The 115343-nt window shown below is 34.2% G+C and carries 79 protein-coding genes and 3 tRNA genes (2 of these 82 running past the window's edge); 33 read left to right on the top strand and 49 right to left on the bottom strand.

The window, feature by feature from the left end:
* The 11 genes from CLU83_RS07945 to CLU83_RS07995 form a co-directional block, all read right to left on the bottom strand.
* Positions 1–208, bottom strand: partial view of a DUF4861 family protein gene (locus CLU83_RS07945; protein ID WP_100431105.1) — the 5' end (the start) only. The gene continues 983 nt to the left of window position 1, outside the view; 208 of the gene's 1191 nt are visible here — the first part of the coding sequence; it begins with the start codon at positions 206–208; its stop codon lies beyond the left edge, outside the window.
* Positions 209–239: 31 nt separating this feature from the next.
* Positions 240–2198 (bottom strand): glycoside hydrolase family 97 protein, encoded by a 1959-nt coding sequence (locus tag CLU83_RS07950; protein WP_100431106.1) that lies wholly within the window; start codon positions 2196–2198, stop codon positions 240–242.
* A 164-nt stretch (positions 2199–2362) separates the two neighbouring features.
* On the bottom strand, positions 2363–3550 hold the full coding sequence (locus CLU83_RS07955) for a DUF5013 domain-containing protein (RefSeq protein ID WP_100431107.1): 1188 nt from the start codon (positions 3548–3550) through the stop codon (positions 2363–2365).
* 53 nt (positions 3551–3603) lie between these two features.
* Positions 3604–4926, bottom strand: a complete 1323-nt coding sequence (locus CLU83_RS07960; protein WP_100433672.1) for an alginate lyase family protein — start codon at positions 4924–4926, stop codon at positions 3604–3606.
* A gap of 68 nt (positions 4927–4994) precedes the next feature.
* Positions 4995–6767 (bottom strand): RagB/SusD family nutrient uptake outer membrane protein, encoded by a 1773-nt coding sequence (locus CLU83_RS07965; protein ID WP_100433673.1) that lies wholly within the window; start codon positions 6765–6767, stop codon positions 4995–4997.
* 20 nt (positions 6768–6787) lie between these two features.
* On the bottom strand, positions 6788–10048 hold the full coding sequence (locus tag CLU83_RS07970) for a SusC/RagA family TonB-linked outer membrane protein (protein ID WP_100431108.1): 3261 nt from the start codon (positions 10046–10048) through the stop codon (positions 6788–6790).
* A gap of 229 nt (positions 10049–10277) precedes the next feature.
* Complete coding sequence (locus CLU83_RS07975; RefSeq protein WP_232727016.1) at positions 10278–11315, bottom strand: winged helix-turn-helix domain-containing protein; 1038 nt, start codon at positions 11313–11315, stop codon at positions 10278–10280.
* Positions 11316–12907: 1592 nt separating this feature from the next.
* Positions 12908–14395, bottom strand: a complete 1488-nt coding sequence (locus CLU83_RS07980) for a RagB/SusD family nutrient uptake outer membrane protein (RefSeq protein ID WP_100431109.1) — start codon at positions 14393–14395, stop codon at positions 12908–12910.
* 22 nt (positions 14396–14417) lie between these two features.
* Positions 14418–17495 (bottom strand): TonB-dependent receptor, encoded by a 3078-nt coding sequence (locus tag CLU83_RS07985; protein ID WP_157802039.1) that lies wholly within the window; start codon positions 17493–17495, stop codon positions 14418–14420.
* A 731-nt stretch (positions 17496–18226) separates the two neighbouring features.
* Positions 18227–22399 (bottom strand): hybrid sensor histidine kinase/response regulator transcription factor, encoded by a 4173-nt coding sequence (locus CLU83_RS07990; RefSeq protein WP_100431111.1) that lies wholly within the window; start codon positions 22397–22399, stop codon positions 18227–18229.
* 545 nt (positions 22400–22944) lie between these two features.
* Positions 22945–23295 (bottom strand): helix-turn-helix domain-containing protein, encoded by a 351-nt coding sequence (locus tag CLU83_RS07995; RefSeq protein ID WP_100431112.1) that lies wholly within the window; start codon positions 23293–23295, stop codon positions 22945–22947.
* Between the two features lie 117 nt (positions 23296–23412).
* Between CLU83_RS07995 and CLU83_RS08000 the strand changes: the two genes are divergently transcribed.
* The 3 genes from CLU83_RS08000 to CLU83_RS08010 all read left to right on the top strand — a co-directional run bounded on the left by CLU83_RS08000 (position 23413) and on the right by CLU83_RS08010 (position 26196).
* Complete coding sequence (locus CLU83_RS08000) at positions 23413–24168, top strand: NADPH-dependent F420 reductase (protein WP_100431113.1); 756 nt, start codon at positions 23413–23415, stop codon at positions 24166–24168.
* Between the two features lie 254 nt (positions 24169–24422).
* Positions 24423–25241, top strand: a complete 819-nt coding sequence (locus CLU83_RS08005; RefSeq protein ID WP_100431114.1) for an SDR family NAD(P)-dependent oxidoreductase — start codon at positions 24423–24425, stop codon at positions 25239–25241.
* Positions 25242–25299: 58 nt separating this feature from the next.
* A complete protein-coding gene (locus CLU83_RS08010) occupies positions 25300–26196 on the top strand; it encodes an AraC family transcriptional regulator (protein WP_100431115.1) in 897 nt (298 codons plus the stop codon).
* A gap of 241 nt (positions 26197–26437) precedes the next feature.
* On the opposite strand, the gene CLU83_RS08015 is transcribed toward CLU83_RS08010, so the two are convergent.
* From CLU83_RS08015 to CLU83_RS08110, 21 genes are all read right to left on the bottom strand, one after another.
* A complete protein-coding gene (locus CLU83_RS08015) occupies positions 26438–27025 on the bottom strand; it encodes an IS982 family transposase (protein WP_232727017.1) in 588 nt (195 codons plus the stop codon).
* 136 nt (positions 27026–27161) lie between these two features.
* Entirely contained in the window at positions 27162–27713 is a 552-nt protein-coding gene (locus CLU83_RS22430) for a M28 family metallopeptidase (RefSeq protein ID WP_232727018.1), read from the bottom strand.
* Positions 27713–28144, bottom strand: a complete 432-nt coding sequence (locus tag CLU83_RS22435; RefSeq protein WP_232727019.1) for a hypothetical protein — start codon at positions 28142–28144, stop codon at positions 27713–27715. The genes CLU83_RS22430 and CLU83_RS22435 overlap by 1 nt, the downstream gene beginning before the upstream one ends.
* A gap of 24 nt (positions 28145–28168) precedes the next feature.
* Complete coding sequence (locus CLU83_RS08025; protein ID WP_100431116.1) at positions 28169–28501, bottom strand: L-rhamnose mutarotase; 333 nt, start codon at positions 28499–28501, stop codon at positions 28169–28171.
* Positions 28502–28575: 74 nt separating this feature from the next.
* On the bottom strand, positions 28576–29601 hold the full coding sequence (locus CLU83_RS08030; RefSeq protein ID WP_232727021.1) for an exo-alpha-sialidase: 1026 nt from the start codon (positions 29599–29601) through the stop codon (positions 28576–28578).
* Positions 29602–29769: 168 nt separating this feature from the next.
* A complete protein-coding gene (locus CLU83_RS08035; protein WP_100431118.1) occupies positions 29770–31461 on the bottom strand; it encodes a PNGase F N-terminal domain-containing protein in 1692 nt (563 codons plus the stop codon).
* 124 nt (positions 31462–31585) lie between these two features.
* On the bottom strand, positions 31586–33175 hold the full coding sequence (locus CLU83_RS08040; protein ID WP_100431119.1) for a SusD/RagB family nutrient-binding outer membrane lipoprotein: 1590 nt from the start codon (positions 33173–33175) through the stop codon (positions 31586–31588).
* A 32-nt stretch (positions 33176–33207) separates the two neighbouring features.
* Complete coding sequence (locus CLU83_RS08045) at positions 33208–36534, bottom strand: SusC/RagA family TonB-linked outer membrane protein (RefSeq protein WP_100431120.1); 3327 nt, start codon at positions 36532–36534, stop codon at positions 33208–33210.
* Positions 36535–37082: 548 nt separating this feature from the next.
* A complete protein-coding gene (locus CLU83_RS08050; protein WP_100431121.1) occupies positions 37083–39746 on the bottom strand; it encodes a glycoside hydrolase family 3 N-terminal domain-containing protein in 2664 nt (887 codons plus the stop codon).
* An 11-nt stretch (positions 39747–39757) separates the two neighbouring features.
* Positions 39758–42001 (bottom strand): GH92 family glycosyl hydrolase, encoded by a 2244-nt coding sequence (locus CLU83_RS08055; RefSeq protein WP_100431122.1) that lies wholly within the window; start codon positions 41999–42001, stop codon positions 39758–39760.
* A gap of 10 nt (positions 42002–42011) precedes the next feature.
* The gene (locus CLU83_RS08060) at positions 42012–43496 is read right to left on the bottom strand and encodes an alpha-L-fucosidase (protein ID WP_100431123.1); all 1485 of its coding nucleotides are present in this window, start codon (positions 43494–43496) and stop codon (positions 42012–42014) included.
* 31 nt (positions 43497–43527) lie between these two features.
* On the bottom strand, positions 43528–45846 hold the full coding sequence (locus tag CLU83_RS08065) for a family 20 glycosylhydrolase (RefSeq protein WP_100431124.1): 2319 nt from the start codon (positions 45844–45846) through the stop codon (positions 43528–43530).
* A 5-nt stretch (positions 45847–45851) separates the two neighbouring features.
* Positions 45852–48992 carry a glycoside hydrolase family 2 TIM barrel-domain containing protein gene (locus tag CLU83_RS08070; protein ID WP_100431125.1) on the bottom strand — a complete coding sequence of 1047 codons (3141 nt, stop codon included), beginning with the start codon at positions 48990–48992 and terminating at the stop codon, positions 45852–45854.
* Positions 48993–49181: 189 nt separating this feature from the next.
* Entirely contained in the window at positions 49182–50210 is a 1029-nt protein-coding gene (locus CLU83_RS08075) for an isoaspartyl peptidase/L-asparaginase family protein (RefSeq protein ID WP_100431126.1), read from the bottom strand.
* 12 nt (positions 50211–50222) lie between these two features.
* Positions 50223–52457 carry a GH92 family glycosyl hydrolase gene (locus CLU83_RS08080; RefSeq protein WP_100431127.1) on the bottom strand — a complete coding sequence of 745 codons (2235 nt, stop codon included), beginning with the start codon at positions 52455–52457 and terminating at the stop codon, positions 50223–50225.
* On the bottom strand, positions 52457–53572 hold the full coding sequence (locus CLU83_RS08085) for a putative glycoside hydrolase (RefSeq protein WP_100431128.1): 1116 nt from the start codon (positions 53570–53572) through the stop codon (positions 52457–52459). The genes CLU83_RS08080 and CLU83_RS08085 overlap by 1 nt, the downstream gene beginning before the upstream one ends.
* A 2-nt stretch (positions 53573–53574) precedes the next feature.
* A complete protein-coding gene (locus tag CLU83_RS08090; protein ID WP_232727024.1) occupies positions 53575–54720 on the bottom strand; it encodes a glycoside hydrolase family 18 protein in 1146 nt (381 codons plus the stop codon).
* A 47-nt stretch (positions 54721–54767) separates the two neighbouring features.
* Positions 54768–55832 (bottom strand): carbohydrate-binding family 9-like protein, encoded by a 1065-nt coding sequence (locus CLU83_RS08095; protein WP_100431130.1) that lies wholly within the window; start codon positions 55830–55832, stop codon positions 54768–54770.
* Between the two features lie 7 nt (positions 55833–55839).
* Positions 55840–56805, bottom strand: coding sequence for a glycoside hydrolase family 130 protein (locus CLU83_RS08100; RefSeq protein WP_100431131.1), 966 nt, complete (start codon positions 56803–56805; stop codon positions 55840–55842).
* A 191-nt stretch (positions 56806–56996) separates the two neighbouring features.
* Positions 56997–58874, bottom strand: a complete 1878-nt coding sequence (locus CLU83_RS08105) for a sodium:solute symporter family protein (protein ID WP_100431132.1) — start codon at positions 58872–58874, stop codon at positions 56997–56999.
* 33 nt (positions 58875–58907) lie between these two features.
* The gene (locus tag CLU83_RS08110; RefSeq protein WP_100431133.1) at positions 58908–61151 is read right to left on the bottom strand and encodes a GH92 family glycosyl hydrolase; all 2244 of its coding nucleotides are present in this window, start codon (positions 61149–61151) and stop codon (positions 58908–58910) included.
* A gap of 122 nt (positions 61152–61273) precedes the next feature.
* Here CLU83_RS08110 and CLU83_RS08115 point away from each other — a divergent pair, with 122 nt between their 5' ends.
* Both CLU83_RS08115 and CLU83_RS08120 read left to right on the top strand, forming a co-directional pair.
* On the top strand, positions 61274–62332 hold the full coding sequence (locus CLU83_RS08115) for a sensor histidine kinase (RefSeq protein ID WP_100431134.1): 1059 nt from the start codon (positions 61274–61276) through the stop codon (positions 62330–62332).
* 63 nt (positions 62333–62395) lie between these two features.
* Positions 62396–63109: a LytTR family DNA-binding domain-containing protein gene (locus CLU83_RS08120; protein WP_100431135.1), complete on the top strand. Its 714-nt coding sequence runs from the start codon at positions 62396–62398 to the stop codon at positions 63107–63109.
* Between the two features lie 404 nt (positions 63110–63513).
* Here the strand turns inward: CLU83_RS08120 and nagB are convergent, their stop codons facing one another.
* The 5 genes from nagB to CLU83_RS08145 all read right to left on the bottom strand — a co-directional run bounded on the left by nagB (position 63514) and on the right by CLU83_RS08145 (position 68494).
* Positions 63514–65427: a glucosamine-6-phosphate deaminase gene (gene nagB / locus CLU83_RS08125; RefSeq protein ID WP_100431136.1), complete on the bottom strand. Its 1914-nt coding sequence runs from the start codon at positions 65425–65427 to the stop codon at positions 63514–63516.
* Between the two features lie 150 nt (positions 65428–65577).
* Positions 65578–67674 carry an alpha-L-fucosidase gene (locus CLU83_RS08130; protein ID WP_100431137.1) on the bottom strand — a complete coding sequence of 699 codons (2097 nt, stop codon included), beginning with the start codon at positions 67672–67674 and terminating at the stop codon, positions 65578–65580.
* A 537-nt stretch (positions 67675–68211) separates the two neighbouring features.
* Positions 68212–68285, bottom strand: a tRNA-Arg gene (locus tag CLU83_RS08135).
* Positions 68286–68317: 32 nt separating this feature from the next.
* Positions 68318–68392: transfer RNA gene (locus CLU83_RS08140), tRNA-Pro, on the bottom strand.
* Between the two features lie 15 nt (positions 68393–68407).
* Positions 68408–68494, bottom strand: a tRNA-Ser gene (locus CLU83_RS08145).
* A gap of 521 nt (positions 68495–69015) precedes the next feature.
* Here CLU83_RS08145 and CLU83_RS08150 point away from each other — a divergent pair.
* Entirely contained in the window at positions 69016–70200 is a 1185-nt protein-coding gene (locus CLU83_RS08150; RefSeq protein WP_100431138.1) for an acetyl-CoA C-acyltransferase, read from the top strand.
* A gap of 103 nt (positions 70201–70303) precedes the next feature.
* Positions 70304–71065 (top strand): C40 family peptidase, encoded by a 762-nt coding sequence (locus CLU83_RS08155; protein WP_100431139.1) that lies wholly within the window; start codon positions 70304–70306, stop codon positions 71063–71065.
* Between the two features lie 115 nt (positions 71066–71180).
* Here the strand turns inward: CLU83_RS08155 and CLU83_RS08160 are convergent, their stop codons facing one another.
* From CLU83_RS08160 to gyrA, 3 genes are all read right to left on the bottom strand, one after another.
* Complete coding sequence (locus tag CLU83_RS08160; protein ID WP_100431140.1) at positions 71181–72245, bottom strand: hypothetical protein; 1065 nt, start codon at positions 72243–72245, stop codon at positions 71181–71183.
* Between the two features lie 544 nt (positions 72246–72789).
* On the bottom strand, positions 72790–74058 hold the full coding sequence (locus tag CLU83_RS08165; protein WP_100431141.1) for a tetratricopeptide repeat protein: 1269 nt from the start codon (positions 74056–74058) through the stop codon (positions 72790–72792).
* Between the two features lie 40 nt (positions 74059–74098).
* The gene (gene gyrA, locus CLU83_RS08170) at positions 74099–76744 is read right to left on the bottom strand and encodes a DNA gyrase subunit A (RefSeq protein WP_100431142.1); all 2646 of its coding nucleotides are present in this window, start codon (positions 76742–76744) and stop codon (positions 74099–74101) included.
* Between the two features lie 262 nt (positions 76745–77006).
* Here gyrA and CLU83_RS08175 point away from each other — a divergent pair, with 262 nt between their 5' ends.
* The 3 genes from CLU83_RS08175 to CLU83_RS08185 all read left to right on the top strand — a co-directional run bounded on the left by CLU83_RS08175 (position 77007) and on the right by CLU83_RS08185 (position 81649).
* Positions 77007–79553 carry an ATP-dependent Clp protease ATP-binding subunit gene (locus CLU83_RS08175; protein ID WP_100431143.1) on the top strand — a complete coding sequence of 849 codons (2547 nt, stop codon included), beginning with the start codon at positions 77007–77009 and terminating at the stop codon, positions 79551–79553.
* Positions 79554–79693: 140 nt separating this feature from the next.
* Entirely contained in the window at positions 79694–81064 is a 1371-nt protein-coding gene (rimK, locus tag CLU83_RS08180) for a 30S ribosomal protein S6--L-glutamate ligase (protein ID WP_100431144.1), read from the top strand.
* Positions 81065–81133: 69 nt separating this feature from the next.
* Positions 81134–81649, top strand: coding sequence for a DUF421 domain-containing protein (locus tag CLU83_RS08185; protein ID WP_100431145.1), 516 nt, complete (start codon positions 81134–81136; stop codon positions 81647–81649).
* 96 nt (positions 81650–81745) lie between these two features.
* Here the strand turns inward: CLU83_RS08185 and CLU83_RS08190 are convergent, their stop codons facing one another.
* The 4 genes from CLU83_RS08190 to hutH all read right to left on the bottom strand — a co-directional run bounded on the left by CLU83_RS08190 (position 81746) and on the right by hutH (position 85933).
* Positions 81746–82267, bottom strand: coding sequence for a GNAT family N-acetyltransferase (locus tag CLU83_RS08190; protein WP_100431146.1), 522 nt, complete (start codon positions 82265–82267; stop codon positions 81746–81748).
* Positions 82268–82343: 76 nt separating this feature from the next.
* Positions 82344–83693 carry an inorganic phosphate transporter gene (locus CLU83_RS08195; RefSeq protein ID WP_100431147.1) on the bottom strand — a complete coding sequence of 450 codons (1350 nt, stop codon included), beginning with the start codon at positions 83691–83693 and terminating at the stop codon, positions 82344–82346.
* 30 nt (positions 83694–83723) lie between these two features.
* Positions 83724–84368, bottom strand: coding sequence for a DUF47 domain-containing protein (locus tag CLU83_RS08200; RefSeq protein ID WP_100433675.1), 645 nt, complete (start codon positions 84366–84368; stop codon positions 83724–83726).
* 50 nt (positions 84369–84418) lie between these two features.
* Positions 84419–85933: a histidine ammonia-lyase gene (hutH, locus tag CLU83_RS08205; RefSeq protein ID WP_100431148.1), complete on the bottom strand. Its 1515-nt coding sequence runs from the start codon at positions 85931–85933 to the stop codon at positions 84419–84421.
* Positions 85934–86756: 823 nt separating this feature from the next.
* Between hutH and thrA the strand changes: the two genes are divergently transcribed.
* The 11 genes from thrA (at position 86757) to CLU83_RS08265 (ending at position 97756) form a co-directional block, all read left to right on the top strand.
* The gene (thrA, locus tag CLU83_RS08210) at positions 86757–89204 is read left to right on the top strand and encodes a bifunctional aspartate kinase/homoserine dehydrogenase I (protein ID WP_100431149.1); all 2448 of its coding nucleotides are present in this window, start codon (positions 86757–86759) and stop codon (positions 89202–89204) included.
* 66 nt (positions 89205–89270) lie between these two features.
* Positions 89271–90191, top strand: coding sequence for a homoserine kinase (locus CLU83_RS08215; RefSeq protein ID WP_100431150.1), 921 nt, complete (start codon positions 89271–89273; stop codon positions 90189–90191).
* Between the two features lie 81 nt (positions 90192–90272).
* Positions 90273–91562, top strand: coding sequence for a threonine synthase (gene thrC, locus CLU83_RS08220; RefSeq protein WP_100431151.1), 1290 nt, complete (start codon positions 90273–90275; stop codon positions 91560–91562).
* 389 nt (positions 91563–91951) lie between these two features.
* A complete protein-coding gene (locus CLU83_RS08225) occupies positions 91952–92761 on the top strand; it encodes a Dam family site-specific DNA-(adenine-N6)-methyltransferase (RefSeq protein ID WP_100431152.1) in 810 nt (269 codons plus the stop codon).
* 3 nt (positions 92762–92764) lie between these two features.
* Complete coding sequence (locus CLU83_RS08230) at positions 92765–93220, top strand: hypothetical protein (RefSeq protein ID WP_100431153.1); 456 nt, start codon at positions 92765–92767, stop codon at positions 93218–93220.
* 4 nt (positions 93221–93224) lie between these two features.
* Positions 93225–94358: a DGQHR domain-containing protein gene (locus tag CLU83_RS08235; protein WP_100431154.1), complete on the top strand. Its 1134-nt coding sequence runs from the start codon at positions 93225–93227 to the stop codon at positions 94356–94358.
* A 227-nt stretch (positions 94359–94585) separates the two neighbouring features.
* A complete protein-coding gene (locus tag CLU83_RS08240) occupies positions 94586–95035 on the top strand; it encodes an SRPBCC family protein (protein ID WP_100431155.1) in 450 nt (149 codons plus the stop codon).
* 233 nt (positions 95036–95268) lie between these two features.
* Positions 95269–95676, top strand: coding sequence for a VOC family protein (locus tag CLU83_RS08245; protein WP_100431156.1), 408 nt, complete (start codon positions 95269–95271; stop codon positions 95674–95676).
* Between the two features lie 51 nt (positions 95677–95727).
* Positions 95728–95925: a YqaE/Pmp3 family membrane protein gene (locus CLU83_RS08250; protein ID WP_100431157.1), complete on the top strand. Its 198-nt coding sequence runs from the start codon at positions 95728–95730 to the stop codon at positions 95923–95925.
* Positions 95926–95952: 27 nt separating this feature from the next.
* Positions 95953–96243, top strand: coding sequence for a YciI family protein (locus CLU83_RS08255; protein WP_100431158.1), 291 nt, complete (start codon positions 95953–95955; stop codon positions 96241–96243).
* A gap of 712 nt (positions 96244–96955) precedes the next feature.
* Positions 96956–97756 carry a DUF1961 family protein gene (locus CLU83_RS08265; protein WP_157802040.1) on the top strand — a complete coding sequence of 267 codons (801 nt, stop codon included), beginning with the start codon at positions 96956–96958 and terminating at the stop codon, positions 97754–97756.
* 228 nt (positions 97757–97984) lie between these two features.
* Here the strand turns inward: CLU83_RS08265 and CLU83_RS08270 are convergent, their stop codons facing one another.
* Positions 97985–98368 (bottom strand): DUF3037 domain-containing protein, encoded by a 384-nt coding sequence (locus CLU83_RS08270; protein WP_100431160.1) that lies wholly within the window; start codon positions 98366–98368, stop codon positions 97985–97987.
* A complete protein-coding gene (locus CLU83_RS08275; RefSeq protein ID WP_100431161.1) occupies positions 98346–99140 on the bottom strand; it encodes a HipA family kinase in 795 nt (264 codons plus the stop codon). Before CLU83_RS08275 ends, CLU83_RS08270 begins: the two co-directional genes overlap by 23 nt.
* Positions 99141–99312: 172 nt before the next feature.
* On the opposite strand from CLU83_RS08275, the gene CLU83_RS08280 reads away from it, so the two are divergent.
* On the top strand, positions 99313–101415 hold the full coding sequence (locus CLU83_RS08280; RefSeq protein ID WP_100431162.1) for a beta-galactosidase: 2103 nt from the start codon (positions 99313–99315) through the stop codon (positions 101413–101415).
* Between the two features lie 293 nt (positions 101416–101708).
* Here the strand turns inward: CLU83_RS08280 and CLU83_RS08285 are convergent, their stop codons facing one another.
* Together CLU83_RS08285 and CLU83_RS08290 are read right to left on the bottom strand one after the other, a co-directional pair.
* Complete coding sequence (locus tag CLU83_RS08285; RefSeq protein WP_100431163.1) at positions 101709–102161, bottom strand: hypothetical protein; 453 nt, start codon at positions 102159–102161, stop codon at positions 101709–101711.
* A 77-nt stretch (positions 102162–102238) separates the two neighbouring features.
* Positions 102239–103087, bottom strand: coding sequence for an NAD(P)H-hydrate dehydratase (locus tag CLU83_RS08290; protein ID WP_100431164.1), 849 nt, complete (start codon positions 103085–103087; stop codon positions 102239–102241).
* 400 nt (positions 103088–103487) lie between these two features.
* Between CLU83_RS08290 and CLU83_RS08295 the strand changes: the two genes are divergently transcribed.
* From CLU83_RS08295 to CLU83_RS08345, 11 genes are all read left to right on the top strand, one after another.
* The gene (locus CLU83_RS08295) at positions 103488–104435 is read left to right on the top strand and encodes a hypothetical protein (protein ID WP_100431165.1); all 948 of its coding nucleotides are present in this window, start codon (positions 103488–103490) and stop codon (positions 104433–104435) included.
* A 116-nt stretch (positions 104436–104551) separates the two neighbouring features.
* Positions 104552–105103, top strand: coding sequence for a dihydrofolate reductase family protein (locus tag CLU83_RS08300; RefSeq protein WP_100431166.1), 552 nt, complete (start codon positions 104552–104554; stop codon positions 105101–105103).
* Positions 105104–105266: 163 nt separating this feature from the next.
* Positions 105267–105848 carry a Crp/Fnr family transcriptional regulator gene (locus CLU83_RS08305; RefSeq protein WP_100431167.1) on the top strand — a complete coding sequence of 194 codons (582 nt, stop codon included), beginning with the start codon at positions 105267–105269 and terminating at the stop codon, positions 105846–105848.
* 99 nt (positions 105849–105947) lie between these two features.
* Positions 105948–106349, top strand: a complete 402-nt coding sequence (locus tag CLU83_RS08310; RefSeq protein ID WP_100431168.1) for an ester cyclase — start codon at positions 105948–105950, stop codon at positions 106347–106349.
* Between the two features lie 186 nt (positions 106350–106535).
* Positions 106536–108395: a U32 family peptidase gene (locus CLU83_RS08315; RefSeq protein WP_100431169.1), complete on the top strand. Its 1860-nt coding sequence runs from the start codon at positions 106536–106538 to the stop codon at positions 108393–108395.
* Between the two features lie 349 nt (positions 108396–108744).
* Entirely contained in the window at positions 108745–109320 is a 576-nt protein-coding gene (locus tag CLU83_RS08320; protein WP_100431170.1) for a DJ-1/PfpI family protein, read from the top strand.
* Between the two features lie 151 nt (positions 109321–109471).
* Entirely contained in the window at positions 109472–109978 is a 507-nt protein-coding gene (locus CLU83_RS08325; protein WP_100433677.1) for a GNAT family N-acetyltransferase, read from the top strand.
* Positions 109979–110032: 54 nt separating this feature from the next.
* A complete protein-coding gene (locus CLU83_RS08330) occupies positions 110033–110497 on the top strand; it encodes a DUF962 domain-containing protein (protein WP_100431171.1) in 465 nt (154 codons plus the stop codon).
* A 633-nt stretch (positions 110498–111130) separates the two neighbouring features.
* Complete coding sequence (gcvT, locus tag CLU83_RS08335; RefSeq protein ID WP_100431172.1) at positions 111131–112213, top strand: glycine cleavage system aminomethyltransferase GcvT; 1083 nt, start codon at positions 111131–111133, stop codon at positions 112211–112213.
* A gap of 10 nt (positions 112214–112223) precedes the next feature.
* The gene (locus tag CLU83_RS08340; protein ID WP_100431173.1) at positions 112224–114260 is read left to right on the top strand and encodes a S41 family peptidase; all 2037 of its coding nucleotides are present in this window, start codon (positions 112224–112226) and stop codon (positions 114258–114260) included.
* A gap of 87 nt (positions 114261–114347) precedes the next feature.
* Positions 114348–115061: a YebC/PmpR family DNA-binding transcriptional regulator gene (locus tag CLU83_RS08345; protein WP_100431174.1), complete on the top strand. Its 714-nt coding sequence runs from the start codon at positions 114348–114350 to the stop codon at positions 115059–115061.
* Between the two features lie 191 nt (positions 115062–115252).
* On the opposite strand, the gene CLU83_RS08350 is transcribed toward CLU83_RS08345, so the two are convergent.
* Positions 115253–115343 carry the 3' portion of a LamG domain-containing protein gene (locus tag CLU83_RS08350; protein ID WP_100431175.1) on the bottom strand. It continues 860 nt past the right edge of the window, so 91 of the gene's 951 nt are visible here — the last part of the coding sequence; its start codon lies off the right edge, out of view; it ends in the stop codon at positions 115253–115255.

The following is a 115343-nucleotide window of genomic DNA, read 5'->3' on the forward strand; positions in this document are numbered from 1 at the left end:
TTGCATCTTTCACCAATAGCGTACTAAAATCTTTAATTTCAGAAAGACTTTTATTGGCATTCAAACGAATACTTACTACTTCATTTCTCTCAAAATGAAGCTTATTTTCAACAACTATCCTTTTACTTAATTTATTTTCGCTGTCAAAACTCGAAAACAAAATCAGAATTCCTAAAAAACCCGCTATTTTGGTTAAACTAAATTTCATTTTCTATTTAATTTCTATTATTTAATAATTGTTATTTCTTTACTTCTGTAATCCAAATCGCTGCTCCACCAGATGCTTTTAGATCTAATTTTATTTTAGATCCTTTTTTAATCCCAACATCTTTTAAAGCTACCTGTGTTTTGGTTTTCACTTTTTCATCATCAGAATAGATTCTAGCTTTGTATTTTTTATTGGCATCCAAAAAGTCAAAATTCAATTCCAGAGTTCGGGCCTCAGTATTGGTAATACTTCCCACGAACCAATCCTTTCCTGATTTTCTTGCAGTGGTAATGTATTTTCCTATTTCTCCGTTTAGCACTTTGGTATCATCCCAAACCGTTGGCACTTTGTCAAAAAATTCTATTTCAGGTTCGCCCTGATAAGCCGAAGGCAGATCGTACCAATACATAAACTGAATTGGACTGTAATAAACCACGGATAATGCTAGTTGATGTGCATGCGTATTTTTAATAGCTTTAGAATAATAGGCGATTGTATAATCAGCTGGGCCTGCTAAAAATCTAGTAAAGGGCAAAATGGTATTATGATTGGCATCAGGCATTTCTTCATTTCCACGAATTCCTTCCTGGGTCATTAAATTAGGATAGGTACGACTGAAACCAGTAGGTCTATACTCATCATGTATATCTACCATTATTCCATATTCGGCACATTTTTTTACCGCTTCATGCAACCATATAGTCCAACGTTGATTTCCTACTTGCACAAAACCAAATTTTATCCCTTTGATTCCCCACTTTTTATATAATGGCAAAATCGTATCTAATTGCTGAATCAATGCGCGTTGATTAACATATACCCAAAGTCCAATCCCTTTAGAAGCTGCATAGGCAGCCAGTTCAGGAATATTAAGGTCTTTTGTTTCTGAAACAGTAGTAGCATCCGAACTCATTTTCATTTCAGATCCATACCAACTGGCATCAAGATGAATATATTGTAATCCTCTTTCAGCTGCAAAATCAACACATTTTTTAGCATCAGCCTGCGTTAGTTTTGCTACTCGAATCACTTTACCTGGTTTAATCCAAGACACGTCTTTTAATTTACTTTCAGCATTTAAATTCAAAATAATACTGTTATTAGCAATCAAGTCAGTTGCTTTTTCTGCAGCCATAATTACTCGCCAAGGAGTAGAATAAGCTGGAATTACATCAACACTGCTATAAATTGTAGCTTGAAGCGTATTCGATTTAGTCTTGTTCAAACTAAATTTCATTCGAGCGTAATCAGTCATCTGTGCTTCGGCAAGAGCCACAGTTAAACCATTATTAAGCTTCATTGTTAGCGGGCGTTCACTTTGACCTTCCCAATCTTTCAATGGTAACAAAGAAAAAGGTCCCTGAGCCCAAGGCTCATAATAGGCCAAAGTTCCTTCTGGCATTGTAAATTGAGTTTGTTCCCCTACTATATGAAGAAACAAACCGTTTGTTGGTTCCGGAAAATGATACCGTATTGCAATTCCTTCATTATAGGCACGAACTACTACATTCATATAATATCCTTTGCTCTTATCATATCCATCAGTAGCAATTTGTTTTAACTCTTGACCTTTGCTAAAAGACAAAGTCATTTCGTTATAATTATCGCGAATCAATTTGTTTTCGCCATATACCGGTTTCCAAGTTTGATCCACACTATTTATCTGAACGTCTTTAAATTTCAAATTCGCTCCCCAAACTTTACAAGTATCATTGGGCACAGCAAGAGCATATTCAAAAGTTTTATTTTCTATTAACACCCCTAATTCTGACTCCAGCACCACTGTTTTTCCTTTAAAATTCAAACGATAAGTCAAACTATTTGCCCCTGAAACATCCTGCTTTTGTTGTATAACAAACTCATAATTTTTATCAGGGGAAGACAGTTTTTTTTCAAACGTTTGATTTAAAGCTGCGTCTTGAGCAAACATCTCAGCACTAATAAAAACCAATAAAAAGACTATTAAAATTATTTTTTTAATGTAAAACATTCTTTGTTAAATTTAAAAAAGAAAACCACTGAGTGTAAATAACTTATATGATAGACCCCAATGGGTTTAAAAAAAGGACTACAAATAATTAACAACTATTTTTAGAATATAAACAAGGGGATAATTTGTTTAATCCCCTTGTTTTATAATTTACAGACTTTAAATTAATTTTTAACTAATTTTATATAGGATACCCAGAAGTAATTATTAACTGTCAGATTTCCTAAGAATCCAATAGAAACAACTTGAGGAGAAGTAATACTAAATGTTAAAGTTTTAGTTTCCGTAGCGCGAGGCTGACTCGTTCCAACAACTGCTGGATTTGGAAGAGCCACTGAGGCTATTGCTGTAGAAAGATTAGCTAAAACTGGAATACCATTTCCACCTGCAGCTACCACACAATAAACAGAAGAGTTAGTCTGAATCTCAGAGTAAACTTTAAATGTTATAGTATAACTCCCTACTGATAAAGGCATCGAAGTTTTTTGATAAACAATTCCATCAGTAATCGGAGTATTGCCATAAGTTTCCCAACAAATATTACCTACAACATTATCTGCCTTATCAGCAGTATATCCTCCGTAAGTACCTGATTTATTTTTTCCGGCAGCATTTGTAACCCATGGGGCAGCAAGAACACCCCATCTGCCGCTTACGTTTGAATTGGTAAAACCAGGTCCGCAATTACCTAAAAAATAAGGTGTAATATCTCCCGATGCATTAGGATTAACCATTGCAGGAGTCCCCGAAATCGTCAAACCTCCCATTGTAACTGTAACAAAACCAGTTTTGAAATTATCCGGAGCCACCACTGTAATCTTAGTGTCTGCAATAGTTACTATCGGAGCAACAGTACCATTAAAACTTACCACTGCTTTTGACGCATCGGTTCCAAAATTAATACCATTAATAGTTACGGTATCAACTCCAGATAGCGCAACGGTATTGATTGCATTACTTGAAACAACTGATGTAATTGCCGGTGCAGGCAAAACGGTATATTCTGCAAAAGAATCATTAAGATGTTTCCATACTTGTAAACTTACTTTTCCGCTAATTGCTCCAGCAGGCACCTGTACTACAATTTTAGTATCCTCACAGGAAACTACATTAGTAGCCAAAACACCTCCAAAATATACTTTTACAGCACCTTTTAAAGTCCCAAAATCAGTTCCTGTAATGGTGACATTGATTCCCGGATATCCAATAGCAGGACTTATTCCTGTGGCTATTTGTTCAGGGTACTCTTGAATTCTAAAATTTGGACCTTCTTCACAGGCCGTAAAAAAGGCAAAACAAATAACTATCATAAATCCTCTGATGAGGATACTATTATTTTTAAATATTTTCATAATTCTTGTTGTTTAAATTTTATCTATTATATGAAATAATTATAATATTATTTTTAATCTCTGGTATACAAAAGTGTTCCAAATCCTAATTGGTCATACCCGCCGCTATTAGGGCCATAATCGCCTCCACCACCTTCAGGTGCAACACTGTTTAATCCCATTTTTGTATATTTTGCAAGATTTTCGGAAACCTTTTTAATTTTCGTATAATGAAAATAAGGTCCACTCCACATAGGACGCACCGTTCCCTGACTAGCACTACTAACTTGGGTATGTATTTCTACCCCGCCACAAACACTCCAGGCATCTTTAAAATTCCTAGTGTACTCAGCAAACGGAACATTAAGCCTTGCGACATTATACTTTGCCGTATATTCACATGCTTTTAAGAAGCGGTTATTATCCAATCCATAAAAATCATCTCCCTGATTCCATGTTAACTCGCATATATGCCCCATCAATGCAATGCACAATGTTGCATGCCCCTGGTCCCGACCGCTTTCCTGAATCTGAGCCAGACCTTCGTTTTCTCCATCAAAAACATGGTTTATGGCTTTATACCAATTCCCATTGCCATCGCCTTTCTGTAAATAATTAATGGCATAATTATAAATAGATCTGTCATCTGTCAAAATACCTATTGCCAATACTGAAGTTAAGTTAGCCAAGTCCCAATTGGCCCAATAATGAGATTTACAAGTACCCCAATGAGTTTCTAAAAAGGCCTTATTCAAACTGTAGAAAACATCTTTCATCCATTTTTGGTATGCTGTAAAATCATTTGGGTTCCAGCCCTGATACCCTCTCAGCATTTCTCCGGCAATGGCAAATTGATAACCATATATCCCTGCCGCCAAAGCGGTATTGGAATCCCCGCTAATACGCTTACAGGTCAAAGCCCATGCATTCAGAATATTGACTGCAGTTTGGGCATAAACAGCATCTCCACTTATCTTCCACCTTAATGCTAATTGATAAGCAGCAGCCGCATCATTAAAAGCACGACTATAATTATCCGGATCTGGTTCCTCTGCAGAGCCTCCTCCTCTTACCAATTTCTCAACAGGACTAGGGGTATATGTAGATTGTGCATGCGAATTAGCTTTTAATTTATTCCATCCAGACATCCATGGCTCAGCTTGCACTGCTATTTTGGCTCTTATTCTTGCAAAATCTTCTTCGGTATGAAGCCCTCCCACATGTTTCATAGGAACAGAAGGATCCAAAGTCTTAATAGTAAGTACAGAAGCCGTTGGAGGAGCTGTATTATTATCATCTCCGTCCGAAGATTTTGAACACGCCATCGCCATACCTATCACACTTAAAATTAGCATCGGTATCACTAATCGGTAAAAATTAAACTGTTGTTCTTTCATAATTACTATTTTTTTATAAACAAACCTTACAGGCATAAAACCTGCAAGGTCTATCAAATTTCAGCTTGCTAGTATCCAGGGTTTTGAAGCAACTTATTATTCAGCTGCATTTGACTTTGAGGAATAGGGTACAAATAATGTTTTTTGGCCACTGAATGGTTTAATTTACTATCAATTACCACGCAACTCAATGCACCTTTTGGAGTTTCTACTGTCTCTTCACCAAACACATAAGTATTTGCTTTATAAGCAGCAGTAGGATTACCGGAAGCATCTTTAAAAGGTGTAGCGTAAGAAGCACTACCCACTACTCTACCCAAACGGGATGGATTTAATGATTCTTCTAAAATACCCCAACGCTTCAAATCATCAAAACGTTTACCTTCACGATATAGCTCAACAGCTCGTTCCCTTCTTATTTCTTGTTTCATATCCAAACCATTGGCAGAAGCCAACACATTGGTCAAATTAGCTACCTTTGCACGATCTCTTAATTTATTGATTGAAGCATTCAATTGCTCATCGGTAATGCTTCCGTTTAGTTCGTACAAAGCCTCTGCATATATTAAGTACACTTCTGCCAATCTAATAATAGGCCAGTTAGCCGATTCGGTATTATCCAATCTACGAGTACCAAAACCATACACGGCATACTTCGAGTTACCGTATCCACTTGATCCCAAGCTTCCAAAATCTAAAGTAACAGAGGTTGGTGCTGTTGTTGCACTATATAAATAGTTTAGCAAACGTAAATCTCTGTTCTTAAATTCATCGGCTGCAGCATGATATCCTTGAAATAATGGTGATGCCGTTGCCGGTAATCCATCCGTACAAACTGCCATATCAACAAATTTGCGGCTCGGATAGAGCTGCCAGGATGTCCAACTAATATTTTTTCTGGACTGTTTAAATGTATAGTCATAGACGCTGTATAAAATGAACTCCTTATTTGTAGATTTATCATATCCCCCAGGGTTAGATCCCGCATCTTCAAGATTGAACAAATACCAAGAGCTTAAATTAGTCATTTTGGAATCGGCATTCTTGTTCCAAAGTTCGTAGCCCCCATTATCCATGATTTCTTTACACAGTGCCACGGCATCTGCCAAGTAAATTTTTGTGTTGGCTGCATTATATCCTGTTGTTCCTGCACCAATTGCAGTACCATCTCCATCTGCATCCTTGCCTACATATTTTTCCCATGTGGCTTCGTATAGTTCGGCTTGTGCTTTTAAGGCCATAGCAGCCCCTTTACTTATCCTGCCTTTATCGGCACCTGCCAAATTCTGTTCTGTAGGAAGATTTGAAATAGCTTTATCTAAATCACTTAAAATTTGCGCAACCACTTCGTAACGGCTGTTTCGAGGCTTAAATAATTCAGGAGAATCAGTATCTAATACTGTTGTTACCAAAGGCACTCCTCCAAAAGTTTTTAGTAAGTTAAAATAGGCATAGGCACGGAAGAAATGGGCTTCACCCACATATTGGCCTATACTTCCTTCTCCTTTGTATTCATTTGCCTTAGCTAATAAAATATTACAGACACGGATACCGCCATAATCCCAATTGGTACTCCCTGTTGCAATAGTACCTTGTCCTAAAGCCGCACCAGTGCCGTTCGCATTGGCCGACAAATCTGAGCCATTATCCATATTTCCAAAATCCCATCCTTGTAACTGACCATAAAAACCGGTAGTATACGCTTTAAAATCACTTGGTTTTTTGAAATAGACTGCATCAGTAAATTGTCCAGGTGGATTTAAATCAATAAAATCGTCCTGACAGCCCGACAAGCCTAAAAAAAGACCTCCGAGAACTATATAATTCAATATTTTTTTCATTGTTTTTTTCATTTAAGTTATTAGAATCCAATATTTAATCCAAAAGACCAAGTACGTCCAAAAGGATACCCTGCATTATCACCATCCGTCGCATTTTCGCCTGACTCCGGATCAAATCCATCTTTAATACTTGATGCTTCCCATAGATCATTACCAGAGAAATACACTCTTACTTTAGTTAACTTCAAACGGCTTGTTAATCCTGCTGGAAGTGAATATCCTACTATCAATGTTTTTAGTCGGATATAACGGCTGTTCTGTAGCATAAAATCGTTATTACCATAGTTCCATCCTGCACGGGTTGGATTAACAGTTAAACGAGGATACATTGCATCAGGATTTTCTTCAGTCCAGGTTTTTCCCAAAAAGGTTGGATTCTGGTTAGTAAATAATGCTCTAAATGGATAAGCCATATATCCCGAACGCATAATATTTTGCTCTAGATGACCTTGAAAAAAAGTATTGAAATCAAACCCCTTCCAAGTTGCTCCCATGTTAATTCCATAAGTATAATGCGGTGTTCCATCTCCCATATAAACCAATGAACTATTCTTATTGCCATTTGCTGTAATATTCCCTGTTCCTGCAACATCAACTCTTCTCGTATCCCCAGGACGTAAAGCTACAGCTTGATTATTTTTTGGTAAACCTGCTAAAGCATCACTAGTTCCGTAAGCTTGATAATAGGCATCAACATCTGCTTGGTCTTTAAAATAACCATCGGTCTTGTATAAAAATATAGGTTTCCATGGAAGTCCATTTACAATTCCGTTTTGACCTGCACCATAGCTATCAGCGTTTTCTACCCCGCTTACCATAGTTTTTGCGTCACCCATGTTGAAGGATACGTTGTAGCTAAAATCCTTGATATTGTCTTTCCAGCCAATAACAAATTCCCATCCCTTGGTATTGAAATTTCCGCTATTGGTTTTAGGCGGTGCTCCTCCCAATACAGATGGATAGGTTACCCCAATCAACATCCCTATATTTTCTTTTTCATAAAGGTCGAAATTAGTAGTCAAACGATTCGTAAAAAAACCAAGGTCGATACCCACATTTTTTTGTGTTACTCGTTCCCAAGTACGCGTATAGCTAATCAAACCATTATTATATGATGCCGTTTGTTGTGAAGCAGGCTGCCCTAAAACCGCCGAACCAATGCCCATAAGAGAAAGATAGTCAAACGCTCCTAAGCCTTTTGCCTCGTTACCAGTACTTGAAATACTTCCTCTAAGCTTACCAAAATTAAGAATGTTGTCAATAGGGCTTAAAAATTCCTCTTTGGTAAATACCCAACCCAACTGAGCCGATCCAAAATTTTGAAACTTGTAGCCTTTTGCAAAACGCGAGTTACCATCCCTTCTTCCTGTCACTTCGGCAATGTATTTTTCATTGTAGTTATAATTTAATCGTGCCAGATACGAGTAGCGGCCGTTAATATCTTTATAACCTCCGTTTGTTTGCGTGGTAGTAGCTGCTACACTGATATCATAAATACCCAAATCTTCAAATCCCACACGTGATGCACTTATCCCTTGGGCAGTCCATTTTTCAGCATTTACACCACCCATAACTGAAACATTATGTTTCTCATTAAAGGTTTTATCGTAGCGCAATAATGCCTGATAATAATGATAAAATTTTGACTCTGCACTGGCTTGATAAACGTTGTTAACTCCATCGGTTTGATAAGCATTGCCTTTAGGATTCCCATACCAATCATATAATCTTACAGGAATCACATATCTTTCATCATTAAATCGCTCGTTTTGAATGGAAGCCAAGCCTTCTATAGATATTCCGTTCCATATTTTATAGGTTCCTTTCAAATCTACGCGACCAGTTAGTCGTTTTTTATCATACCTGCCCCCATCGGAAGTGGTTGCAGCCGAATTTTTAATAGCGCCACCATCAATCCCGTTAAAAGGAGCAAACCATTGTCCATACGGATTTTTTGCTGGGTAGAAAGGCATATCTGTTGAATAAAGTATGGCTCCTAACCCTTTAGATGGCTGACCTGCATTAGTATTGATAATACTGATGCTTGACTCCAATTTTAATCTTTCCGACAAATTGAAATCATAATTAAAACGGGCATTTAACTGTTTCTCTCCATCATAAGCCGTTGCCAAATTACCCTGATTATCTGCAAATGCCAAAGATAAACGGTAAGTCGATTTATCGTCTCCACCAGAAACACTCAAGTTATGCTGGTAGGAATAGCGGGTAGAAAACATTTCTTCAATACGGTTTGCATTGAATATAAAGAAATCTGTACCAAAAAGATCGTATTTCCCTTCAACTCCCTTCTGCATGTTTAACAGATTATCTTTATTACCCCAAATCCACCAGTTAGGCGTAGTCTCTTCCTTGTTGGCCTCTAACCACATCGTAGCATATTCCTGCATAGTAGGTGAATAACCAACCAGACCATTAGTAACAAAACGAAGATTGGTATTAAAGTTCACTTTAATTTTTCCTTTCCCCCTTTTTGTAGTTACTAAAACAACCCCATTAGATGCACGGGAACCATAAATAGCAGCGGAACCATCTTTTAAAACCGAGATACTTTCTATATCATCGGGATTCATATTTTGAAAAGATTGAGCATTTAATACCGGTACTCCATCCACAATAATCAATGGTTCAGACCCATTGACTGAAGAGGCACCACGGATAGCAAATGCCAACCCCTCATTTCCTGGTCGGGATGAGCTTCTGGTAACAACTAAACCAGGTGTTTGTCCTTGAAGTGCCAAACCTACGTTTGTAACCGCACGATCTTCAAATACCTTAGAACTTATAATTTCTACCGCTCCTGTTAATGTTGCTTTTTTCTGGGTTCCATACCCTACAACTACTACTTCATTTAATTTAGAAACATCTGGTACTAATTTCACATTGATTACTCTTTGCGACTCCACTTTAACTTCTTGGGCTCTAAAACCAATCTCGCTAAATACTAATATCGCATCGGGTGACGTAACATTTATAACATATCCTCCATCAAAATCAGTACTAACCGTACCTCCTTTAACACCTTTTATGGAAACGTTAACTCCAGGAATCCCCATATTATCATCGGCAGAAACTACTTTCCCCGTTATCGTAATATTTTGCTGCACACTTTCTAGCTTAGCAGCATTCAAACTTAGGTTAACAGAACTATCAGAATTCGTAGCGTACACTTCCCCTACCACACTACTTCCTAATAATAACACTAACAAAGTTGGTTTTGATAAAAATTTCAGCTTATGCTGAATGATTTTCGGTCTGTTCATAAAACAATTCATTTTGGTTAATAATTTTTCTTTTTTTGGTTATTTATTTTCATATTTTATTAAAACTATCCTCTTCTATTTATTGCAAACAGCCATGATTTTACAACAGCAGGAATAAGAATTCGCAACACTGTTAATGAATTATTGCGATTGATTAAAAAATAGTATTGGAGTAATTTGGCAATCAGCTACCTTTAACATACCGTTCTGTCAGCCATGACATTAAACACTACAATGAGTTCCTGACAAAAACACCAAACCCATTCCGAATTTGCTCTTTTCCATTTTTCAAAACCATATGAGCAGCCTGTTTGCCTAATTGATCAAAATCAGATGAAATAACAGTAATTCCGTCAAGCAAGACCTCTTTTAAAGAAGAATCGTTATAGGAAATAATACCAATATCTTCGCCTATTACAAAATCATTGCTTTTTATTTGCTTTATAAGATGTATTAGGTCATTTTCTTCAACATTAATATATACTGTCCGCTTTTCTAATTTTTCATTAACTGCATCTTCAACGATACTCCAATCATATTTAAACTCATTGCAAAATTTGAAAAATCCAGTTTTTATCCCTTGAGGCAAATGACTTTTTTCAGGAAATACTAGCTTAATAGCCTTATATTTTTTTAGTAACGGATTTAATTCTATTAGAGCAGAAATAATATCACTTTCAAAATCCTGATAAACACAGGCAACTTCACCGAGTTTGTCCATTTTTTTGTCAAGCATAATAAGCTTCTCTAATGGAATATCGCTTTTGATAAATTCAACAACATCTTGGTCTCTATCATCAAAATGTGTATTTAAAATATAATGTGTGTAGTCTTTCGACTTACTGTTTAGTATCAGTTTTTTAAACTGCGCATAATCATTTTGATATACATAAAAATCAATTATCGCAAACTCATTAAGAATACTTGTTAAAGCATCAAAAATTTTCTTTTGGCATGGACTTAACTTATTAAACAATAAAAAAACTTTTAATTTTAAATCATTACATGCCAACTTTAGATAGTATCCCTTGCCAGGTATAGATTCTATAACATTATTCTCTTTTAAAAAAGCATAAGCCCTCACAACCGTATCTCTTGAAACATTATGATCAAACGCCAATTCATTTACCGATGGCAATTTGTCGTTAAAACTCAAAGCCCCCATTCGAGTAGCACTCATAACAGAATCAACAATCTGCTTATGCTTGCGAACTCTTGAGTAATCACTAATTGATATTATATCTTTAATTTTTACAAAATTTTCCATTTGAATAACTTTTAAAATCATCTAAATAATTCAGGCTGCTTTAGAATTTGGTTTACAGCTGCCAATAATAACTATCGGCAGCTGTCATGCAACCAACACAAACTAACCAAATTTTGTTTCTTCTAATCCTAATCACATCCCCTGCTCTTTTTATGTAAAATAGATTCCTATTCTGTGTTTAGTCTTACTTTTTTACTGAATAGCAAAAATTTATTTAATCAGTATATTTTTTATCAAATTGATATGCTTTTACTAAAATTCATTTATTTATGATTTAACCTTTAAAAATTCTAGAGTAGAAAAAATAGAAGTAATATGAAATTAGTTTTGCCTACTATTACGTTTGGAAGAACTTGTTTGATTTGTCAATATTACTAACAATAGCTCTTTTAACTTATAAATTATCATCCATTATACATAAATTATAACCCATTATCCCAGTAAATTAAGAGAAAATACGGGTTTTTCTTATTTTGAAGATTGTATTAAAAAAAAGACTGAATAATTCACTTAATTATCATTTCAAATTAATTAAGCAAAAACTATATTTTCTATATTATTATTGATTCAGAAATAATTAGTTTTAAAAAAAACGAATTATTAAAAAAAATAGAGCTTTAGTGATTAAATAAAAAAAGATAATTTCGCATTAGGCTAGCGAAAGAGCAAATCTATTTTCTTTGTTTTTCAAAAATGAATTAGTTTAATTATTCATTCTTCTTGGGATAACTTTTGAGAAATTGGAGCTAAAAAAACAGCTGCCGAATTAGATCGAGTACAGGACAATTTTCCGTTTTTAAAAGTTATTCCCTAAATCTAATCAGAATAGCCTTATTTATATTTTTATCAGCGTAAATCTGCCGAATCTGCGTGAAAAATTGCAGGCAGATTTAAGTAGATTTTTTTAAAACTTCCCTAAGAAATGTAATTTGTCATACAAGTATCGAAATTTTGTCGTACACCCGTTCTTACCTTAAAGACTAATGTTAAAAAATCTATTATACCGTAAATTCTTTAATAGTTGAGGCATATAACAGTAAGTATACGCATTCATAACCATAAAAAATGGAGAGGTTATACCACTGCGGTATGTGAAATTATTTTTGTGGAATTAAAGTGTAATTACTCAACTCAAAATACTGAATTACAATAGATTTTTATTTTACACTAGGTAAAACTGGGATGCCAAAGCATTAAAAAAATAATCGATAAGCTACCTGCAGAAACCCCGCTATATGGTGATGTACCTAAACAGATTATGTGTTAAAAGATATTGCCCTAGATAGAAAATGCATCTTACTAAAGATTCAATGCAAGTCAAACGCTAAGAAAACAGACACATTGGAGCAAAAAAATGGAAAACTAAAAATGAGAAAAAGAACAGAAACAACAAGAAAATATTTCCAAGAACAATACATGCAGTTAATATTAAAAAAAAAACAGAAATAAGCCACTGGGGATAATCATTAAAAAAGTCAATCCGAAGTTTGATCCTTTTTACAAAGAATAAACCTCGGACTGACGAGAAAATTAAATCTATAACTGACGCCAAAAAAGTAATTAAATTGACCCGACAGCGGCTATTTTAAAAACTATTGCCAATTAGGATTTTGTATCAAAACACCATTTGAATTTGTAACAAATGTAGACGGAATTGGAAATTTACTGTTCTTAGCATAATTAAAATTGGATCTGCCTAAATTGTTCATAATATTGGTGGTATAGCCAGGAACAACTTTTTCATAGCGAACTAAATCAAACCAGCGGTTACCTTCAATAGCAAGTTCTACTCTTCGTTCTTTCCAAATAAGCTGACGCAATTTAACCTTGTCAGTTTCCGTAATTTGTGGCAGTACACCAGCCTGCAAGAATGTTTTATTGCCACGAGCTCTAAAACGCACCTGCTCCAGCGCATTAAGTGCATCTCCACTATTACCTAATTCATTGGCTGCTTCTGCATAAATAAGTAATAAATCAGCATAGCGCAGAAATGGAAGATTTAGTTGTTGCTTAAAAAAATCAGCATCAGGCCATTGTGTCGCCGGCCAAATAACTTTTTTATTTGCATATTGAAACCCGGAAGCCCAATTAATGGCACCTGTATAACCTTCAATTGTTTCTCCCTTGTTAAAAATAGAAGCGGCTTTACGTGGATCATTAACTTCAAAACTATTCACTAAATCATCAGATGGAGCAAAAAATGCACTTCCAAGACCCGATCCCGGTATTCCCTGAAATTCTACATAAGGATTTCTGGTGCGTCCGGCAATATTCTGATAGATATACTGTCCCGGCATCATACTCTCAACAGAATATTTTCCGTCGATAGCGAACAAATTTCTAAAGTTAGGGTCAAGACTGTATTCACCACTTTGTACTAACAGTTTTGCATACTTATAAGCATTGGTATAATCCTGTCTGTATAGATAAACTTTAGCCAATAATCCCAATGCTGTACCTTTTGTAACGCGTCCAAGGTTACTGGTTCCCCATACTTGTCTGGTAGGCAGATTCTCTACAGCATATTCAAGATCACTGATAATCAATTTGTAAACATCTTCCTGCGGGCTTTTAGGAATATTAAATTCATCCGCCGTTGGTACATGGTCACGTATCACCACATCTCCAAAAACATTTACCAGATCAAAATGCCAATATGCTCTAAAGTAACGCGCCTGCGCATTATATTGCAAAGCTTTACTGTCATCATACTTACTTGCCAGCTTTAAAACCTGATTACAGTCATTAAGATACTGATACCATCTTTCCCAAAGACGCTCTATATATATATTAGAAGGGTTATTGGTGAATGTATAGGCTGAGGTAAAGTTGACATCAGCTGTATTCATTTTTACATCATCAGAAGAAAATTCATGTGATGTGAAATACATGGTTCCTAATCTGAAGAAACGCCAGTTGACTGAAGAATATACCCTGTTAAGGGCGTCATTTATGCTTTCTTCATTAGAAAAATAAACATCAGTAGTCAGCTGAGCCTCAGGAGTAACATCTAGAAAATCATCACAGGAAACCAAAAGGCTTAATCCTGCAATGGTTAATATATATTTTAGCTTTTTCATGCTTAATGAGTTTTATTATTAATTAAAAATTAAGGTTCATACCAAATTGCATACTGCCTGAGATGGGAAAAGAATTATAATCAAGCCCATCGGCCAATTCCGGAGTAAAACCTTTGTACTTAGTAAAATATAACAGGTTGGATCCTGTAAAATAAAATCGTAATTTGCTTATCCCTATTTTTTCAGTAACTGAATCCGGCAGCGTATAACCAAGTGTTGCATTTCTCAATTTTACATAGTTCCCATTGAATACCATAATATCGATAGTTCTGTTCATGTTTACAGATCCTGCAGCCAGACGCGGCATAGCTGCTCCGGTATTATCAGGAGTCCATGAATCTAACCAGTCTGTATGCATGTTATTGTTAGGCGAAGTAAAATCGTTATAAGAGTTATTCATCACCTTTGCCCCAAAACTTCCGGTAAAATCTAAATTAAAATCAAAATTTTTATATTCTGCATTCAAAGCAATGCTTCCTGTGAATTTAGGGAACGGATTTCCAATATTAGTCTGGTCAACCGAAGTTATCTGACCATCACCATTAGTATCTACATAAATCAAATCTCCTAATTTTGCGGCTGTATGGTAAGCTGTGTTTCCTTTGCTTACTGCATAGGCATTCCAACTGTCAATATCGGCTTGTGTGCGATAAATTCCTTGAGTTTTGTAACCATAGAAATAATTAAAAGGCTGACCTTCCTGTATGCGGGTTTGTAAATTTGTAGAGAATGCTGTATTGGTGGTAGTAAGGCCATTCCAGTCAACAACTTCATTTTTAAAAGAACTTCCAGTGAAGCTTACTCCATATTTAAAATTATTTTTACTATCCTGCCATCCTAACATTACCTCATATCCTTTATTTTGTACTGAGCCTGCATTACTGTATGTTGGAGCTATACCTACAGAACCTCCCTGTATAGGCAATATCATCAGTAAATCTTCTGTTTTTCGGTTAAAATAATCAAATTCAAAAGTAAGTCTCTTATCCAGTGCGCTCATTTCGATACCCAAATCAGCCTGAACATTGTTCTCCCATTTTACATTAGGATTATAATCATTTACAATACCAGCAGCAGGGTTTACCTGATTATTGAAAATCGCATGAAATTCATCGCTCTGTGTTACTAAAGCATAAGCCACGTTATTAAAAATTTTATCATTACCAGTCATCCCCCAGCTTCCTCTTATTTTTAAATTATCAAGCCAGCTTAGCTGTTTTAGGAAACTTTCTTCACTGATTCTCCAGCCTAAAGCTGCAGAAGGGAAATAACCCCATCTGTTGTTTGTACCGAATTTTGAAGAACCATCGGCACGTATTGTTGCCGTAAACAGATAACGATCCTTTAATGCATAATTAGTTCTGAACCAAAACGATGCTCTTGATGATTTTGCAGGTAAAAACGCATTTACAGTCCTGTTATTTATGCTAGCCGAATATATAGAAACATAATCCAGATTATCCACAGCATATTTTTTGCCTGTCGCTCCCAAACCACGGAACTGGGTCTCTTCTGAACTCTGGCCTACAAGCAGGTTCAGACGATGGCTCTCATTAATTTTTTTATCATAGGTTAACGTATTGGTCCATAACCATGTATTATTAGTACTATAATTTTCAGTATAGCTGCTTGGATTATTGAATTGGAATGACGGGTTTATACTGTACTGCGGCAGAAACTGATCAAATCGCGTAAGCATCCAGTCTTCTCCAAGCGATGTCTTAAACTGAAGTCCATCTATAATGTCCCAGGCTCCCCACAAGTCCCCTACAAAACGAAGATTATTTGTATTGGCTTCCTTATTCAATTCTAATTCCGCAACAGGATTAATGAGATCATTGTTCTGCATCGGATTCCATCCTCCTTGATCGTTTTTAGGCATAATAAGCGGTGAACCTGAAAGAACAGAACGCACTGTTCTATAAGTCAATGCCTGACCTGTATTTGCACTGCTTACATTGAAATTATGCCCTATTTTTATCTTGCTGCTCAGTTTGTAGTCATTATTGATCCGCAAGGTCCAACGGTTATAATCAGTATTGTTCCAAACCCCTTCCTGTCCAAAATACCCTAAGCTTATATTGTAGCTTACATTTTCAGTACTTCCTGAAGCAGATACCTGATGATCGCTCATCAAGCCCGCCTTGCTGATTTCATCCATCCAGTTGGTTCCTTTTCCATACTGCGAAGGATTTTGGTAGGGCTGTGCCTGTCCGGCCGTGAGGGCAACCGTATTCATCAGCTCCGCATACTGACTTCCGTTGGCAACCTTGTAATTATTAAGGACAAATTGACTACCGACACTTCCTGAATAGGAAATAATAGTTTTCCCCAATTTTCCTTTTTTTGTTGTAACCAAGATTACCCCATTTGCACCCCTGGAACCGTAAATAGCTGTAGCCGAAGCATCTTTCAACACACTCATTGATTCAACATCTTTAGGATTTAACCAAGATACATCATTTGTCATCATACCGTCTACTACATAGAGCGGAGAAGAATCACTGTTGGTACCGATACCACGAATTCTAACTACAGGACTTGCACCCGGTGCTCCCGATGACACTACAGTTAAACCACTTTTGCCTTGTAACGCTTCCGCAGCATTACCACCTCTGATGCCGTTAATCTCTTTTGCCTTCACAGTCGTAACAGAACCAGTAAGATCTTTTTTCTTCTGAGAACCATATCCTACTACAATTACTTGTTCAAGGTTCGCGGCAATGGGTACCATGGTTATATCAATTACTGATCTAGCCCCTACTTTAATTTCCTGCTTAGCCAAACCAACAAAAGAAAACACCAATACGTCATCATCAGAACTAACTTCAATCTTATAATTACCGTCAAAATCTGTAACAACAGACTTCCTCGTTCCTTTCACAACAATAGTAACACCAGCAATCCCATTATTATTTTCAGAAGAAATCACCTTTCCTGTAACAATTTTTTCTTGTCCTGCAACCATTCTGACCTCTATACTAGGTTCAACAGTATTTTCTTTGGCCTGCAACAAGTTTGTAGACACCAGTGCCATGGATAACACAATTAGACCCCATTTTTTACTGAGTAAATTAGGAATCTGGTACTTTTTTCTCATTTTTTCAATCATATTTAAGGTTAATTAAGGGTTAATTAGTCATTTAAAGTTTAACTTAAACAATTAATTTTTTAAATAAATCATTTAGATTCTTGCAATTATGGGTTATTATTAAACTGACTTCTCCTTTTGGTATATAGCTATCGATAATCTATCAGAAACTGCTATGCAAAAAACTATAAACTAACCAAGATTTGTATTTTGAGTTCCAAACCCCACCTCTAAAAAAATTAAAATCCAGCACGTTTAAGCTTTTCTATAACTATGAATACCGATATCCATAAACTTATTGATAGTTCAATATATAAACCTTAAGATTAATAATTTATTGATTTATCAACATATCAAAATTACCCAAAACAGCTTAATCAAAAGATAAATTATAATTCATTCTACATAAATTATCGTTCATTTTTGATAATAAATAAAAAAAATAACACATTTTTTATTTATAACACATTTTTAAACAAAAAATATTATCAAATAAAAAACCAAAGACTATCCCATAAATTAACACAAAGAGGGTAGTATGAATTCTGTTCCTGCTAATATTTTGATTATGTAAAAGAAGCTTAAATGGATTTATATTCTAAAATTAAGAAGAGAACAAGCCGTTGGGAATCATCATTAAGAAAACAGTCCGAAGTTTATTCTTTTTTAAAGAATAAACTTCGGACTGCCAAAAATTAAACATTAATTATCCTCTATCAAATAAGAAAGACAATTAGAAATTATTGATCCTGTTTTTGTTCAACATACTGGGTAGGTGTTAAACCAAAAAGCTCTTTAAAGGTTTTGGTAAAATAAGCAGAAGAATTAAAACCACACATGTGAGTCAGTTCCTTGATAGAATACTGTTTACTCAATAATAATTCTGAAGCATATTTTAATCGGATAGTCCGAATAAAATTACTTGGATTTTGTCCCGTAATAGAACTGATTTTTCTATAAAATTGCGACCTTCCCAATCCCAATTCTTTTATGATGTCCTCTAATGCAAAATCAGGATCAGAGATATTGTCTAAAACAATTTTTGTGGTTTTGTCCAAAAACATTTCATCAATGGTGTTGGTGGCAATTTCACTGGAAGGCAATATTCTGCCAATAGAAGCAAAACGTTCTTTGGCCCTTTTTCTTGCCTCAAGCAGATTTTTGATCCGCGCTTTTAAAACATTTATGTTAAATGGTTTTGACAAATATTCATCAGCTCCAGTATCATAACCTTCAATTCGGTCTTCTTCAAGACTTCTTGCGGTTAATAATACAACAGGAATATGGCTTGTTTCTATATCATTTTTAACCTGCCTGCATAATTCAAAACCATCCATCTCAGGCATCATCACATCGCTAATTACTATATCGGGATAATGTTTTTTAATTACTTCCAATCCAATAAGTCCATTAGCGGCTTCCTTAACTTGAAATTGGTTACTCAATTCATTCTTTAGATGATTACGCAATTCCTTGTTATCCTCGACAATGAGAACCACTGGACGGTTTCCTTTGTCTATATCTGACAAAACCACATCTTCAGTTTCATTCGATATGGCAATTTCATACTCAGCAGATGTTATGGAGTTCTTATCTACTTGATAAGTGCTGGCTTGATAAAAATTAGCAGATTGTTTCTTCTCAACCGGCAAATCCACAGGTAATCTTACTATAAAGGTAGTCCCTGCCTGATATTGACTTTCCACTAAAATTTCTCCTTTGTGTAACTCAACCAAACTTTTGATAAAATTCAATCCAATTCCAGTTCCGGTATTGGAGCTGTCAGGATGAAAAAATCGTTGAAACACTTCTTTCATCTCTTCTTTTTTAAAACCTATTCCGGTATCAGAAACACGAATTTCAACCTCCCTTTCCAATTTTGATTTTCTGAAAAACCACAATATAGTCTTCGTTTTCTTTCTATTCAATTCCAAAATCGACAATTTTATGCTGCCTTCTTTTTCCGTAAATTTAACTGCATTTGACAATAGATTGGTTAGAATTTTTTCGATTTTATCCGGATCGAACATCCCGAAAATTTCTTTTTTAGGAGCATCAAACACAAACCGAATACCTTTTGCCTTGGCTAAATCTTCAAACAACAAAAAAACGTCTTTACTGAACTTCACGATATTTATATTGGTAATTTCCAACGGCGTTTTTCCAAGATCCATTTTCCGTAAATCAAGAAGCTGATTAACAAGATGCAGCAAACGCCTACTGCTTCTTTGTATAATTAAAGCTGATTTTTTGACTTCCTCGGGATCATTGTAATCAGAAAGAATTTTATCAACTGGATTTAAAATTAATGTAAGCGGTGTTCTAAACTCATGAGAAACATTGATAAAAAAGTTTAATTTCATTTGATCTAATTCCTGCTCTTTGTCTTCCCTTACCTTTTTAGTGTAATAATACACAGAGAACCAAAGTGCCGAAAAAATCACCAGTACATAAATGCAATAAGCCCACCAAGTCTTCCATGGTGGCGACAACACTTCAACCCGAATTGTGGTTTTTCTTGCCTGCTCCCACTGGCCGTCTACTGAGGCTATTACTTCAAATGTATAAGTACCCGGCTCTAAATTAGAATAGTTAGCCACCCTGACATTACCGGCATTAATGAAGTTTTCATCCAACCCATTCATCTTGTAGGCATATTTAACGCGTTCCGGATTTTGATAATTTAGCGCGACAAAACCAAAAGAAATATATCCCTCGTTATAATGAAGTTCAATTTCTTTCGTAATACTTACCGATTCTTTTAACAGTATCCTTCCCTTGATGGTATCACCTGGATTTATCCTTTTATTGAACAGTCTAATTTCTGTAATGACAGGACTTACTACATTTGATTTTAAAGAAATACTATTTGGATTAAAAATATTAAAACCATTTATACCACCCACAATAATGCGCCCGTCATGGGTCTTGTCGATAGACTTGCTTTGAAATTCCGCTCCCTGTAACCCATCATGCACATTAAAATTTTTAAACGCCCTCGTTCTCGGATTAAGTAGCGACAAACCGCCTTTGGTTGTAATCCATAAATTCCGGTTATTGTCTTCTTGGATACCCACGACTAAATTATTTGGCAGTCCATTCAAGGAAGAATAGGAATTTTTTAAATTCAAATTGGAATCAAGTTCATACAATCCCATATCGGTTCCAACCCAAATATTTCGCTTATAATCCTCGATTATATGATTAACGCGGTTCCCTAGAATGTTTTTTATTTTAATTTCCGTGAATGGCATTTTTTCAGGTATCCGTCCTTTAAGTTTGGCCAACTCCGTATAACATAATCCCTGTGCAGTACCTGTGAATAGTCTGTTTTTTGAATCAATAAAAAGTGAAAAGACAAAATTGCTTATGATGCTTTTTGGATCTTCCGGAATATTCTTGTATTGGTAAAATTTTTCAGTAACGGGATCAAATAAATTTAAGCCTGCCGTTGATGTTCCCAACCATAATCTGTTTTGGGAATCCTTTTCGGCATACCAGACTGTATTCTGTCCTATTGAAAAAGGATTATTTCGATTGTATTGATACGATTTAGCTATTCCTTTATCGGTTTCAAACTTGTTCAAGCCGCCATCCCACGTACATACCCAAAGAATATTATTACTGCCCTCCAACAGATATGTAATCTTATCAGAACTCAAGGAATTTGGATCCCCAGACTTTGCCATGAAATGTTTAAATGTACCTTTCTTTTCATCAAAAAGATTCAAGCCTCCTCCATCAGTGCCAATCCAAATTCTCTTTTTGCCGTCCTCCAAAACAGATTGTGCAGTTTTAGCACTCAAACCTTCATTGCTTTCCGGTTTATAAAAATAATGCCCGAATGAGGATTTAGATATTGCCAATTTGCTAACCCCACTGTTGTATGAAGCGATCCAATAAATCCCATTTTTATCCTCCAAAACTTTCGAAGGCTGGTTGTTTGATAATGAAAAAGGATTATTTGGATTATGTATCAAGTGTTGCAGTAAACCTTTCTTTTTATCCATTAAAAATATCCCATCCCCATCTGTAGAAATCCAGACAATACCTTTTTTGTCTTGATAAAGATGAAAAATTGGAACACTTTTCTTTAAAGGAGATACATCCTTAAAAGTCCCTTTATGTATGTCAAACAAAAACAAATGAGACAAATCATTTCCAATCCAAAAATTACCATCTTTGTCTATTAAAATTTGTTTTGGCAAATGATTCAAATATTGACTCCCTTTGAAATCAATCGGAAATCTTGTAAAATTATCTGTATCGGGATTATATCTATGCAGATGATTTGCCTTGGTTACGAGCCAGATATTTCTTTTTTCATCCTCGACAACACTTGTAACATCATTGTTATCTATTGATTGTAAATCCTTTGGATTAAAATTATAATAATCAAACTTAATCCTATCATAAGAACCACCTTCAATCTGGTCTAACAAGAGTTTGGTAACTCCGTTTTTGGTAGCTACCCAAAGGGTATTATCAATTTTATGGTACAAAAGTCCGTTGATTTCCTCTCGAAAATCCGCCTCCTTTTTCTTTTTTTGATATAGATCAATCTTATGAAATTTTTCAGTATTTCTGTCAAAAACATTTAATCCATTGCTAGTCCCAACCCATAAACGTCCTTGACTATCTTCTTTTATCACAGTAATTCTATTGTTACTGATAGAATTAGAGTCATCAAGAATATTACGATAAATTTCAAAATCGTATCCATTGTACTTATTAAGACCGTCAATCGTTCCAAACCATAAAAACCCTTCATGATCCTGAAAAATATCAACCGAAGTACTGCTCGAAAGCCCTTTTGAAGTATCCAAGTTTTCAAACTTCAAATTAGAGTATTGTGCCTGTGAAAAATAGGTAATCAAGAAAAACAACCACCCTATTATTTTTTTGCTATTCATAGCATTTCTTGTCAATATGTTACAATTTAATTTAAATTTTTATCAAAGTCTTCAAAAATAAGGAATAAAAAAAGATATATATAAATCATAATCTATAATTCTGCCTTATTAATTCAACTCTTTTTAGGATTCAAGTAAAAAAGAAGTAAAAACTTTCATTATTATTAAATTCTTTAAATTAAATCCTCTTTCTGACAAACAGTATCATTCTAAATCAATCATAAAAAAACCTCGAAATCAAATGACTTTGAGGTTTGTGATTTTTGGCAGCGATAAGTAGTTCGGGGCACCATTAATCTTTAACAAATAATGACATGTATATTTCAAAAATATTTATTTGATTTTAATTCAAATCTCAATCCATGTGAAGGTGTATCCATCAATAAAAAAAGCAATTATTTTTTCGAACTAAAAAGATTATCGAAATCAATGACTTTGAAAGCTTTAAATTTAATGGTGATGCTTACGAACCATTTTATAGCTGTTAAATGAAAGATATAAGGATTTTTATCTTGCATTAATTAAATCATTTTACATATTAAAAATCAAACAGTATCGAAAACTTTTTTTCGATGATTCACTCCCCAGTCTTTTAGTGAATAAATAACTGGGGTTAGAGTATCAGCATATTCTTCTACCCTATAAGAAATCTTTACAGGATAATCTCCTATTACTACACGCTTAATCAATTTATGCTGCTCTAAATCTTTTAATTCTTTTGCCAGTACCTTTGGTGTAATGCCTGGAATACTCTCCTGTATATCCGTAAACCTATCATTTCCAACTCCGATTGAAATTATGATAGGCAACTTCCATTTTCCGCTTATCACATCTAGTGCATCCCTAACTGGTTTTATTGTATCGAGGCAATCACAATGTATTTTCTTCTGTGCCATAGTTTTACAATTTAATATTTTACTTTCCTACGGGAAAGTACTATACAAAAGAAAGTAATATTTTTTAATTTTGCAAAGAATACTTTTAAATAAAAATAAATCATAAATATCAATAATATGAAAATAGGAATAATAGGTACCGGTGCAATCGGCGGTACGATCGCAAAAAAGATGGCTGTAGCTGGTCACAATGTGAAAGTGAATAATTCAGGCGATGTTGCTAAATTAAATGCTCGCGCTGAAGAATTAGGTGTATTAGCTTCAACTCTAAAGGATGTTGTAAAAGACGTAGATGTCATAATTTTATCAGTGCCGACGATAGCAATCCCAACTATACCCAAAGATTTGTTAGCAAACGTTCCGGAAAATGTAATTGTGGTTGACACTTCGAATTATTATCCATTCCGCGATGCCGATATTGAAGAGATAAAAAACGGAAAAGTGGAAAGTGTTTGGATCTCTGAACAATTGGGAAGACCCGTAATAAAGGCATTCAACAATTTATTGGCAGAAACACTTGAAAATGGCGGAAAAGAACCCGGTGCTGAAGACAGAATTGCAATGGCTGTAGCTGGTGATGATGCAGAGGCAAAAAAAGTAATTGCCGGATTAATTAATGATGCTGGTTATGATGTGGTTGACTCTGGGGATCTTTCCGAATCTTGGAGACACCAACCAGGCACACCTGCTTACTGTACAGAACTTAACGCAGAAGAACTAAAACAGGCACTTGCAGATGGCATAAAAGAAGATGCCCCTTCTATAAGAGATAAAGCAATTGCTGGTCTTTCATCTCTCCCATCATATCCGTCTCATCCCGATGTAGTTAAATTCAATAGAGCATTGTTTCAAAAAAATCCTAAATCTGTTTAAAGAAAACTGGTTATAAAAAAAAATCCCTTCCCATTAGGAAAGATTTATTTTAAATATTCTTTGGTAATTGAACTATAAAAGCAATCATTAATGAAATATCAAGGAGATCGTTTTGACATCTGTTGCAAATATCGAGTTAGAACAGTGGCAAAATTTCGTTAAAACGTTTCATTATTGCCCACTTTTGTATCATAATCGATAGGAGTAATTAACGGAAATTTGTCTCAATAATTAAAACAATAAAATATAGTACAATGAAAAAAACAATTTTTATAACAGGTGCATCCCGGGGATTCGGAAAAATTTGGACTGAAGCTTTTCTTAAACGTGGCGATAATGTTGTAGCAACAGTAAGAAATACAGAATCATTAAAGGATTTGGCTTCAGAATATCAGGAAAATTTATTGGTTTTACAATTAGATGTAACCGATAAAAAAGCATCCTTTGAAGCCGTTTCAAAAGCAAAGAGCCATTTTGGAGCAATTGATGTATTGATTAATAATGCAGGATACGGACATTTTGGTGCTATTGAAGAATTGGAAGAACAGGAAATCCGTACACAGTTTGAGACCAATGTACTTGGGCTGATTTGGCTTACGCAGGCAGTTATTCCTATTATGCGCGAACAAAAATCGGGTCATATTATCCAGCTTTCAAGTGTTTTGGGCGTTATTGCATTGCCTACTTTAGGGATTTACAGTGCTTCTAAATTTGCTGTTGAAGGTCTAACCGAATCTCTGGCTGCAGAAGTTGCAGGATTCGGAATCAAAGTCACTCTTGTAGAACCAAATGGTTATGAAACCGATTTCAGCGCATCTTCTGCTGTACAAAGTAAACCTTTGCCACAGTATGATGCCGTAAGAGCAGCACTTTTTGGAGGGGTCAAAGAAGAAGATAATGGCGTGCCTGAAGCGACTTCAGAAGCCGTTTTAAAACTTGTAGATGCAGAAAATCCTCCGTTAAGATTACTGTTAGGCAAGGCTGGTGTGCAATGGGCTAAATATGCTTATGCCGAACGTTTGAAAACCTGGGAAGAATGGCAGGACGTTTCTGAAGCGGCACATGGAAAATAAAATTTAAATTTGCAGAATCCGATTCGTCGGGTTCTGCATTTCTTTTAAAATTAAACAGATGAATCATTTCGATAATATAAGTAGTTACAACCAGGCTATCGGACTTAAAGCTCCCGAACATCCATTGTTTTATATTGCTCGGGGCAATATGGAATGTTGTACTGTTGGCAAGGAATCTGAATTTACGGCTGATTTTTATATCATTATTTTCAAAAAAGTCGAATCGGGAAGCATGCAATACGGAAAAACAAAATATGATCATAACCAGGGGAAAATGTCATTCATTAAACCGAGACAGATTACCGGATGTAAAAATATTCGTTTAGAGGAAGACTGTTTCGTAATTCTTATTCACGAAGATTTTTTATCAGGAACAGCGATGCATAATGAAATCAAGAAATATGCCTATTTTGAATATGAAGTAAATGAAGCGTTGCACCTTTCGCCCAGTGAAGAAGAGACAATTTGGAATCTGGAGTATGCGATGGAAAAAGAATATCACAATAACGTTGATGATTACAGCAAGACAATCATTCTTAGTCATCTTGATACGATGCTTAAATATGCGCAGCGCTTTTACAAACGGCAATTTATTGACCGTGCAGATTTAAAAGGAGCCACGTTTACAAAGTTTAATGATTTGCTTTTAGAGTATTTTGAAAATAAAACGAATAATGATTTTGGCTTGCCAACTGTTAGCTATATGGCTGAAAAGCTCAATGTATCTTCACGTTATCTAACCGATTTGCTTAAGCAGGAAACTGGGAAAACAGCTTTGGAACTTATTCATCTCTATTTGATTTCAGAAGCAAAAAATTTATTGAAAGAGGGAAAAATGAATATTACCGAAATTTCTGTTTCTCTGGGATTTGAAAATCCTACTTATTTTTCAAGATTATTTAAAAAAGAAGTTGGAATCACGCCCAATATATTCAGAGAGGAAAGTTTGAATTAAGTAATCAAACCTGAGTTAGATAAACAAATCATTTTTGATGATGAAATGCCTATAATTTATAGCAAATATATAAATGAAAATAAATTTGGATTTCAAGATAAGTACCATCCGCTCTCACCTTTTTGTCCGTCGTCTCTCCTTACAAAAAAACTCCACTACTATCGCTCACCATAAGATAACTATAAACCTGGACTCGATTAATAAAAGACTGCTAATTGGTTAGTTTTAACTGTTTCGTATTTTAAAGAAGGTTTTTTTGCAGAAAGTTGTAAGCAATTATTCCGGCAATAAGATTTGCTGAAAAGTTAGTAAATGAACGATGTCTAGAGTGTTCAACTTGGCAAATATTTTTAAGTTCATCGTTAACTGTTTCGATTATTGAGCGTTTACGAAGTAAAATTTTATCACTCATTTCCTTCAAACTATTTTTCATATTATTGCGAATGCTTGTAATTAACTGGATTCCATCAACAAATAATAATTGAGAAAGTTTTTCGCTTATATGCCCTTTATCACCGAATAACTTTCCAAAAACAGCATTCAAAAAAACCTCTTTTTTCAATAGTTCTCTATCATCAACATTAGCTTGAGTTACGGCAAAGCTTAATGATTCTCCCTTGTCATCAATAATGATATGTATCTTAAAGCCATGAAACCAGTCCATTGTAGATTTACCAGTAGTGGCAGTACCTTTGAAAACTTTATTTCTCCTGATTCTTTTATTTTTACAAATTCTTATTGGTGTTGAGTCTACAAATGAAATCCATGTGCAATTACCTAGACAACAGATTTTTACAAAAATAGTCATTGACAAAAGAACACTTTGCATCAGTTATAAAAAACGATTATAAGAAACTGTATTTGAAAACTCATTTTGCATATGCTTTTGAACATAAAAAATATAATAGTGCTTGAAACAACGAAAACCACTCAAATGAAAAAGTAAATAAAATTACCTCAATTAGTTAATCCTGATTAATAAAATATAGTTGTTGCGGATCATTTGCAATTGCCACTAAAGCATTGTAAATATATTGAGATACCAAAGCACCTCCCTTAATATTTATTAAATCAATATCATCTTCAGGTGTATGATACTGCGGGTGGCCTCCTGTATGAAATCCTATACAAGCTATAGAATATTTATAAAATGAAACATGATCAGATCCTCCAACTTCACCAGCGTGTATAACTGGATTAAGGGTACTGCTTTCGCTTAATTTCTTCATCAATTGTACTCCATTTGGAAAAGTTCCTGCGCCTCCCATATAAATTTGCTTCTCTTCATTTAGCCTTCCAACCATATCCATATTCAACATTACTTTTACAGCATTCTTTTCAATCGGCAAATGGGAAACAAAATATTTAGAGCCTAATAACCCTTCCTCTTCACCACTAAAAGAAATAAAAATGATGCTTCTTTTGGGTTTGACATTAGCTTTTGATAATTGCTGCAGTATACACAGCAAGGCCGAAACTCCAGAAGCATTGTCATCTGCTCCGTTATGAATTGCCATTACTTCCTTTTTTTACTACCTGAACCTTCTCCTCCCCATCCCCAATGATCATAATGGGCTCCTATTACTATAAATTCATTTTTAAGTTTATCATCTGATCCTTCCATATATCCCACAACATTTTGTGTTGTAACACTATCTGATTTCACTTTATTTATTCCTTCTTTTACAAATAGCTTAAAAGATTGATAATAATTTCTGTTGAATTCCTTCAGACCATATTTTTTAAAATATTTCTTAATGTAAGATGCTGCGTCATTATTTTCTTTTGTGCCAGGGAAACGACCTTCCATCTTATCAGAAGAAAGATATTTATCATGTTTGTAAAATGTTTTGGCATTAATACCATCCTGAGCATTAATAGTGATATTAAAAAATAATACACTAATCAAAAAGACTTTAAATTTTAAGTTTTCTAAAAATAACATCATTTCTTTTTTATATAAATTGAAAAATTACTTAAGTTCAAAAATTTTATCCATCAATATCCATTTTTCTCCCGGTTTTGAACTCGGTAAGGGTTTTTGAAATTCCCACATCAATGTTTCCCACTCTTGAACTTTTAAATTTTCAGTATCTAATCTTGATTTTTTTTCAAAAGAAAAACCAGAATCTGCTTCTATAATCATAAACAAACGATCTCCAATATTATAGATTTCAAGATTAATAATTCCTGCATCTTTAATGCTTTGTGTAATTTCCGGCCAAACGTTTTGATGCAGCCTTATATATTCATCAATTAAATTGGGATCATTTTTTAAATCTAAAGTAAGACAGTATTTTTGCATAATTTTATTTTCTGTTTATTTTTCAATTTCCACATTGAGAAGTTGTACAAGCTTAGAATTATCTGAAAACTAACTTATTTCTCCAGTTCAAATACTGCATGCTTAATATATTTTCTATTAAAAGTGTACAAAATATGAACTTTACCATCGCTGGTTTGAATAATTGCCGGATAACTGAATTCCCCTTCTGTCTGGTTTTCTAGATCAAATAACTTTTCCCATTTTACTCCATCTTTTGAATATTCTACATCTAGTACATTTCGCCCATTGAACCAATCTTTTCCTTGCGGCAATGGATTATTTACTAATAAAAATGAATTTTTAGCTAAAGTAACGGCATCAATTCCTGAATTAGAATTTACAACGTGGATACTATCTGTTCTTTCCCAGGTATTTCCATTGTCCTCAGACCAGCTTGAAATTATTTTATTGTGTTTGCTTCTGGACAGCATCTGAATCTCCTTCGGAGAATGAACCAAAAACGCAGGCTGGATAATATCAAATTCTTTTTTATTTTCAACAGTGATCTTTTCCCAAGTATCAGTGGTCTCAGTATACCTTTCTAAGTGAACTCTCCATTTATTGTCTCCAACACTTTCTGTACTACTTCCGCATAAAATAACGCCCGGAGTTGTTTCTATTGGCTTATTTTTGATTGGACCAAGAATACTATCCGGAAGATACTTAGGAACACTCCAGGTATTTCCGTTATCTTTTGAAATGATCATGGCACCAAACCACTCCCTAGGATTTTTACCGACTTTATAGAATAAATATAAATTTTCGCTTTTACTTTTGAACAATACGGGATTCCAGCATGGTAATGTATCTCCTTTTATTATTGCAGGTTTAATTAGGTTTTGCGGTACTGACCAGATTTTTTCTTTATAAATTGAAAAATAAATCCCTACATCTTTGGCTCCTTCATATTTTCCTCCAAACCAAGCAGCCATCAGCTGATTTGGCTTAAGCTCTACTAATGCTGCAGCGTGGCTGTTATTAGTTATTGGCTGATTCGTTATAAAGGCATCAGTTATGCTGCTTACTTTTAATTTCTTTACTGAAGAGCAGGAAACACTAACCAAAACTAATAATAGCATTAAAGAATTAAATTTTAAAATCATTGTTTATTGTAAATTTAAAGCTTTTTAATGTTTTATTCTACACTGCTTTAACAGTATTATGTAATGATAAAAGCACTGCTTTACAGAAATTAAATTGCTAACTCAATAAAAAAATCACAACAAAAGTATTCTTTTATTTAACAATTAATTATTCAATTGACCAACCAGAACTCCTGAAACATTCCAATGGTTTGTACTGGGACCTTCATTTGGACCTTGTTCTATAACTACCTCTATCACATGATTTCCTTTTAGCAGATTAGTTAACGGAATAATATATGGCGGGGTTAATGTTCCCGGACACCAATTAGAGCGGCTTAAATCACTAGAAGATAAACCATCAGAGAAATTCCCTGAAGCAGGGTTAGATAATCGATACGTAGCACAATCTGTTCGCCAAGGAATGATTTTAAAAACCTCTTGACCATCAATAAACAATTTATTCATTCTTGGTACAAATTCATCTCCATTTTCCCAGCCGCCATGACCTGTTGTGGTATACAAAAGCTGTAAGTTTTGTAAATCTTCCTTAATTTCAAAATTTACTTTCAAAGTATCATTAGAAAAAAGGCCCCCATAATTTTGACCCGACATTTCCATAGTATTAACTGTTGAAAATAAAGATGCTATATACTTTTTCTTAGTTAGCTTGCCTTCGTTATTGTTCATTAATGGATAAGCATCAAGTTCGAGACTTATTGTATGGCCGCCAGCATCATAATTGCCAATAAAAATGCCAATCCAAATTTCATCTTCATCAGTAGGAACAAGAGAGCTGACGTCTTCTTTATAAACGACTTCTTTTGCCCAGTTATAATTATTTATTTTCCGTTTATCATTAAAATAATTAACTCCAAATGGCGTAAAAAACCTAAGTATTTCGATTGCTGGCAGATAACCTTTTTCTTTTATAATTCCTTGATATTTATTTTTTTTATTATCTGTATAAATTGGTAATCGATCCAATCCATGTAAATAAGCATCTAATAATGTAGTCATGTCTCCCTCTTTTTTTGCTGGAATAATGAATACTGAACCAGTCCTGTCATAAGCATCACCATTAGACTTACAGGTTAGTTTTGCAAAAATGGAATTACTGTTTTTTAATTCCGGAGTAATTTTTATTTTTTTCAGAACTACGCTCCCGTTAGAAAAATGATAAACCTTGTCTGCAATAAGGTCTTTTTCTTTTGGAATTATTGACTTAGGATCGAAGTTTAAATTTTCATTCTCAAAAATATGCAATTTAGTATATCTGGAGTTAATGAGAATTTCTTCAAATTCTGACTTATCAACCAGTACTGTCTTGTCATCATAATTAATAAATGGCTCATAATTTTTAACTTTAGTTATAGAACTAGCTGTCAGAGTCTGATTTCCATTATAAACCATTTCCAATACAAGTGCATTTTTATTTGGCAGATAATTACTATTAGGAGTCCCTTTTACTGCAGCCTTTTCTGTATACCAAACATCAATTCTATTTGAAAAATAAGAAAAAGAAACATGCTGACAATCATAGCCCAGTATGACACGGGTATCATTTTCTTTTTTAGAAATAGGTAAGCTGTCAAATGGAGTTATTTTTTTGAAAACAGTATTTTTATCCTTAATGGTGCTAACGTTATAATTATTTTTTAAATCGATGTATTGCTGAATTTTATCAGTTGGTTTTGATAAAAAAACCATTTGATTATATACATAGATTTCGATATTCTCACCTGTTTTTTTTCCGTTTTCAAATTTATCGTACTTAATTTTATACACCTCTGATTTGGTTTGAGCTGCGAGTACTAAAGAAAAAAACAATAATATGGCATTAAAAAATTTCATCATGTATTTACAAATAATTTATTATTTAATTTTTGAGAAAAAATAAACTGGAAAAACAGAGGTAAGAATTACATCTTACCTCTGCTTAAACTTATTAGTGCTTTAATTGCACTTTATTATTGAAATTTTACTTTATATCCCAGAATATTTTGGTGCTTAAATTATCATTTGCTTTAACAGCATTGTAATTAACCGTATTATAAACACTCTCTGAAATTGGATATGTCCAGCGTGTTGGAGGTGTTTTTCTAACACTGCTTGTTTCATCCTCACGGAATGTTAAAGCTGGAAGTTTTAATCTTCTTTGTTCAGCCCATGATTCATCAGCTTGCATCATATTGTAGTGAATATACTTTTGAAAAGCAATCAGCTTCAATTGATCTGCGGGCGTTGTAGCTCCAGCAAAATTTATAGTAGCAATATAAGCATCAATTTCAGCTGTTGTAGGCTCTATAGTTGGTTTCCAAGTAGTGTCATCAGCTTTATCCCCTAATCTTACATAGTATTCAACTGATTGTCTGATAGCTTTCTCAAAATAAGTTTTTGCTGAACCAGCATTACCTGTTCTTGAATAGTACTCAGCAAGAATCAAGTTTACCTCAGCAGCATTAATCAATGTTCCAGGCAACCAATCATTATTACTAATTACAGAACTGTTGTAAATCGCTATTTTACCATCATTTATTAATTGATCCTGAGCACCAGATGTCAAACTCGGATCAAGTCCTTCATAAGTAGGAGCCACTACCAGTACTCCACCTAATACACGCGATCCCTTTTGAAACAACCAAGGTCTACGAGGGTCATTATTAGTATTCATATGATCAATCATAGGTTTTGGTGCAAGGCTATTATTTCCTTCCTCCATAGCACTATGAAAACCCGAAGTATCTAAATCGGTGTCTTGAGTATAAACTCTAAAAGCAATGTTTTCAGCATTTTCATCTACAATAATTCCACTAGCAATAATTTCAGCCATTTCTGTATTTGCTCTTGCTGTGAAAGCAGGAACTGCAGAAACTCTGTTCAATATTTTCAAACGCAAAGAATTACAATAGTTTTTCCAGCTCATTAAGCTTCCTTTATTGATCAAGTCTTGATTTTTGAATTCCAATTCCACACTAGGAGACAAAACAATTGAATTCAATTCGGCAGAGAAAGCTTTTAATTGATCCAATATCATAGTATATAGCTCAGTTTGGTTATCATACTTTGCTAATGCAGCATCATAATTACCTCCTGTTGAACTAATTTTACCAGCTTGAGAGAAAGGAATATCTCCAAAATTATCGATCATTTTTTGAGTATGATCGTATAAGTAAATAGTTGAAGTAATCATATAGATTCTATTTTCTGTCTGCGCAGCAGTTGGCAAAGAAGCCATCACTTTTTCTATCTCTCTATATTGAGTTAAAAAATTGTAAAATCTATCCCATCTATAAACTGTTGCTGCTCCCGAAACATAGCGACCAGATGTATTTGTAAATCCATGTCCTTGAGTGTAAGTTAACGAAGTAGATCTTAGAACTGGGAAATAATTCCAATAGGATGGAATTACATCCTCAAAGTTGCTTTTCATGAATCCGGCATACTGCTTAGGTACAGTAGTTGTTTCAACCGTAGATGGATTTGTATAGGCATCTGCAAAATCATCTTTCGAACAAGAGCTTAAAAAAACAGCTGCAGTCGTTAGCGATATATATAATAATTTTTTCATGTTATTTTTTTTTAAAATTATAATTTATCAAATTAAAAAGATGCTCTCAACATACATCCAATACTTCTGGTAGCTGGATTCGTTCCCGCATTGCTTATATTTTGAGACCATTTTGAACCCGCAGTAGTTGCCTCAGGATCCATATCCTTAATTGATCTGTAGATAAAGAACAAATTACGTCCATAAGCAGAAAAAGTAAATTTAGAAGCGCCAATTTTACTAGCCCAGGCAGTTGGCAAATTATAAGTCAAGGATATTTCTCTCATTTTTATGTAGTTATTTTCCTGAATATATAATTCATAACGGGAACTGCTGTATTGAGGTCCTCCCCAGTTATAAGTCATGTTATAGTAACCTGCCTGAGAGATTACATTAGTATTTGTAGCACCATCCGTAGTAACTCCATTCATCAGCATACCATCACGGTATAAAGTTTGTCCTCCAGGTCCAGCAGTAGCACTATTAGCCACTTGAACCCCTTTACCATTTGCATCCATATAATAAGTTAAACCTCCACGCTCATTAGTACTGTAGTTCAAAGATTCTTCTGTCAATCCCCTTGAAGTCATCCAGTTTACTCCTGTCGGCATCAAATAACCACCATAAGAATAATCGATATTAACATCTAACGTTAAATTCTTATAAGTAAATGTATTCAACAAACCTCCCACACCTTGAGGTATAGCTGAACCGTATTTTTCCCATTTATCACCATCAATCATATAGAAACCATCAGAATCTACCATCTGATTACCATTAGCATCTGTCTTAACAGGATGTGCATAAATCCCTCCCATTGGGTCACCTACTACTGATTTCAATTGAGCAGCAGACCCATCAAAGTCAGCATGTAATAATTCATTTGCACCGTTAGCCAATTTTACCACTTTATTTACATTTTTAGCCCAGTTCAAAGTAAGATCCCAAGAGAAAGATGCAGTTTTTATAGGAGTTGCAGTCAAAGCAATTTCAACTCCCTGGTTATTTAATTCTCCAACATTCGCAATTATTGACTTAGCTCCCGTTGTAGGTGCCAATGTCAAATCTAAAATTTGATCATAAATCTTTGCATTATAGTAGGAAAGGTCTAATCCTAGTCTATTTTTAAAGAATTTAGTTTCAAAACCAATCTCATATTCATTTTTCATCTCAGGTTTTAAACTTTCATTACCATAATTGCTCACTGAATTAGTAATCAATACCGGAGTCTTTGTCCCTTGATCACCCAATGTAGTTTGGTTGAAAGCTACGTTACCCTTATAAATCTCTGCATAATTACCCACGATTCCCCAAGAAGCGCGTAATTTTGCATAACTAATTACCTCAGGTAATTCAAATGCATCTGATACTATAAACGATGAATTTACAGAAGGATAAGTAAAAGCATTATTATTAGGATTCATAGTAGAAGTTCTATCCTTTCTTATTGTACCTTCAAGGAATAAATAGTTTTTGTAATTACCACTAATAGTCCCAAATACAGCATCTTTTACGACTTCATATTTTTTATCAGAACTTTTAGCAATATTTACAGAAGCATTCATATCATACCAGTTTCTAACACTCAAACCACCATCAGTAAATCTTGACAAACTAAATCCAGTTTCTTTTGTTGCTGTGTAACCAGCTGTGGCACCAACTTCGAAAGCTTCATTAATTTTTTTGTTGTAAGTCAACATCACATCACCATAAAGAATGTTGTAATCATTAGCATCCATTTGATAAGCACCACTTGCTGCATAAACTAAAGGCCTTTCATTTGGATTTTTAGTTTCCGTATTTACTGAAGTTAAATCTGTAGAAACGCGTCCACGTAATTTCAAATCTTTATAAATTGAATAGGTTTCAGTAACACTTGCTATCAAACGGTTTGTAATTTCGTCTTGTTGAATTGCATTTGTATTCCAAAAATAATCAGCAACATCTGCCTTGAAGCCATTACGGATGATATTTTCACTTGGAGTCAAACTTTGATTTGAACCAGTAACATATTTGTATCCTAAACTGGTTTGGTATTTAGCTTTGTACCAATCACCATTATCAAACGGACTTATCATACCAGTAAAGTTATTTATCAATCTATCCATACCAATAGCACGGTTATGAACATTTTGATTCATATAACTCACGATCACATCAGTTTTCAAATTTTCACCAGTTTTGAATGATGTATTCAAGTTAAGTGTATTTTTTTTATTCATGTTACCCATACTCAAACCTTGAGATTCATTGTGTGTGTAAGAAAAACGAATATTGCTATTATCAGTATTATTAGAAAGCGCAACGTTTGTTACTTCATCCCATGCATCTTGGAACATGTTTTTGTATCCGTCTTTTTGAGGCGAATAAGGACGAATTACACCATCCCATGACATAACTGGCTGACCATCGAACCAAGGTCCAAAGTTATTACTACTATTTGAAACACCTCTGGTATCAGCAACTCCATCACCATTTGTATCATAATGAGCGAAACCGTCTGGTGCTAAAAATCCTGAAGAATAATTTGCATTTGTCCAGCCTGGACCTCTTTCATATTGAAATCTTGGCAAGTATGCTATTTGGTTATTTGAATAACTAGTATTGAAATCTATGCCAAACCCTTTTTTCCCTTTACCAGATTTAGATGTAATCAATACAACCCCGTTTACTGCCTCAGAACCATACAATGCAGCAGCCGAAGCTCCTTTAAGAATGGAAATATTCTCAATGTCTTCAGGATTAATATCCGCTAGACCATTGCTTCTAATACGCTGATCATTCCAATAATCATTATTCGTAGCAGCTCCATCACGAATTGGAACACCATCTAAAACAATAAGGGGCTGGTTTTTACCTGTAATAGAGTTAATCCCACGAATCTGGATATTGATATTTCCAGCTCCACCCGGAGTAGAAGTGATACGAACCCCTGGGGCTTTCCCATACATAGAGTTAGCGATAGTAGGTGAACCTGTCTTAACGATTGCTTCAGCCTTAATCACACTGGTAGCATATCCTAAAGATTTTTTTACTTTAGCTTGTCCAAGTGCAGTTACAACAACTTCATTAAGATTTTGAGAGGATGATATCAATGTTACATTAAGAGTAGCAGAACCTTTAAGTGTTATTTCCTTTGTCACATATCCTACATAAGAAACTACTAATACCGCAGACAAACTTGGCACCTCAAGACTATATACTCCATCAAAATCTGAAGAAGCGCCAGTTGGCGATCCTTTAACAACAATAGTGGCTCCTGGCAAAGGCATACCAGCGCCATCTGTAATTTTACCTGTAACTGTAATATTTTGTGATTTAGCATGTTGAAAACTAAATAAGCAAAACACAAGCAGTAGTTTTAATACTTTTTGAATCATAATTAGGGTTTTTTTGTTAATATTTTCTTCAAATTAATTAACCGTAGGTTAATAGTTTGTTAAATTTAAAACTATAATTTGTTATCGTTATATAATTTCGACCAATGACAAATTTGAAAAGGTGTTAGTCTGTTTTTACTGTTTTTTTAAAACAAAAAAGCTTTATTTAACAACTTATTACTAATGAAAAACACAAGATGATAATTATTCTATAACAATTTGGCATATCCCTAAATAAAAAACATTAACCTTAAAATATAGGTTAATGTTTTTTGTTGTTTACTTAAAAAAATGTTGATAACGTTTTATATCTACCTTTGCATACCTTACTATAAATTACTGATTTTAAAGACTCAATAAGTTTTATATTTCTCATAATACCACAAAATACAACTACAAAATAGGCTCTTTTATTTTCCTCCCCCAACCCTCTCCAAAAGTGAGCGATAAAACATTGGATTGTTTATATTTGTGTTTGGCATTAGTCTCAATTGGTATTTAAATACACCAATAAATAATTCTTAGTACTTAATTTGGAATTAAAAAGATTAATTATTTACAACCTTAAAATTTAATTTTAACAAATCTGCAGAATTCCCTCCAACCATAACTTCAAAATCACCTGGTTCTACCACTCTCTTCATTTCTCTGTTCCAGATAGATAGTTCATCTGCCGTCAATATAAATTCTACCTTTTTTGTTTCGCCTTTTTCGACGAATAACCTTTTAAAACCTTTTAATGTTTTTCTTGGAGTTGTTACGCTGCTGTAAACATCATTGATGTACAATTGTACAACTTCATCTCCACCGTAATTCCCAATATTTTTAACATTTACACTAACTTTCAATTCTCCATCAGCTTTAATTTCTGTGGTATTGATGGCTAAATTTGAATATTCGAACTTAGTATAACTCAAACCATATCCGAATGTATAAAGCGGATTTTCACTTTCTGAAACATATCTGTGAATAGCAGATGGTTTTTGATTATAGTATATAGGCAGCTGTCCAACAGATTTTGGAACCGAAATCGGAAGTCTTCCTGCAGGATTATAATCTCCAAATAAAACATCCGCTACAGCTCTTCCTCCAAATTCACCTGGAAACCATCCTTCAACAATGGCAGGGATATTCTCGCTAATCCAGTTTGTAGAAAGGGGACGGCCGTTTAATAACACGCAAACTACGGGAGTTCCTGTTTTTTGAATTGCTTCAATCAATTCCTGCTGCATTCCGTGTAAATCTAATGAAGCTACATCTCGATTTTCTTCAACCAATTCATTTGATTCACCTAAAACCATAATCGCAACATCTGCTTTTTTAGCGGCATCAATTGCAGGCTGAAAGTTTACTTTTTCGAAATTCCAGCGTAAGTGCGCTCTGGCTCCCCAGCCACCTTCCCACATTTCAATACGCACTTTATATTTTTTACCTGCTTCAATGTTTTTTGGAGTTGTGACGATACTTGTAGCCCCTTTTGTCCAATTGTCAATAACCAATTGATCGTCAATCCACATTCTGATTCCATCATCTGAACTTAAACCTAACCATCCGTCAAATGATTTGTCTGATTTTATATAACCTGTCCAGCGAATGGAGAAATCGTCATCTGTAACACCTGTTCCTGGAGACCATGGCCAGTCAAACTCTAATTGATTGTCAATACGAGTTAATGCAGGAGTTCCTTCAACATTTCTATTATTGAAATATTCTCCTTTTAATCCGTTCTGAGCATCATCCGGAGTAAATAAATATTTTGATGGAATAATTTGTCCTTTTACAATTAAAGGAACTCCTTCTTCATAAAGAACATTTGCCGTTTTTCCCACAAGTTGCTGAACACCTTCTAAAACCGTAGTTCCAACTTTATTTTTAACTGCATATCCTCCAAGTCTTGAAGCATTTGCATTTGGACCAATTACTGCAACCGTTTTAATGTCTTTACTTAAAGGCAAAATATTGTTTTCATTCTTTAATAAAACGATAGATTTATGACCCGCTTCTAAAGCGATATCCTGATTTTCTTTCGTATGAAAACGCTCTTTAATCAGGTTTTTATCGGTATATGGATTTTCGAATAAACCCAGTAAAAATTTAAGTCTTAAAACTCCTCCCGCAGCACGGTCTATTTGCTCCATTGTAAGCTTTTTTTCATTCACCAAATCAATAATCGTTTGCTGCCAAAACTCATTTGTAAAATCATAAAATTGCATATCAACTCCAGCAGCAATTGCAGTTCTGATGCTTTCTTTTGGAGAGTCTGTAACATAATGAGTCGTTTGAAGATATTTGATAGCTCCCAAATCTGAAACTACAATTCCTTTAAAACCCCATTCTTTTCTTAAAACATCAGTCAAAAGCCAATGATTTGCCGCACAAGGAATACCGTCTAATTCTGAGTAAGCACACATGGTTCCCAGAGCGCCGCCTTTTTTAAATGCTTTTTCAAATGATGGTAAAAAATCCTGACGCGCAGAACGTTCTCCAACCAAAACCGGAGATGAATTTCCTCCCGCCTGCGGGATACCATGAACCGCAAAATGTTTTGGTTCCGCAATAATAGAACGATCTGATCTTAAGTCTTCACCCTGCATTCCTTTTATCATCGCCAGACCAATTTCGCTATTCAGATAAACATCCTCACCAAATGTCTCGGCAACTCTTCCCCAGCGTGGCTCAAGACCAACATCTAAGTTTGGACCTAAGCCAAAATGAACACCATGAGCTCTGGCTTCAGTTCCGATTACTTTTCCAACTTTATCCATAAGAGCCGTGTCCCAGGTTGAACCTAAACCAATACTCATTGGGAAAGCGGTACTTCCGTCATCTAAATATCCATGAAGCATCTCACACATAATCAGCGCAGGAATTCTCCATTTATTTTTTTTAATAATTTCACTCTGAAGGTCATTGATCATCTTCGCCGAACGCGGGTAGATATCATGAATAGCACCAATCCCCAGATTACCGATTTTAGCATCAGATTTGGTCTTAGAAAAATCTTCTTTATCTTTAAAATACTCACCTTTGTACATATCCATCTGACGCACTTTTTCCTCCAGGCTCATTCGGCTTAATAAGTCTTTTACTCTGTCTTCAACAGGCATTTGAGCATCTTGGTATGGATATTTTTTCTGCGCTGAGGTTAGGTTAAAAAAACCTAAAGCCATTACGAAAATAATGGCTGTCTTTTTCATTCTTAATCTTAACATAATCGTGTTTTTTAATTTTGAATCAATTTCAGTGTTTTTCCATTCACAAAATCTTCATGAGAGATAAAAAAACTATTAACCGTTTTTCCGTCTAATTCAATTTTATTGATTTTGCTATCATTATTTTTTTCTCGTTCAATTACAATACTTTTATTTTTATAGTATTTTGAATCTAATTGAATCGTTATTTTATCGAACATTGGGGTAGTAATCGTGTAAATCGGATCTCCGGGAGATATCGGGTAAATTCCCATCATCGAATATACTAACCAGGCAGACATAGTTCCGGTATCGTCATTTCCCGGCAATCCTTTTGGTTTGTTCTGAAAATAGGTGGAAACCAGTTTTTTTACCATTTCCTGGCTTCTCCATTCATCTCCTTTGATGTAATTAAACAAATACGGATAAGCAATATCAGGTTCGTTTGCCATATCGAATTGTTTGATATCAAATACTTTTTGCAGCTGATTGGCAAAAGCTTTTTCACCGCCCATTAATTTTATAAGTCCTTTGATATCATGCGGTACCATAAAAGCATATTGCCATGCATTACCTTCGATAAAGCCAATATTTTCTTCAAAATTTGCTCCGGATACAGGATCAAACGGTTCATACCATTTTCCGTCTGCTGTTCTTGGGCGAAGTAATTTTAAATTTTTATCATATAATTTTCGGTAGGATAATGAACGGTTTTTAAAACGTTCCTGATCTTCTTTTTTCCCTAATGCTTTCGCTAAAAGAGAAATCGAATAATCAGATGCATTATATTCCTGTGTTGTAGAAACGGGTCCGCGATCATTGGTTGTTAAAAAGCCTTTTTCGATATAATCCTTAAGTCCCGGACGTAGTGGATTATTTTCGATTTGGTCAGCTCCTTTCAACATCGCTTTATATGCTTTTTGAACATCAAAATCACGAATTCCTTTTAAGTAAGTATCAGCAATAACAATACTTGCAGGATCGCCAACCATCGTGAATGTTTCTGTAGAATTTAATTCCCATTTTGGTAACCAGCCATTTTCATCATACATCTCCAACATGCTTTTAACCATATTTGATTGTTGCTGCGGATATACCAATGACATTAGCGGATGTAAATTTCTATAGGTATCCCAAAGCGAAAAAACAGTGTAACGCGTTCCGTCTGTTTTACCAATTTTACCTCTTTTTATTTCAGGATATTCTCCGTTGATATCATTTAGCGTATTTGGATGAATTAAAGTATGATACAAGGCCGTATAAAAAATAGTTTTCTCTTCTTTTGATCCACCTTCTACCAAAATCTTCGAAAGTGCTGTGTTCCATTCATTATATGTTTCTTTATAAACATCATCGAATGATTTGTTTCCGGTTTCTTTTTCTAAGTTCTCACGTGCATTTGCGATGCTTACGTAAGAAACTCCAATTTTAACTTCAACGGTTTCTGCTTTATCAAACTGATAGGAAAAATAAGTTCCAATGCTGTCGCCAACAACCGTTTTGATTGTATTTTCCATCATTCTGGTTTTCCCGTTATACGTCATCCATTGTGCTTCTGTGCCTTCATATTTTGATGGTTTTTTCCAAACTCCAAACTTGTTGGCAGGTTTTGAAAACTTTGCGACAAAATATACCGGATAAGCATCTTCGGGACTATTATAACAAAACGAACCAACGCTCCTCATCCCTTCAATTTCTGTTGACGATACTACTTTTACCATAGCGCCTTCTTCATTTGTCAAGCCTAAACCTAGATTTAATAAAACATTTGATTCTCCTTTTGGAAAAGTAAATTTGCTTACACCTACTCTTTTCGATGCTGTAAATTCTCCTTTGATATTATATTTATCAATGTTTACGCTGTAATAAGCTGTTTTTGCAATTTCGTTTGAATAAACAGAACCATATTTTAAATGATTAGTTTCTACAGCACCGGTAGTTGGCATCAATAAAATAACACCCAATTCAGGGCAGCCCACGCCACTTAAATTTACCTGACTGAAACCTGTTAAAAATGTATTTTCGTTTACATACGGATTTGATAACCAGCGGCTGTCTTTTTCTAAGGGCAAATTTTGAGGTCCGGCAACGTTAAACGGACTGATGCTCGCCATTCCTCTTGGCGCAATAGGTCCAGGGAATGCAGCTCCGTAATTTGAAGTTCCAATAAACGGATTCACATAATCTGCAGGCTGTTGTGCAAAAATAGTTACGCTAAAAAACAGCATGCAAAATAAGTATGCTGTTTGTATGATTATCCTTTTATCTAAAAACATATTATTTTGTCTATCTGTTAACAGCTTCAATTTTTAATGTCCAGGCTTCTTTTGCCGGTAAATTATTTCTTAAGCTTTCCGGAATTACAACTTTAAAACCTTCAGCTTCTTTTGTCCATTTTAATGATGTTTTTGAACCTAACATAGTGATTTTTGTTCCTTTTTTCGGATTGATTGATTTTACTGTAACTTCAGCAGGAATCTTATTTTCTCCTTGTTTAGCCAAATAAAACAGGAAAACATTTCCTTCTTTATTTTGAGTCATACAAATGTTGTTCTCTTTGTAAGGAGCAATTGGTTTTGTATTATAAATCGCTGTGCTGTTTACTTTCATCCAGTCTCCGTAGGCTGTCAATAAATCATAAGCGCCTTGCTGCCATTCACCTTCCGGGCTTGGAGCTACATTTAATAATAAATTTCCGCCTTTGGCTACAACATCAATAAGCATGTGAATACCTTCTCTGCCTGTTAGATATTTAGCATCCGGAGTATACGACCAGCCTCCGCCGGAAGTAATGCAGGATTCCCAAGGATAAGGTAATGTTTTTTCAGGAACTCTGTTTTCTGGAGTTAAGTAGTTTTGGTTTTTACCATGAACGGCTCGGTCAACTACAATTAAACCAGGCTGTTTCTGGCGTGCTTCTACAACCAATTCATCCATTTTAGGATCCTGATCTACCACTCTGTGCTTAATGAAACCATTTTTAGATTCGTTTTCTGCAAACTTTTCATCATAGTTTTCTTTGATGTTTTGCAGATCTCTTTTTTTCACCCATCCGCCATCTAGCCACAAAATATCAACTTTACCGTAATCTGTCAATAATTCTAGAATTTGGTTGTGCGTAAAATCAACATATTTTTTCCATTTCTCAGGATATAATGTCGGATCATAATTTACGTTTCTATCAAAAGGAGGAAAATAAGGATCCCAGTAATTTTCGTTGTGCCAGTCTGGTTTAGAGAAATAAGCACCAACGATTAAATTTTCATTTCTAAAAGCATTAAAAACTTCTTTAGCAATATTCGATTTAGGATTACTGCTGAAAGGACAATCTTTGTCAGTTACTTTATAATCTGAATATTTGGTGTCAAACATATTAAAGCCGTCATGATGCTTCGTGGTAAAAACCATGTATTTCATTCCGGCATATTTCGCTGCTTTTGCCCATTTCGCAGGATCAAATTTTACAGGATTAAATGTTTTTTTTAAGCCTTCATAATCTTTTACATAATCATTATAATTAGCTGGATTACTTCCTTTTTTACGCTCACACCATCCATAATCTTCCGGGCATATTGACCATGATTCTACAATTCCCCATTGACTGTAAGTTCCCCAATGCATTAACAAACCAAACTTTTTTCCCTGCCACTCCTCTAAATTTTTCAACACTAACGGATCCGTTTCCAGAACATAGCGTTCATCTTCATAAATGGCCTGCGAAAACATTTGAACTGAAAATAAAATGGCTATTATGAATATTCCTCTTTTCATTTTTAATCTATTTATTAAGTTTATTATTTTTTTAATTCACTAAAATTTCATCTACAAACAGCCACGAACTTTCTCCTTTCGGGCTCTTCTTTAAATTGCCTGCGATTACTTTTACATAACGTACATTCTGTTTCTCAAAATTGATTTTAAAATCTTTCAATTCTGGAATCGGATTTACTGCGTAAGGACGTTCTACTTTTCCAACTTGTTTGTATTTGATGCCATCAGTAGATACCAGCACATTTACTTCTATCGGAAAATTAACACCCGCTCCCTGACTTTCTAAAGTCCCCACAATTACTTGCTCAATATTTTCTTGTTTTTCAAGATCAATAACCAGTCCCATATCATTTACAAGCCAAGCCTGCCATTGTCCGTCATGGAAATTTTTACTTCCTCTAATCGTATTTACCATCGTATTAGCATCTCCTTTATAATTCTGATTAAAAGGAGTCAAATATTCGACTTTATACCCAACTGCTTTATGAAAAATAATAGTATCTGTAAATGTTTTTCCTACTGGTTTATCGTCCTGAAATAAAGAAGCTTTTAAAACTGTTGTTTCTTTAAACTCAATTGGATTTATATATTTTACAGCATTATGATCAATATTTTTATTTCCCAAAACATATCGAATGTCCGGATTCGGAAATTCATTTTTCAACTCCACATTGATTTGCTTTTTTGCTAAATCTGCCGTTGAAGAAGCTGCTACCAAATAAGCGCTTTTTGCGTAATTGATTCCTAAATAATCATAACGGATTAATAAGGGCTTCAATCTCGTTGTAAAATCATTCCAGTTACGGTTTTCTTTCGAACTCCATAAAACTTCGGACATAGCTGCCAATCTTGGGAAAATCATATATTCCGAATCTTTTGGACCTGCCAGATGTTCTGCCCATAAATTGGCTTGCCCGCCTAAAACATACGCAGCTTCCTGAGGCGTCATTTCAGGAACAACAGGATCAAATTCGTAAACTTTATTTAAAGGATTATAAGCGTCAAAAGCCAGCGGTTCTTCGTTTTGCGGACCTTGATAAAAGTTAAAATAACAGGGAGATTCCGGAGTCATAATAACATCATGGCCTTGATCTGCTGCTTCAATGCCGCCTTTTGTACCTCTCCAGCTCATTACTACAGCTTCTGGAGCCAAACCACCTTCTATAATTTCATCCCAGCCAATTATTTTTTTGCCTTTAGAATTGATATATTTCTCCATTCTTTTGACAAAATAGCTCTGCAGTTCATTGACATCTTTCAGGTGCTCGTCTTTAATTCTTTTTTGACAATTCGGACATTTTTCCCAATTCGTTTTGGTTGCTTCATCTCCGCCAATATGAATGTATTTTGAAGGAAAAATTGTTATCACCTCGTCTATTACATTCTCCAAAAACTCAAAAGTTGATTCTTTTCCCGCACAATAAATATCTGTAATCGGCCATAATCCGCCGGACGGAACTCCAATGTGCTGATCAAAACAAGCCAATTCCGGATAAGAAGCAATTGCAGAACTAACGTGCGCAGGCATTTCGATTTCGGGAATGATTTCGATATTTTTTGCTGCAGCGTATTTTACGATTTCTTTTAATTCTTCCTGCGTTAAAAAACCTCCATAAGTTCCTTTTTCATCAGGATTTGTGGTCAATCTCGCATTCCATGATACATTTTCCTGATCGACTCTCCAGGCACCAATTTCTGTTAATTTTGGATATTTTTTAATTTCGATTCTCCAGCCTTGATCGTCCACTAAATGCAAATGCAAAACGTTCATTTTATGCATAGCCAAGCGATCGATTGTAGCCAGAATATAATTTTTATCAAAGAAATGACGCGATAAATCCAGCATTAATCCTCTCCATTGAAAACGAGGTTCATCAATAATCGTTACATTCGGAATCTGCCATTTTTCAGATGTAATGGCATATTTGCTTTCTATAGCTGCCGGAAGCAATTGCCTGATGGTTTCCAATCCGTAAATAAAACCTGCATTTCCGTTAGCTGAAATCGTAATTGTATTATTAAGTACTTCAACTTTATAAGCCTCTTTATGCAGATTAGGATTTACTTTAAACTGAATAAAATTGCTTTGCGGTGCTTTTTTGCCCAAAACCGGACGCCAGCCAGCAGCCATTTCAAACTTACTGATTAGGGCCTTTGAAATCTCTTTTTGAAAATCTGTATTGGCAACAAAAACGGTATTTTTAGAAAACTCAAAAGTTCCCGGTTGAATCAATAATAGATTTGGTTTCGGGATAATCTGAATATCCTTTTCTGTATACACTTTTTGACTATAACCCGAACTTAAAACAGCTAAGAAGATTAAGACAGATATGGGTTTTAATATTCTCATAATTGTTATTTTAAAGATGGTGTTATTGTAAACTGATAGAAATAATCTTTGTCTCTTAACAGATATTTTTCCATTGGCCAAGCCTGCCAGCTGTCGATACCGCCAACTCCCATTTGTTTTGAATCAATTTTTAAACTGGTTAAATCTCTTTCTTTTAATTCGGCGGCATGTCTTTGGTCTTTTTTTAGACCATCATCCAAATCTTCATTTAAGAAGTGCAAAGCGGTAATTGCTAATAAATTATCTGATGTTACCGTTAATTTCAATTTATCACTTGACAGTTCTAAGAAACGAACATCTGTTTTATTTCCGGTTTCCTGCGGACGGATGTATGGATAATATTGCTCTGAAACGGATTGCGTGTAAAGACCAACTTGTGAACTGTATTTTCTATCGATGTAATTCTCGTGCGGACCCCTTCCGTAATAGGTCATATTACTAAAGTCTTTTTGAAGAATTATTTCCATACCAAATCTTGGCAAAATCGGCTGTTCTTTCTTTTTATCAATAGTCAATTGTTCTGTTACGCTTATTTCGCCGTTGCTGTTTATGAAATAATTTAATTCAACAATCGAAGACGTCTGAAGTAAATTATAAGCAGATTTTACGATAATTAAATTCTCTTTCGTAATAGTATATGCCCAAGTTATAAGAGCTGGATTTTCTGCAGCTTCTTTCCATGCCACCAAATTTTTCTGAAAATTAGCCCCAAAATCATTATCATTTGGTGCTCTCCAAAAATTTGGACGCAATTGATAACCTTCTTTTATAATCGAAAGATTATTGAATGAATAACCATTAATAAATCCTGTTTTTTTATCGAAAGCAATTTCGGCTTTATCACTTTTAAAAATAATGCTGTTTGCTGTTTGCTCTACCGTAATTTTTGATGCACCTTTAACTTTAACATCATTTTTCCAAGTTCCTTTATAAGCTAATTGCTCTGTTGCAATTTCGAAACCTTTTGGTAAAAACGGTTCTTCCACCTTTAACTGATAACTAATGTTTATAAAAGCTTCCTGAAATTTTTTATCGCCTAATTTAATGGGTAAAGTGTACGTTTTTGACTGCCTTGAATCAATTGCTAAATTATCGATTACACCTGTTACCTCTTTAACACCATCTAAAATTAATGTCCAATGTAAAGTCACATTGCTTAAATCTTTAAACGAAAATTCATTGTACACTTTAATTGTTCCCATTTCCTGATTTTCCCATGAAGTTAAAATGTTTTGCATTACATTTTTTACTTCAAAAGCATGCGGATTTGGAGTCCTTTCTGGAGAAAACACACCGTTGTCTAAAAAATTATTATCACTTACTACATTTTTTGGTCCAAAATCACCTCCATATCCCAAAACACGGGTTCCGTCAGGCATTGTTTTATAAACTGATTGATCGATCATATCCCAAATAAATCCTCCCTGAAAATTTGGATGTTTTCTGTATACATCCCAATAATCTTTAAAATTTCCCATCGAATTTCCCATCGCATGCGCATACTCGCACTGAATATAAGGTCTTGACGGATTTGGATTTGCCAAAATATATTCTTCCATTTTATTTGGAGAACTGTACATCGGGTCAATAATATCAGAATCCCATTCATATTTCAAATCTTTCCCGTCCCAGGCTCCGGCTGTAGCTCTTTCGTATTGAATTGGTCTTGATTTGTCACGGTTTTTTATCCACAAATAACCTCTGTAAAAATTATAACCGTTACCCGCTTCATTCCCCATACTCCAAATAATAATGGATGTATGATTTTTATCCCTTTCAACCATACGCTGCATACGTTGCAGGTGCGCCAATTCCCAATCAGGTTTATTCCCTAAAGTTTTGGTAATATCGTAACCCATTCCGTGAGATTCGATATTAGCTTCATCAACTACATAAATTCCGTATTTATCGCATAATTCATAAAAATATTCATCGTTTGGATAATGCGACATTCTCACGGCATTGATATTAAACTCTTTCATCATTTTAATATCCTGCTCCATACGTTCTCTTGAAATCGTTTGTCCCGTAACAGGGTCTGTTTCATGACGGTTAACGCCTTTTATATAAATTGCTTTCCCGTTTACTAAAAGCTGTCCGCCTTTGATTTCTACTTTTCTAAAGCCAACATTCTGATTGATTACTTCAATAATATTTCCTTTTTTATCTTTTAAAAGAAAACTAATTTGATATAAATTCGGAATTTCTGCACTCCATTTTTTAGGATTATTTACTTCAAAATCAAAGGTTTGCTTCTCGTTTAGCGCCGGGATAGTTTTTGAAGCAACAACTGTCGAACCATCTTTTAATTGAACTTCTAAAGTATAATTGTCTTTTTTATTTAAATCTGAAAATTCAGTTGAAATTTTTAAAGAGCCATTTACATATGATGCATCTAAATCGGGAATGATTTCATAATCTTTTAAGTGTGCTTTATTTCTGGCAACCAAATAAGAATCTCTTGTAATTCCGCTCATTCGCCACATATCCTGACATTCTAAATACGAACCGTCATTCCATTTCATTACTTTCAGAACTATACTGTTTTTACCGGTTTTTACATATTTATTTATGTTGAATTCAGACGGCAGTTTTCCATCTTCGCCATAACCTACATAAACTCCGTTTACCCAAACCGTCAGATTTGATTTTGCTGTACCAATATGAAGAAAAATGTCTTTTCCTTCCCAGGATTTATCAATTGTTACTTCTCTTCTGTAAACTCCTGTCGGATTATATTTTGTGGGAACAAACGGCGGATTTGGTGCCATTATATGATCAAAATCATAAGTAGTATTTACGTAAACCGGATATCCATAACCATTTACATCCCAGCTGGCCGGAATTTTAAAGTTGTCCCAGGCTGTATCGTCAAAAGTGCTTTTTTCAAAATCTTTTGGCAATTCATCCGGACTGTTTACATATTTAAACTTCCATGTTCCGTTTATATCCAAATAATTCTTCGATTGTCTCCATTCATTTTTAGTGGCTAATGCTTCATTTTCAAAAACATAATAAGCAGCGTGCATGGGCTCTCTATTATCTTCATTGATTTTTTCATTTTGCCAAAATGGAACTTTTTCCTGTGCGTTAATGCTTAAAATTGAGATAAATAGTAATGATAATATGGATATTTTTTTTTTCATTTTTTTTTGTTTACTCTATGTGTAAAATTTGTATTAACACATACAAGCATAGGTTTTAATGTTTTAGAAAAGGCGTTTCACTTTTGCAAAATTCACGTAACTATGTGAAAATGATATATCATTTATTTTGATCTTATGACAGCATAAAGTCTTTGCTTCTATGTGTTTAAATATTACACGCTGTATATTTTATTTTTCCCAGGCCATTTTAAATTTTGCATCTTCCATTCGGTGTCCTTTTTCATCATCAGAAACAGCAAAGTTGAAACCTGATCTTAAACTGTAACCTGAATGTTCGCCATTTTTATTCAAGGCAATAAAACCGACTTGCAGATATTCCATGTCTTTATGGTTTTTATGCTTGTTGTAAATACGTTCTGTAATTTCTTTACAGGCATCATAGGGCGATTTTCCCTGACGCATTAATTCAACAACCATTGCACTTCCTGCAGTTCTTATAACCGCTTCGCCTAAACCGGTTGCAGCAGCTGCTCCTACTTCATTATCCAGAAAAAGCCCCGCGCCGATTATTGGGGAGTCACCGACGCGGCCGTGCATTTTCCAGGCGGCGCCGCTTGTTGTACAGCCGCCGGCAAGGTTTCCGTCCTGATCCAGCATCAGCATACTAATTGTATCGTGGTTTTCTATATTTATTACAGGTTTGTATTTTGAATCTTCCAGCCATTTTTTCCAGTCCTTTTCAGATTCCGGAGTTAATAGGTTTTCTACCTTAAAACCTTCAGACAATGCAAATTGAAGCGCTCCCTGTCCCGCCAACATAACGTGAGGCGTATTTTGTAATACTCTTTTTGCTACCGAAATAGGGTGCATAATGCCTTCCAGAAAACAAACCGAACCACAATTGCTGTTATGATCCATAATGCAGGCGTCTAAAGTGACCTTCCCGTCGCGATCCGGATATCCGCCATACCCAACACTTCGGATATTGGGATCAGCTTCCGGAATTTTCATGCCGGCTTCGATAGCATCTAAGGCTGGTTTTCCGGCTTTTAATTGTTTCCAGCTTTCTTCATTTGCAGGTAAACCATGATTCCATGTCGAAATGATAATTGGTTTTTTTTGCTTTTTTCCGAAATCTTCGATTTCTGAAATTTCTTCATTTTTCGTATTATTAGCAAATCCGCTATAGCCTAAAACAGAACTTACGGCAAGTGTGCCTAAGGTTGTTTTTTTTATAAAATCTCTTCTATTTGACATATGCTTGTTTTTTTAATTAAACATTTCCGAAGATAATGCCATGTAATTTTTATTTTTTTTAGGGGATTTACCCATTGTAAAAATTAAGGTTCCTCCTTGTGCAATCTCTTTATGCGTGATATAATTTCTGTCTATTTTTTTTCCATTCAATTTAATAGATTGGATATATATATTCTTATTACTGTTGTTTTTTGCTTCAATAACAAATATTTTATTGTTTTCTAAGTTAATTGTGGCTTCGTCAAATAGTGGTGACCCAAAACTATAAATTCCCTGGGCAGGATTTACAGGATAAAAACCTAATGAACTAAATATATACCATGACGACATTTGTCCGCAATCTTCATTTCCGCAATGCCCGCCGGGAGTATTTTTATACTGACTTTCTAAAATTTCCCTGACTAACTTCTCTGTTTTCCAGGGTTCATTAATATAGTTGTACAAGTAAGCCACATGATGGCCTGGCTCATTACCATGCGCATATTGTCCAATCATGCCTGTGCTAAATATAGGCAATTTGTCTTCAGGCAATGGTTTTAAAGTAAACATTGAATCTAATTTTTTTTCAAAAACTAAATTTCCGCCAACTGATTTTATTAAACCTTCAATATTTTGCGGTACTGACCAAAAATATTGCCATGCATTGCTTTCGCAAAAATAAGGGGTATATTCTTTTGGAATATATTCTTTTATAAATTCTCCATTTTTCAATTTTGGACGCATAAATGTACTTTTTGAATCGTACAGGTTTCTCCAATTCTCAGAACGTTTTAAGAAGTATTCATAATCATTTACTTTATGTAATGCTTTTGCGAACTGCGCCAAACACCAATCGTCATAGGCATACTCCAGCGTTTTTGAAACTGACCAGTTTTCATTATTTTCATCAACAGGAACATAGCCTAATGTTTTATAACTGTCTAATTGTCTTGAATCAGCCATAGAACTTTCTACACAGGCTTTATAGGCCAATGCTGTATCAAAATGTTCAATTCCTTTAAAATAAGCATCGACAATAACAGGTATTGCGTGGTTGCCTATCATCATATTAGTTTCATTTCCCTGCATGGACCAAACGGGTAATAAGCCTGTTTCTTTATAATGTGCCAATAAAGAATTAATCATATTGGAAACACGTTTTGGATGCAAAATAGTATACAATGGATGTGCCGCCCTATAGGTATCCCATAACGAAAATGTATCGTATCTGTCAAACCCTTTTGCATTTTCAATTGTACCATTGGCTCCTTTATAATCTCCGTTACAGTCACTTAATAATGTAGGAGCCAACATCGACTGATACATCATGGTGTAAAAGATTTTCTTTTTAGTATCGTCTGGTGTTGCGATCTGAATTTTTTGTAATTCTTGTTCCCAAAGTGCAGAGGCTTTAGCTTTATAATTTTCAAAATTAAAATCGGGAGCTTCTTCATCCAAGGATTTATAAGCCCCTTTAACAGAAGCGGTGGAAAGTCCTGTTTTTAAGATTATTTCATCTTTATCAACGGTATTATAATTTAAAACGATTTTAGTCTTAACTGCTTTTGCCGGATTAGTTGTAAGGGAATCGTTTTTAAAAATCTGATATGATTTAAAAGGCTTTGAAAGTTTTATAACGAAATATACCCGTTGGTCTTTGGCCCAGCCTGTTGATTTTCTATACCCTTCAATAGTGGTCTGATCCACGACATTAATATAAGTTTCTACAGGAGCATCCCAATTTAAGAAATAGCCTAAATCGATATGAATTTGTGATGCCTCATCTTTAGGAAAAGTATATTTATGAATACCTGTCCGTGCAGTTGCTGTGAGTTCTGCCTTAATTCCGAAATCTAATAAATTTACAGTATAATAACCCGGAACTGCTGTTTCCTGATTATGCGAAAATCTCGAAAACGGTATAAAATTGTTGTCCTTAATCCGTTTTGTAAATCTACTGTTGGTCGGCATCACTAAAATATCATATAAATCGCCAGCGCCAGTACCTGATAAATGCATGTGAGAAAATCCGGAAATAATAGAGTCTTTATAATAATATCCCGAAATTCTATCCCAGCCGGGTATTCCAATATCCGGACTTAGCTGTACCATCCCAAAAGGTATCGTTGCTCCGGGATACGTATTCCCAGGACCCGCTGTACCAATGAATGGATTTACATAATCAGTCAATTGAATATCACTTTTTTGCAAACCACAATTAGATAATAACAATACAAATAGTACATATATCAAATACTGTTTCTTCATTATTTATTTAAACTTGCTTTTGTTTCTTTGATCGTTTTTAAATTACTTTCAGACAATGCATTTCCGTCGAAAAATGAAACACCAGCTGCTCCATTTTCTTTTGCCAGCAAAATAGCTTCTTTCAATTCTTCATCGTTTTTTAATCCCGGAATATAAATTCCTGTATTGATTTTCGTTTTCTTATTTTCCAAGTCTGCAGCACCTTGTTTTGTTGCGTAACCCACCCAGTCAATTTCTTCATCATAAAAACTATGATAAATCATTGGATAAACTTCGTCTATATTCCATTTGTCCCAACGCTGACGTACCATGTGGTCTGCCATTTCCGGATAAGGAAATACTGCGGCAGTTAATTGTTTATTGTGTTTGTGAACAATTTTATACGCATCATCAACAACTGCTTTTATAGCATTTAATCTGAAGATTTTCCACTCCATATCAATGGATGTGTTATGGCTTTGTTTTGGATTTTTATGGTGGATTTTTTCAAATGCTTTTACACATTCATCACAATAGCAAAAATCGAATTGAGGTAATTCTACATCCTGAACTAAGTTGTATTTTGGCAATAAACTGATTGGTAAAAAGATGTCCGGAAAACGAATATAATCTAAATGAACACTTTCTATTCCGTCTACTTTTGCTAATTCTTCAACCAAAGCTAAAACATGCTCTCTTGACTCTTTTCTGGTTGGACATAACCATTGGTAATAATCAACATAAGGGCGGTTATCAAAGCAGGATTTTCCTTCTTTACTTACCTGATACCAGTCTGGATGCTGTAATGCAACAGAATCTCCAGGTCTGTTCATGGCCATAATCCAAGCATGAACTTTTAGACCTTCTTTTTTAGCTAAAGGCACTATCCTTCTTAAGAGTTTTGGGTCTGCCCCAGTATTGATTAATACTTCATCGATTCCGGCGTCTTTGTATTTTTTGAACTCTTTTGTATAGTCTGCATCAGATTTTTTAGTATCTGCAGATGTCCAGACTCCAAATTTAAATCCTCTTTTTGCTGTTGTGTTTTTAACTTTTTCAGCAGTATTATTTTGGTAATCTGTGGCATTGAAGGATATAAAAAAATATCCTAATAGCAATAGTGTGATATATTTCATATTTAATTCGTTTCTTTTGTTTTACCTGCTCTTTCATATAGCTTGTTTAATAACTCCTGATTATTGTCTAAACTATATTCCCAGAACATAGCGCCACCTAATTTTTTTTGTTTAATAAATGCTGCCTTTAAAGCAATTTCTTTTGGAGTTTCATAAGAAATAAAAATATTGTCCTGAGCATTCCATAAATAAGATGCTTTTGCCGAATCATCATATAATTCCTGAAATTTTCCTGATTTCAATGCTGCTGTAATTTCCCAGGATGCCACAATAGCGCTTCCCGTTAAAGCTGATTGGTATAAGCCATTATTCGCAGCTGTTACTTTTTCCCACTTTCTTCCATAAAAAGGGAGTCCTAAAATAAGCTTGTTAGCAGGAACACCTTCTTTTAAAAATTTATCTACTGACTCACTAATACTATTTCCGCCAAATTTTTCTTCTTTTGAAGGATATAAATTAGCGTGATGTCCGGTTTGATAAAACCAACCGTTGTAAAAATCGTAACACATTAGATTTATAAAATCAAGATATTGATGTGCTTTTTTCAAATCAGTATGATTGAGATATTCCTGATCTGATCCTGCTGCAATACTGAGTAAATAATGTTTATTATCCGTTTTAGTTTCAATTTCTAATTGTTTACGCAATTCTCCTAATAACAAAGTAAAATTTTCTTTGTCTGAAGGTCTAAAAGCGTTGTCCTCTGCACGTTGTCCGGGAAATTCCCAATCAATATCAATCCCGTCAAAACCATAAGCTTTCATTAGTTTAACAGCACTTTTAGCAAATTTTTCTCTTGATTCGGCATAAGCAGCTATGTTTGAAAATTGATCTGACCAAACCCAGCCACCAATAGAATACAATACTTTTAAATCAGGATTTTGCTTTTTAAGTGCCATTATAGTTTCTATTTTAGCCTTATCTGTAGCCAGCTCAAACTGAACATTACCATCAACAATATTAGCAAAGGCATAATTAAGATGAGTTAACTTGCCCCCATCAATTTTTGACGGATCAAAATTCTCGTAGCCGGCAACATATCCAATTATTTTAAAATTCTCTTTGGATTGATTTTGTTTTTTTTCTAATGAAGAACAAGCAAAAAAAATACTAATAATCAGGATTAAAAAAACTGATTTTATTGCCATATTATGTTGTTTAAAATGAATCATCAATGATAATTTGTCTGTTTTTTTTACTTTAAGAACTGACCATCTTCTCGTATAATAAAAATTTGATTTGAGAAAGGACTTTTTACTGAAATATTATATCCTGAGGCATGATTTTCAAAAATAGGTTTTAAAATTTTATTATCCACGCTGATAGTTTCTTTTGTAAGAGCAGTTAGTGATTTTGCCCAGACTTTATTTTTTTGAAAATATTCTTTCTGGGCTCTGTATAAATTGTAAAGTTCCCATTTCACTTTTTCGTCCTGCGGAATTTTAAAAGTGTCTTTTTCTTCTTTTGAAGAGAAATAAACATACCCCCATTTTTCAGGTTCATGCATATTGATTACTCCCATTGGCGACCAAACCCAATTGTATTCGGGCAAAAATTTTCCTTCAGAATCTTTTTTTCGTTCGTAAGTATTGTTTATTACCGTGTGCTGCCAATTTACCCTTGAGAAATTGACACGCCAGAACTTATCTACTGGAACATTTTTGTCAAAGTAAGACGTTTTATAAGATGCCCAGGGAATCGCCATTTCTAGAATCCAACCTTCATCAACATCGTTTGGATTATTAAGCGTTCCGTTAATTTTTACCGCTGATTTAAGCCCTGGAATATTCCAGTCATTTAATACAACATTGTCATTTTCTCTATATGGTTTTGACAGAAACAGATCCCAAGCTGTATTTAAAGCATTAATTTCTAATTCATAATAGTTAAAAGTGTCACTATCAGGATCTATGAAAACTTCAAAATCGTTGTTGTAAAAAATAATGGTGTCACGTTGTTTTAAATTAGCCCAAACATGCGGCTCATCAATTTTAGCCAATATATAAAAATTAGTTTCATCCCAGAGCATTTTAACTTTTGTTGCGTATTTTGGTCTTTCGTTATTGGATATATCTTCAAAAAGATCAGTCCAATCTGCTTTATTCCATGAAATATCAGATTCATCTCCGTCAATTACAATCGGATTTGAAGTTTTAGCGGCCACGTAGGTTTTAGGTATAATTGTATTTTTCGATTGTGAATATCCACTAATCGAAATAAACCCTAAAGCGATTGTTAACCATTGAATTTTTAAACGCATACTTTTTCTATAAACTGTTTTCTTTTGTAAACTGAATTACTTCGCTTAATTTACCAAATGCAAGTGCCACAACTGTATCTGCCGCACCATAATATACGGCTAATTTATCTTCTTCTAAGCTATGTAAGGCGGCACATGGGAAAACTACATTTGGAACATCTCCAACCATTTCATAAATTTCTGCTGGTCCTAATAAATAAGGCTGTGTTCTGTATTTTACTTTGTCCGGTGAATCGACATCTAAAAGCGCTGATCCCATTGCGTAACGGAAACCGTTGCAGGTATTAATAACGCCGTGGTAGATCATTAACCAGCCTTCTTTAGTAAGAATTGGGATTGGTCCTGCTCCAACTTTGGTACACTGCCATGCACTGTCTTCAAAAGGAGTTGGTTTCATCACGAGTCTGTGTTCACCCCAATATTTCATATCCGGGCTGTAGCTAATCCAAATATCTCCAAAAGGTGTGTGTCCGTTATCACTCGGGCGGCTTAACATGGCGTATTTTCCGTTTATTTTTTGTGGAAACAAAACTCCGTTTCTATTGAACGGTAAAAAGGCATTCTCGCATTGAAAAAATTCTTTGAAGTCAAATGTATATCCAATACCAATTGTTGGTCCGTTATATCCGTTACACCAGGTTATCCAATAGCGGTCTTCGATAAAAACAACACGAGGATCGTATTTATAAGCCGATTCGATCATTTCAGTATTACCTGACTGCATTACAATTGGTTCATGATTAATATCCCAATCGATTCCGTTTTTACTAAAACCAGCAAAAATATTCATTTGAACTGCTTTATTATCACATCTGAAAACACCTGCAAATCCGTCTCCAAAAGGAACTACTGCACTATTAAAAATACTGTTTGATGATGGTATAGCGTATCTGTCAATAATTGGATTTTCAGAATATCTCCACATTACGTCATTGCTGTTTTCGGGTTTGTCTTGCCAAGGAATTGTACTCATGCTTTCTTTATTATTATAGTTTGTTTAATCTTTATCTTTATTTAAACACATAGAAACATAGATTTCATAGCTTAAAAAGGCGTTTCACTTGCATTAAAACACATAGCTATGTGTGAGAAACTAGTTTCTTTTATATTCTTTTTTTTACACATATAAGCCTATGTTTCTATGTGTTTAAAATTTTCTAATTACTAATCTTCTATTTTTCTAACTTTATCCAACCAAGTAAATTTCAAGATCGTAGTCGTTACTAAAAACACAACTAGTGCCGTAATTGCCTTTGGATAATCTCTGATGATGAAAAATATCGGAAGCAAAATCATACTTGACTGCCATACAATCCCGATCACACAATTCAGCATATCTTTCCAGAAATCATTATTTTTTTCGAAAGTCTGATCTTCAGTTTTTAATATTTTATAAACCGGATTCCACCAGCCCCAAGGTCTTACGTTTTTGTAAAAAGATTTCAAAACTTCCATATCTGTAGGTTTGCTTAAAAAAGTTCCTAAAAGACACCCCAAAATAGAAAACCCAAATATTAATGGAAACAAGTAAATGGCTTGTACTTGTGCTAGATCATATAAAAATGATCCTTCTGTTAAACTTCCTTTGGCCTGACCTAAAGCAAATTGTAAAGAAGCAATGATCAATCCGGCGAACATTCCCCAGAAATAACCCCAGCCGTTAAAACGCCACCAAATCCATTTTAAGAAATTTGCTGCTACGTAACCTCCGTATAATGCACTTGTAATCCATAACGTCAATGAATTAATTGAGTCTGCAAAGAATCCCATAAAAACGCCTAAACCAACAACCAGAAAAGAAGAAATCTGACTTACTTTTATATAATGTGCATTTGAAGCAACCGGTTTAAAGTACTTTTTATAAATATCATTCACGATATACGCCGGTCCTGCATTTACAAAAGCTGAAAATCCAGACATGAAAGCAGCTAATAAACCAGCCAATAAAATTCCTTTAATTCCAACAGGAATGTATAAATTGACCACTTTTGGCATTAATAACTCTAAATCAGCTCCTGTTAATCCTGTATTCGCATTCAGCTGCGGTGCCAAATTTATCAAAGCAATTACAACGATTCCAGTAATTAATAAATATCTTGGAATGAATAAAATTAAGTTCGTAAAACCACTCATATAAGCCGCTTCTTTTACCGATTTGGTAGAAAGTACTCTTTGTAAATCATAACTTGGGGTTGGACCTGCGATACTGGCGAAGAAACCTTTGAACAAAGTCATTCCTATAAAAGCGCCAAACATTTTGTACCCTTCAGAATCAATTAAATTATTGAAAGTTTGAAACTTATCACTCCATTGGGTTTCAAATTGCCAGCCGAAGAAAACATTTTTCCACTCTTCTGTAATAACCGAATTTATCTGAATATCTGTATAGTTAATAAAAGCGTAACCAGCAATTAAAACACTGGCAACAATCATAATTAAATATTGTACAACCTCTGTTGCTACTACAGAGAACATTCCGCCTTTTACAGTGTAAATTGTCGTTAAAAGAATAATAATCAAAGCATAAGAACGCTCTGAAGTCAGCAAAATTAAATCACCGTAATGAAGCGTTAAATCCCAAGGAAGAATGATGGTTATAAATTTCCCTATTCCTTCAAAAAAGTAAGCGATAAAACCAATGGTAGAAATAATGGCAAAAATAGCCACAATAATATGTGATGCTTTTCCGGCTCTGTCGCTTCCAAAGCGGGTTAAAATCCATTCAGAACCTGTCATTACTTTTGATCTTCTGATCCAGACTGCAAGAAACATCATCACGAAAATCTGATTCCATATCGGCCAAAGCCACATAAACATGAAACTTTTTACACCATACAAAAATAGCACTCCAATCATCCAGGAAGTTCCTGAAACATCAAACATTCCTGATCCGTTGCTTAGACCTAAAAGATACCATTTTATTGTTTTTCCGCCAAGGAAATAATCATCTAATCCTTTTGATGCTTTTCTTGAAATCCAAATTCCTATACCTACTGAGAGCAAAATATAAGCTACGATGATTGATACGTCAATGATATCCATTAATTTTTATTTATTAATTAGTTAAATGGTTTGCTATTTTTTTAATCCCCAGCTTTTATTTGGCTGTGCTCCCATTACAAAATGTAAAACTCCGCCTTTTAAAATCTGTTGGTGCGTAATTGCTGTTTGATTGAATTCGGAGCCATTTAGTGCTACTGATTGTATATAAAAGTTTTTGTCTGAAACATTTTCTGCTTCAATTACAAAAGTTTTTCCGCCTTCAAGATTGATTGTTGCTTTTTCAAAAATTGGACTTCCAATTTCGTATTCTCCCGAAGCTGGATTCATAGGATATAGTCCCATAGAACTGAAAACATACCAGGCCGACATTTGTCCGCAGTCTTCATTACCGCTCAATCCGTTTGGCGTTGTATTGTATTGCGTGTCTAAAATATGACGTACCCAATATTGCGTTCTCCAAGGCTGATTAGCATGATTGAACATGTAAGCTATATGATGGCTTGGCTCATTTCCGTGTGCGTATTGCCCAATTAACCCTGAAATATCTGCAGAAACATTGCTTCCTGTAATTTCTGAGCTCTCTGTAAATAACTGTTCTAAACGTTTTGCAAAAACTTCATCACTTCCGTGAAGCGAAATTAAATTGTCTACATTCTGTGGTACAAACCAGCTGTGCTGCCAGGCGTTTCCTTCGGTATAATCTGTATGTTCTCTGTGGTTGGAATGTTTGGGATCGAAAGGCTCATTCCACGATTTTCCATCTTCCGCTTTTCCTCTCATAAACCCAGTTTTTGAATCAAATAAATATTGATAAGCCTGAGAACGTTTTAGAAAAAATTGATAATCATCACTTTTGCCTAAAGCTTTGGCCATTTGAGCCACACACCAATCGTCATAAGCATACTCTAAAGTAATTGTTACTGATTCATCAAGTAAATTATAAGGAATGTAGCCGTATTTTTTGTAGAAATTCAAGCCGCGTTCATCCTGCATCATTGTAGCTTTCATAGCTTCGTATGCCTTTTCAGCATCAAAACCTTTGATGCCTTTTTGGTACGCATCAACAATTACAGGAATTGAATGATAACCCGTCATTGTATTGGTTTCATTGGCGTAGAGTGTCCAGACCGGTAATATCTTTTTGGTATCGTAATAGATTAACATTGAGTTTACAATATCTGAAACTCTATCCGGAGCCAATAAGGTAAGTAAAGGATTTTCAGCCCTAAAAGTATCCCATAGTGATAAGGTCGAGTAAGCGGTATAACCTTTTGCAGCAACAATTTGGTCATCCTCTTTTCTAAATTCTCCGTTTTTATCACTATAGGTTACAGGTGCTAATTGTGCATGATACATTGCAGTATAAAACATTGTTTTTAATGAATCAACGGGTGTTTCTACTGTAATTTTACTCAAAGCAGTACTCCAGATTGTGGCTGCCTGAGATTTTGTTTTTTCGAAAGTTGATTTTTCTCCGTCCAGATTATCTTTTGCATTATCCGCACTTACAGATGACAAGGCCACTTTTACAAATAATTCATTTGTATTATTTGTATTGAAAAATAATTGTGTTGCTGTATTTTCTCCATCTGCTTTATTTCCTGTAACAATTTGTTTATTAGCAAGTAAAATGGATTCTGAAATTGGTTTTGAAAATTTTGCCACGAAAAACACTTTCTGATTTTTTGCCCATCCGGTACTAAAACGATACCCGCTTATGGTATATTCATCTTCAATTGTAATTCTTGTTTTCAGGGTTTTGTCCCAATTAATGGCAAATCCAAGATCGATTACGACCGATTGTTTATCATTTTCTACAAATGTATATTTATGGAAGGCAGTTCTTTGGGATGAAGTTAATTCTACATTGATTTTAGGGTCTTCAAGAAAAACCTGATAAGAGCCCGGTGCCGCTTTTTCATTAACATGACTATAGGAAGATTTATAAGGTAATTGATCGCGTGAAGTTGTTTTTGTTGTTAAATCGACTTTTTTATTTGTCGGCATGAATAAGATATCTGCCAAATCTCCAATTCCAGTTCCGCTTAAATGCAGATGACTGAAACCAGCAACAATAGAATCCGAATGATGATAACCCGAACACCAATCCCAGCTTGAAATTCCATTGTCTGGGCTTACCTGCAGCATTCCAAATGGAACTGTTGCTCCCGGATAAGTATGCCCGTGACCACCAGTACCAATAAAAGGATCAACATAGTTGACAAAAAGTGTTTTGTGATTGTGATTTTTGTTTACATTTATTTTGCAACTTGCAGCTAAAATAACAAGCAAAACCAGCAGGGTAAAATTCTTCATATTTAACAATCTTAATTTAACTTTAAAATTAAACAAATTCAACTTTTATTTAATAGTAATTTAGACGGACAACATATAAACTAAGATAAACATCAAAAAATTCACAAAAGCATATCATTATTATGAATTTAAATTCCAGCAAATTATATCGATTACCATTACATTATCACATCTTTTTTTGGCTTACTTACTTTTTATTTAACACATTTCGTTGGGGAAGCTATTTTAATGATTATCTGTATTCATTAAAAACAAACTTATTGGGCTTTCCTATTCACATGACATTATGTTATCTGAATATCTTAATATTTATGCCTTATTTGGTTTATCGAAAAAAATATCTTCTATATGTCCTTGCGGTTTTATCCTCCATATTTATAATGGTATTTATAAAATTTAATCTCACATACTTATTAATAACGCATAACGTCTGGCCCGAAGGACCTGAAACTATCGATAAATTAACACTCAATTATACTATAGACATGATGATGGGGGAACTCTATGTAATCACCTTTGTGACAGCAATTAAGATTACATTCGATTTTTTGAATGAACAAAGAAGGGTAACCGATCTTGAAAAATCTCAATTAGAAACAGAATTGCTTTTTCTTAAATCTCAAATTTCTCCACATTTTTTCTTCAATACCCTCAACAATATTTATTCTTTATCGGTAGAAAAATCAAATAAAACTCCAAAAATTGTTCTCAAACTTTCTGAATTAATGCGTTACATGCTGTACGAAACAAAGAATAAGAAACAAACTTTAGAAAACGAAATACTTTGCATACAAAATTACCTGGACTTAGAAAGAATTAGAAATGATGACCGATTAGAAGTTAATATGTATATTTCAGGAGACATTCATGATAAAGAAATTAGTCCTATCATACTGCTCACCTTTATTGAGAATGCATTTAAACATGGTGTGAACAAGAACACCGGAGCAGTTATAATCGACATCAATTTTAAGATTAAAGGTGATTTTTTGCATTTCACAATTACTAACCCAATGCCCGAAATTACTGAACATAAAGATAATTTTAACAAGTCTAGCGGTATAGGTTTAGAAAATGTTAAAAAAAGGCTTGAATTAGGTTATAATAAAAGCGATTATAAGCTTTCATTTAAAAATAAAAAGGATATTTTTGTTGCAAAGCTTGTAATTAAAGTATCTTAAAAACAATTTTCTCTCTTTTTACAACTACTAAATTTATTTCTCTCAAAAAAAACATAAATAGTAATGAAAATAAATTGTTTAATCATAGATGATGAGCCATTAGCAATTAATGTTATTAAAAATTACCTGGAGCCTGTTGAAAATTTTGAGGTAATAAATACTTTTAGCAATCCAATTGAAGGCTTAAATTTTTTAAAAAACAATAAAGTTGATGTAATTTTTCTTGATATCAATATGCCGGTTCTAGATGGCATAAATTTCATAAAAAGTCTAGAAAACCCTCCAATACTTATTATTACAAGTGCTTACAGTCAGTTTGCTATAGAAACTTATGAATTAGACGTTCTAGACTATCTGGTAAAGCCAATCGAATTTCCAAGGTTAATGAAAACCCTAAACAAGATTAGCAAAAGACTTAACAATAACAGTAATACCCCGCAGGAAAATAATCCTGAAAGCCCTTTTATTTTTGTTAAGATCGACAAGAAGAGAATGAAAAAAATATTTTTTAATGAAATTTTAGTCATTGAGAGTTTGAAAGATTACCTAAAAATAAATACTTTAACCGGTAAATACATAATACACAGTACATTATCTGACTTTACAGATTTATTACCCGAAAGAAATTTTTTGAGAATACACCGATCATATACTATTGCTATTGATAAGATTGATGCCGTTGAGGGAAACAGTATCGAAATTGAAGGACTTAGATACGTAATTGGAAGATCTTATATTGATCACGTAAAACAAAGAATTTTAAATTCTTCTATTTAATACCTGATCAAAGCCGAAGGAGCAATGTAATGCAAAAGATCTTAACTTTGCTTAGGGCGACTATTTTGAATTTTCCTTATCCATTATACCCGTTTTAGGTATAATTTAGATAGGTATCAGGTTGTGCGGAGTCGAGCACTTTCAAAGTAAAAGCGCTTTACTCAAAGTTATTATTTGTACCAAAATAATACCATTTAGAAATATAAAATAGTTTTTTTGTTTAACCTCACCCCGACCCTCTCCAAAGGAGAGGGAGATAGAATTGGATTATTTTATATTTCTAAATGGTACAAGTTTTAATTATATAAAAAAAATGCAACCATTACGGTTGCATTTTCAACAAACAGGTAACTAACTAACCAAAAAAAATATCTTATATAATTTTTGTACTTATTAAAAACAAACTAAAAATGATATCGTTTAAATGCTTCAATAGCAGAATAATCAGCTAGTCCCAAAGCATTATATTTTTCTGCTGTCAATCTATTTCTATCTTCAACTCTTACCCAAAATTCTCTACTGTCATCTCCCTGAAACATTACTCCATCTTTTTGAGATTGGTGATAGAAAATCGCATGACGTTTTTTAAGAACCTGATCGGGACTCATTGGAACCGCCATTTCAATTTGAAATGATTCCCACTCGTGCCACGCTCCTCTATATAACCAGACCCAGCAATCATCCATAAAATCTTTATGCTTTAATCTTTTTAAAGCCTCAAACAAACTATCTAAACAAACCTTATGAGTTCCATGCGGATCAGCTAAATCTCCTGCTGCATAAATTTGATGCGGTTTTATTCTTTCAATAATATCGCACATAATTTCTATATCAGCTTCACCCAGATTATTTTTTTTAACTGTGCCCGTTTCATAAAAAGGCAAATCCAGAAAGTTAACATTTGAATCCAGCAAACCTAAATATCTCATAGCAGCCAAAGACTCGCTTCTTCTAATTAATCCTTTTAATTTTCTAACTTCTAATGAATCAATATCAGTAGCTTTTTTATTCTTTAAAAAGTTGATAATGTCTTCAGATTCGTTGGAATTTTTATTTAATGCCATCGAAATTTCAGCAAATTTTAAAGCCTCTTCATTAGAAACAGCAATATTTCCAGATGTCTGGTATGCTACATGCACATCATGTCCTTGTTCTACCAATCTGTCAAAAGTTCCTCCCATCGAGATAACATCATCATCAGGGTGCGGGCTGAAAATGATAATTCTCTTTCTTTCCGGAGTAGCTCGTTCTGGTCTGTAAGTATCATCTGCATTTGGTTTTCCTCCAGGCCAGCCAGTAATAGTCTGCTGCATTTTATTAAACATTTTAATATTTAAATCATAAGCAGTTCCTTCTTCTGTCAACAAACTAGACATACCGTGTTCATTATAATCTTTATCTGTAAGTTTAAGAAAAGGCTTTTTAGTCAATTCACTTAACCAGGCAACTGCCTTAAGCTTTAATTCCTCTGTCCAGATAATTGATTTTACTAACCAAGGTGTTTTAACTCTCGTTAATTCTGATGAAGCCTCGGTATCTAAAACAAATGTTGCGTTGCTGTGCTGTTGTAAATATGTTGCAGGCACTTGTGCAGAAATTTCTCCTTCTATAGTTTTTTTTATGATTTCAGCTTTACTGATTCCCCATCCAAGAAGTACAATTCTTTTGGCAGTTTTTACAGTACCAATTCCCATTGTAATGGCTTTTCGGGGTACGTTATCAATACCTAAAAATGAAGATGCAGCATCGATACGTGTCAAATGATCAAGCGTAATGCTTCTTGTTCCTGAATTAACGTGAGATCCCGGCTCATTAAACCCAATATGACCTGTTCTTCCAATTCCTAAAAGCTGGAAATCTAAACCACCGTATGATTTAATTTTCATTTCATAATCGATACAATATTGCTGTAAATCTTCATTACTGATATTTCCGTCAGGAATATTAATATTTTCCGGAAGAATATCAACATGATTAAAAAGATGCTCATGCATGAAATACCAGTAACTCTGGATATTATTTTTATCCATTGGATAATATTCATCCAAATTGAAGGTTACTACATTTGAAAAACTTAAGCCTTCTTCTTTATGCAGTCTTACAAGTTCTTCGTAAACTTTTACCGGCGAAGATCCCGTTGCTAATCCTAAAACGCATGGTTCATTTAATTCTTCTTTTCTCTGAATTATGTTTGCTATTTCTTGTGCAACTAATAAGGAAGCTTCCTTAGATGATCCGAAAATCACGTTATGAATCTTCTCAAAACGTGTTTCTTCAAATTTTCCAGCTTCTTTAAAATTTATGCCTTCTTTAGTCATTTGCCCGTTTTCTTTAAATTATTATAGTATAAAATTAAGAATTAGTCCATCTGCAGAATTAAAAATTCGACTAATAACCTGTTAACTTCGGCAAAAGACACAAGCAGAAACTTTAAAAAAAATCGATACCAAGTTAAGCTTCGTTTATATTTACTTTTCGATCACATTTATTTCGCTAATGGAAAATGTCTGACCTTTTCCTTCAGTTGATTTAGCTACAAAGCGCAGGTATCTTGCTTTAGTTTCAGCAAATGTTTTTACTTGCTCGATGGGATTGTTTTTAATATTTGAAAATTCACCCTGAGATTGTATCGTCCATTTTATATTATCTAAACTTGTATAGAATTCATATTTGGATATTAAATTAAGGTTGTTACCCACTTGTTGCGGAACATAAGTAAACCCTGTTATTTTCAGAATAGCTCCCATATCAATTACTACTTCTTGCGATAGATTATTGCTGTCGCTTCTAAAACTCCAGTCTGTATCTGGATTTCCGTCTATAATTCTATTTACCGAATTCATATCGCCGTTTGATGCGGTAACAACTTTCCATTTTTCTTTAGAAATGCCATATTTTGCTGCTGAAACTGCACTGCTAATGTTTTCTTTGTTATTGATCGCTATCGCTTTTATCTGAACTGCTTTATTATATTTAAAAACACCTTTATATAATGTACTTTTTACAGACGGCTTAGAACCATCAATAGTATAATAAATACTATTTCCCTCTTCAGATTTCATAGATACATTTCCATTTTTATCACGCTGAATTTCCGGAGCCCGCACAAAAGTTGGTGCATTATAAGCCTGAATATTCGAAATTACAATACTCGCTTTTGCATCAATAATATTTATTTTAAGTGCAGAAACCGTAACGCGGTCTATTCTTAAAATTCTTTTATAGCCGATAGTAGTTTCGTTGGCAATAGTTTTCCATTGTCCGTCAATTTTTGCTTCTACAGTAAAAGCTTTGATGCGTTGTCCTAATTTTATATACTCCTGAAGCAGAATCCGATTGATAGCTGTAGGCTTATCAAAATCAAAAACAATTGAAGCTGTTTTTACATTATCATCTGTAGCCCAATAAGTATCTTTATTTCCGTCAACTACATTTTTGGCAGCAAATTCATTACTGCTGCCTCTGTTATTATCTGCTGCTACTTTGCTTGATGCTAATAAATCGGTTTTAAAATCTTCTTTTATGGTTGCAACCAGTTCTTTTAGTCTGGCTTCGTCATTTTTATGAACCAATCCTCTTTTGTCTACAGGCAGATTAAGCAATAAATTAGCATTGCGACCTACTGATTCATAATAAATGTCTACCATTTCATCGAGTGAGCGTACTTTGTCATCTTCAACAGCATGATAAAACCATCCTGGTCTTATTGATACGTCGGCTTCACCAGGAACCCATTTTTCTCCATCTTCATGCCCGGACATGAACTCGGTATAATGTACTTTTCCTGCCAATTCATCTTTCTGACGTAAAAGACTCCAATTTGTTTTTCCGGCACGGCCTTCTTCATTGCCAATCCATCTGGCTTCTGAAGGACCAACTCCCCATACCAAAGTTTTTGGTGCTGTTTTATAAATTAGTTTATAGGTTTCATCCCAATTGTAATATTCAAGGGTATTTATTTTTCGGATTTCATTTGCTCCGCCATAATAACCATCACCACCATTGGCACCATCAAACCACATTTCGAAAACATCACCATAATTAGTAAGCAATTCTTTCAGCTGATTTCTAAAATACGCAATATATTCCGGTTTGCCGTATTCAGCATGATTTCTATCCCATGGAGAAAGATATAGTCCTAATTTTAAATCGTACTCTTTGCAAGCTGCAGCTAATTCTTTAACCAAATCTCCTTTGCCTTTTTTCCATGGAGAATTTTTTACAGATCGTTCTGTATAAGCTGATGGCCATAAACAAAACCCATCATGGTGTTTTGCTACTAATATAATTCCTTTCATGCCAGCTTCCTTAGCAATCCGAGCCCATTGACGAACATCAAGATTAGTAGGATTAAAAAGTTTTGGAGACTCCTCTCCATAACCCCACTCCTTATTTGTAAATGTATTTAATGAAAAGTGCACAAAAGCATAAAACTCCATTTCATGCCAATCAACTTGTTTTTGTGTTGGCAATGGACTAAATGGCTCAGGAGACTTTGCCAATTCCTGAGAAGAAATTGGTGCTACTATTAAAAAAAAACTAAGCAGTAAAAAAATATTTTTCATTAGGTCTAAAATTTAATGTTTTGCCTTTAAGGCTAATTAAAATATAAATTTAAAGTAAATCAATATTCTATTTCATACTATTTCGACCAACAACGTTTTTTTCACCACATCGGTTTATTTTTTATTAGGATTAATATATCTAAGTAGATTTTGATAACTGTATTCATAATAGCTTAAGTTTTTGCCATTATAAACACCACCTGTGTGCTGCCTTTCAAACTAAACCACTATCACTATGAACTGAAAGTCCATAGATTTGGTTGGCAGACTAAAAGTCTGCAAGGTTGCGGTGCATATTTATTTGCCACAAATTAGCACTAATTAATTTGTAAAAATTTGTGCAATTTGTGGCTAAATTTTTTAGAAGCTAAAGCAAATGCACTAAAGTACATAGTTTTAAACTATATCTGAGACCAATAAATTATTGAGATAATATACTTGAATGTATTAATCAAATTGGAATTTAATTTAGAAAAAAAAAAAACTGGCAACTAAAAACAAAAAAGCCTCAAAATCAAAAGATTATGAGGCTTTTCGTGAACGCAGAAGGATTCGAACCTTCGACCGCCTGCTTAGAAGGCAGGTGCTCTATCCAGCTGAGCTATGCGTCCATTTTGTTTTAAAACTTTATGGAAAAGTTTTGTCGGGGTGGCAGGATTCGAACCTGCGGCCTCCTGCTCCCAAAGCAGGCGCGATAACCGAGCTACGCTACACCCCGAAAGCAAAATTTAAGCGGAGAGTAAGGGATTCGAACCCTTGGTACAGTTACCCATACGCTTGTTTAGCAAACAAGTCCTTTCGGCCACTCAGGCAACTCTCCAAGCTCAAGAAACGTGTTCTGTTTTGCGGTTGCAAATTTAAGACATGTTTACGTTTCTCACAACTATTTCAGCACTTTTTTTTAATATATTTTAGTGTTCCATCAAAATGACTTCACAATCAAAGATATAGCAGACAATAAAAAAATACCAAAACGAAATTACTCATCTACCAAAAACTTAACCAGAACTCCCCTTCCATATTTTAGAATATACAGCCCAAAAAGCACTTTATCCAAAACAATAATAAGTCAGAATAGGTCTTTTTACTTAATCACATTTTTAAATTCTGAAAATGAAAGACTTAACAAATAAGCTAATAATTTATAAAACAAAACTTCAAATACTATTACTCTCAAATATTTTAAAATACGATATTTAAAAAAGAACACTTTAACAATTTACTCAAAAATACAGGTTAAAACACATATTCATTAGATATATCCTAATTTAATATTACAAAAAATTTTAATCTTCCAAAAAATACTTAAATTTGCTACACAAAATCAATATCATATAAAACATGAGTAAAAGAGTTGTTATCGTTTCTGCTGTTAGAACACCTATCGGCAGTTTTATGGGAGGTTTATCTGCAGTACCTGCGCCGCGATTAGGAGCAATAGCTATAAAAGGAGCTTTAGACAAAATACAATTAGACCCAGATTTAGTTGATGAAGTTTTCATGGGTAACGTAATTCAAGCTGGTGTAGGACAGGCTCCAGCCCGTCAGGCAGCAATTTACGCTGGTCTTTCAACTAAAGTAGCCTGCACTACAGTAAACAAAGTTTGTGCATCGGGAATGAAGGCTATCATGCTGGGCACACAAGCAATTCAATGTGGTGATGCCGAAATTGTAGTTGCCGGCGGAATGGAAAATATGAGTTTAATTCCTCATTATATGCACTTGAGAAACGGAACTAAATTTGGTCCCAATACTATGGTCGACGGAATGCAAAAAGACGGATTAACTGATGCTTACGACAACAATGCCATGGGTGTTTCGGCAGACTTATGCGCAACAGAATACAAGATTTCAAGAGAAGAACAAGATAATTTTGCAATTCAGTCTTACGAGCGATCCGCTAAAGCCTGGAGCGAAGGAAAATTTGATAACGAAATAGTACCTGTAGCCGTCCCTCAAAGAAAAGGCGAACCAATTATCATTTCAAAAGATGAAGAATTCACCAATGTATCATTAGAAAAGATACCCACATTAAACGCAGTATTTACAAAAGACGGAACAGTTACAGCAGCAAACGCATCAACTATTAATGATGGAGCTGCCGCAGTTATTTTGATGAGTGAAGAAAAAGCAATTTCTTTAGGATTAAAACCTTTAGCATTCATAAAAGGATATGCAGATGCTGCTCAAGAACCAAAATGGTTCACAACGAGTCCTGCAAAGGCACTTCCCAAAGCATTGGCAAAAGCAGATCTGACTTTAGACGAAATTGATTATTTTGAATTTAACGAAGCATTTTCAGTGGTTGGATTAGCTAATTCAAAAATACTTGGATTAAACAATGAAAAAGTAAACATTAATGGAGGAGCTGTATCATTAGGACACCCGCTTGGCTGTTCAGGCACGCGCATTATTGTAACTTTACTAAATGTATTAGAGCAAAACAATGCTAAATATGGCGCAGCTGCTATTTGTAATGGCGGTGGCGGGGCATCGGCTTTAATTATAGAAAGAAATATTTCATAAATACCCATTCAAATAAAACAAAATAATTAAATAATACGAATTGAAAATCACTATTTTTACGGTCATTTTTGATTCGTATTTATTTTTAATCTAATTTATATAAATGTTTGGAATTTGTAATTTAGCCATGATTCCACTTCGTGCAGAAGCCAGTGATAAAAGTGAAATTGTTTCCCAAATTTTATTTGGAGAGCATTTTGAAGTTTTGGAACAGCACAACCAATGGACTCGCATTAAAACACAATATGACCAATACGAAGGCTGGATTGACACTAAACAATTTCAAATAATTACCGAATCAAACTATAAACAGCTTTCCTCAGATGCTATAATTTTGAATGCCGATTTAATAGAATACATTCTGGCTCCATCTAATTTATTAATTCCAATACCGCTTGGAGCGTCTTTGTCATTTTTAAATTATCCAGAAATAAATACTAATCATTTTGATTTTGAAGGAACTAAAATAAGCGGCATAAAACTCAAAAAAAATCTACTCTCATCGGCTTTCATGTATTTGAATGCACCTTACTTATGGGGAGGAAAAACACCTTTTGGAATAGATTGTTCCGGGTTTACCCAAATGGTATACAAACTTAACGGATACAAACTGCTAAGAGATGCTTCGCAGCAGGCAACCCAAGGCGAAGCGTTAAGTTTCATTGAAGAAAGCGAACCAGGTGATTTAGCCTTTTTTGACAATGACGAAGGCAATATCACACATGTCGGAATCATTATGGAAAATAACTATATTATTCATGCCAGCGGAAAAGTACGAATTGACCGTCTTGATCACTTAGGAATCTATAATGCAGAAAGCAACAAACACACTCATAAACTTAGAGTAATTAAAAAAATAATTTAAAACAAAACCATTATTTAATAAGATTATACATCTCATTAAATAATGGTTTTGTTTTAAATTAGTATTAAAGGATTACCTTAAAAAAAATCTATAATATTTCTAGCATTTTTTTACTCTACATAGCTGCCTTAAGCGCATTATACTCATTAGTCATATCTAACGAACGGTAAACACTTAATAACGATTTGACAACATCTTGATTTTTTGGATCAATATCCAATGCTTTTTTAAGATACGGGATTGCACTTTTAACCAAATTATCTTTTTTAATTTTTAGTACATCATATTGCTCCATTTCTTTTGGAGTATTGCCTAAAGCTGACATTTGATCTAACAATGTTTTTTTAGACTCTAATTTAACATAAGCCAAGTTAATATAAGCGTCAATATATTTAGGATCCAATTCTATAACTTTATTATAGCAAATTTCAGAATTTCCCAAATCATTTTTACTCAAATAAATATATGCCAAATTCTTATTAACCTCTAGCCTTTTAGAGGGAGAAAATTCATCTCTAGGCTTTTCATAAAGACCTGCTGTAATCCCTGAATCTCTCGCTCCACCAGAAACAAAAGCATCTTCTTCTTTTGTTTTTTTATTAGTAGCATAATAAATAATTCTTTTTCCAGAATAATTAATCTTTTTTAATTCTTCATAATATTTAATAGAAGAATCATAATCCTTAGCCGTCATAGCTGCCGCAGCAGCATTAAATAAATTCAAAGTATCTCTTTTATCAAACAAATAAACTTTGTAGCTCTTTTCAGCACTCTCTTTATATTTTCCATTTTTAAAATCATCAACTGCGCCATTAACCAGTTTAGATTTCATCTCTTTTAATGCAGTATTAGCCTGTAAGGAATATTTATATTTGCCTGCTTCATTTTCTGCATTAATCAATTCCTGATATGCTTCAGAAGCCAATGAAAAATTATTAGCTGCATCAATGTTTTTTGTCGCTAAATCCTTTAATATATTTCCCTTTAAAAAATAAAAATCAGATTTATCTTCATCATTTGCATTAACAATAAGATATTCTGTCTTTTTTAAAACTCCCAATGCATCTTGAGATTTTCCGCTCGCAAAAACTGATTGAGCTTCTTTTATTTGTCCTTTTTGGGCATTAACACAAACATTTATCAATAACACTATTGATAGTATTACAAATTTTCTTTTCATTAGGTTAAGTTTTAGATTATTATAGGTTTTGGTTTTGGTTTAAGATTTTAAAAAGAATATAAACAATTTGATTACCGAAGGTTCTCAGCACACAAACTATATTCTCAAATATGGATCCAAAATTTTAGTCGATTATGAAAATCAACTATGCAGCGTAGTTTTTTATCATATTTTATAGTTATGGGGGTTAGACATTCAATTAATTATTTTTTTAGAAAAATCATTTTTTTTAACAATATATAATTTACAATGTATTTTTACTGCATTTTTTTTATCAAATATTTTAATTTTCATCTAAAATAAAATTAAAAATTGATAATACAAGTTTTTTTTAAACAATTTTTTAATTTAATTATAACGATTTCGTAAACAGCATAAAAAACTCCATTTCTCGATTTTTTTAATCATTATTCAAACATAAATCCATCATAAGAATACTAAACAGACCTAGTAAATGATTTTATTTGATTCCATAAAATCATAAACAAAAAAAATCCTGCTCTGAGGTTATCAAGCAGGATTTTATTATCTTTTTAAAAGTAGTTTACATTTTAGCCTTCAAAGCTTTGTATTCTGCTGTCATTTCTAGAGCACTATAAACATTCAGTAATGTCTTAGTAACATCTGCATTACTAGGGTCTAATTCGACTGCCTTTTGTAAGTAAGGAATAGTACTTTTAAATAAGTCTTCTCTCTTCTTTTTCAAAATATTATATTTTTTTGTATCATCCGCAGAAGTGCCTAATTTATTCATGCCATCAATGATATTTTTTTCATCATCAAGCTTCATCGCCGCCATATTAATATAAGCATTAGTATATTTTGGGTTTAATTCTATAACTTTATTATAAAACTTTTCCGCTTCGCTATAATTTTTTGCTTGAGCACTTATAACACCCAAATTAAAAATCAAATCAACATCATTTGGATTTTTTTCTACAGCTTCAGAGATTAATTTTTTATATGTATCCATATCTTTCGTTTCAAGATACAAATTAGCTTCGGTCAACAGTAACGAATTATCATCTGGATTCGTTTTTCTAGCGGCAGCAACTGCCTTCTTAGCTTCATCAATTTTCCCTTGCTGCACATAAATCAAAGCCACATTTTTATATATTTCTCCTCTTTTAGAAGGCACATTTTCAACTCTTGGTTTTTCATGAGTCCCCATTTTAACCATTCTGTCTCTATCAGCAGCTGTATTGAAAAAATCTTCTTGACCATTCACTTTATTAACTGCATAATAATAAGTTGCTTTTCCAGAATAATTCAGCACTTTTAACTCTTCATAAAGTTTCAAAGCATTGTCATAATCTTTTGCATTAACATAAGTTGAAGCAGCATAATAAAGATTTATAGTGTCTTTTTTTTCTAATAAATAAGCCTGGTAAAGTTTTTGAGCTCCCTCGGCATCTTTGTTTACTTTAGTATCTTCAATTGCACCATTAACTAATTTTCCTTTAATCTGAACGATTGAAGTTGCCGCTTGTGCAGAATACTTTGCCTTACCCGAAACTTTTTCAGCCTCTATTAAATCCTGATAAGCTTTTGCTGCTAAAATCAAATTCTTATCCGCATCAACTTTTTTATTAGATAAATCAAAATACGCATTCCCTTTTACAAATAAGAACTGAGCCTTTTCAGCATCAGGAGCATTAGTTGTTAAATATTCAGCTCCTGTCAAAACAGTAATTGCCTCTTCAGACTTTCCGTCTTTTAATAATTTTTCTGCAGCTTTAATTTCATTTTTTTGAGCAAAGCTCGTTACTGATAAAAATAATGCTGACGCAATTATTACATATCTACTTTTCATATTAATTTATTTTATATTTACTTATTCAATTACTGTGTAACTATTCCTCGTTATCAGTATCGTCTTCATCTGAATCATCTTCTTCTACTTCATCTTCAGAATCGTTGTCATCGTCATCTGCAGTACCATCATCTTCAAGTACTTCAAGTACTGGTTTCACCCTTTCGATTACTTCTGCCTCGATAACATTTCCATCTTCATCAACAATAACTTCTGCAACATCATCTTTCATTACCTTAGTAACTGCCGCTATCGAATCATTTCCTTTCAGATTAATTAACTTAACTCCTTGAGTTGCACGCCCCATAACGCGTAAATCTTCAATAGCCATCCTGATTGTTAAACCTGACTTATTGATAATCATTAAATCATCTGCATCTGTTACAGCATTTATAGAAATCAATTTTCCTGTTTTTTCCGTAATATTTAAGGTCTTAACTCCTTTACCTCCACGGTTTGTAATTCTATAGACATCTTCACCGTCTTCATCAACTAATTTGGTACGTTTGCCATATCCGTTTTCTGTAACAACTAAAATTTGTGAATCATTAATATCATCTTTATCAACAGTAACCATACCAATTACTTCATCAGCATCATCCTTTAATGTAATTCCGCGGACTCCAGAAGCAGTTCTTCCCATCGGACGTGTTTTGGTCTCTTCAAAACGAACTAATTTCCCAGATTTAACAGCTAAAATGATTTGGCTTTCACCATTAGTTAATTTTGCTTCTAATAATTCATCTCCTTCTTTAATAGTAATTGCAGCAACACCATTTACTCTAGGTTTAGAATATTTTTCTAAAGATGTTTTCTTAACCTGACCTTTTTTGGTTACCATTACAAGGTTATGACTGTTGATATAATCTTTATCTTTTAAATCTTGTGTGCAGATAAATGCTTTTACTTTATCATCACTTTCGATGTTTACCAAGTTTTGGATTGCTCTACCTTTAGCCGTTTTACTTCCTTCTGGAATTTCATAAACACGCATCCAGAAACATTTCCCTTTTTGAGTAAAGAACATCATGTACTGATGATTAGTTGCCACATACATGTGTTCTAAGAAATCCTGATCTCTTGTTCCTGCGCTTTTTTGACCAACTCCTCCTCTATTTTGTGTTTTGTATTCCGTAAGATTTGTACGTTTGATATAACCAGCATGAGAAATTGTAATAACCACATTTTCATCTGCAATTAAATCCTCTATACTAACATCTCCTCCTGAATATTCGATTTGAGAACGACGTTCATCACCATACTTTTCACGAATCTCTTCAAGTTCTTCCTTAATTAATGCCGTTCTTAAATTTACATCAGCTAATAAAGCTTTCAAATGCTCTATTAACTTCATCAACTCTTCGTATTCAGCTCTTAATTTATCCTGTTCCAGTCCTGTTAACTGACGCAGACGCATTTCTACAATCGCTCTAGCCTGAATATCTGATAAATTAAATCGCTCAATCAATTTTTCACGAGCTTCTTCAATATTTTTAGACCCTCTAATTAACGCTATAACTTCATCAATATTATCTGACGCAATAATTAAACCTTCTAAAATATGAGCTCTTTCTTCGGCTTTACGCAATTCAAATTGAGTTCTGCGTACAACAACATCGTGACGGTGCTCAATAAAATAATGAATCATATCTTTTAGATTCAACATTTGAGGACGGCCTTTTACCAATGCAATATTATTTACACTGAAAGATGATTGTAATTGCGTGTATTTATATAAGGTATTCAAAACCACATTTGGCGTTGCATCACGTTTCAATATATAAACGATACGCATACCATTTCTATCCGATTCGTCACGAATATTCGCAATTCCTTCAATTTTCTTTTCGTTAACCAAATCAGCAGTACGCTTAATCATATCAGCTTTATTAACTTGATATGGAATTTCGGTAACGATGATTGATTCTCTGCCGTCTACTTCTTCAAAACCAACTTTGGCACGCATAACAATACGCCCTCTACCCGTTTTAAATGCCTCACGAACACCTTCATAACCATATATCACACCTCCAGTAGGAAAATCTGGAGCTTTAATATGATTCATCAATTCATCTATTTCAATATCGTTATTTTCAAGGTAGGCTAATGTACCATTGATAACTTCAGTTAAATTATGTGGTGGCATATTAGTTGCCATACCTACAGCAATTCCTGTTGCTCCATTAATCAATAATGTAGGAACTCTGGTTGGCATTACTTTTGGTTCATATAAAGTATCGTCAAAGTTAAGCTGGAAATCAACTGTTTCTTTTTCGATATCGGCCATAATTTCTTCCGAAATCTTTTTCATTCTGGCCTCAGTATAACGCATTGCTGCAGGGCTATCGCCATCTACAGATCCAAAGTTACCTTGTCCATCAACTAACAAATAACGCATACTCCATTCTTGAGCCATACGCACCATAGCATCATAAACTGAGGTATCTCCATGAGGGTGATACTTTCCTAAAACTTCCCCGACTATTCTTGCAGATTTTTTGTGGGCAGATCTTGAGTTTACTCCTAAATCATACATTCCATAAAGTACTCTTCGATGTACTGGTTTCAAACCATCTCTTACATCAGGAAGCGCTCTTGAGACAATTACTGACATCGAATAATCGATGTAAGCTGATTTCATTTCATCTTCAATGTTAATAGGAATTAACTTTTCTCCTTCAGACATAAATATATTCTTAAATTAAAATTATTTTGTATTAAAAAATCCCGCTAATATAAGCTTTCTCAATATTTTTTCAGGCATAAAGTAAGCATAAATTTATCCGATTTATTAACAAATTTTTATCGTCATTTAGTTAATAAATTAAGTTATTTTTAAGTCTCTATTCTTCATTTTTTTTGTCAATTAGCATTAATAGATTAATAAGGTATGATTTTTGCTTTTAAACTTCATGTTTACTAAATTTACATAACTATATTTAAACATTATGGATGATAATTTTTCACCTAGAGTAAAGGACGTTATTACTTATAGCAAAGAAGAGGCACTGCGTCTTGGACATGACTTTATAGGTACTGAACATTTGATGCTTGGCATTCTGAGGGATGGAAATGGTAAAGCAATTCACATCCTGAACAACCTGTCAGTTGATCTTGATCATTTGAGGAGAAAGGTTGAGATACTAAGCCCAGCGAGCCCTAGCATTGATGTCAGTGTAGAAAAGAAAAATTTACATCTGACGCGTCAAGCCGAACGAGCTTTGAAAACGACTTTTCTGGAAGCCAAAGTTTTCCAAAGTTCCTCTATTAGCACAGCACATCTGCTGCTGTGTATCTTAAGAAATGAAAATGACCCTACAACCAAGCTATTGAATAAGCTCAAAATAGATTATGACATAGCTAAAGAACAATACATCAACATGACTCCAAACGAAGAAGAATTTTTAGAAAACTTGCCAAAAAACGAATCATATAATGATGATTCAGGACAAGATGACAGTCTCAAAGAAGGCAGTTTTAATAATCCAGCCAATAAATCTAATAAAAAATCAAAAACTCCGGTTCTTGATAACTTTGGAAGAGATTTAACAGAAATGGCCGAGGAAGGAAAACTGGATCCTGTTGTTGGGCGTGAAAAAGAAATTGAACGTGTTTCTCAAATTTTGAGCCGTCGCAAAAAAAACAACCCCCTATTAATTGGAGAACCTGGTGTGGGTAAATCAGCTATTGCTGAAGGTCTTGCTTTGCGTATTATTCAAAAGAAAGTTTCCCGTATATTATTCAACAAACGTGTTGTAACTCTAGATTTGGCCAGTTTAGTTGCTGGGACAAAATATAGAGGCCAGTTTGAAGAACGTATGAAAGCCGTAATGAATGAGTTGGAAAAAAATGATGATATCATTCTTTTTATAGACGAAATTCATACTATTGTTGGTGCCGGTGGCGCTACTGGTTCGCTTGATGCTTCAAATATGTTCAAACCTGCTTTGTCAAGAGGAGAAATTCAATGTATTGGAGCTACAACTCTGGATGAATACAGACAATACATCGAGAAAGACGGCGCGCTTGAAAGACGTTTCCAAAAAGTAATTGTAGAACCAACTTCGGTTGAAGAAACTATTGCAATTTTGAACAACATAAAAAACAAATATGAAGATCATCATAATGTAATTTACACTCCAGAAGCAATTGAAGCTTGTGTTAAATTAACTAATAGGTACATGTCTGAACGTTTCTTGCCAGACAAAGCTATTGATGCATTGGATGAAGCTGGATCTAGAGTTCACATCACCAATATTGACGTTCCAAAACAAATATTAGATTTAGAACGACAATTAGAAGAAGTTCGCGAGTTGAAAAATTTGGTTGTCAAAAAGCAAAAATATGAAGAGGCTGCTAAACTTCGTGACGATGAGAAAAAGATAGAAAAAGATTTAGCCATAGCACAAGAGCAATGGGAAGAAGATTCTAAAACCAATAGAATATTGGTAACCGAAGACAATGTTGCCGACGTTGTGTCTATGATGACTGGTATTCCAGTAAACAGAATTGCACAAACTGAAAGCAATAAACTGGCTAAATTACCTGAGCTGATTCAAGACAAAGTAATTGGACAAAATGAGGCTGTTATAAAAATCGCTCGATCTATTCAAAGAAACCGCGCCGGATTGAAAGACCCAAACAGACCTATTGGTTCATTTATTTTCTTAGGTCAGACTGGTGTTGGTAAAACTCAATTGGCCAAAGTTCTTGCCAAAGAATTATTCGATTCTGAAGATGCATTGGTTCGAATTGACATGAGCGAATACATGGAGAAATTTGCAATTTCAAGATTAGTTGGAGCACCTCCAGGATACGTAGGATACGAAGAAGGCGGACAATTGACTGAAAAAGTGAGAAGAAAACCATATTGTGTTGTACTTCTTGATGAAATTGAAAAAGCGCATCCGGATGTATTCAATATGATGCTTCAAGTATTGGACGATGGTTATTTAACTGATAGTTTGGGCCGCAAAATTGATTTCAAGAACACTATTATTATTATGACTTCTAATGTTGGAGCCCGTCAATTGAAAGATTTTGGGCAAGGAGTTGGATTTGGCACTGCTGCCAAAATCGCTCAAGCCGATGATAACTCCAAAAGCATAATCGAAAATGCCTTAAAGAAAACTTTTGCACCTGAATTTTTAAATAGAATTGATGATGTAATTGTGTTTAACACTTTAGAAAAAGAAGATATCAATTTGATTATCGAAATAGAGCTAAAAAAATTATACAGCCGTGTTAATGAATTAGGGTATCAATTGAAATTATCTGATGAAGCCAAAGCATTTATTGCGGATAAAGGGTTCGACAAACAGTTTGGAGCAAGACCTTTAAAAAGAGCGATTCAGAAGTATGTTGAAGATGCTCTGGCAGAAGAAATTATCACTTCAAAAATCACTTCTGGTGACGAAATATTCATGGATATTGAAGAGGGTTCACAAGAGTTAACTATAAAAGTTCACAAAGCAGAAGAACCTACAAATCAATAATTTAAAATATAAACATCCATAACAAACCCGTTACGTTTTAATAACATAACGGGTTTATTCTTTATAGGATAATATTGTATTTTTTAAAAACAAATATTTACATTTGATACTCTATATAAAAGATCAACCAAAATTAATTTATGGTACAAAATAAAGTTATACTGGGTAGCGAAGAATGGTGCTCATTTCCAGAATTAGGAATTCCTACAATTAAAGCCCGAGTTGATTCTGGTGCCAAAACATCTGCTTTGCATGCTATTAATATTGCGCCATTTATAAAAAACGATGCCAATTGGGTAAAGTTTGACATCAATCCTATTCAAAACAATATCAAAACAGTTATTCATTGTGAAGCTCCATTAGTAGGGAAACGTATCGTAAAAAGCTCCAGTGGTTTTAGAGAACATCGTTATGTGATTCAAACTAGTATAGCTATTGGCGATTCTAAATGGCCTATCGAAATGACGTTAACCAATAGAGATTCAATGGGTTTCCGAATGCTTTTGGGAAGAGAAGCCATGAGCGGAAGAATCCTTGTTGATCCCGAACAAAAATATCTTCTAGGACAACCAACTCCCGAAAGTTTAAAAGAATTATATGTAAACTCTGAGAAAGCCAGTTCAGGCTTACGAATTGGTCTTTTAGCCAGCAACCCTGAATTATACAGTAACAAAAGAATAATGGAGGCTGGCGAAATGAGAGGCCATGAAATGCATTTTTTAAACATCAAAGAATGCTACATGAAGTTAGATGCCAAAACTCCCGAAATTCATTACCGTGGCGGAAAAATATTAAATCAATTTGATGCTATTATACCGAGAATTCGCCCCAGCATTACCTTTTACGGCTGTGCTTTAACGCGGCAATTCGAAGCTCTAAAAGTGTTTTGCTTAAACTCATCAACAGCTATTACGCAGTCCAGAGATAAATTATATTCTTTACAATTGCTGCTGAATCATGGTGTCGATATTCCAACAACAGGATTTGCAAATTCTCCATTGGATACAGATAATTTAATAAAGATGGTTGGAGGATCGCCACTTATAGTAAAATTACTGGAAGGAACTCAAGGAAAAGGAGTTGTATTGGCAGAAACCAAAAAAGCAGCCGAAAGTGTAATCAATGCTTTCAAAAGCCTAAATGCCAATATATTAGTTCAAGAATTCATTAAAGAAGCTAATGGAAAAGACATTCGTTGTTTTGTAATTGACGGTAAAGTGGTTGCTGCTATCCAAAGAGAAGCTATGCCAGGCGAATTTAGAGCAAACATTCATTTAGGAGGAACTGCTTCTATTATCAAAGTTACTGCAGAGGAGAAAAAGATTGCCATAAAAGCAGCCAAAGCCATGGATCTAAAAGTAGCTGGAGTCGATATTATTCGTTCATCAAAAGGACCATTATTACTCGAAGTAAACTCTTCTCCCGGGCTTGAAGGAATCGAAGGCGCTACCAATAAAGATATTGCTGGAGAAATGATAAAAGCTATTGAGAAGAATTTTAAGATAAAATAGATTTTAGAAAATAGAAAAAAGAGCAAAGAATATAGAAAAATCTAATTGAATAATTTTCAACACTAAAATATGAATCCCTATCTAGATATTGTTATCCGAAGTGCTGCTGTCTATTTATTCATGGTTATTGCGTTGCGGGTTTTTGGCAAAAAAGAATTATCGCAACTCAATACCGCCGATGTAATTTTGATTTTACTGATAAGCAACTCCGTGCAAAATGCAATGGTAGGAAACAACACAACACTTTGGGGAGGTTTGGCAGCAGCGACAATTCTTTTCGCAATTAATTTCATCCTAAAAAAATTGATATATCGGTATAAAAATTTCAGCAATTTCATGCTTGAAAAACCTGAAATCCTAATACACAACGGAACATTAGATTTCAAAAACTTGAGCAAGTTAGACATCACTTCAGATGAATTGAAAGAAGCCATGAGAGAACATGGCATAGAATATTTTAAGGATGTAAAACTGGCAATGCTTGAAATTGATGGAAACATTAGCATTATAACTGGTGAATATACTTTAAAACAAACCCACTACAAACGCAAAAAGAATCATAAAAACTTAATCCAAGGAAATTAGAGAATTGATTACTCCACTTAGATTTCTGTTCAGTTAGCAGTGTCTTAAATTTTTATCACCGAATAAGTTTTTTTCCATAAAATAAAGACCTATTCGCTATATAAGTTTCAATGTCATTTGATCTTCATTAAAATATTTATTTTTCCACTTTATTGCATTTTTTTCAGAACCAAATGTTACAAAACCTTGCTTTTCGTATAGCTTCTTTGCATTTTCATTATTTGAAATTACGGTCAAATTTATTTGTTCAATGTCTGAAATTCCTTTTACCCGTTCAACCAATTCTTCAATAAGCATTTTAGCAATTCCTTTTCCACGAAACTTTTCAGAAACATACATTCTAAATAAAATCCCTTTATGCCTTAATTTTTCTCTATCTGAACCATATCGCCCAAAACTCACTACACCTGCTAACTCATTATCTACATAAGCACTAAGAGTAAAACTATCAGACTTATCTTTTGTTGGAAATGGCGCATTTAAGTCATCGTTAGGTGTTATGCGAAAATTTTCTTCATCATTTATAAGTCCCGAATTCAAGAAGTTTTTATATTGCTCAATTTGATCAGATTTAATTTCTATTATTTTTAAATTATCCATCTTTTTATTTTCTCTCATATTATTTTGCAATTATTTAAAGCATAAAAAAACCATTCGGTCTGCGAATGGTTTTTTTATAATCGTATTATTTATTTTATAAAAATATATTTAGAAACCAATATACTAGTGCAGCCAATAATGCTGAAACAGGAATTGTTAGCACCCAAGCCCAGAGTAAACTTACCGTTACACCCCAACGTACTGCCGAAACACGTTTTGTTAACCCTACTCCAATAATAGATCCTGTAATAGTATGTGTTGTACTTACCGGCACTTTAAAATGTTCAGTAAAATAAAGTGTCAAAGCTCCTGCAGTTTCAGCGGCTACTCCTTCAAAAGAAGTTACTTTGGTAATCTTGGAACCCATTGTTTTTACAATTTTCCATCCACCGCTTAATGTTCCAACCGCAATAGCAGTATAACAAGCTAAAGGAATCCATTCCGGCATTGCTCCTTTTATGCCTTTATCATCATCCGGAAGAACTACTTGTAACCATTCTGGAAGATGCATAATATCTACACCGCTAGTTTTAATGTAAACTGCTACAGCTGCCGCGATAATCCCCATTACTTTTTGAGAATCATTTCCACCATGACCCAAACTAAATGCTGCAGAAGACAATAATTGCATTTTTTTCAAAACCGCATCGGCTTTATGCAAATTCAAACTGCTAAACACTAAAGCAAATGTTGAAATAGACAATAGTATAAAAGCTACCAAAAACCATTTAATATTATGCGATTCGAATACAACACTCCAAAAAACAGAAGATTCAAAACGAGGCTTTTCGATCTTTTCGAATGGAACCATTTGGCAATAAACAAACCAAATTGACAGTATCATTAATCCGATAGTAAACAACTTAGGCAGAATACTTTTTCTAGAAGCATTTAAAAGCCAAATAGAAATTAAATACGACATGAATGCTCCTAACAAAGGAGCTAGAACAATAAACGCAATGATAATCACTACTCCAGAAGGCATACCGCCATCTTTTCCAGCTTTGTACCAACTTACAATATCATACCAATGTTTTGTATGATTTACTCCATCTTCAATGATAGTATAGTCTGAAAATCCGTGTACCGAAATTGCATGCGCAACCGCAGCACCAGCAAAACCGCCAATTAAAGTATGTGAAGAACTAGAAGGAATTCCCTGCCACCAAGTAATTAAATTCCAAATAATTGCCGCAACAACACCTGCAAGAATTACTACTAAATCAATTTGACTTGAATCGGCCGTTTTAGCAACCGTATTGGCTACTCCCAAGCCAAAAACCCAATAGGCTAAAAAGTTAAAAAAAGCTGCCCAAAGTACCGCTTGAAAAGGAGACAAAACCTTGGTAGCAACAACAGTAGCAATAGCATTGGCCGCATCGTGGAAACCATTGATGTAATCAAAAATTAATGCTAGAACTATAATAATTAATAGTAAAGTCATATCAATATCTTCAGAATGAATTAGATTAAATTAAGAATGTTTTACTGTGATAGATTCTAGAACACTAGCTACACTCTTACATTTATCAGTTGCAGATTCTAAAACTGACAATACTTCTTTATATTTAATAATATTTTTGGCATCTGTTTCATTTTCGAAAATTTCAAAAACGGCTTTATTATAAACCATATCCGATTTGTTTTCCAGCTTGTTAATTTTTGCACAAGCGTTGGTAATCGTTTTCATGTTGCTCAAATTTTTCAATTCTTTTACCGCAACATCAATATTCTGACAAGCCTCAAGGTTGATTTCTGTCATTTTACGAATTGATTTCGTGATTTTATCCACTTGATACAAACGCATTCTTGAAGCTGCACCATGAAGATAATCGGCTACATAATCAATTGACGTAATCAAGGAGTGAATATCTTCTCTATCAAAAGGAGTGATAAAGTTTCTGCTCAATTCTAAATTTGTCTGACGAGTTATATCTTCTCCTTTTTGTTCTAATTCATCTATTTTGATAAAAAGAACTTCTCTTTCCTTTAGAGGAAGATTTACAGCTTCGTGCAGGTTTGAAGCTAATTCAATTAAATTACTTGACGCTTCTTCGAAAAGAGGGAAGAATTTTTTGTCTTTTGGAACTAAAAATTGAAAAATAGAATTTAATGACATTTGTTTATATTTTATGTAGTGCAAAATTACTTCATTATTTAAAGCCAATGTTAAGCTAATGTTAACAAATCGTCTTCAATTTGAAAACTATTTAAGAAAGCCACTGTTTTCTCGATGTCATAATGCAGAATTCGATCTTCTTTTACCAAAGGCACTACTTCTCTGTAAGATTTTAAAAACATTTCTATAAAATCACTTGACTGCAATGGTCTGCGGTATTCAATTGCCTGAGAAGCATTCATCAATTCTATGGCTAAAATACGTTCCAAATTCTCCATAACACGCAAGCATTTGGTAGCGCCATTCGCTCCCATACTCACATGATCTTCCTGTCCGTTGCTTGACACTATACTGTCTACACTTGAAGGTGTTGCCAACTGCTTGTTTTGGCTTGCAATACTAGCAGCAGTATATTGCGGAATCATAAAACCTGAGTTCAGTCCTGGATTATCAACCAAGAAAGCTGGAAGATTGCGCAGTCCAGAAATCAATTGATAGGTTCTGCGCTCTGAAATACTTCCTAATTCTGCCAAAGCAATAGCCATAAAATCTAAAGCCAAAGCTAAAGGCTGCCCGTGAAAATTTCCGCCAGAAATAATCTGATCGCTTTCTATAAATATATTAGGATTATCGGTTACCGAATTAATTTCGGTTTTGAATACTTTTTTTACATAATCAAAAGCATCTTTTGAAGCGCCATGAACTTGTGGAATACAACGGAAAGAATACGGATCTTGAACGTGGGTTTTAGATTGTTCAATGATTTCACTTCCATCAAGAAACTCTTTTACTCTTTTTGCGGTAGCAATTTGTCCATTATGCGGTCTTATATAATGAATCAGTTCATTGAAAGGTTCAATTCTGCCGTCAAAGCCTTCCAATGATATAGTTCCGATTAAATCAGCTAAAAACGAAAACTTATTTGCTTTCATTACAATATGAGCTCCGTAAGCACTCATGAATTGTGTTCCGTTTAACAAAGCCAAACCTTCTTTGGACTGCAGCACTATTGGTTTCCAGCCAAAATGCTTCAATACTTCACTAGAATTTATCTTTTTACCTTCAAACCAGACTTCTCCTTCTCCTAATAAAGGTAACGATAAATGGGCCAAAGGAGCCAAATCTCCAGATGCGCCAAGAGATCCCTGCGTATAAATCACAGGTAAAATATCATTATTGTAAAAATCGACCAATCGTTGTACTGTCTGCAGCTGTATCCCCGAATGACCATAACTTAAAGATTGAATCTTTAGTAACAGCATCAATTTTACAATCTCATTTGGGACTTCTTCACCTGTTCCGCAAGCGTGTGATTTTACAAGGTTTTCTTGAAGTTTTGACAAATTTTCATTTGAAATTTTTACATTGCAAAGTGACCCAAAACCAGTATTTATACCATAAATTGGTTCCGAATGAGAAGCCATTTTAGCATCCAAATATTTTCTGCACTTTATTATATTCGTTTTTGTATTCTCTGAAAGAGCAACTAATTTATGGTGCGAAATAATCTCCTGCAACGTTTCAAAAGAAAGTAATTCGGTACTTATATAATGTGTATTATCCATTTCATAATGATTTTAAGTGTTCAAAATTCCACAAATCCATATTAAAAAGCAATGTTTTATAACAATAATTTAAAAACTGAGACAAAATAAAACCCAAAAGCTTACTCAGAACCGAAATATCCTTTAAACCTGAGTTTTAAATGCTGAAAAATCACAATATAACCTAACTAGCCCCGATCGAAGTGGAAATCCTTGTTGCCCGAACCCCAGGCAACAAGATTACAACGGAGAGCGGGACGATGCCAGCTGAAAATGCCTAATCATTCTGCTCAAAAAAATAATCAAACTCAGTTTAATTCACTATCATTTTAAAAATTTATAAAGACCAAATTATCGTCTTTAACCCTAAACTGGCAATGTTTGAACCCTTAATCAGCATCAAAACCGCATTGCAATTCAATTAAAAACAAAGATAATCTCAATAAACGAATAAATAAATTACGCAATATTAAATTTGAATCAATATTGAATTTCAATTATTAAACTATTCGCAAAAACGAACCATAAAGCTTTGTTTTTTCATAAAAAACAGTACTTTTGAAAAATCAAAATGAAGAAATTTAACAGCACATATCATCCTTCGATAACAACTCAAATTTGGGTTGCTCTTGCTGTTACAACTACATCTACTACAACTACTACCCCTTAGGGGTATACATTTTACATATAATCCAGTTGCTGTACTTTTTTCTTTAAAGAAAGAAAGTCATGGGTGTATAGAAATCATTTTACAATCAAAAATAAAAATACAAAATCGCTGATTTTCAGATACTAACAATTAAAAAAGCGATTCAAATTTACATAAAACAAATACAAACTTCTTATGAGAGTATTAAAATTTGGCGGTACTTCGGTAGCCAATGCAGAAAACATAAAATTAGTTTTAGCCATAGTCCTTAATAAAGCACAAGCCGAAAAACTTGTTGTTGTAGTATCCGCTTTAAGCAAAGTAACCGATTTATTACAGTTAGCTGCTTCGAAAGCGGCTTCCAATGATGAGAGTTTTAAAGAAATTGTTACCGAAATTGAGAAAAAACATTTAGAAGCACTTAAGCAGCTTATTCCTGTAAGCGAGCAAAGCGGTTTATTAAGCCATATTAAAAGAATCATAAATCACTTGGAAACATTGCTTGACGGATGTTTTCTTTTGGGTGAATTGTCACCAAGAACTTTGGATACCATCTTAAGTTTTGGGGAATTATTATCTTCCTACATCATTGCCGAAGCTTTAAAGCAAAAACTTAAAAACAGCAGTTATAAAGACAGCCGCGAATTGATTAAAACCAATAATCATTTTGGAAAAGCTGCAGTTAACTTTGAACTTTCAAACCAACTGATTGCAGATTTTTTTGCATCGAATGAAAATCAAGTAGTTGTAATGCCAGGTTTTATCGCCACTTCTGAAGATGGCATTATTACGACTTTGGGCCGCGGTGGATCAGATTATACAGCTGCAATTATTGCAGGAGCATTAAATGCTACTGATTTAGAAATTTGGACAGATGTAAACGGAATGTTTACTGCCAATCCAAAAATTGTAAAACAAGCGCAGCCTATTGCTACAATATCATATCAGGAAGCTATGGAATTGTCTCATTTTGGTGCCAAAGTATTGTATCCGCCAACAATTCAGCCAGTTTTAAGAAAAAGCATTCCAATTATAATCAAAAATACTTTCGAGCCACAAGCCGAAGGAACTTTGATTTCTAATAAGATTACTGAGCATGTAAACCCAGTCAAAGGGATTACTCATATCGACAATATTACTTTGATTACCCTAGAGGGTTCTGGAATGATTGGCGTTGCCGGTTCTTCTAAGCGATTATTTGAAGTATTATCTAATGAAAGCATCAATGTGATTTTTATTACTCAAGCTTCATCAGAGCATTCTATATGTATTGGTATTTTGAATTCGGATGCTGAAACTGCTGAAAACGCGATCAATAAAGCTTTTCAGAATGAAATCGCACAAAACAAAATAGATCCATGTATTGTTGAACAAAACCTTTGTATTATTGCTTTGGTTGGCGAAAATATGAAAAATCACCAAGGTTTAAGCGGCAGAATGTTTAGCACTTTAGGAAAAAACAACGTTAATATTCGTGCGATTGCTCAAGGTGCTTCCGAAAGAAACATCTCTGTAGTGATTAACGAAAGAGACGTTAAAAAAGCACTGAATACATTACATGAAAACTTCTTTGAAGAAAACACTAAACAGTTAAACCTTTTCGTAATGGGTGTTGGAAATGTGGGTGAAAAATTCATCGAGCAAATCCACCAGCAAAAGAAATTCCTAAAAGAGAATTTAAAAATAAACCTTAGAGTTATTGCAGTTTCTAATTCCAGAAAAATGCATTTTGACGAAGATGGAATTTCATTAAAAGAATGGCAATCTCTTTTAGAAAAAGGAGAAACTGCCAATAAAGAAGAATTCATTTCGAAAGTAAAAGCCCTCAATTTACGCAACAGTATTTTTGTAGATATTACTGCCAATAAAGAAGTATCTAAAACTTACGAACAGTATTTAAAACAAAATGTAGCTGTAGTAACCTGCAATAAAATTGCCTGTTCATCGGCTTATGATAATTATAAAAACCTAAAAAGTTTATCCCGTAAATTCAATGCGCCTTTCCTTTTTGAAACTAATGTCGGGGCAGGATTGCCAATCATCGATACGGTAAAAAACTTAATCGCTTCTGGTGATAAAGTACATAAAATTCAAGCCGTTTTGTCAGGTAGTTTGAATTTTATTTTTAACAATTTTGATAAAAACAATACTTTTCATGACGTGGTTAAAGAAGCTGGAGTTCAAGGTTTTACAGAACCCGACCCGAAAATAGATTTAAGCGGAATTGACGTAGCCAGAAAGATTCTGATTTTGATTCGTGAGAGCGGCTACCAAATGGAAATTGAAGACATTGAAAACAAATCTTTTCTTCCGGCAGCATGTATGGGAACTACTAATAATGATGCTTTTTTCGCTTCATTAAAAGAGCATGCCAGACACTTCGAATCTATTTTAGCAGAAGCCAATGAAAAAGAAAGCCGACTAAAATTTGTGGCTCAATTTGAAAACGGAAAAGCGAGCGTAGGTTTACAATTCATTCCAAAAGATCATCCGTTTTATAATTTGGAAGGAAAAGACAATATCGTTTTATTCTACACTGACCGTTATGTTGATCAGCCTCTATTGATAAAAGGAGCTGGTGCTGGTGCTGCGGTTACTGCTTCTGGAATTTTTGCCGATGTGATTAGAATAGGAAATGTGTAATATTATGTAGAGACGCACTGCAGTGCGTCTCTACGGAATGCGCATCAACAAACAACAACAATATATATGACTGAAATAAAACTATTTTGCCCCGCTACCATCGCGAATCTCTCGTGTGGTTTTGATGTACTCGGACTTTGCTTGGCTACTGCAGGCGATGAAATGATTGTTCGCAAATCGGATGTAAAAGGAGTACGCATTACTAAAATAGTAGGTGCCGATTTACCGTTGGAAACCGAAAACAATGTTGCGGGAGTTGCAGCTCTGGCGATGCTGGAAGAAGTAGAAACCGAATTTGGTTTTGAAATCGAAATCTACAAACACATCAAGGCAGGAAGCGGAATTGGAAGCAGTGCAGCCAGTTCAGCAGGTGCTGTTTTTGGTATCAACGAATTGTTGGGACGACCTTTCACCCGAAAAGAATTGGTGAAATTTGCCATGCAGGGCGAAAAATTAGCCAGCGGAAATGCTCATGCCGACAATGTTGCCCCTGCCCTTTTGGGTGGTTTTACATTGGTTCGAAGCTCAAATCCTTTGGATATCATCAAAATTGACAGCCCTTCTGAATTATATGCTACGGTCGTTCATCCTCAAATTGAGCTGAAAACATCAGATGCTCGTTCGGTTTTGAAACAAACTGTTTCTCTAAAAAGCGCCATTACCCAATGGGGAAATGTAGGCGGATTAATAGCCGGCCTTTACACTCAGGATTATGAGTTAATAGGTCGTTCTTTGCACGACGAAATCATAGAACCAATTCGCAGTATGCTGATTCCTGGATTTGATTTAATCAAGCAAACCGCTTATGAAAATGGAGCTTTGGGTTCTGGAATTTCGGGTTCTGGACCTTCTATTTTTGCTTTAAGCAAAGGAAAAGAAAACGCCGATAAAATCGCCAAAGCCATGAGCGCTGTTTACGAAGAAATGAATTTGCCTTATGAAATTCACGTTTCCAAAGTGAATGACGAAGGAATGAAAATTATTTAATAAAAAGTAAATAGTGACTAGTAATTAGTGATTAGCACTAAAGACTATTCACTAATTACTAGTCACTAATCACTAAGAAGAATGAAATATTACAGCTTAAACCATAATGCACCAAACGTTTCTTTTCAGGAAGCGGTAATTCAAGGATTAGCAACCGACAAAGGATTGTATTTCCCAGAAACTATCACACCGTTAGCTTCGAGTTTTTTTGAGGCTATCGAAAATTTATCGCACGAAGAAATCGCTTTTGAGGCTATCAAACAATTTGTCGGAGACGAAATCCCAACCGATACTTTAAAACAAATCATTGCCGAAACACTGTGCTTTAATTTCCCTTTGGTCGAAGTAGAAAACGGAATCTATTCCCTTGAATTATTTCACGGTCCAACAATGGCGTTCAAGGATGTGGGAGCGAGATTTATGTCCCGCTGTCTGGCGTATTTTAACAGAGACAGCAAAAACAGCAAAAATACCGTTCTTGTAGCGACTTCCGGAGATACGGGAGGAGCCGTTGCCAGCGGTTTTCTTGGCGTGAACGGAGTCGATGTGGTTATTCTTTACCCTTCGGGAAAAGTGAGCGACATTCAGGAAAAACAATTAACAACTTTGGGACAAAACATAAAAGCCCTTGAAGTTGACGGTGTTTTTGATGACTGTCAGGACATGGTCAAAAAAGCGTTTCTAGATAAAGATTTAGAACACATACACCTGACCTCTGCCAATTCGATTAATATTGCGCGTTGGTTACCACAAATGTTTTACTTTTTCTTTGCTTACAAAGCGTTGAAAAGCCAAGGTAAACCATTAGTCTTCTCTTGCCCAAGCGGCAACTTCGGAAATATTTGCGCGGGTATCATTGCCAAAAAATTAGGATTGCCAATTGAGCATTTCGTAGCTTCTACCAATGTAAACGATACGGTTCCAAGATTCCTTGCTAACGGAATTTACGACCCAAAACCATCTATTGCCACGATTTCGAATGCTATGGATGTTGGGAATCCAAGTAACTTCGTCCGCATTCAGGAGATGTACCAAAATGATTTGGAGCAATTCAAAAAAGATTTTACGTCATACACTTTTACTGATGCCGAAACTTTGGCAGCATTAAAAGCCATCTATAACGAAAGAGGCTATATCGCCGAACCGCACGGCGCTGTTGGCTATTTAGGATTGAAAAAAGAACTGCTGAACATACCAAACGCAATTGGTGTTTTCCTTGAAACCGCACATCCTATCAAGTTCCTCGATGTAGTTGAGCCGGCTTTGGGTGTTACTTTGCCCCTGCCAACACAAATTGAGAGCGTGATGAACAAAGAAAAAGTAAGCGTTAAAATCTCAACTTATGATGAATTGAAGGCTTTCTTAGGATAACCAATTTATTCTACCATATACAAAACGACTGAGATTTATTTCAGTCGTTTTTTTTTGGAGCTAATCCTGCTGTCCGCTGTATCTGTGTGCCTGAACCCCAGGCACACAGGATGTCGCTTCCATCAGGGCTACGACAGCATCAGGATTTTTAAGAAAAATAGTTCAAAACTTCATAATTATTTATTCTTTCATCAAAATCTAAAAGACTATTATTCAACATTAAATTTTAAAAAATGGCAAGAAAAAAAGCATATATTTGAAAAAAAAAGTTATGAAATGAACTTTCGTGTATAAACCTGCCAGTTGGGTAGATTAGCGAAAGTTTGTTTCATATATACAAGCTAGTGGCATGGTTTAAAAATCGAACAAAATAGGAACAATATAGAAAAATGACAAAACCTTTTTTAAGATGGGCAGGAGGAAAAACTTGGTTTACTAACCATATTGAAGAGCTATTGCCAAGAAATATAAATAATTATTACGAGCCATTTCTTGGTGGTGGTGCAATATTTTTTTATTTAAAATCAAAAGGATTAATTAATGGGAAATGCTATTTATCAGATAGTAATGAAGAATTAATAAATGCCTATAAAGTTTTAAAAAGAAATCCAAAAGAACTATTTGAATTACTAAAAACGCATATCAATTCCGAAACTGAATATTACAGAATGAGAGAAACAATTTATACAGATAATATTGAAAGAGCATCAAGATTTATCTATTTAAATAAAACTTCATTTAATGGAATTTATAGAGTTAATAAAAATGGAGGTTACAATGTCCCTTTCGGTCATAGGAAACTTGAAAAAATGTATGATTTTGAACATTTAACTCGTGTTTCTAAAATGTTCAAAAACTGTTTTTTTACAGTCAAAGATTTTAAAAAAGTTCTTTATGATGTAAAAGAAAATGATCTAATATTTATTGATCCTCCTTATACAGTTGCTCACGAAAATAACGGATTTATACAGTATAATCAATCTTTGTTTTCTTGGGAAAATCAAATCGAGCTTTCAAAAATGCTTATAAAAATAAAAAATAAAAATGCTAATTTCATAATGACAAATGCTTCTCATTGGAGTATTGAGAAATTATATAATGATAAAGGGAATAAAACAACATTGTCAAGAGCAAGTACAATTGGTGGCATTGGTGCAAATAGAACTAAATACAAAGAATTAATTTATACAAATTTATAATTTATGCAAGAACATCATAAATCCGCTTTATTAGAAACTTTATTTATTTTGGTATTGGTAATCTTTCCAACATTATTTGGAGTTATGAAGATATTTTTCACAACCGAAAATGTATCTGCTGAAACTTTATATAAATCTGGTGAATTCTTTTTGTATGCAGTTTCATTATTAAGTTCCTCTTTCCTTGTATACAATCATTTTAGAATTAGAAAAAGTGATTTCAATAGTATTTTTAGTTTCTTAACAATAATATTGATTTTGATTTTTTCGTTTGCTTATACAGCACTTGCAAATACAATGACACCAGATCTAAATAGAATAAAATACTCATCAATAATATCATTTATTATTTCAATTCCAATTTTTTATTATGCTCAAGTCGTATCTAATAAAAACTCTCCAGACATCGGAGAACAAAGAAGGAATGAACAAGTAGTAATTGAAAACGCATTAAACTAATCAAATGGAAAACAATAGACAAAAAATAACTTTTAAATGCCTTGAAGTTCTTCAACCAATTGGTGTAATGTATGTTGGAGCAATGGATTGTTCAGATCTTGAAACTATTACATATGCTGATGTTAGACGTTTAGAAATAGGAAAAGACAACAGAGAAATTGAAGATTACATAGGTATCCAAAGACATTTGGATCCAAGGAGAGAAAAAGAGATTGGAAAATATGTCAATTTAGTTGATGCAACATTTCCAAACAGCATAATAATATCAGTTTCATCGGAATTTGTCAAATACGACAAAGAAACAAGCATAATGGAAATCGATTTTAAAGATGATATTGCTAAAGTGCTTGATGGCCAACATAGAATTGCAGGACTACGTCATTATGAAAAAGCAGCGAGTACTTTTCAATTAGTAGTTTCCATATATTTAGATATGGAGTTAGAAGATCAAGCAATTGTTTTTTCAACAATCAATAAAGAACAAAAGAGTGTGTCAAATTCTTTAGTTGCTGATTTATTTGCATTTGCAGAAAGTAGAAGTCCTCAAAAAACAGGGCATAATATTGCTCGTGCATTATCTAAAAAAGAAGGAAGTCCATTATATAATAAAATAAAAATATTAGGAAAAGCAGAAACTTTAAGCCAAACAATCACTCAAGATACTTTTGTAAAATCTTTGTTAGTTTATATAACAAACGACAAACAATCTGATAGAGATTTTTATAAACGTAATAAAAATGATAAAAAGGCTAAACTTCCTTATGTACACGAAAAAGAACTAAAAAGACATTTCTTGCGAAATCTTTTTATTGATGATTTTGATGACATACAAATTGCGCAAATTATTTGGAATTATTTTTATGCCGTTCAACAAAAATGGCCAAACGCTTGGAATGAAACTAAAAACGATAGTATATTAAATAAATCTACTGGTTTTATTGCATTGATGAAGTTTTTTAAAGATGCCTACTTAAGTTTTGATAAAATAGGTAAAGTTATTACAAAAGATGAATTTAAAACCATTTTTGATAATATGGAATTAACGGAAGAAGATTTCAACACAACAAAATATGTACCAGGTGGAATGGGAATTAGTAATTTATATAAAGATTTAAAAACACAAAGCGGAATAATATAAAAGTTCAACTACACGAAGTATTCGTTGCTATGTGTTTAGCGAAGTCTCCCGACTTGCTAAACAAGCTGAGCAAATAATACAAATCTAAAATCAAAATAACAACCCGCTGTAGCAAAGAAACATTAGCACTCATTATAAAACAACACTCACCGCCAAACAAAAAATTTTGCCAAACAGAAAAATTTAATCCAAAAAATAGTAATTTTAACTATCTAAAAAAGAACATCATGGCAAATAATAAAGTTACACTTCACAGAGTTTTTACGGCAGCACCTGAGAAAGTTTATAAAGCATTCACAGATGCGGATGCAATGGCGTCTTGGTTACCGCCTTATGGTTTTGTCTGCAAAGTACATAGTATGGATTTCCAAATTGGGGGAAAATACAAAATGTCGTTTACCAATTTTACTACGGGTAGCAGTTATTCATTTGGCGGAGAATATTTAGAAATTATACCTAATGAACGATTAAAATATTCAGACGAGTTTGACGACCCAAATTTACCGGGACAAATGATTACAACAATCGAACTCCGAAAAGTACTATGCGGTACAGAACTTTTTGCAACACAGGAAGGAATTCCTGATGCAATACCAACTGAAATGTGTTATTTAGGCTGGCAGGAATCGTTAGAAAAATTAAAACGTTTGGTAGAACCTAATATTTCGGATGCTTAACTAAGTAGTAAAAAACTCATTGGGTTTAATTATTTTTAAACACATAGAAACATAGAATTTATAGTTTTTTAAAAAGAGCTTGATAGACGTTTTACTTTTCACATAGACAATCTATGTGAAAAATGGTGCTATTTCTATTCATTCTTAATGATTTGACAATAAATCTATGTGTCTATGTGTTTAATTTTTTATTCAAACAGTAGTACATTCAACAAGAATTAAAAACTAAAAAAATGGCAAAACAAATTTTTATCAATTTAGCAGTAACTGACCTTCAAAAATCTATGGCTTTTTATACTGCATTAGGCTTTACGAACAATCCTCAATTTTCGGATGACAGTGGAAAATGCATGGTTTGGTGTGAAAACATTTTTGTAATGCTTTTGACACACGAAAAGTTTTCAAACTTTGCAACCAAACCCATTGCTGACACAAAATCAAACATAGCAGGACTTTTTTCATTATCGACTGAAAGTGTTGATGAGGTAAACAGCATTATGACCAATGGACTAAACGCCGGCGGAATAGAGCCGAGCGAAATGAAAGATTATGGTTTTATGCAACAGCGGACTATCGAAGATTTTGACGGACACACTTGGGAAATTTTCTATATGGATATTTCAAAATTTCCGACAGCATAGCAAGACGGAACAAAAAACAAATAACTGATTTTCAGACAACCCAGAAACACTATGACATTAATTGCAATATTTTTTCCGTTTGTTTCCTTCTTTTTGAGAGGCAGAATTCTAACTTCTATTCTCTGCTTAATCTTGCAGATAACTTTAATTGGCTGGATTCCTGCGGCAATTTGGGCTGTTATTTCACTGCAAAACTCAAGAGCTGATAAACGCAACAATAAGCTTATTAAAGCTTTGAAAAAACAATAAATAAAACATAACTAAAAAACGCGCTAAATGTTTATCGTTTCATTATCCTATAAAAAAGACTTAAGTGAGATAGAAAAATTTATGGAATCTCACATTCAATTTTTAGACAAATACTATTCTGAAAAGAAATTCATTTTTTCGGGAAGGAAAAATCCAAGAACAGGCGGGGTAATATTAGTTCGTAATGTAGACAGAGATTCATTGCAGGAAATTATTAAGCAAGATCCTTTTTATCAGAATGAAATCGCTGATTATGAAATCACCGAAGTAATTCCGACCAAATATGATGAAGATTTTGCGGTTTTTATAGAAAAATAGGGTTTTATCAATTAGACTAAAACCAATATGAAATTACTTCAATATTTTTTTCAGAAAAGAATGGTTTTAATTTTATTTCTGATTTTCATTCTCATCAATCTATTTTCAAATCGATGCAAACATTTTGGAATTAACAAAACTGTTGGATGGGCTTGGGATATCAATATGGTTTATTTAAGTCCGTTAATTTTCTTAATCTTCTTTTATGTCTTTTTATTAGCTTATGGAATTATCGCTTTCAGCAAAAGAAAAACAAATTTAAAACTTTCAATTTTACATACAGCAATTATTTTGGCTTCTGCAGTTCTAATGGAAATTAATGAAATAGAAATTTTAATGGTTTGTAATATCTTATCATTTACTGTATTTTCAGCAAATTTATTTGGAACTTTTAAGAATTATAAACACTCCCATTAAACCATATTTCAAAATCAGATGAAATATCAATGTTTTAACCGCTAAATTTCTTTATCAACGTACAGCCCGCGTAAGGGATTGCGGTGATATCTCCCGATTTAAAAAAACAAGGCTTTTTAGCCGTAGTTTTCTATATCGGGAATAAAGCCAAAAGCCCGACCCCAAAGCCAACAGAAAGATAAATCTGAAACGAAATTTTCTGCTTTGGGGTTACGCCCAAATTATACATTTCATGATAAAAAAATTATCGGTTACTGAAGTAAGTTTACTACTTTAGACAATAAAAATATTGATAATGGATAAAAACCTGCTTCTGATTCTCATACTTTTTTTCTCGGCTTTAATGAGAGGTCAAAATACTGATTTAGCTGAATTTGAAACCCTAAACCAATCAAAGCAATGGCAATTACAATTTAATGATCCCTGTACTAAGGATTGGCAATCCAAATGGTTTTTGGACGGGCTTCATGCCGATATTAAAAACACAAAGGAAGGAATGCTTTTTAGCGGCGGGAATGTGGAAGGAGATGATGCTTATAATGCGGTATTATGGACGAAAGATTCTTTTAAAGGAGATGTAAAAATCGAATACAGCTACACAAAAACAGACAACAAGACGATCTGGGCTACGATTTTATATCTTCAGGCGACTGGTATTGGTATTGCTCCTTATGTCGAAGATATATCGCAATGGAATAATTTAAGAGAAATTCCGGCGATGAAAACGTATTATACGAATATGAAAGCGCTGCACATTAGCTATGCTTCGTATGATAATAAAAACACAGATATAAAAAACGATTATATCAGAGTGCGAAAGTATCCTGTGCTTGCGGGTCAAAATTTTAATACCACAACAGAAATTCCGAGCGCGAGTTTTGAAACAGGACTGTTTAATCCTAATGAAACGTATCAGATAACAATTATCAAAAACGATAAAAAACTTTATTTTAAAGTAGTTGGGAAAAACATTTCGAAACTATTCTCTTGGGATCTTTCCAATTCTCCAGCTATACTTGAGGGCAGAATTGGTTTAAGGCACATGCATACTAGATCGGCTCGGTATAAAGATTTTTCGGTCTTTACAAAGAGATAGAAAAACCTTTAACATATGATTTTTTACCGCAGATTCGCAGATTTTAATGTAAATTTTAGCAACTAAATTATGCCCATTCAATCAAACTTATGCACCCGAGCTAAGCGAGCTGACGAAGTAAATTAGGCTCAATAAAATTAGAAAAATCTGCTTTTCAAAAAAAAATCAGCGAATCTGCGGTTATTTTTTTAACTCATACATTTGCACTGAAAAATCGCTAATCCTATTTTATAAAACCAATTCTTCAAACAAACGCTGAATGGTTTTATCCAAATCTTCACAAAAACCCGAATGCGGTCTAGAAGTTTGTATCGCTGAGCTACGTATAGCTGTTAACCAACGAAAACGGGACGGAATATCGAACTCGCCGATAGGTCCGCCGGCCTTTCCTCCGTGAGCTATTTTCTGAAAAGATTCTAAATTTAATTCGAGCTGTTCCAAATCAAAATCTTCGGAAAGCATCAGCAATTTAGCTTCATTGACAGCATAGCGCATTTTTATGAATTTCGCTTTTTTGCAAAACAGAATAATGCCTACATTCAGGAATTCTTCTCGTTCTACCCTTGGCACAACGCGAATAACGGCATACTCATATAAGTTTTTCTCTTGCATTTTGGGCTTCATTTATAAAAATTTCTGAATGGTTTAATCTTGTCCATAAAAACTGAAAATAAACATCTCTTATTTCATCGGGTGTTAACTCGCTGTCTTCCCAATGGAGCCAATCTTCTGGTATGTAATTAACAATGTCCTGCAGTATTTCTTTGGTAAGTAGCTTTCTAAAAGCAAGATCTGTTGCCTGCAGTTCAGTTGCTTGAGGCAGTAAAACATGGTCTTTTATCAATGCAAAAGGACTCTTGGCATGCGTTTCCCAACTATTCCAAGAATGATGAAAATAGAGCGACGCTCCATGATCGATCAGCCATAATTCTTTGTGCCAAATAAGCATATTGGTATTTCGAAACGTACGGTCAACATTGGTAATAAAAGCATCGAGCCAAACAATTTGCGAAGACAGCTCGGGTGAAAGTTTCGTCACCACAGGATCAAAAGTAATTGCCCCTGATAAAAAATGCAAAGCCAGATTCAGTCCTTGGCTTCCCTGCAATAAATCCTGAATTTCTTCGTCTCCTTCGGTGCGTCCAAAGGCTTCGTCGAGATTGGCAAAAACTAATTCAGGCATTTTTAGATTCAAAACTCTGGCAATCTCCCCTCCTATCAATTCGGCAATCAGGGCTTTTACGCCATGACCTGCTCCTCTGAATTTTAAAACATATTTAAAATCATCATCAGCTTCGGCCAAAGCTGGCAGTGAACCGCCTTCACGTAATGGCGAAATGTAGCGCGTAACATTTACAGTTCGTAATTCAAGTGGTTTTTTCATAGCACAGTTTTAGGAACTGCAAACTTACAAATAACTATTTTCTTTAAAGATACTAAGCTACTAAGATTTTGCAGACAGCCCAAACCGTTAAACAATTTAAACGTTTAAACAATCTTAAACCTTTTTTAAAAAAACTTATATTTGTAATTCATACACTTCTAAATATTTTCTTATGAAATATAAAATTACTGCCTTGTATCAGCACTACTTTCTGGCGCTACTGCTTCTTTTTAGTTCGGCGACATTTGCACAAAAATTAGAAAAGTTCTTTCCGCTCAAAGATTTAACTTCTGTAGGAGTTTATTACTACCCGGAACATTGGGATCCTTCTCAATGGGAGCGTGATTTTCAAAACATGGAAAAAATGGGTTTTGAATTCACTCATTTTGGAGAATTTGCTTGGGCACAGCTAGAGCCAGAAGAAGGAAAATACGATTTCAAATGGCTCGATAAATCATTGGAACTGGCAGAAAAATACCATCTCAAAGTCATTATGTGTACTTCTACCGCTACACCTCCTGTATGGCTCGTCCGCAAACATCCAGATGTCCTTGCTACTAACGAAGACGGCACCAAAATGGATCATGGAACACGTCAGCATGCTACTTTTTCCAGTAATTACTACCGTTCCTATTCGATGAAAATGATTGCCGAATTAGCAAAAAGATATGGCAATGATAAACGCATCATGGGTTGGCAAGTAGATAATGAGCCACGCCGTTTTCTGGATTATGGAAAAGACGCTCCGCAGCGATACCGTGATTGGCTGAAAGAAAAATACAAAACCATTGGCACTCTGAACGAGGCTTGGGGAAACAATTTCTGGAGCGGTACTTACAGCAGTTTTGACGAAATCAATATTCCGTTACACGCAGAATGGGGAATGAACCTGCATTCACAGCTTGATCATTACCGTTTTGCCGATAATGAAACCGCTACCTTTTTGGACAATCAAGCTAAAGAAATCCGTAAATTTTCAAACCCAAATCAATGGATCACTTCCAATTATATTCCAATGTATGACGTGGGTTATGTAGGAATGAGCAAAGAACTGGATTTTGTAAGCTACACCCGATATATGGTTTACGGAAGCGATCTTGGCATTGGTCCAAAAGGATATCGCGTGGGAGAATATTCCCGTATTTCAATGTCCAATGATTTTTTCCGCCCGCTGAAAGGCGCTTATGGCGTTATGGAATTACAGCCGGGACAAGTAAACTGGGGAAGCATTAATCCCCAGCCGTTGCCTGGCGCAATTCGTATGTGGTTATGGCATGTTTTTGCCGGCGGGAGCAAATTTACCTGTACCTACCGCTTTCGTGCGCCTTTGTATGGCTACGAGCAATTTCATTACGGAATTGTAGGAACCGATGGTGTTACCCCAACCACAGGCGGATTGGAATTTAGCCAGTTCATAAAAGACATCAATACACTGCGTAAAAAATACGATGCCAAATCTCAATTGCCAAAAGACTATCTGAAACGCAAAACTGGGATTTTATTCAATCCTGATAATGTGATGGGAATTGAACTAAACAGACAAACCAACCAATGGAATACAACTGAACATTTTGCAAAATATTACAAGGCTGTAAAATCGTTTGGAGCGCCTGTGGATTTTGTGCGTGATACCACTAATTTTTCAAATTATCCTATTTTAATCGTTCCTGCTTATCAGATGATTGATCAGCAAATGATTGATAAACTGACTGCTTATGCACAAAACGGAGGAAACTTGATATTGAGCTGCCGTACAGGAATCCAAAACCGCAAAGGCCATCTTTGGGAAGCTAAATTTTATCAGCCGATGTGGAAACTGATTGGTTCTGAAATAGAATCTTATGATTTATTGATGCCGCAATCTCCAGATAAAATTAAATTCAACAATCAGGAATTTGTATGGACAAGCTGGGGCGATTTATTGAAACCGGACAAAGAAACCGAAGTATGGGGAACTTATCAAGGCGATTTCTATGCCGGAACTCCTGCTGTTGTTTCTCATAAATTAGGTAAAGGAACGGTGACTTATATTGGAGTTGATTCGAAAAAAGGAGATCTTGAAAAACAAGTATTAACTAAATTATACCAACAGCAAAACATCCCGATTGAAAATTATCCAGAAGGCGTTATGGTCGAATACCGAGATGGTTTTGGAATCGCAGTAAACTATTCTGATAAAGTGTATAAAATGAAAATCCCTGCAAATGCTGAAATTATCATAGGAACACCATCCCTGAAAACTGCAGATGTATTGGTTTGGAAATATAAAAATTAATATTATTTAGTACTCCTGCAAGGTCTTTTCCGAGACCTTGTAGGTGTTTTAATAACTGTTTTATACCTACAAGTTAATACCATTTAGAAATATAAAATAATCCAATTCTTGTCCCCTCTCTTTTGGAGAGGGTTAGGGTGAGGTTAAATAAAGAAACTATTTTATATTTCTAAATGGTATAAAAAAAACCTTGCAGGATATCCAAAAACTAACCATTAAAAAAATTAAGCTTAATGATTCTTAATTTCTTAATGGTTTAAAAAAAGAATTGGTATTAAAAATAACACGAAAAATCATTTCCCAAATTCCCTTTTCTCTATTGGCTCAAATAAAAAATTCGAATCTTTAAATTCTAATGTTCCTTTCACATAAAAAGGTATCGTCATATAAGTCGAAATCAATCCTGTTCCCTGTTTTAATTTTTGATTGCTTTCTAGCAAAACAAAAGGTGCTCTTTTTATATCTCCGCCATAAGATCTGTAACAAAAGTCTCCTCTCAATGTATCTCCAATCCTATTTCCTCTAACGGCTCCTGAATCTTTTCCCAAAAGACCATATCGAATTTCATATTCTCCATAAAAAGTGTTTTTTGTAAATACTAATGACAGAAAAGCTGTTTCATCGCCTTTTGAAGCTTTGTAAAATTTCCTGATAGTATTGTTTTCCCTCTTGTTGCAAGCTTGCAGTAAAATAATCACTGTTGCCATAAAAAACAGCTGTTTAACTATGCGTTTATTTGTTCTCATTTCTTTCGAATACAATTGACAAAGCAAATATAAAATATCAATAAACAAGCTTGGTTGTTTTTTTTATGAACATTTAATTAATCTTCCAAACTCAAATACGCTTTCCCAATATGAGCAATACTATCTGAAGCTATAAAAGATTGATAACCTGTTTCGGGCAACGCAATATCGGCAGTCAATCCGTGCAGATAAACGCCTAATATTGCAGCATCACATGGTTTATAGGATTGCGCCAAAAGACTGGTAATCATTCCCGTCAGGACATCACCGCTTCCGGCTGTTGCCAGCGCAGCATTTCCCGTAATATTGCGATAAACCGTTTCGCCGTCAATGATGTGGGTTGGCGCTCCTTTCATTACAATAATCACTTGGTTTACTACCGAAAAAGCAATGGTTTTTTGAAACATTTCCTCCTCCAATTGCCATTTCCCAATCAGCCGTTCCAGTTCTTTAGGATGTGGCGTCAAAATAGTTCTAGGCGGAACCAACGCCATCCAAGACGGATTCTGCGCCAAAATATTTAACGCATCGGCATCAATAACCATTGGGATACTGGTATTCGACAAAAAATCATGAAACGCATTTTGGGTTGCAGTTTTCTGTCCCATTCCCGGGCCAATTCCTATAGCATTTGGTTTCAAATCAAAATCAATATCCGAAAGGTGTTTTTCATGAACATCGGTCACCACCATCACTTCGGGATTAGCAATCTGCACAATTTGATAACCGCATTGCGGTACAAAAGCAGTGACCAATCCGCAGCCTGTTTTCAGCGCAGCTTTACTGGACAAACACACCGCTCCTATCTTGCCATAGCTCCCGCCAATGAGCAATGCGTGTCCCTGCAGGCCTTTATGGGTTTGCTTTACAATGGGTTTGTACCTTTTTAAGATTTCATTTCTATCAATGGCAATTGCGGTATTCATAAGATTGATTTTTCTATTAAAGATACGAAATTCTAAAACTCAAATTTCAAACTTTCAAACTTTTCTGGGCGTGACCCCAGCAGGAAAAGGGGCTGACTCATAGCAGCGGGTATACAGCCCCTTTCCCTGCTGCGGTCGGGCTATCTGGGCTACTTCGGTAGCTTCCGTCTATCCCTCACGCAAATCACCACAACTTTTAAGGAAAACGAGATGATTATTATTTTTAAGAAATATTCATAATAGCCTTACAATTATTTACACAAAAAAACTAAATTAGCTGAATACTAAAAAAGCTGTTTTATGGCATAAAACCCAATAGTATGGGCAAATTGGAGCCATTTTATGGCTAGTATATAGAAGTTGTGCATCATTTTATATAAGCCCCTAAATTCAATAAACAATGCTAAATGAAAAAGATTTTTTTTGGAAAAATTTTAGATTAGGAACTGAATTACAAAATTCAGGGACATTTATTTACAATGGAATTTTTCATTTAGATAATATTGAATATTTTAGATTTGAAGAAGAATGTTTTGAATTTCTGTATAATATTTCGGTTGGAATTGAAAGGCTAGAAAAAATTCTGATTATTTTAATTGAACACGACAACAAAAATAAATCACAAGAAGAATTTGAGAAATCACTAATCACCCACAATCATTTAGAATTGTTAAAACGTATTAAAGCGGAAAGGCAACTAAATTTCGGTAAAACTCATATAAAATTTTTAGTACTATTGGCTAATTTTTATAAATCAGTTAGATATGAAAGATTTAACATTTCTTCTGTATATAAACCATCACAAGAAAAAGAGAAATTAGTTGAATTTATTATAAGTGAACTTAAAGTAGAATTAACTGAAGGACCACAAAATTTATTAGAAAACACAGAACAAGTTAAAAACTTTTTAGGAAAATTAATCGATAAAATTTCAACCACATTATATGACCTAATTAAAATAGAAGCTAGAAGAATTGGCACTTTTACTCACGAAATAAGATATAATTCGAAGGCTTATAAAATTTTCACAGAGAAAGAGTTTGATTTCAAAAATGAAAAATTAATGCAAAGAGAGGTTCTTTTATTTCTACTAAAAAAATTCCCAAAAGACGAATTGAAGAAATTTATTGATAGTATTGAACCACTTCCATTTGAACAATATCATACAAACCAATATATTGAAAGTATTTTAAATATTCATAAAGACGGAAGTGTTAAAGATGAAATGTTGTCGATATATGAGGATGAACGACCATCAAAAAATAGATTAAATGATATTTTGGCGATAGGTTCAGATTTTAATTTTGAATATTTTGGTAAAAATGAAGAAGATGATTTTGAAGAATAAAAACGACCCCAGCTCCGCAAAGTCGGGAGACTTTGCGGAGCGACTAACACCAGAACATTGGCTATCATCAAGGGAAATATCTTATAAAAACTAACAATTGATTAAACAAAAATAGTATGAGAAAACTAATTGCAGCAATCAATATGACACTTGATGGAGTTTGCGACCATACTGCAGGATTGCCTGATGAAGAAATCCATCAACACTATACGGAATTACTGGGTCAGGGAGACGCCATTTTATATGGCAGAACTACCTATCAGCTTATGGAATTTTGGCGGACAATTTTAGAAAATCCTTCAGAAGAAAAATCAATGAATGACTTTGCCATAGCTATTGACACTATTCCAAAGATTGTTTTTTCCCATACCCTGAGCAATGTTGAATGGAAAAGTGCAGCCATAGCAAATGGTAATTTAAAAGAAACTGTTCTGGAACTCAAGAAGCAATCAGGTGCAGCAATTTTTGTTGGCAGTCCCAGTTTAATTATACAGCTAATGAAACTTAACTTGATTGATGAGCTCCAACTTTGCATATATCCGGTTGTTGCAGGAAGCGGTTTGCTATTATTTGAAAACATAAACGATAGAACAATTTTTAAACTCGTAAAGACTAAAACCTTTAAAGGTGGAGCGGTAATTCTGTATTATGAACCGAGAAACGAATAACAAATAAAAAACAAAGTCTTCTGACTTTGCGGAGCCGTTGTTACTGCTATTGATCTAAATAATAGCTTTATATTTGCGTATCTAGGCAAATTCTAAAATTTGTCTATTATAATTCCAAACCAATTGCAGCAGTGAAACATTATCTGCAACCTTAAAAAATATCGTGAACATAGACAAACTCATAACGTATTTTGACAATTACATTCTTCTAAACGGCAAGGAAAAGGAAGAATTAAGAAATCGTGTAACTGAAAAGAGAATTAAGCGCAGGCAGTTTATCCTTCAAGAAAATGATGTTTGTAAACATTACACTTTTATTATTTCAGGTCTTTTAAAAATGTATGCAGTTGACGATAAAACATCAAAACATAATATTCAATTTGCCTCTGAAAACGAATGGATAACCGACAATGGCAGTTTTCATTCAGAAAAGCCCAGCCAACTTTACATTGAAGCTATTGAGCCAACTGTTATATTACAAATTGACAAAACTAATCTCATTTATCTTTTTCACAATCACCAAAAATTTGACCGAATTTTCAGAGTAATTATAGAAAACAAATATTTAGAACTTCAAAATAGAGTTTTACAAAACATTAGCTCAACAGCAGACGAACGCTATATCACTTTCCTTGACCAATACCAGCATCTAATCAATAGACTGCCCAATACTCAAATTGCCTCATATTTGGGTATAACACCAGAGTTTTTGAGTAAAATTCGCAATGCCATTTCGAAAAAATAACTTGTTCTTAAGCTATATTAAGCCTGTTTCTTAAACTAGTTTAAGGGTCAAAGCCGTTAATTACCGCCAACTTTGCATTATCATTTAAAACCAAAAACAATGTCAATAGAACACAACAAACAAGTGGTAATTAGATTCAATAAAGAATTTTTTCAATCTGGAAATACGGCAATCACAAAAGAATTGTTGGCCGATAATTTTAAAAATCATACTGCTCCACCCAATGCGCCCACAGATGCAAGCGTAATGATTCAATTCATCACTGGATTTCATAAAGGCTTTTCAGAAGTTACTGTGCAAATTCACGAAGTGTTAGCCGAAGATGACAAAGTGTCTTTGAGAAAAACAATATCTGCAGCACATACAGGAGAATTTATGGGAAAACCAGCCACAGGCAAAAAAGTAGAAATGAATGTAATTGAAATAGATATTCTAAAGGACGGAAAGATTACTGACCACTGGAGTAGAAATGATTTTATGCAGATAGTTCAAGGTCTTTAAATCATTAATAATACTTTAGATAAGTTTATTAGAAATTAATAAAATAACTATCAATCCAGTAGACATTAAGCTAAACAGCTATTTATCTTCCATTACATTCAAAAAAAATTCCTTTGGGTTAGAAATCTCGGATTATTTATAAGAACTTTGCACGCTTTTTAGAAATTATAAATTGATCATCAACTGATGAAGAAGAAAATAGAAATTTTAGCGCCTGCAAAAGATTTAATTCACGGTATTGCCGCCATTAACAGCGGTGCCGATGCAGTTTATGTTGGTGCTCCTCAATTTGGCGCCCGATCCAATGCCACCAACTCTATTGAAGATGTTGCTGCTTTGGTACAATACGCTCATTTATATAATGTTCCCGTTTTTGTGGTTATGAACACCATTCTTTACGACAACGAATTGGAAACCTGTCGCCAAATGATTTGGAAACTGTATGATATTGGCGTTGATGCCCTTATCATTCAGGATATGGCTATTATGGAAATGGACTTGCCTCCTATCATCCTGCATGCCAGCACACAAGCCAACAACAGGGATGCCGACAAAATGAAATTTTTGTCAGATGCCGGAATCAAACGTGTCGTTTTGGCTCGTGAATTGAACCTGCATCAAATCAAAGAAATCAGTAATGCAACCGATGTGGAATTGGAATTCTTTGTAACCGGAGCTTTGTGCGTTTCTTTCAGCGGTAATTGCTACATGAGTGTTGCCAATGGAGAACGATCTGCCAACCGCGGTTCTTGTGCCCAAAACTGCCGTTTGCCGTACAACCTGATTGATGGTCACGGAGAAACATTAATCAAAAGCACGCACTTACTTTCTATCAAAGATTTTGATGTTTCGAATGAGATTCCAAATTTAGTGGAAGCCGGTGTTTGTTCCTTTAAAATCGAAGGACGCTTGAAAGACATCGTTTATGTAAAAAACAATGTTTCTTACCTTAGACAAAAACTGGACGCTTTCTTGGCTGATAACGATAAATACACCAAAGCTTCTTCCGGAAAATGCACTTTCACTTTTGATTCGGCATTGAACCGTACTTTCAACCGCGGTTATACTGATTATTTTGTCAATGAACGTCATGCCACTATTGGTTCTTGGGAAAGCCCAAAATCAAAAGGACAATACATCGGTAAACTAATCCGTACCGTTGGAAATGCATACGAAATTGAAAATGGTGAACAATTGAACAATGGTGACGGTTTGTGCTACATCAATGACGACAACGAAGCTGAAGGTATCTATGTTAATAAAGCTGAAAATGGTTTGGCTTATCCAAATGTCCTGAAAGAAATCAAAGACGGCACTTTCATTTACAGAAATAATGATGCCGCTTTTATCAAAATAGTGGAACGTGAAGACAGTGCCGTTCGAAAAATCAGTACTTCGTTATTATTATTCGAAAACGAAACTGGCTTTGAACTACTTGCTACTGATGAAGACGGAAATGTAAGTTCGGTTCAATTGGTTCATCCAAAAGAGCAAACCAAAAACAATCAATCCATAGAAGACAATATCAAAACGCAATTAGCAAAAACTGGTTTTACGCCTTACACAGCCGATGAAATAACGATTCAGTTTACGGATAATTGGTTTTTGCCTATCTCAAAAATCAATGAAATGCGCAGAACTGTTTATGAGCAATTATCTGAAATTCGTTTGAAAAACTACAAACGCGAGGAACGCAAAATTGAAAAAACAGATCATCCTTATCCTGAAACTAAATTGGATTTCATGTATAATGTTTCGAACAAACTGGCTAGAAAGTTTTACGAACGCCATGGTGTAACCGAAATCGAAAAAGCATTTGAACTGCAATGGGATCCTGGAAAATCTCGTGTGATGACTACCAAATACTGCATCAAATACGAGCTGGCCAAATGCCCAAAATACCATAAAGACACCATGGAAGGCAAACTGAAAGAACCATTAGTACTGAAACAGGGAGAATTGGAATACAAACTAAAATTCAACTGTAAACCCTGCGAAATGGAGATTTGGGAAAAAGACGCCGAATTCGAAATTGAAGAGGATTAATTATCTGATTTTAAAAATTTTTATCAAAAGCTGCAAAGAGAAGGAAACTTTACTTTGTAGCTTTTTTTATAGGCTGCTAGGTTGATATCACACAATACCTACACTCAATATTGTCATCTCGACGAAGGAGAGATCATACACAAAACGCTATAAAGATTGGAAATTTACTTTGCGGAATTTCTAATGTGATCCTTCCTTCGTCAGGATGACAAGTTTGCGGGTCATTTAATAATCAAAAGAAATACAAAAATTTAATACCCTAAAAATAAAACGAATAATCTCTTTTCATTAACTTTATAAATCAAAAAAAATAAGATTCGACTTATAATAATTTTAAAATTGAGATAAAATGAAAAAAGTATTGTTCCTTACCGGTGACTTCACCGAAGATTATGAAACTATGGTGCCGTTTCAAATGCTGGAAATGGTTGGGTATACCGTTCATACCGTTTGTCCCAACAAGAAAAAGGGAGACACTATAAAAACTGCCATCCATGATTTTGAAGGCGATCAAACCTATACCGAAAAGCCTGGGCATAATTTCGCATTGAATTATAGTTTTGATGACATAAATGTTAATGATTATGATGGATTAGTAATAGCTGGAGGAAGAGCGCCAGAATATTTACGATTACACGAAAAAATAATCGAAATAGTGCAGCATTTTTTTGCCACCAATAAACCAGTAGCAGCCATTTGCCATGGTATTCAAATATTAACAGCAGCAAATGTGGTGAAAGGCCGCAAACTTACCGCTTACCCAGCAGTAGGTCCAGAAGTGACATTGGCAGGAGGTGAATTCCAATCTATACCAGTTGATGGAGCATTTGTTGATGGAAATCTAGTAACCTCGCCTGCATGGCCGGCACACCCAAGTTTCATTCGAGAATTTCTAAAAATTATGGGAGCTAAAATTGAAATTTAAACACTATATTGAGAATTGCTTTTATAGAAATAAATCAAGTATTCAGAACAAATAATAAAGTTTTAAAAACTACAGCGAAAACAATTTTGCTGTAGTTTTTTTATCTTTGAAAAGTAAAATTCAAGATTAATCGAAATTAAAATTGCCGCAAATGATTACAAAAGCAACCTTTGATGATATTGCAACCTTAGAAAAATTAATCAATTCAGCTTATCGAGGAGAAACTTCTAAACAGGGATGGGCCACAGAAGCTCACTTACTGGAAGGCAAAAGGATTACTTTGGATCAATTGGAAGAAATCCTTAAAGACAAAAACAATACTATTTTAAAATATACAGAAAACAATCAAATCATTGGGTCTGTTTTACTTACTAATAAAGGAGATAAACTCTATTTGGGAATGCTGGCTATTTCCCCTGAATTGCAGAATAAAGGCATTGGGAAGAAAATTTTACATGAAGCCGAAGTTCATGCGCTTTCGTTAGGTTTATCTAAAATCGTAATGACTGTAATCACGATTAGAGAAAAATTAATTGAATGGTATAACCGTCATGGCTACGTCGATACTCGAACAAGAGAACCTTTCCTACTTAATGATGCTGATACTATAATTACTGACCAGCACTTGGAATTCGCAGTCTTAGAAAAAATACTTTAGCTCTTTTATTCTCATTGGCTATTATTTCATAAATTAGTAAAAAAAACATCAATTATGAAAACACTAGATCAATGGTTTGAAGAATATGCTGTAAGTCATCAAAACCCAAAAAATAAAGCGATACATTATATTTGTGTTCCTGCAATTTTCTTTTCTATAGTAGGATTATTGATGAGTATTCCAAGTAGTTTTCTAAATAGTTTATTACACTTAAACCAACCTATTATAGAAAATTGGGCTACAGTAATTTTGATTTTTGTATTGTTTTTCTACATCCGATTATCGGTTTCAATGGCAATCAAAATAGCTGTTTTTTCAATTTTGTGCTTAGTTCTTAATTTTTATATCGGGCAATTTGTACCGCTTTGGGCATTTTCTATTGGTGTTTTTGTTATCGCTTGGATTGGTCAGTTTTATGGTCATAATATCGAAGGCAAAAAACCGTCATTTCTAAAAGATATTCAATTCTTAATGATTGGACCTGCATGGGTAGTTCAGAATTTATTTTCTAAAAAATAATATTAGGCCTCAATATTCTTAAATTAACCAATTGGTGTAATTCGTAAAGTTTTTATTTAACACATAGAAACATAGATTTTACTTAAAAAAGAATGCAAAAAAAGAAATACATTTCTTTCACATAGTTCACTATGTGTGTTTTAAAAAAGTGAAACGCCTTCTTTCTAGCTTACATACTCTATGTTTCTATGTGTTGAAAATAATTAGCTCAACGGGTTTATATTACTAAAATAAAATCATAGAAATAAACAAAATTGATTCCCTAAATTACTCAAAGTAAAAATTAAAGTAAAAAACTAAAGTCTTTTAAAATAAATTATTTAAATTCAATTGATTTTTCAAATAAATAATTACTAGAAACAATTAACTTTATACTTCTGATTTTTAGCCAAATAAAACAATTAAAACAGTATTATTAAAACTTCATTTTACCTTTTAACCGTAATGCCCTGCGCAAGGGATAGAGCCTTTATTTTTTTTCTTTAAAAAAATAAAGGAGGTACAACTGTAATTTTAAACAATGGAGTTGCGCCCTAAAAAAGCTTTTCTTTTAAATACATTTCAACTTTTATAACCTTTGCCAAGCAAAATAAAAGCTATAAATTAGCACTTTAATTTTTATAAAAAAAACAAATGAAAAATACTGCTTTAACGCACATACATGAGGGTTTGGGAGCGAAAATACTGCCGTTTGCCGGGTACAATATGCCTATTCTTTATGAAGGGGTGAATGCAGAACACGAAACGGTTCGAAATGCAGTAGGAGTTTTTGATGTATCGCACATGGGAGAATTTATACTTTCGGGTCCAAATGCATTGGCTTTGATTCAAAAAGTAACTTCGAATGACGCATCGGCTTTGACAATTGGGAGAGCCCAATATTCCTGTTTACCTAACAATGACGGCGGAATTGTAGATGATTTAATTGTCTATAAAATGAAGGAAGAACAATATTTACTGGTTGTAAATGCTTCAAATATTGACAAAGACTGGGATTGGATTTCGTCGCACAATGATTTGGGTGTTGAGATGAGAAACTTATCAGATGATTATTCATTATTGGCAATTCAAGGACCAAAAGCCGTTGAAGCTATGCAGTCCTTATCGTCCATTGATTTATCTGCAATAGCCTATTACCATTTTGAAGTAGCTGATTTTGCCGGATTTCCTAATGTTATTATTTCAGCAACAGGTTATACAGGTTCAGGAGGATTTGAAATTTATTGCAAAAATGACGAAGTAGAAACAATTTGGAATAAAGTTTTTGAGGCTGGTGCTTCTTATGGAATTAAACCAATTGGTTTGGCAGCCAGAGACACTTTGCGTTTAGAAATGGGATTCTGTTTATATGGCAATGACATTAACGACACTACTTCTCCGCTAGAAGCTGGTTTAGGATGGATTACTAAATTCACTAAAGAATTTAGTAATTCTGATAATCTTAAAAAACAAAAAGAAGCAGGTGTAACCAAAAAATTAGTCGCTTTTGAAATGCAGGAGCGCTCTGTTCCAAGACACGATTATGAAATCGTTGATGCTTCGGGAGCTGTAATTGGAATTGTTACTTCTGGAACAATGTCACCTTCAATGAATAAAGGAATCGGATTAGGTTATGTTACTACAGAAAATAGTGCTGTTGACAGCGATATCTTTATCCGAATCAGAAAAAATGATGTTCCTGCCAAAGTGGTAAAACTTCCTTTTTATAAAAAATAAACATCAACATATGAAAAAAATCACATTTGTACTGCTGTTTTCAACATTTTCTCTATTTGCACAAAATAGCAGTACTAATTGTGATATTTTACTCAAAATAAACAAACTGCTTCAAAAAGAACACTATAATCCAAAGCCGGTGAACGATAGTTTATCGGCTTATGTTTTTGATGAATTATTGAACAATTTAGACCCTTCAAGAAATGTTTTTTTAAAATCACAGGCTGATTCACTTTCCAATATATACAGGCTTCAATTGGACAATCTTATTCTAAATAATAATTGTTCTTTTTTGAATGACATCAGAAAGGAATATAAAAAATCACTTTTAAGAAACAAGGCAATATTAGAAAAACTCAACAAAGAAACTATTGATTATAATACGAAAGATACTGTCAGATTCAAAAAGCAGGATTCAAATTTCTATTTAAAAGCAAATGAAGCAGAGAAAGCTTGGAACAAGAAAATAAGATACGAAGTATTTAATGATATTGCTGGAAAAAGCAAAAATTTAGATTCGCTTAAGCTTAATTTCAGCACGATGAGTCTCAGATCTCAAAAAAATATCATCGAAAACGAGCTCTGCAAAATCAATGTGTCGCTTACAAACGACAAACCTTTTGAAGATAATTTTTACAATATTTTTTGCGGTTATTTTGATCCTCATACCAATTATTTCAGCAATGAAACTAAATCCAGTTTTGTATCCACTTTATCTAAAGAAAAACTTTCACTTGGATTAGAAGTCAGCTTAAATGAAAAGAACGAAATCAATATAATCGAAATTGATCCAAACGGTCCGGCTTTTAAGACTGGTAAAATCAAAAAAGGAGATCAAATACTGGCCATTTCCAATCAAAAAGAAACTCTGGAAGTTTCATGCTCTTCGCTGGAATCGATTGCCGCAATGATATCATCGGAATTAAATACAAACCTTACATTAACACTTAAACGGAATTCAGGAAAACCTTTTAAAGTGTTTATTGAAAAGCAGGTTTTAAAAGATGAAGAGAATACAGTTTACAGCTTTATAGCAGATAAAGGCATCAAAGCAGGCTATATAAAAATCCCCAGTTTTTATTCCAATTTTGAAGAAGGAAACAACAAAGGATGTGCGCAGGATGTCGCTAAAGAAACAGTCAAACTAATGCAGGACGACATTAAAGGGCTAATTCTTGATTTGACTGATAATGGCGGCGGATCTATGGAAGAAGCTGTGAAATTAGCAGGATTATTCATTGACCGCGGTCCAATTTCGATAGTAACAGATAACAAAAAACAATTATCAATAATAAACGATCCTTATAAAGGGGTTATTTACAAAGGTCCTATTATAATTATAATTAATGGAAATTCAGCTTCGGCAAGCGAATTTTTTGCCGATATTATGCAGGATTACAACAGAGCTGTTATAATAGGAAGCACCTCTTTAGGGAAAGCGACTATGCAGACTATACTGCCTTTAGAAAAGAATGATGATCAGCATTTTGTAAAACTAACAGTCAGTAAGTTCTACAGAATTACCGGAAAAAGCCATCAGGCAGTCGGCGTTATTCCTGACGTGCAAATCCCTACAATTTATCAAGATGTTTTTCAGAAAGAAAGTGATTTCCCAACAGCTTTAAAAAATGAAACCTTAAATTCAAGAATTCGTTTTAGTCCTTATGTAAGCAATGAATTAATTGAATCGCTTGCCCAAAAAAGCAGAGAAAGAGTAGCACAAGACCCTTATTTCAAATCCGTTATTGCACTCAATGCAAATATCGATGCAATAATAAATAAACCAAAGTTTGAAATACCAATGACCTTAGTTGCTGTTTTCGAAAATCTATCGAACATTAACAGCTTATCAGAGAAAATCAATAATTTCGCAATAGATAACCTGAATTTAAACGTATACAATTCCGAATATAACAAATCATTGCTGTTACTTTATCCATCACTTATCGAATATAATAAAATACAGCTTGACAGCTTAAGATCTAACCACTATCTCAATGAATCAATTTCAATTATATCCGATTATAAAGCAATAAGAAAAAACTAATTAACATAATTTACAAAAAGATTTTTCTATAGCTTTTGGAAAAATAAGGAATAGCTGTATTTTTGCAATTCAAAATAAAAATAATCAATGGGAAGAGCATTTGAATTCCGAAAAGGTAGAAAAATGAAACGTTGGTCAGCTATGGCCAAAGCATTTACCAGAATTGGTAAAGATATTGTAATGGCAGTAAAAGAAGGCGGTCCAAATCCTGATGCCAATTCAAGATTAAGAGCTGTCATTCAAAATGCTAAGGCTGCCAACATGCCAAAAGACAATGTTGAAAGAGCCATTAAAAAAGCTACTGATAAAGACACAGCTAATTATAAAGAAGTATTATTTGAAGGATACGCTCCTCATGGTATTGCACTTCTGATAGAAACAGCTACAGACAACAACAACAGAACAGTTGCTAACGTTAGAAGTTATTTTAACAAATGTAATGGAACTTTAGGAACCCAAGGTTCTGTTGAGTTTATGTTTGATCATACCTGCAACTTTAGAATTCCTAAAGAAGGAATCGATCCAGAAGAATTGGAATTAGAATTAATTGATTTTGGCGCGGAAGAAGTCTTTGAAGATGAAGACGGTATTTTAATTTATGCTCCTTTTGGAAGTTTTGGAACTATCCAAAAAGAATTAGAAAGCAGAAATTTAGAAATATTATCTTCTGGTTTTGAAAGAATCCCGCAAATAACAAAAAAATTAACTGAAGCCGAAATGGCCGATGTAGAAAAATTAATAGAAAAAATGGAAGAAGATGATGACGTGATGAACGTATATCACACAATGGAAGAAGCATAATTCTCAAAATATAATTTTAAAAAAAGCTCTAGATAACCTAGAGCTTTTTTGTTTTTAATAACTTCAAAAATCACTGAACCTATTGGCATTACACCGTTTTAAGACTGATCCTATCGCAATAATTTCATGAAAAAAAGGCTGAACTAGTAGTACAGCCTCTCTTCTCACTAATTGAATATTTATATTTTTAACTAATTTGAGGTCAATTTCTTAGATACCGAATCTTGCGGTAAATCGGAAATCTTCAACAAATATGTTCCTTCTGGCAAAGCAGTAACATCA

The organism is Flavobacterium sp. 1, assembly GCF_002797935.1.
GTDB lineage: Bacteria > Bacteroidota > Bacteroidia > Flavobacteriales > Flavobacteriaceae > Flavobacterium.

Coding starts and splice junctions, on each gene's coding strand:
- CLU83_RS08255 (WP_100431158.1), top strand. CDS start 95,953: ATGTTTATCGTTTCATTATCCTATAAAAAAGACTTAAGTGAGATAGAA.
- thrA (WP_100431149.1), top strand. CDS start 86,757: ATGAGAGTATTAAAATTTGGCGGTACTTCGGTAGCCAATGCAGAAAAC.
- CLU83_RS08095 (WP_100431130.1), bottom strand. CDS start 55,832: ATGCGTTTAAAAATTCAATGGTTAACAATCGCTTTAGGGTTTATTTCG.
- CLU83_RS08215 (WP_100431150.1), top strand. CDS start 89,271: ATGACTGAAATAAAACTATTTTGCCCCGCTACCATCGCGAATCTCTCG.
- CLU83_RS08130 (WP_100431137.1), bottom strand. CDS start 67,674: ATGAAAAATATTTTTTTACTGCTTAGTTTTTTTTTAATAGTAGCACCA.
- CLU83_RS08045 (WP_100431120.1), bottom strand. CDS start 36,534: ATGATTCAAAAAGTATTAAAACTACTGCTTGTGTTTTGCTTATTTAGT.
- CLU83_RS08250 (WP_100431157.1), top strand. CDS start 95,728: ATGACATTAATTGCAATATTTTTTCCGTTTGTTTCCTTCTTTTTGAGA.
- CLU83_RS07955 (WP_100431107.1), bottom strand. CDS start 3,550: ATGAAAATATTTAAAAATAATAGTATCCTCATCAGAGGATTTATGATA.
- CLU83_RS08235 (WP_100431154.1), top strand. CDS start 93,225: ATGGAAAACAATAGACAAAAAATAACTTTTAAATGCCTTGAAGTTCTT.
- thrC (WP_100431151.1), top strand. CDS start 90,273: ATGAAATATTACAGCTTAAACCATAATGCACCAAACGTTTCTTTTCAG.
- CLU83_RS08120 (WP_100431135.1), top strand. CDS start 62,396: ATGAAAATAAATTGTTTAATCATAGATGATGAGCCATTAGCAATTAAT.
- CLU83_RS08230 (WP_100431153.1), top strand. CDS start 92,765: ATGCAAGAACATCATAAATCCGCTTTATTAGAAACTTTATTTATTTTG.
- CLU83_RS08315 (WP_100431169.1), top strand. CDS start 106,536: ATGAAGAAGAAAATAGAAATTTTAGCGCCTGCAAAAGATTTAATTCAC.
- CLU83_RS07975 (WP_232727016.1), bottom strand. CDS start 11,315: ATGGAAAATTTTGTAAAAATTAAAGATATAATATCAATTAGTGATTAC.
- CLU83_RS08035 (WP_100431118.1), bottom strand. CDS start 31,461: ATGATGAAATTTTTTAATGCCATATTATTGTTTTTTTCTTTAGTACTC.
- CLU83_RS08100 (WP_100431131.1), bottom strand. CDS start 56,805: ATGAGTACAATTCCTTGGCAAGACAAACCCGAAAACAGCAATGACGTA.
- CLU83_RS08175 (WP_100431143.1), top strand. CDS start 77,007: ATGGATGATAATTTTTCACCTAGAGTAAAGGACGTTATTACTTATAGC.
- CLU83_RS08330 (WP_100431171.1), top strand. CDS start 110,033: ATGAAAACACTAGATCAATGGTTTGAAGAATATGCTGTAAGTCATCAA.
- CLU83_RS22430 (WP_232727018.1), bottom strand. CDS start 27,713: ATGGCAATTCATAACGGAGCAGATGACAATGCTTCTGGAGTTTCGGCC.
- CLU83_RS08050 (WP_100431121.1), bottom strand. CDS start 39,746: ATGTTAAGATTAAGAATGAAAAAGACAGCCATTATTTTCGTAATGGCT.
- CLU83_RS07990 (WP_100431111.1), bottom strand. CDS start 22,399: ATGAATAGCAAAAAAATAATAGGGTGGTTGTTTTTCTTGATTACCTAT.
- CLU83_RS08310 (WP_100431168.1), top strand. CDS start 105,948: ATGTCAATAGAACACAACAAACAAGTGGTAATTAGATTCAATAAAGAA.
- CLU83_RS07995 (WP_100431112.1), bottom strand. CDS start 23,295: ATGGCACAGAAGAAAATACATTGTGATTGCCTCGATACAATAAAACCA.
- CLU83_RS08160 (WP_100431140.1), bottom strand. CDS start 72,245: ATGAAAAGAAAATTTGTAATACTATCAATAGTGTTATTGATAAATGTT.
- CLU83_RS08075 (WP_100431126.1), bottom strand. CDS start 50,210: ATGTCAAATAGAAGAGATTTTATAAAAAAAACAACCTTAGGCACACTT.
- CLU83_RS08320 (WP_100431170.1), top strand. CDS start 108,745: ATGAAAAAAGTATTGTTCCTTACCGGTGACTTCACCGAAGATTATGAA.
- nagB (WP_100431136.1), bottom strand. CDS start 65,427: ATGACTAAAGAAGGCATAAATTTTAAAGAAGCTGGAAAATTTGAAGAA.
- CLU83_RS08060 (WP_100431123.1), bottom strand. CDS start 43,496: ATGAAAAGAGGAATATTCATAATAGCCATTTTATTTTCAGTTCAAATG.
- CLU83_RS08240 (WP_100431155.1), top strand. CDS start 94,586: ATGGCAAATAATAAAGTTACACTTCACAGAGTTTTTACGGCAGCACCT.
- CLU83_RS07960 (WP_100433672.1), bottom strand. CDS start 4,926: ATGAAAGAACAACAGTTTAATTTTTACCGATTAGTGATACCGATGCTA.
- CLU83_RS08280 (WP_100431162.1), top strand. CDS start 99,313: ATGAAATATAAAATTACTGCCTTGTATCAGCACTACTTTCTGGCGCTA.
- CLU83_RS07980 (WP_100431109.1), bottom strand. CDS start 14,395: ATGAAAAAGCTAAAATATATATTAACCATTGCAGGATTAAGCCTTTTG.
- CLU83_RS08270 (WP_100431160.1), bottom strand. CDS start 98,368: ATGCAAGAGAAAAACTTATATGAGTATGCCGTTATTCGCGTTGTGCCA.
- CLU83_RS08325 (WP_100433677.1), top strand. CDS start 109,472: ATGATTACAAAAGCAACCTTTGATGATATTGCAACCTTAGAAAAATTA.
- CLU83_RS07970 (WP_100431108.1), bottom strand. CDS start 10,048: ATGAACAGACCGAAAATCATTCAGCATAAGCTGAAATTTTTATCAAAA.
- CLU83_RS08345 (WP_100431174.1), top strand. CDS start 114,348: ATGGGAAGAGCATTTGAATTCCGAAAAGGTAGAAAAATGAAACGTTGG.
- gyrA (WP_100431142.1), bottom strand. CDS start 76,744: ATGTCTGAAGGAGAAAAGTTAATTCCTATTAACATTGAAGATGAAATG.
- CLU83_RS08025 (WP_100431116.1), bottom strand. CDS start 28,501: ATGCAAAAATACTGTCTTACTTTAGATTTAAAAAATGATCCCAATTTA.
- CLU83_RS08055 (WP_100431122.1), bottom strand. CDS start 42,001: ATGTTTTTAGATAAAAGGATAATCATACAAACAGCATACTTATTTTGC.
- CLU83_RS08070 (WP_100431125.1), bottom strand. CDS start 48,992: ATGAAAAAAAAAATATCCATATTATCATTACTATTTATCTCAATTTTA.
- CLU83_RS08195 (WP_100431147.1), bottom strand. CDS start 83,693: ATGACTTTACTATTAATTATTATAGTTCTAGCATTAATTTTTGATTAC.
- CLU83_RS08000 (WP_100431113.1), top strand. CDS start 23,413: ATGAAAATAGGAATAATAGGTACCGGTGCAATCGGCGGTACGATCGCA.
- CLU83_RS07950 (WP_100431106.1), bottom strand. CDS start 2,198: ATGTTTTACATTAAAAAAATAATTTTAATAGTCTTTTTATTGGTTTTT.
- CLU83_RS08110 (WP_100431133.1), bottom strand. CDS start 61,151: ATGAAGAATTTTACCCTGCTGGTTTTGCTTGTTATTTTAGCTGCAAGT.
- CLU83_RS08010 (WP_100431115.1), top strand. CDS start 25,300: ATGAATCATTTCGATAATATAAGTAGTTACAACCAGGCTATCGGACTT.
- CLU83_RS08040 (WP_100431119.1), bottom strand. CDS start 33,175: ATGAAAAAATTATTATATATATCGCTAACGACTGCAGCTGTTTTTTTA.
- rimK (WP_100431144.1), top strand. CDS start 79,694: ATGGTACAAAATAAAGTTATACTGGGTAGCGAAGAATGGTGCTCATTT.
- CLU83_RS08155 (WP_100431139.1), top strand. CDS start 70,304: ATGTTTGGAATTTGTAATTTAGCCATGATTCCACTTCGTGCAGAAGCC.
- CLU83_RS08015 (WP_232727017.1), bottom strand. CDS start 27,025: ATGCAAAGTGTTCTTTTGTCAATGACTATTTTTGTAAAAATCTGTTGT.
- CLU83_RS08030 (WP_232727021.1), bottom strand. CDS start 29,601: ATGCTATTATTAGTTTTGGTTAGTGTTTCCTGCTCTTCAGTAAAGAAA.
- CLU83_RS07985 (WP_157802039.1), bottom strand. CDS start 17,495: ATGAGAAAAAAGTACCAGATTCCTAATTTACTCAGTAAAAAATGGGGT.
- CLU83_RS22435 (WP_232727019.1), bottom strand. CDS start 28,144: ATGATGTTATTTTTAGAAAACTTAAAATTTAAAGTCTTTTTGATTAGT.
- CLU83_RS08105 (WP_100431132.1), bottom strand. CDS start 58,874: ATGGATATCATTGACGTATCAATCATCGTAGCTTATATTTTGCTCTCA.
- hutH (WP_100431148.1), bottom strand. CDS start 85,933: ATGGATAATACACATTATATAAGTACCGAATTACTTTCTTTTGAAACG.
- CLU83_RS08150 (WP_100431138.1), top strand. CDS start 69,016: ATGAGTAAAAGAGTTGTTATCGTTTCTGCTGTTAGAACACCTATCGGC.
- CLU83_RS08275 (WP_100431161.1), bottom strand. CDS start 99,140: ATGAAAAAACCACTTGAATTACGAACTGTAAATGTTACGCGCTACATT.
- CLU83_RS07965 (WP_100433673.1), bottom strand. CDS start 6,767: ATGAAAAAAATATTGAATTATATAGTTCTCGGAGGTCTTTTTTTAGGC.
- CLU83_RS08080 (WP_100431127.1), bottom strand. CDS start 52,457: ATGAAGAAACAGTATTTGATATATGTACTATTTGTATTGTTATTATCT.
- CLU83_RS08340 (WP_100431173.1), top strand. CDS start 112,224: ATGAAAAAAATCACATTTGTACTGCTGTTTTCAACATTTTCTCTATTT.
- CLU83_RS08165 (WP_100431141.1), bottom strand. CDS start 74,058: ATGAAAAGTAGATATGTAATAATTGCGTCAGCATTATTTTTATCAGTA.
- CLU83_RS08295 (WP_100431165.1), top strand. CDS start 103,488: ATGCTAAATGAAAAAGATTTTTTTTGGAAAAATTTTAGATTAGGAACT.
- CLU83_RS08285 (WP_100431163.1), bottom strand. CDS start 102,161: ATGAGAACAAATAAACGCATAGTTAAACAGCTGTTTTTTATGGCAACA.
- CLU83_RS08085 (WP_100431128.1), bottom strand. CDS start 53,572: ATGAAATATATCACACTATTGCTATTAGGATATTTTTTTATATCCTTC.
- gcvT (WP_100431172.1), top strand. CDS start 111,131: ATGAAAAATACTGCTTTAACGCACATACATGAGGGTTTGGGAGCGAAA.
- CLU83_RS08225 (WP_100431152.1), top strand. CDS start 91,952: ATGACAAAACCTTTTTTAAGATGGGCAGGAGGAAAAACTTGGTTTACT.
- CLU83_RS08290 (WP_100431164.1), bottom strand. CDS start 103,087: ATGAATACCGCAATTGCCATTGATAGAAATGAAATCTTAAAAAGGTAC.
- CLU83_RS08185 (WP_100431145.1), top strand. CDS start 81,134: ATGAATCCCTATCTAGATATTGTTATCCGAAGTGCTGCTGTCTATTTA.
- CLU83_RS08090 (WP_232727024.1), bottom strand. CDS start 54,720: ATGGCAATAAAATCAGTTTTTTTAATCCTGATTATTAGTATTTTTTTT.
- CLU83_RS08265 (WP_157802040.1), top strand. CDS start 96,956: ATGGATAAAAACCTGCTTCTGATTCTCATACTTTTTTTCTCGGCTTTA.
- CLU83_RS08005 (WP_100431114.1), top strand. CDS start 24,423: ATGAAAAAAACAATTTTTATAACAGGTGCATCCCGGGGATTCGGAAAA.
- CLU83_RS08200 (WP_100433675.1), bottom strand. CDS start 84,368: ATGTCATTAAATTCTATTTTTCAATTTTTAGTTCCAAAAGACAAAAAA.
- CLU83_RS08300 (WP_100431166.1), top strand. CDS start 104,552: ATGAGAAAACTAATTGCAGCAATCAATATGACACTTGATGGAGTTTGC.
- CLU83_RS08115 (WP_100431134.1), top strand. CDS start 61,274: ATGAATTTAAATTCCAGCAAATTATATCGATTACCATTACATTATCAC.
- CLU83_RS08065 (WP_100431124.1), bottom strand. CDS start 45,846: ATGAGAATATTAAAACCCATATCTGTCTTAATCTTCTTAGCTGTTTTA.
- CLU83_RS08190 (WP_100431146.1), bottom strand. CDS start 82,267: ATGAGAGAAAATAAAAAGATGGATAATTTAAAAATAATAGAAATTAAA.
- CLU83_RS08245 (WP_100431156.1), top strand. CDS start 95,269: ATGGCAAAACAAATTTTTATCAATTTAGCAGTAACTGACCTTCAAAAA.